This window comes from Vibrio sp. 3-2(1) (assembly GCF_963887575.1).
In the GTDB taxonomy this organism is placed as follows: domain Bacteria; phylum Pseudomonadota; class Gammaproteobacteria; order Enterobacterales; family Vibrionaceae; genus Vibrio; species Vibrio anguillarum.
The window spans coordinates 1-115,343 of record NZ_CAWPGB010000065.1; the positions used below are offsets into that span (position 1 = coordinate 1).

Sequence of the window (115,343 nt, forward strand, 5' to 3'; positions counted from 1 at the left end):
GGTGCATGACCAGTCTTCGTTACATTGTCAGACTCGCTACTTTATTCAGAGTCCTAGGTTCATCTGGTGATACAGATGGTTCACACATTAAGCGGTGAACAGCGCTTCATACGACCTCACGTCGCACGCCCCTTTTTAACTTAGAGTTTCTAATAATCCCATTTTTAACCATCAGCATTTGACCAAATTTCCCTAATGATTCAGTATCGTACTGATTGGATTAAGTCCTTTGATTTAGCAGAGATTCATAATATCGAGAGCTAAATACATGTACCGTCATTGTGTCCCCCAATTCGTTTAAATCTAATAACTATACATATATGAATAAAATAATTACCTCATTTGTACGTTGGCTCATCAAGGGGCTTGATAAAACAGTGTATTGGTTGGAACAAAAAAACGCCAACGATATGCAATCGAAGTTCGTAGATCTAGCTCCGACAGATGACGCGGATAAAGCAGGCACCTACTCAGAAGCGTTACGATTTGCAACGAATAATTCTAAAATCTCAAATATAGCCCTGACGGGCCCCTATGGCTCCGGAAAGAGCAGCATTATTCAATCTTTTCTGAAAACGTATCGACGGCCAGTTCTTCATATTTCTCTCGCGACTTTCATTACCGAAGCTGAAACGAAGGTAGAAACGGTGGATCGTCAGGAGATCGAGAGGAGTATTTTACAGCAGATGCTTTACGGTGCGGATGCAAACAAACTCCCGTTATCTCGCTTTAAGAGAATTCAGTCGCCTGGTGTTGGGTCGATCTTTAAGTCACTGTACATTTTGTTGGGGATGTTCGCGCTTTGGTATGTATTTCAGCAGCGGGAAGGAGTCATCAGCGGTACTTATTTCAAACCTATTGCGTTCGAAAACTCAGTCAATTTAGGTTTCTTTGTGTTTGCAGCAGCATTCCTCTGGCGGATACTGCATCACTTCTATGTCGCGAGCTTTGGTTTGTCACTCAAGGGTATTTCGCTAAAAAATGTCGAAATTAAGCCCGCATGTGATGATGAATCCTCAATACTGAATCGTCATTTAGATGAGATAATCTACTTTTTCCAGGAAACTAGTTACGATCTTGTAATCATTGAGGATCTAGACCGATTCGACAATACTGATATTTTCGTTACGTTGCGTGAAATTAACGGTCTTGTTAACGCAAATTCAGGCGTAAAACGTCATATTCGATTCCTATATGCACTACGCGATGACATATTTGCAAACACAGAGCGAACCAAGTTTTTCGAATTTATCATTCCAGTTATTCCGATCATCAACTCATCGAACTCAATTGACATGGTCTTGAAGATTGGAGCGAGACTTGCGCTTAACGAAGGCCTTGATCGTCAGTTTCTTAGAGAGGTATCACGTTATTTAAACGATCTACGGTTGATTCAAAACATTTTTAATGAATACAGCATTTATGTGGATAATTTGAAAACAGATGGTGAATATTTGCTCGACGCCAATAAACTCCTTGCCGTTTTGATCTACAAAAATGTTTATCCACGGGATTTCGAAAAATTACACCGAGGCGAAGGGACTCTCGCCGCAATATTGAATTTCCAAGATGAGTTAATAAGTCACGGAGAAAAAGAATTTAGAGCTGAAATTACTTCACTCGAAAAGCAACTTGATATCGCTGAACGTCAAGTTCCTGCTGACTTAAAAGAGTTGCGTCAAATATATGCGATGGCTCTAATTGAGATGCTGCCATCACACGCCATTAGTGTGGGTATCGATCAAAATAATCAAGTGGCTACTGCCCAGTTGACATGCTTTGAAATGTTTGAAGAGCTGATCGAGGCTCGATATATCTATTATCGAAACATTCATGGTCATAATAGTCGCTTGGATGTTTCTGCACTCCAAGATAATGTAGACCAGCACAAAACTTATCTTCAACGCAAAGAGGAGATAGAACATAAGGCAGAGGAAAATAAAACCAAAACTCTACGAGCAATACGAGATCTTAGACCAAAGGTTGCAGGGCTTAGAACTGCGAAATTCCATGAACAATTACGATTGAATGTCGACCATCTACAGGAGTTATTCGAGGAGTTTGGTCAGAATGGAGAGCTTGCTCGGTTTCTGCTGTTAGAAGGTTATCTGGACGATACCTATTACCAGTACACCTCACTTTTTCATTCTGGTCGATTGTCTCCCAATGACAATAAATTTCTCATTAAAATACGTGCATTTATTACACCAGAGCCAGATTTTCCTATTGATAATCCTAACGAAGTTATTGCGGCGATGAGAGATGAAGACTTTGGACAAAGTTACGTTTTAAACATCTCGCTTGTTGACACTCTGTTGAGTGAACAACACCGTTACCAAAGTCAATTAGAGAGGCTTTTAGGGTACATTATGGAAGAGTTTTCCAACTGTGAAGACTTCTTTATGGCTTATTACAGCAGCGGGAGTTATGTCCCAAAATTTCTCCAACAGTTAACTAATGTCTGGAGTGATTTTGTACTGACTGTACTTTCTAGTCCAAATAGCCTTATACACGTTGTTCAGCTGATTGTGGGATTAACTGAACGTTCACTTAAATCCATTTCAAGAGATTTTGAAGAATTCCCCGTTTTTGCATCAGAGAATCTCTCCGATATTCTGATTAGTTCGCCTGAGCTCGATCCAGAGCGGCTCGTTTGCCTCAATTTTGAAGTTAAAGACTTCGAAGCAATCAAAGAGCACTTTGACATTGTGAACTCAATGTTTGAAGAGGGGCTTTTTGACCTTACGTTAGCGAACATAGAGTTCGCTTATCAAGCGATATTGGGAGAGGAAGATGTCACCCCATTGCATACAAGGAACTTCACGGCAATACGTGCGACGAACAGTACTGTCTTGATAGATCGAATTGAGAGTAATTTTGGCGATTACTTACGCAATATTCTTTTGGCTATACAAACCAATACTGAAGAAGAAACATCCGCTATTTTGGACGTAGTTCGCCGTGAAGAGATTGACCTCAATACGATCCAAGAGTTTCTTGAGCAACAGACGCAACAATTACCGACGTTAGAAGATGTGCCCGATAGATTACATTCTATGCTCTTCAGTTTAACTATGATTGTGCCAAACTGGAAAAATTGCCTTTTCTTTATGGCAAGTGAAGGTTTTGAAGCACAAAGCTTAGTTGAGTATCTCGATCGAGACGTTGTTAGATCGGCTATCCTGAAACAAGCGGTCCCCAGTGATAGTGATTCGAAGTCTATACGTTCTTTTCTTCTTAACGCGAACTCTCTTTCTGATATTAGCTACAAAGAGTATGTGCGAGCTTTACCCAAGTCATTTACACATTTTCCAGAAGGGGTTGAACCAACAAAGCTTATAATATTAATTCAGGAAGCGAAAATCGAATTTCGTACTGATAGTCTAAATGCGCTCAACGAAAGAGAGTTGCAAGTATTGTTTGTGGCAAATAATATCGATACATTTCTGGCTGGGCCAGAAGACTTTTCATTAGAAGATGATTTCTTGGAAGAGCTGCTTGAGTCGGATATTTCTCAGAAAAACAAGATAAAAGTCGTCGAACTGATGGATTTATATTCGTTAGTTGATCTTCCAGAGCGTTCTGCACTTGTTGGTTCAATCATCGTCAATTCAGATGCAAATCTACCAAACATTGATGGAGATATAACTAGTGCTCTGATAAAGAACTCCTCTCCGATAGCAACGCAAATTTCACTCTTCAATAAATATCACTCTCATTTAAGTAACGATGAAGTACGTGATGTATTGGCGAGTCTACCGAAGCCATATTCCGAAATAACCCGTGGTTACCATACGCCAAGACTAAAAGAGACACCTGAGAATCAAGGATTGGTCTCCTGGCTCGATTCTAGGGAAATAATTTCCTCTTGGAGAATTAGCGATATATTTAAAGAAATAAAGGTGAACCTCTATAGATCTTGAGAAGATAATGCTTGATTGTTTTTGGGAGTATAACCTTACTAGCTAGCACTCTTAACTTTGTATTTTTGGTATTGCACACATTACTAATAATAAATACGAAAATTTGGCCTGCCATTTGTAGGGTGGCCGTATGATTGCAATACTAGGGGTAATCCGAATAGTAGAAGTGATCCGAAAAACGTAACACGCTTTTGTCCAAAAATGAGCTAGAAATTAATCTCTATTTATTGTCATTTCATTAATCTCAGTAGTAGTAACGAACCTCAAAAATGATCAAACTATATTGTTCTCCGACAATCACGTTCGACTCAGTTAAATAACGAGACAAAAAAGGTCGCTCCTTATGGGCGACCTTTGCAATATAGGGTTTTGAAGTGAGAATGAGTCATCACTTCATCACTTGAAATAGCAATTACTCTTCTTCAGGGTCCGCTTTCGTTTCGGCGCTAAATTCCAACACTTGGTTGTCGATTAAGCGTACTTTACCCAGAAATGCAGATACTAAGATCACCGCTTGTGTGGTCTCATTCGAGATCAGTTGCAGCGTTTTGGCATCGCGAATAAACAGCTCATCAGGTTGTAGCCCAGCAGCACGCAATTGGTCACTGGCATCTTCAATGATCGACGCGTAATCGTCGCGGCCACCACGCAGTGCACTGCTTATCCAACGCATGGTACGAGCAAGGACAGGCGCACGTTGGCGTTCATCTAACGTCAGCAGCCCGTTACGTGAACTCATCGCTAAGCCATCCATTTCACGGACGGTAGGGACGCCGACAATCTCGATATCCATACAAAGATCGCTGACCATTTGGCGGATAACCGCTAACTGTTGAAAATCTTTTTCACCAAAACAGGCAACATTCGGCTGCACTATGTTGAACAGCTTAGCGACTATGGTTGCAACGCCACGGAAATGCCCTGGTCTTGATGCGCCTTCGAGCATATGAGAAAGCCCCGGTACTTCAACAAAGGTCTGTTTTTCTAATCCTTGCGGATACATTATTTCTGGGGTTGGGGTAAAGACCAAATCAACCGCTTCCGCGTTGAGTTTACTTAAGTCTTCATCCAGTGTTCTCGGGTAGTTATTTAAGTCATCCGCGCGGTCAAATTGCATCGGGTTAACAAAAATACTGACCACGACCACATTGCCCTCTTCACGTGCTTTACGCACTAGGGTTAAGTGGCCTTCATGTAAATTGCCCATGGTCGGCACAAAAGCGACTCGGCGGCCTTCACGCTTATACTGTTTGATCTGCTCGCGAAGAGCTGAAATGTCAGCAAAAGTTTGCATGAATATCTCCTTTAGGCGATGGTATGAGCGTCATCAGGGAAAGCGGCACTTTCTACATCTGCGATGTATTTTGCAACGGCTTTACGCATATCCCCTGTTTCAGCAAGAAAGTTTTTCGAGAATTTTGGCATGTAATTCGCCGAAATTCCGAACATATCGTGCATTACTAGAATTTGTCCATCGGTCACGTTACCTGCGCCAATGCCAATCACTGGCACATCAAGTACTTCGGTAATTCGCGCTGCTAGGCTGGCCGGTACACACTCTAATAACACAATTTGTGCGCCCGCTTCTTGGAGCGCCAACGCGTCTTTGACCATTCGGTCTGCTTTTTCTTGGTCGCGGCCTTGTACTTTATAGCCACCAAAAATATTGACCGATTGCGGTGTTAAACCAAGGTGTGCACAAACCGGAACCGCGCGTTCAGTCAGCATTTTCACCGTTTCTACCAGCCAATCACCACCTTCGATTTTGACCATATTTGCACCCGCTTGCATCAATTTAGCGGCGCTTTCACAGGCTTGTTGTGGTGTGGCGTAGCTCATAAAAGGCATATCAGCCATCAATAAACAGTTAGGGCTACCGGCACGCACGCTGCGTGTGTGGTAGGCAATCTCTTCGACGGTGACGGGTAGGGTATCTGTGTGACCTTGTAGCACCATGCCCAGAGAATCGCCCACTAATAATACAGGCATCTCTTGGCTTTCAAAAAGCTGAGCAAAGCTTGCGTCATACGCGGTGACGGTTGCAAATTTACGACCTTGTTGTTTCCATTGGATCAGATCGTTTATGGTGATTTTTTTCATTAAATGTCCTTACGAGGCGCTGGCGAGTGCCAAATACCGAGCCCGTTACGTTCGACGAGCGGTAACAGTTGATTGAGCTCAGTCCCATCAGGGAGCTGTAAACTTGGTGCGATTTCGGCGAGCGGGTAGAGCACGAATTCACGTACTTTCATTCCGTAGTGAGGAATGGTCAATCGCTCGGAATCGATCACCTCATTGCCGTAAAGAAGAATATCCAGATCGAGCGTTCTTGGCCCCCAACGTTCTTCTTTGCGAACTCGCCCTTGCTCTAACTCGATATTTTGGGTGCAATCGAGCAGCTCAAGTGGCGTTAAATCGGTTTCTATCGCAACCACCGCATTGATGTAATCGGGCTGGTTTTGTGGCCCCATCGGTGTACTACTGTACAAGGATGAGGCGCTTAAAAATCGAGAGTGTGGCAAACATTTCAAGGCTTCAATGGCCTGCTCAGCTTGCGCGATTGGGTCGCCTAAATTACTGCCAACAGCAATATAAACGAGAATCATGATTCTGGGCGGCTCTTTTTATTACGTGGGCTTCTGCGGCGGCGTACATTGGGTTTGTTACTTGCGCCACTTTCCAAATCATTTGCCATCGCTTGGCGCATATCTCGTCCTGCGCTTTCAAAGGTTGTCCACCAGTCAGCCAGCTTTTTCGTCTCTCCGCCTTCGATCTCGCCACGCATTTGTAGAAAATCAAAACCCGCTCGGAATTTGTTGAGCTCCATAAGGCGGAAGGCTCGTTTCCCATTGCGACGTGGTAAGCGCAACTGCAATTGCCAAATTTCGCGAATTGTCGCGGTATGACGACGAGGTATCGCAAGGGTTTTCACCACTTGGTCAAGGATGAGGTTACTCGCTTCCATGACGGCGTCGTAATAGGCGAAATTACGCTGCTGCATTAACGCATCAGCCAGTTTCACTGTCGGGTACCAGAACATGGCAGCAAACATGAAGGCTGGGTTGATGCGTTTACCTTCTTCAATACGCAGGTCGGTTGAATCTAAGACCAGATCCAACATCTGTTCTGTGTGCGAGTCGTAGTCTGGAGTGAACTCTTGAGCTATCACAGGGAACAACTGCTGGAACAGGTTGTACTCACGCATTAAGTGGTAGGTTTCTAAACCGTGGCCGGTTTGCAGCATCTTTAGCGATTCTTCGTACAAACGTGCCGCAGGAATATCTTGCAGTAAAGGAGCAAGATGTTCGATTGGGTCGGCTGTTTCTTCTTCGATATCGAAATCGAGCTTGGCCGCAAAACGAATCGCACGCAACATGCGCACTGGGTCTTCACGGTAGCGCGTTTCAGGATCGCCAATTAAGCGGATGAGCTTATCTTCTAAGTCGTCCATGCCGCCAGCATAATCATGAATGCTGTAATCACCGATGTTGTAATACATGGCGTTAATCGTGAAGTCCCGGCGTTCTGCATCTTCATCAATGGTGCCGTAGACGTTATCACGCAGCAGCATACCCGCTTCAGATTGTGCTGAGACGTTTTGGCTCGGCTCTTGATGGTGTCCACGGAAAGTCGCCACTTCCACTACGTCGCGGCCAAACATGATGTGCGCTAAGCGAAAGCGACGGCCGATCAAGCGGCAATTGCGAAACTGTTGGCGTATTTGCTCTGGTGTTGCATTAGTGGCGATATCAAAATCTTTTGGTGTCTCACCTAATAGTAGGTCGCGTACTCCACCACCGACTAAATAGGCGTCAAAACCTGCGCCATGAAGTCGATATAGCACCTTGAGCGCATTATCGCTGATTTGCTTGCGCGAAATATTGTGTTCATCACGAGTGATAATATTTAGAGCTAAGTCTTGGTAAACGCGATTTTCGCGTGGTGTATAGTCGTTTTTATTCATGTGCATCTGGCAATAATTGGTTTTTGCCAACCTTGCTTTTGTTATTTAAAGTGCCCGTTCGGGACGATTTTGCGGCTAATCATAGCGTAAGGATAGCCTTTTGAGAATCACGGTGTGATCTCGGTCTCCCGAGGGAGTTGTTCAACGTGCCAATTCTGACTGCCCCAAAAGATAATTTCATCGATGGAAGCGTCGCTAATCTCTTGTTTTATCTCAAACCCTAAAAAGCGCATTGCCTTAAGCAAAGTAGGTTTAGGATTTTGAATATCAATGGCAGTGGCATGATTCTGTTTGGATAATTTATTGCCATTACCATCCATCGCGAGCGGCAAGTGAAGGTAGCTTACCGGAGTTTTATGTAAGCAATGATACAAGCTGATTTGTCGTCCTGTTGGTTCAATTAAATCGGCTCCCCGCACCACTTCCGTCACTCCTTGATCGATATCATCGAGCACTACGGCAAGATTATAAGCAAATAAACCGTCACGTCGCTTAATGATGAAGTCTTCCTGTGCTAATGCTTTAGGAATGTGAATTTCGCCATGTTTTTGGTCGAAAAATGACTCTACCGGTGTATCAACACGCAACCTAACCGCGCAATCTTCGGTTAATGTTGGTTTTTTATAGCGGCATGTACCGGGATAAAAGCCACCTATCTGTTTAATTTGTTTACGCGTGCAATCACAATAATAGGCTTGCCCTGATTCAAGCCAAGCCTCAATTTGATCTTGGTATAAAGTGTGGCGTTGGCTTTGATAAACCACCTCGTCATCCCAATGCAAACCATAGGCTTCGATGGCTTGAAGTATCAGGGTGGAGGCTCCTGGCATTTCCCTTGGCGGATCTAAATCTTCGATGCGAACCAACCACTTACCTTGCTGTGATTTTGCTTGAAAGTAGCTGCCAAGTGCAGCGATCAAAGAACCAAAATGAAGTGGGCCTGAAGGTGATGGGGCAAATCGGCCAATATAGTGCATTGCGATTCATCCAAGTTACAAGTTATTTGGGTATCGAGTGAAAACAAAAAGGGAGCTTTAGCTCCCTTTTTTAACACAAACAAAAGGTAAGATTAACCTTGCATCTGTTTTTCTTTAAGTTCGGCTAGCGTTTTGCAGTCAATGCAAAGGTCCGCCGTTGGTCGAGCTTCTAAGCGACGAACGCCGATTTCCACGCCACAAGATTCACAAAAACCAAAATCATCTTCTTCAATTTTGCTTAATGTTTTTTCAATTTTCTTGATCAAGCGACGTTCACGGTCACGGTTACGCAATTCCAAGCTGAATTCTTCTTCTTGAGAAGCGCGATCAACGGGATCGGGAAAGTTTGCGGCTTCATCTTGCATATGGTGAACGGTACGCTCAACTTCTTCACGAAGTTGGTTGCGCCAAGCACTTAAAATTTTTGTAAAGTGAGCTATTTGCTCAGGTGACATATACTCTTCACCTGGCTTTTCCTGATACGGCTCAACACCTGCAATGGCTAGGATGCCTATCGCTTTTTTCTTTAATTCCGGCATGCAGCATCTCCTACTAACACCTAGTCAACTGCGCGAGCAGCTAATTTTAGGCGGGTATCTATAGCAAAAAGATCTATAGGAGGCAAACACTCAATCGTAAACTTATTGTCAATGTGAAGGCGCCATCAATTTTTTGTCACTAATGGGCGAATTCTACAGTGTTAACGAGCTTGATTTCATTCCTTGAAAGTACAGCCTTGTAGCACAGTACTTCCACCCCTTCTTTTTGCGCTTGTTTCAATAATAGTGAATAGTTTGCGTCTATATGGAGTGCAGGCGAGACTTTTTCAATCCCTGAATGTAAAACAGCAAACAAAAGTACTGCTCTGCTTCCACTTTTTGCCATTTCCGTTAATTCACGCAAATGCTTTTGTCCACGCGTTGTAACGGCATCGGGGAAATAACCTTGTCCTGAATTGCAGGCGACATCGTCGTGTGGAGAGTAACGCTCATCCAATAAGGTGACGCTTTTCACTTCTATATAGCACGTCGGTTTAGAGGGTGATTTGAGCAAGATATCAATTCGGCTATTTTCTTGGCCGTAGCGCACTTCAGTTTGTAATTGCTCATACCCTTGCAGCTCTTTGATGATGCCGTTTTGAATCGCTTCTACTGCCAGCGTATTCGCCCGAGCCGTGTTGACGCAAATGCAGTGGCCTTGCTGGGTTTCAGCCAGCTCCCAACTGTGTGGGTATTTACGTTTAGGGTTGTCTGAGGTGGAGAACCAGACACGATTACCCGCCTCGGCGCAGCCCGTCATCGCGCCAGTATTGGCGCAGTGAATAGTCTCTTGTTGACCATCGGCAAACTCAATGTCGGCCAAAAAACGCTTGTAGCGTTTGAGTAAGGTCGCGGATCGAAGTGGAGGATTGAACTGCATTTATCTACTGTTTTTATGTACAATGTTGCCGCCATTTAACCATAAGGATTGCACATTGTCACAATTGCCCATTCAAGCTGTGATGCCCGATCTGCTGGCGGGAGTACAAGCTCACCCACAGATGATTGTCAAAGCCGCTCCCGGTGCGGGTAAGTCGACCCATTTCCCGTTACAGCTATTAAAAGAGCAATTATTCACGGGTAAGATCATCATGCTTGAACCGCGTCGTTTGGCGGCGCGCAGTATTGCTTTCTATTTAGCGCAGCAATTAGGTGAGAGTGTTGGGCAAACCGTCGGCTATCGTATGCGTGGTGAGAGTAAAGTCAGCGCAGCGACGCAGCTTGAAATTGTGACAGAAGGGATCATGACACGTATGATCCAAACCGATCCTGAGCTAAGCGGAATCGATCTCTTGATCTTCGATGAGTATCACGAGCGGAGTATTCACGCGGATACGGCTCTCGCACTCAGTTTGGAAGTGCAATCAGCGCTGCGAGAAGATCTTAAAATCGTCGTAATGTCAGCAACCTTAGATCAACTGGCACTGCAGTCATTATTACCCCAAGCGCTTTATGTGCAATCTGAAGGTCGAGCTTATCCAGTTGAAGTGCGCTATGCACCGCTGCGAGCCAATGATTATCTTGTGCCGACGATGAGCAAACAGATTGAAGGCTTGATGCGAGCTGAAAGTGGCTCTCTGCTGGCATTTTTACCTGGCGTTTCAGCCATTAAACAGCTTGAACAGCAGCTCGCACACTTAGCCGATGAGTTTGATATTTGTCCTTTATACGGGCAGTTGAGTCTACAAGCGCAGCAAAAAGCGATTGCGCCTGCAGTAGCAGGCAAACGGAAAATTGTGCTAGCGACTAATATTGCCGAAACATCGCTGACCATTGAGGGGATACGCTTAGTGGTGGATGCAGGGCTAGAGCGGATAGCGAAGTTTGATCTTAAAACGGGCATCACTCGTTTAGAGCAAGTGAAAATTGCCCAGTCATCGGCGCAGCAACGCACGGGGCGCGCCGGACGCCTAGAACCCGGCATCTGTTTGCGCCTTTACAGCGAAGCACAATATAAGCAGCAACCCCAAGTGCCGAGCGCGGAAATATTGCACAGTGACTTAGCGCCTTTGGCGATGGAGCTTGCGCAGTGGGGTGTGGTGTCGGTTAACGATTTGCCTTGGCTGGATACTCCACCAGCAGCAGCGATGAAGCAAGCTTGGAGTCTATTGCATACGCTTGGTTTGATGGACAGCAAACAGCAGCTCAGTGCATTGGGTAAAAAAGCGCAGTCACTCGGTGTGGAACCAAGGCTGGTGAGTATGCTGCTCAAAGCCCATGAAACGAGTGATTCAATGCTAAATACGGCGCTCGCTGTGACCGCGTTATTGGAAGAGCCTGAGCGGAATGTGCTGGATTTACAACATAGCTTAATGCGTTGGCAGCAAGTGACTCACCCTAAGACACAAAACCTACATCAGCGTGCCACGATGCTTGCGCGCGCACTCGGTGGCCAATTTCAGCTAAAAAAAGTGGATGAATCATTGCTGGCGTTGGTGCTGAGTTTGGCTGTTCCCGATCGCATTGCCCAGCGTCGCAGCGAGTCGCAACGGGGGCAGTTTTTACTGGCGAATGGTCACGGCGCGCAAATGCGTGACGATGAACGCCTCGCGGGCGCGCACTATTTAGTGGTGGTGGATTTAATGCGCAGCGGCTCACAAGCGAGTCAAATCTTTGTTGCGACAGAGTTGGACATTGATGCACTACAAGCCTATTTTCCAGAGCTATTTAGTACACAAGAACGAGTCGATTGGGATGAGAAAGCAGGGAAACTGTGCGCGGAAAGGCTAACCCTGTGCGGTAAATTGGTCATTGAGCGTGAAGCACTGCAAGAGCCTGCTCATGAAAAAATGACGCAAGCCTTGCTCAATTATGTCCGTCGCAAGGGGCTATCGGTATTACAGTGGAGCGAAGCGGCGAGCGCTTTATTAACGCGCATACGTTGCGCTGCGCAATGGCTACCGGAAGCGGCGTGGCCTGCTGTCGAGGAACAAGCGCTGCTTAATGATCTTGAAATTTGGTTAGCCCCCTATTTAGTCGGAGTAAAATCGGTCAAAGCGTTAGCGAAAGTACCGCTTCTTGATGCACTCAATGCCTATTTAGGTTGGCCATTAAACCAAGAGATTGATCGCTGGCTTCCAACTCACCACCCGCTACCCACAGGTAATCGAGCCGCCATTCGTTATCAACTGGGCGCGGAGCCGATGCTGTCGGTCCGTATGCAGGAGATGTTTGGCGAGCAAGATTCCCCCACCATCGCTCAAGGGCGCAAAAAAGTGGTAATGGAACTGCTCTCACCTGCGCAGCGGCCTTTGCAAGTAACTCAAGATCTCGCCGGTTTCTGGCAGGGCGCTTATAAAGAAGTACAAAAAGAGATGAAAGGGCGTTACCCAAAACACGTTTGGCCTGATGATCCTGCCAACCACATAGCGACGACGAAAACTAAGCGGCAATTAGCACAATGACAACCCAGAAAAAGCCTACGGGCACTCAAAAAAATAGCGTAAAAAAACCTTCACGTCGCCCGGCCAAGAAGCCTTCACCGCCACGCAAAGCATGGTGGAAAATTGTGTGGGGTATTGGCTGGAAACTGAGCCTTGCACTGGCCGCGGTGCTGTTGTTTGTTGGTATTTACTTAAATAGCGTGGTCAAACAACGCTTCGAAGGTCAGCTTTTTGATTTACCGACCGTCGTGTATGCGCGCATTTTGAATTTAGCTCCCGGTGATGACATCCCGCTGCAAGAGCTGCGCAATGAGCTTGATGTACTCAACTATCGCAAAGTGAACCAGCCACGCTATGCTGGCGAGTACTCTTCATCATCAAGCAAAATTGAGATCATCCGCCGCCCTTTTGAGTTTGCCGATGGCCCTGAGCCTGACCGCCATGTGATGCTCCATTTTAATGACAGCGGTTTAGTTCGTATTCAATCTCTTGAGCAAAAAGGGGATTTAGGTTACTTGCGTATTGAGCCCAAAATGCTCGGCATGCTTGAAAAAGGCAACGATGAGCAGCGGCTATTTTTACGTCGTGATCAGTTTCCTGAAGTGATGGTGGATGCGTTGCTTGCGACCGAGGATCGCTATTTTTATCAACATGATGGCATCTCTCCATTTGCGATTGCCCGTGCTTTAGTGGCCAACATTAAGGCTGGGCGCACCGTGCAAGGCGGCAGCACGTTAACTCAACAGCTGGCAAAAAATATTTTCTTATCCAGCGATCGAACCTTATGGCGTAAAGTGCGTGAAGCTTATATGGCGCTCATTATTGACTATCGCTACAGTAAAGATCGCATTTTAGAAGCCTATCTAAATGAGGTCTATTTAGGGCAAAGTGGCGGTGAGGCGATTCACGGTTTCGGCCTCGCCTCACGGCTTTATTTCGGTCAACCATTGCAAGAATTGCGCATTGATCAATTAGCGTTGTTAGTGGGTATGGTTAAAGGGCCTTCTTATTATAACCCTGCGCGTTACCCTGAACGTGCTAAAGAGCGTCGCGACTTGGTTTTAAAGCTGATGATGCAGCAAGATATTTTGACGGCTAAACAGTTTGAACAAGCGGCCAGTCGACCGTTAGATGTGCAAAAGCATCCTCACATTGCCAGCCGGCAGCCAGCGTATTTTCAGCAGTTAAAAATTGAACTGAAAGAGAAAGTGGGCGACGCCTTCAAAGCGGATACTGGCTTGCGCGTTTTTACCTCGCTCGATCCTGTTTCGCAAGTCAAATTGGAGCTGGCGATTGATCGACAAATTCCAGTGCTTTCCAAAACGGCGGGGAAAAACTTAGAAGCCGCAGCGATCGCTGTTGATCGAACCAGTGGTGAGATCCGTGCCATGGTTGGCGGTAAACAGACCGGTTATGACGGCTTTAACCGCGCTTTAAATGCAAGCCGTCCTATCGGCTCGTTAGTCAAACCAGCGGTCTATCTCACCGCACTCGCACAGCCAGATAAATACAACTTAGCCAGCACGCTTATCGATAAACCCATCACACTCAAAGGGAACAAAGGCGAAGTGTGGTCACCGCGCAACTTTGATCGTCAGTTCCGTGGTGAAGTGCCGTTGTATCTCGCGTTAGCTAAATCACTGAATGTGCCCACGGTACAATTGGGCATGCAGCTTGGGATTGAACAAGTTTCTGACACTTTGGTGCGGCTCGGTGTCAACAAAGAGGAGATCCGTCCTGTACCGTCGATGTTTCTTGGCGCGTTCTCTCTGACGCCTTATCAAGTGGCGCAGATGTACCAAACCTTAACCAACTCGGGTAAAAAAGCGCCCTTATCGGCGCTGCGCTCGGTACTGGATTTAGAGGGCAATGTGCTCTATCAATCAATTCCCAAAGTATCCCAAGCCGTTGAGCAGCAAGCGGCGTGGCTTACAACTTATGCGATGAAGCGAGGAGTACTTGAAGGGACCGGGCGCTATCTCAATAATCAGTTCGCTTGGGCGGCATTGGCGGGGAAAACTGGTACCACTAACGATAGCCGCGACAGTTGGTTTGTCGGGGTGGATGGTCGTGAAGTCACCACGGTTTGGCTTGGCCGCGATGATAATCAGCCGATCAAACTTACGGGTTCGAGTGGTGCATTACGGGTGTACGCGGAATATTTACAACATCGGATTCCGGAAAAATTACTTCTTCCTTGGCCGCAAGGCATTACCACGATTGGCTTTAAAACCAGTGCCGAGGGTGAATTAGTCCAAGATTGTCACAACGAATTTAAACTGCCCATGTGGGATAAAAACGGCGCATTGAAACAGAGCTGTGATAAACAACCGGGACAATGGTTAAAAAATCTCTTTCAGTGGTAGCTGGGGGAGTTTATATTAAATTGATTTCAAAGGGATTTAAGGAAGAGTCGTGAAACAGTTTTTAAGTAACTTATTGTTCTTGGTATTCATGTTTCCTGCGACTTTCGCGGTGGCTGATGAGCCACAAGCTGAAAAACCTATGCTGGACAGTGCTGCGCGACCCAAAGTTGCCGTCGTTCTTGCGGGAGGAGGGGCAAAAGGTGCAGCGCACATTGGCGTTCTCAAAGCGCTGGAAGAGATGCGCATCCCCGTTGATTTCATTACTGGTACCAGCATGGGCGCTTATGTGGGCGGCCTTTATGCCAGTGGTATGAGCGCCGATGAAATTGAAAGTTTAATTTACAGCGTGGATTGGAATGAAGGTTATCGTGACCGGGTCAACCGCAGCCAACGTCGTGTTCGGGATAAAGAGTACGAAGACCGCTATCAACTGACCACCGACCTTGGACTGCGTTGGGGTGAGATCCGCGCACCACGTGGTGTGGTGCAAGGGCAAAATATGTTGCGTATTTTGCGAGAAACGTCGGGCAATCTCTCTGAATTTCAGTCCTTTGATCAACTGCCTATTCCTTATCGCGCGGTAGCAACTGATATCATTGCTCTTGAGGAAGTGGTGCTGGATCGTGGCTATTTAGTGGATGCGATGATGGCGAGTATGTCAGTACCTGGAGCACTGCCACCTTACGAAGTTGATGGTCGTTGGTTAGTCGATGGCGGTGTGACCAATAACATGCCTGTTGATGTTGCACGTGCCTTAGGGGCTGATATTGTTATCGCGATCGATATCAGTACCGATTACAAAAACCAAGAAGCTTTCACCACCTTTTTGACGGTAGCCGATCAGCTTTCCAACTATCTCGTACAAAGAAGCACTCAAAAACAAGCACGTTTATTGAATGAGCAAGATGTATTTTTACGCCCTGATGTCGGCAGTATGGAAACCACTGAATTTGATAAAATGCCTACCGCTTATGAAAAAGGGTATGAGATTGCAATGGCGAACCAATCGGTATTGACTTCGTTGTCATTATCGAGTGCTAGTTATCAACGCTATGTGGAAGCAAAACAAGCTCGCCGCAGGGCTTTAATTTATGGCGATGATGTGCAGGTTGATGAAATCGTACTCAACAACCGCAGTCATTACAGCGATCAATTGTTAAAAAACCGTTTACATTTAAAGACAGGACAACCGCTATCAACCGAGCAGATTGAAGCGACGGTCGAAAATCTCTATGCATTGGATCGCTTTGAGTTAGTGACCTATGAATACCGAGAATTTGAAGGAAAGAACCAACTGGTCATCGATGTAAAAGAGAAATCTTGGGGGCCAAATTACCTCAATTTTCGCTTTTTCTTAGAAGATGATTTTCATACGGATAGTCAGTATGCGCTGGGTATCTCTTCCAATTTCACTAACTTAAATTCGTTTGGTTCTGAATTACGTTTCAATTTAGAAATGGGCACCGATAAGATCATCGAAGCGGAGCTTTTTTCTCCTCTGTTCTCAGGGCAAAAAGCGTTTACCTCAGCTTTGATTTCGTTTAGCAATGATAAACGTAATAAGCCAATGCAAGGGTTTGATGACACCAGTCTAGAAGCCAGTAAAGACTATTTGCCGATCAGCTATTTAGAATGGATTGGAGAATTGTCGCTTGGTTATCAAGATAAATTATGGCGAGAGTTTAAGTTAGGGATCCGCTATACCGATGGGGAGGCTGAAGTGTCAAATTGGCCATCCATGGGAAATATGGATTACACCCGTGCTGGTGTGTTTGCTAACTACCGCATTGATACCTTAGATGACTTCAGCTTGCCTACCCGCGGTGTTTATCTTGATCTTGAGTATCTTGCATCGCACGATAAAGTTTCTGGTGTCTCTTCCGATCTTGAATCAAACGATACGGTGTATGAATTTTCCGGTGAATTAATCGCTGCTTATAGCCTTGGCAGGCATACTTTGGTCGGTAATCTTGATTACGGTGTGGTGCAAAGTAAAAATTCCAGTGAACCGATAAACCCTAAATCGATTGGTGGTTTCTTAAATTTATCAGGTATTCCTCGTAACAGCTTGATTGGACAGAATAAAGCGTTCACCAGTTTGGTGTATCGTTATCGCTGGTTTGATAATGACTTTGGCCTGTTCAGTTCCCCATTTTATGTCGGTGCATCAATAGAATACGGCGGTGTATGGTCTGATCCTGATCTAAGCTTTGATACCGCCCCATTATACGGTGCGGGATCGGTGTTTGCCGGTGTTGATTCGCCGATTGGACCGATTATGTTTGCTTATGGTCGAACCGAAGATAATTTTGATTCGATATACTTGAGTATTGGCACTACCTTTTAGCGAGAATTGAGCTGAAAAGTGGGCGGTAAGTGACTCAAAAATCATAGAACTTTAGTCTTAAGTTGCTATGTTGGTCAAAATGATAAGATTTTAATTTAAAGTTAAATTTGCTATTCTTCGTCCCACAGTTTGGCCTCTCTGCCGCTGATTACATAAAAATATCTGGCAATGGAGAGCCAAGTTTCCAAGGATGTTTGCCCATCATGTCAATAATAATGGGGTAAACCGCAATGAGAGGAAAAAGTCGTGCTTGAAGCCTACCGTAAACACGTCGCAGAGCGTGCTGCCGAAGGAGTTGTTCCTAGACCCCTAAATGCTGAACAAGTCGCAGGACTTGTTGAACTGTTGAAAAATCCCCCTCAAGGTGAAGAAGCGTTCATGCTTGATCTCCTTGAAAATCGAATTCCCCCCGGTGTGGATGAGGCCGCTTATGTTAAAGCGGGCTTTTTAACCGCCATCACTAAAGGTGAGGTCTCTTCACCGTTAGTGAGCCGCGCAAAAGCTGCGCAACTACTCGGAACTATGCAAGGTGGTTATAACATCGAGCCGCTAGTTTCATTGCTTGATGATGCAGAGCTGGCACCGATTGCGGCTGATGCACTATCGCGTACTCTACTGATGTTTGATGCGTTCTATGACGTTGAAGAGAAAGCAAAAGCGGGTAATGCACATGCACAAAAAGTGCTGCAATCATGGGCAGACGCGGAATGGTTCCTTTCAAAACCGGCGCTTCAAGAGAAGATCACGCTAACCGCATTTAAAGTTACTGGCGAAACCAACACTGATGATTTGTCACCAGCGCCAGATGCATGGTCACGCCCAGATATTCCAGTGCATGCACTGGCTATGTTGAAAAATGAACGTGAAGGCATTCAACCCGACAAAGCAGGCAGCATTGGCCCTATCACTCAAATCGAAGCGCTAAAAGAGAAAGGCCATCAGCTAGTCTATGTGGGTGATGTGGTCGGTACAGGCTCGTCTCGTAAATCCGCGACTAACTCTGTTTTGTGGTTTATGGGTGACGATATCCCATTTGTGCCTAATAAACGCGCGGGTGGCTACGTGCTCGGCGGTAAAATTGCACCTATCTTCTTCAACACCATGGAAGATGCCGGCGCGTTGCCGATTGAAGTTGACGTTACCAAACTCAACATGGGTGATGTGATTGATGTTTACCCATTTGAAGGCAAAGTGTGTAACCACGACACTGGCGAAGTGCTTGCCACGTTCAAGCTTAAAACCGACGTATTGATTGATGAAGTGCGCGCTGGCGGCCGTATTCCACTGATCGTTGGTCGTGGTTTAACGGATAAAGCACGCGAAGCACTAGGCTTAGAAGCGTCAACAGTATTTCGTCGCCCAGTTGCAGTGGCTGATACAGGCAAAGGTTATACACTGGCTCAGAAAATGGTCGGTAAAGCATGCGGCGTGACGGGTGTTCGTCCGGGGACTTACTGCGAACCTAAAATGACCACGGTTGGATCGCAAGATACCACTGGCCCGATGACACGTGATGAATTGAAAGATTTGGCGTGTCTTGGTTTTTCTGCTGACTTAGTCATGCAATCTTTCTGTCATACCTCGGCTTATCCAAAGCCTGTCGATGTGAATACCCACCATACCTTGCCTGATTTCATCATGAACCGTGGCGGTGTTTCACTGCGTCCGGGTGATGGAGTTATTCACTCATGGCTAAACCGCATGTTGTTACCTGATACCGTCGGTACTGGTGGTGACTCGCATACACGATTCCCGCTTGGCATTTCATTCCCAGCCGGTTCTGGCTTGGTTGCTTTTGCGGCCGCAACGGGTGTGATGCCACTGGATATGCCAGAATCTGTCTTGGTGCGTTTCAAAGGTGAAATGCAGCCGGGCATCACGCTGCGCGATCTAGTGCACGCGATTCCTTATTACGGGATTAAGCAAGGCCTGCTTACAGTGGCGAAAGCGGGGAAAATTAACGAATTCTCTGGCCGTGTGCTAGAAATCGAAGGGGTTGAGCACTTAACGGTTGAGCAAGCGTTTGAACTTTCTGATGCCTCGGCAGAACGCAGTGCGGCGGGTTGTACGGTTAAATTGTCACAAGCCTCAATTGAAGAGTACCTCAACTCTAACATCACTATGTTGAAGTGGATGATCGCCGAAGGTTATGGTGACCGCCGGACTATCGAGCGTCGTATTACGGCGATGGAAGCGTGGCTAGCCAATCCTGAGTTGATGCAAGCGGATAGTGATGCAGAATACGCACATGTGATTGAGATTGATCTTGCTGAGATTAAAGAGCCGATTTTATGTGCGCCAAATGACCCAGACGATGCGCGCTTACTTTCTGATGTACAAGGTACGCCTATTGATGAAGTCTTCATCGGTTCTTGTATGACCAACATTGGTCACTTCCGTGCGGCAGGTAAATTGCTTGAGAAGTTCAATGGTCAGTTAGATACGCGTTTGTGGGTTGCGCCACCGACTAAAATGGACAAAGATCAGCTTATCGAAGAGGGCTATTACGGCATCTTTGGTCGCGCTGGGGTACGTATTGAAACTCCAGGATGTTCGTTATGCATGGGTAACCAAGCGCGTGTTGCCGATAAAGCGACCGTCATGTCGACTTCGACCCGTAACTTCCCGAACCGTTTAGGGACCGGCGCGAATGTTTACCTTGCTTCGGCAGAGCTGTCGGCCGTGGGCGCCATTTTAGGCCGCATTCCGACACTGGAAGAGTATCTAGAGTACGCGAAGCAGATCAACGCAACTGCAGCTGACACCTATCGCTACCTCAACTTCCATCGTATGGCGCAATACACTAAAAAAGCAGACAGTGTGATTGTCCAGCAAGCGGTGTAAGAGCTATCCAAGCTAGCCTCCTAATAAAAAAGCCACCGATTCGGTGGCTTTTTACCATTCTAGCTTCTCACTCAATGCTGAAATAACATTAGATTAAGTTCGATTGGTGGCTGCAATGCTCCGCCAACAATGACTTGACCAATAATTTATAACGTTGTTCTGTCAATGGAGTTAAAATAAGCTTGAGAGTCATACGGTATTCAGCGAAATAGTTATTGCTTGTAAGACAAGCTAAAAACACACGCGACATTACGCGCGGTCATTTCTACGTTTTGCGCCGCTTCGGCAAGGGCTGTAGGCAAGTCGACCGAGCGTGGAACGACACTGAATACCGCATCAATGCCATGTGGGTGAACAACGGCGCAGTCTGCTGACAAGCAGCCTGCAATTCCGATCACTGGCACGGAAAAAAGTTTGGCAGTGCGCGCAACACCGATTGGCGTTTTACCGTGAATGGTTTGGCTATCAATACGTCCTTCCCCAGTGATGACTAAATCGGCATCCTTTACTACATCGCTAAGGTTCACGGCATCCATCACAATTTCAATGCCCGGACGAAGGCTCGCTCCTAGTAGACCAACCAGCGCCGCACCTAAACCGCCTGCCGCGCCAGCACCCGGCATCTCTTTAACATCACGACCTAATTGCGTTTTGATGATGTTTGCATAATGCGCAAGGTTGGCATCAAGTTGCGCGACCATCTCGGGTGTTGCTCCTTTTTGTGGGCCAAAGACGTGCGAAGCGCCTTGTACGCCGCACAGTGGATTATCGACATCGCAGGCGACCTCCAGTTTGATGCGGGCTAAACGTGGGTCCAGTAGTGTGAGATCAATCGAGGCCAGTTTTGACAATTCACCGCCACCAAAGCCTAATGGATTTCCATCTGAATCAAGCAGTTGAATGCCGAGGGCTTGCGCCATGCCGAGGCCACCATCGTTGGTTGCACTGCCACCAATGCCGATGATGATGTGTTCAACACCTTGATCGAGCACGGTTTTAATCAGCTCACCAGTACCGTAACTGGTGGTGTTCATTGGGTTGCGTTGCTCTGGCGGCACCAGGTGTAAGCCCGATGCGGCCGCCATCTCAATGATCGCTGTTTTACCATCACCCATTAAGCCATAAAAAGCCTCGACTTGTTCACCTAGCGGCGCCGTTACGGTTGTGGTAACAATCGATCCATTAGTAGCATCAACCAGTGATTGGACCGTCCCTTCGCCGCCATCGGCCATCGGTAACTTAATGTAGTGCGCATCGGGCAACACTTGTTTGAATCCATTCTCTATCGCGGTGGCGACTTCCATTGCCGTTAGGCTCTCTTTATAAGAATCTGGAGCAATAACAATTTTCATTTTTAACACCTTAACTGCGTTAAACAAACAGACCAAATACGCCAAAAATCATCACAGAAATGAAGGCAATTACTAAACCTACTGCCGATTCATAAGGAATTAAGGTGAGACGCTCACGAATGTCCATATGTACCGCTCCGCCCGTGGCATGGAAGAAACTACCGTGTGGCATATGATCAAGTACGGTCGCACCTGAATGGATCATGGCAGCCCCTGCCAGTGCGGGTACGCCTAGTTCGAGTATAGTGGAGCTAAAGACGCTGGAGGCAACGGCTGTACCTGCGGTGGTTGAAGCGGTTGCCAGTGACATCATTGCACCTGAGATCGGTGCAAGCAGGTAAGAAGGCAAGCCAGAAGCGGTCAGTACTTCGATTAAACCGCCTTTAAGACCTGAATTGGCGATGATGCCGGCTAAAGTACCAGTACCAAGTAGCATAACCGCAACCGGAGCCATGCGAGTTAGACCTGAAACCGCAAAGTGGTTAGTGTCTGCAAATCGTCCCATCACGACCGCACCGACTAATCCACCTAATGGGAGTGCAATTAAAGGATCCACATTGATGCCAGCGATAGGGCGTAGTGCGAGTAACACAATCGCCACTAATGGTGCGATGATCGCTGAGCTAAAGCGGGGTAGCCTAGAATGATCCACCGCAACGACTTCACTGGCGGAGACTTTACTTCCTTTACTGACTAAACGTTTGGCAATCAAGTAAGCCACAATAAGCCCGCAGATCCCAGGAATAATACCCGCCGCCATTACAGAAGTAAGTGGCACGTTAAACGCGTCGGCTGCGGCAATCGCATTCGGGTTAGGTGACATTACGTTACCCGCTTTACCGCCGCCAATCATCGCTAGCAGAATGGCCGCCTTGGAGAGATCGGCACGGCGAGCGATCGCCAGAGCGATAGGAGATACGGTGATTACTGCCACGTCGACAAACACGCCGACCGCAGTCAAAATTAAGGTTGCTAAGGCCAAGGCAAATAAAGCGCGAGTTTCTCCAACCTTTTTCACTATGGTTTCTGCAATGGAAGTGGCAGCGCCTGATTCAATCAATACACCAGCTAAAATACCTGCTGCAAGAATGCGTAGCACCGCGGTTACAATGCCTTGTGCGCCACCAATCATCAGAGCAACGGTGTCGGTCAGCGATACACCGCCGATCACGCCACCGACCAACGCGCCGATGATCATGCCATAGGCGGGTGGTACTTTTTTTAGAATGAGCGTGATAGCCACGACTAATGCGGCCAGAGCTCCGAGAGTTGAAACTTCAATCATCTTCTATATCCATATTTTTTATCACTGATTGGCTGCAATATAGGGAGCAAAAATAAAAGAGTCTTCAGTCTATTGCACAGATTACTGGCTTTGATGTGACTGATTAATTGTGCAAATGCACAATTTTATGTTTTTATTTGAAGCAAGATAAAGCCAAATAAAGGTGAGTAATGTCATTTAACTGATTGAATTTTAAAGCGGTTACTTGCTCAATTTTTTCAAGCCTATAGCGCAAGGTATTACGGTGAATATGCAGTGCTTGGCAAGTTTGATGGACATCGCAGTTTTGCTCAAAATAATGGCGGAGGGTTTTAATTAATATTCCCTTAGTGTCATACCGTTCCAGCAGGGTATAGGGTTGGCGTAACTGCTCGCGGCTCCATGGCTCATGCTGTACGCTATTGAGCAGTACAGGTAACTTATCATCTTGATAAAAGAATACGTCTCCCTGTTTATGGTGGGAGGCTTGCATCGTCAACTTGGCGGTTTGATAAGATTGAGCCAGCCCAGAGAGCGTTGGAAAATAATCACCTAGTGCAATTTTGATGGTGAATTTGCCCTCTTTTTTCACTCGCTTCAACAGTTGATTGACTCGTTTAGTTTCGGCCTCTTGTGACCAACCTTTTTCGGTGAGTGAGATGGGTTTTAAAACCACTACTTCGTTGTGAGAAACTGAAATGATCCCCACCAAATTGTCCCGTTCAGGGTATTCCAGCAGATGCACCAACTGCTGTAAGTGTTCTAGCGATAAGGCGGTATCGTTATCTGGGATCAATTTGACCACGGCAGCGATACGCGGCTGGGAAAGGTCGAGCCCTAATCGCTCGGCGATTGAATTGAGCTGTGTTTCGTTGAGAGTGGCACCTTGAATTAGTTGTAATAGCAGCTCTTCACGGTGGCGCTTATTCCACTGTACTTGTGCCATCAGTGCGGCTTGTTCAACGATAAGCTCCGCCGTCATTTTGACCAGCTCGCCATAACGGTGAACCTCCGTTGGGTTACCGGAAATTCCAACCACGCCGATCACTCGTTGTTGATAAATGATGGGGAAATTGATGCCGGGTTTAACGCCTTTTAGGTAACTGGCGGTGGCATGATCAATTTCAACCACTCGATTTTCATTGATGGCCAAAATCGCCCCTTCGTGTTTCTGGTGCAAACGAGTGGGATCACCTGAGCCAATAATGCGTCCCTTTTCATCCATTACGTTGACTGAATAAGTGATGATCTTCATCGCTCTTTCTACAATCTGGCGTGCGGTGGTTTCTGTGATCTGCATAATCTCAAGTGGTTTCGTTAGCCATAATCACCGATAATAACAAAGTTATCAGTATCCCCAAACACCAATATCGAGAACCCGATGGACTACGAATTTAAAAAAAATACCCTAGATGGGAGCTATTACTGCTCTTTTTCGATGGGGCACGAAATTATTGGCCGTTGGCTACAAGAGGAGATCAGCAACGATCTTCCCAAAATAGATCAAGTTATTGCGCTAATGGCAGCATCGAAACGTGCATTTAATCAAGAGCAGACGCTTGAGGGGCAGGAGATCAGCGTGATGATTCTTGCCGATGAGGTCACGGTTCAGGCCAATGTTTTGACGCATGGTGAAGCGCTTGATAGTGACAGTGAGTTTGATTTTTACGATTGTGAAAGCACCGCAAGCTGCGGCATCGATGATTTTGCTTTGATGATCAAGCAGTGGTGCGAATTTGTACGTTATTCACCTGCGGACTTCACTTAGCGCTGCACAAAACTGGTGAAGATTAAACACTTCGCTTTATTTGTGGGAAAGGGTTGCACCTCATTTGTGCAACCCTTTTCTTTTTGGCATAAGAAATGGTTGCAAATCTTTTAAAATCATTAAGTTAAAAAGTTGGCACGCAGCTTGGATTGTATTGATCGTAAACGGACTACTGCTTGTGAGAGGATGCAATGAAACTGATCAACGCGATAATTAAACCATTTAAGTTAGACGATGTGCGTGAAGCTTTGGCCGATGTCGGCATCGAAGGGATGACGGTTTCCGAAGTGAAAGGCTTTGGTCGCCAAAAAGGGCACACCGAGCTCTATCGAGGCGCGGAATATCAAGTCGATTTTCTGCCTAAAGTGAAATTAGAAATAGCGACACAAGCTGAAAATGTCGATCGCGTGATAGAGGCGATCATCAAAGCGGCGCACACCGGAAAAATTGGTGACGGAAAAATTTTTGTGTATGACCTCAGCCAAGCTGTGCGTATTCGTACTGGCGAAATGGACAGTGAAGCACTGTAAAGATTCAAAGGATTGGAGATAACCATTATGGAATTAGCAGCAACGGTAACAGAGCTACGTTACGCACTCGATACGTTTTTTTTCTTGATTTCGGGTGCGTTGGTGATGTGGATGGCAGCTGGCTTTGCCATGCTAGAGGCAGGTTTAGTTCGTTCTAAAAACACCACTGAAATTTTAACCAAAAACTTTTGTTTGTACGCGATTGCCTGTACCACGTATTTAGTGGTTGGTTACAACATTATGTATATTGATAACGCAGAAGCAGGCTGGCTGCCTTCATTCGGCTCCTTGATAGGTAGCCAAGCTGAAGGCGCGGATCACTCCCTTGAATCAGACTTTTTCTTCCAAGTGGTGTTTGTGGCAACCGCGATGTCGGTGGTTTCTGGCGCTGTCGCTGAGCGAATGAAATTGTGGTCGTTCCTTATTTTTTCCGTCATTTTGACCGCATTCATTTACCCAATGGAAGGCTATTGGACTTGGGGTGGTGGCTTTCTTTCAGCTGCCGGTTTCAGTGATTTTGCCGGCTCTGGTATTGTTCACTTAGCGGGTGCATCGGCGGCGCTAGCTGGGGTCATCTTGTTGGGAGCACGTAAAGGTAAATACGGTAAAAATGGTGAAATTTACCCTATTCCGGGCTCCAACATGCCACTTGCGACTTTAGGTACATTTATCCTGTGGTTTGGCTGGTTTGGTTTTAACGGTGGTTCACAACTAATGCTGTCTGATTTTGAAAACGCAACAGCGGTTGGTCAGATTTTCCTCAACACCAATGCCGCTGCAGCAGCGGGTTCTATCGCGGCTCTATTAGTGTGTAAAACCACTTGGGGTAAAGCGGATTTAACCATGGTACTCAACGGTGCGTTGGCCGGGTTAGTGGCTATTACCGCTGATCCTCTCTCTCCATCACCACTGTATGCGGTAGCGATTGGTGCTGTAGCGGGTGTGTTGGTTGTGTTTAGCATTATAGCCCTTGATAAAGTGAAAATTGACGATCCTGTGGGCGCAATTTCAGTACATGGCGTATGTGGTTTGTTCGGTTTAATGGTTGTGCCAATCAGCAATACTGATGCGACTTTTGGCGCTCAACTACTTGGAGCCGCAGTGATTTTCGCTTGGGTATTTGGTGCAAGCCTTGTGGTTTGGGGCATCCTGAAGGCAACGATAGGCATTCGAGTTTCGGAAGAAGAAGAATTAGAAGGGATGGATATGCACGACTGTGGGGTGGGGGCCTACCCAGAATTCGTGACAATAAAGTAATATTTCCTTACAGATAACCTACCTAAAAACCTGCCGATTAAGGCAGGTTTTTTTATTGATTGAATTGTTTTTCAATCTATCATCAATATAATAACGAAACTGATAAACATTATCATTACCAATTTTAAAGGGAACTAGAAATGAAGAAACTGCTTACTCTGTCTGCGATGGCATGTAGTGTGATGGCTCCGAGCGCGATGGCGGCAGAGGAGGTCAACGTTTACTCATACCGCCAACCATTTTTGATTGAGCCGATGTTTAAAGAGTTCACTCAACAAACGGGCATTAAAGTGAATGTGAAGTTTGCGAAAGAAGGGATTGCTGAGAAATTGGTACAAGAGGGTGAGTACAGCCCTGCTGACGTGATTTTAACCTCAGAATTTAGCCGTCTTTTTGAGTTATCTGAAAAGGGTTTAGTCCAAGCGGTGGATAACAAAACCATTGAAACTAACATTCCCGCCCAATATCGCGATAGCGCAGATGAGTGGTTTGCACTAACAATACGTACCCGTAGCGTCTACTCATCACGCGATCGCGTAGGCAAGCTGGGTGATGACTTCAACTACGCTGACCTCGCGAAGCCTGAATTTAAAGGCAAAATCTGTACTCGTAGTGGTAAGCACCCTTACAACGTGGCGCTGGTTGCATCCATGATTGCAGAGCAAGGCGAAGCGAGCACTAAAGTTTGGCTTGAAGGTGTCAAAGCAAATTTAGCACGTAAGCCTCAAGGTAATGATCGTGACCAAGTTAAAGCGATTAAAGAAGGTTTGTGTGATGTCTCATTGGGTAATAGCTATTATTTAGGGAAAATGTTAGCTGATGAGAAGCAAAAATCATGGGCTGAAGCCGTCTACATCAACTTCCCAGGTCAGAATGCGCAAGGCACGCATGTTAACGTGAGTGGTATGGCGATGGCGAAGTACGCGCCTAACAAAGAAAACGCAGTTAAGCTGATGGAGTTTTTGACCAGCGATAAAGCACAGCACATGTACGCTGACGTCAACTTTGAATACCCAGTAAAAGCAGGTGTTGAGCGTTCTGCACTAGTCGCTTCATGGGGTGATTTTAAAGCGGATCCACTGCCGCTCGAAAAAATTGCCGACAATCATGCCGCGGCAATTAAGCTGCTTGATGAAGTGAAATTTGACCTTTAATCGGTTCTAGGGGTATAACAGTGCCCCTATTCTATTGAAGGGGCATGAGATGTATTTGCAAACGCATTTATGTGTCAGTAAGCCTTATTGTAATTAGGCAATGAAAGAAAAAAATACATTATGGAAAACCAGTAGTGCCAGCGTCACTGTGCTACTGGTTTTGCCGATCTTAGCCATCTTTATTACCGCTGCGGGACAAAGTGATGAGGTTTTTTCTCATCTCATGTCAACAGTGATGCCCACCTATACCTTTAATACCGTCGTATTAACGTTCAGTGTGATGGGGCTTTCTTTGCTATTTGGCATTCCCAGTGCTTGGTTAATGGCGATGTGTAGGCTGCCTACCGAACGCATTTTACAATGGGCTTTGGTGTTACCACTTGCGATGCCCGGCTATATTATCGGTTACATCTTTACCGGTTGGTTTGACTACGCAGGCCCAGTGCAAGTGTTACTTAGAGATATTACGGGTTGGGGCGCAGGTGATTACTGGTTTCCCGACATTCGCAGTTTGGGCGGGGCAAGCATTGTGCTTGCGCTGGTGCTTTATCCATATGTTTACCTACTGTGCCGTGCAGCATTCATGGAACAAAACGTCTCCTTATTGCAATCCGCTCGTCTATTAAAATGCTCTCCGTGGCAGAGTTTTCGTCTGATTTCACTACCGCTTGCACGGCCCGCGATGGCGGTTGGCCTCTCCTTAGTGGCGATGGAAACGGTGGGAGATTTTGGTACGGTGAGTTACTTTGCCGTTAATACCCTAACGACTGCGGTGTATGACACTTGGCTCGGTTATTCGAATTTGAATGCGGCAGCGAAAATATCTGCCATCATGTTGGTGATTGTATTATTACTGCTGAGCGCAGAGCGCTATAGTCGTCGTAAACAGAAATTATTTCAAAGCCAATTTAACAGCCATGAAGATTTTCGCTATCAGTTGCAAGGGTGGAAAAAATGGGCCGCTTTGTGTTGGTGTTGGGGGCTAGTTGCGCTCGCGTTTCTTCTGCCTTTATTGCAGTTGGCCTCATTCGCTTATCATTATTTTTCGAAAAGTTGGACTTCGGAGTTCCAAGACTTTGCGATCAATAGCTTAACGGTTTCGTTGACGACAGCGCTGGTGGCGGTGTTGATTGCTTTGGTCGTGAATTTTTGCCATCGGTTGAACTCCAATGGGGTGACTTTAGCCTTTATGCGCTTGTCTTCTATGGGTTATGCGGTTCCCGGAACCGTGCTAGCGATTGGTGTGATGGTTCCGGTGCTGTTTATGGATCATTGGGTCAATGATGTTGCTAAAGCGATGCAATGGGGGCGACCGGGTCTTATCTTTTCTGGTTCGATGTTTGCTATTATTTTTGCTTTAGTGGTGCGTTTTTCGGCCGTGGCGATTGGTAGCATAGAAAGTAGCCTCAATAAAGTCTCACCTTCTTTGGATATGGCGGCTCGAACTATGGGTTATCGATCGAACGCTATGCTGTGGCGAGTTCATCTGCCATTGATCCGCCGTGGTACGCTTATCGCTGGGTTGTTGGTGTTTATTGAGTCAATGAAAGAGCTGAATGCCGCTTTGTTATTGCGTCCGTTCAATTTCGAAACCTTGGCGACCTATGTTTATAACTACGCATCGGATGAACAATTAGAAGTGGCTGCTTTGCCTGCGATACTCTTGGTCGCGGTTGGTTTAATTCCGCTTATCGTCGTTAACCGTTCACTGGAGCAAAATCACTGATGAGTTGTGCGCTGTCTATCCATGATTTGACTTGCAAATATGAAAACCAAACGGTTTTACAATCACTGTCGCTGGAAGTCAAACAGGGAGAAATCGTCTGTTTATTAGGAGCAAGTGGTTGTGGGAAAACGACCTTATTGAAAGCTATTGCGGGTTTGCTGCCGCTTAGCTCTGGGGTGATGAGCCTTAATTGTGTAACGATTGATGATGGTCAACATTGGTTGCCACCGGAAGCGCGAAACATAGGGATGATTTTCCAAGATTATGCGCTGTTTCCTCACTTAACTGTTGCGGAAAATATCGCGTTTGGATTGCGTCAACTCTCTCAAACCGAGCGCAAAGCGAAAGTCGGAGAGATGTTGGCATTAGTGCACTTAGCGGGGCTGGGGGATCGTTATCCTCATCAACTATCGGGTGGACAGCAGCAGCGAGTGGCGATTGCTCGCTCCTTGGCGTATAAACCGGATCTGCTACTGCTTGATGAGCCGTTTTCCAACATCGATACCCAAGTTCGCCATGAGTTGATCGGTGAAATTCGCAACATTTTTAAAAAGCAGGGTGTGACGGCTATTTTTGTGACCCATAGCCGCGAAGAAGCTTTTGCTTTTGCTGATAAAATGGCGGTAATGAACCACGGTGTGATTGAGCAATATGGCACCGCATCAGAGCTGTACTACCAACCGTCGAGTAAATTTGTGGCCGATTTCTTAGGTGGTGGAAGTTATTTAAGCGCCAAACGAATTTCAGAATGGCAATTTGAGACCGATTTAGGTGTGGTTGACGCCAAAGCTCAGCAACCCATTGAGCTTGAAGCCAAATGCGAATTACTACTGCGGCCACAACACATTCAAATTAGTGCGCAGCAAGAGAGCAAAGTCCGCGTGTTAGAGCAGCAATTTATGGGCGATCACTGCCGTTATGTGATTGATGCGTATGGCAGTAAGTTGCTGGCGAGTTCTTCACAGCCGTTGAGCGTTGGGCAAAATGTTGCAGTCAGCATTGATACGCAAGGTGTGTTGGCTTTTTAAAAAAAGCCCGGCATGACGCCGGGCAAGTGTTCTTCATCGATATACCTACAACCTCTTCATACTGTGCGGGTATAGCGACTCAAATTTGAGTCGAAGTGGGTAAAAGCTATAACGATAGAAAATCTTTCACCTGTTGAAGAACACGTTCTGCAGTGTCTTTATCCGCCATTTCAGCAAAAATGCGTAGCAATGGTTCAGTGCCAGAGAAACGAGCAATAACCCAGCCGCCGTTTTTAAAGTAGACTTTGGCTCCGTCTTCGTAACTGACTTTCTCAATCTCATACTCAAATTGAGGCAACTGTTTCTCAACGTAGATTTTGTTATACAACGACTCTTTTTGTGCGGCCTTAAATTTGCAGTCACCTTCTGCGGTGTAGGCGTAACCGTATTTCGCGTAAATTTCCCCCAGTAATTCGGAGAGTTTTTTACCTGTCACGCTGATCATTTCAACCAACAAACTCGATGCAAAAACCCCATCTTTACCTTTGATGTGTCCACGAATGGTTAAACCGCCGGAGCTCTCACCACCAATCAGTGAATCATCCGCTTCCATTTGTGAGCTGATGTGTTTAAAGCCAACGGGGACTTCAAAACTTTTCTCATCGTGGTCAGCGGCAATTTTATCCAGCAGGTGGGTGGTGGCGATATTACGCACCACGGATCCTTTCCAACCCTTATATTCAAGCAGGTAGTAGTAAAGCAGGATCAGTACTTCATTAGGATGGATGAAGTTGCCTTTCTCATCAATAATACCAAGTCGGTCTGCATCGCCGTCGGTACCTATCCCAATATCGTAACCTTCTGCGGCCACTAAATGTTTGAGACGATAAAGAGTCGCTGCATTAGGGGAAGGCATTAAACCGCCAAAATCGGGGTTTTTGCCATCATTGATCACATCCACATCGCAGCGGCCATTGATCAGAACCGTCTGCAATGCATTTTTTGCGACGCCAAACATAGGGTCAATCAACACACGTAGGTTGGCTTTTTTGATCGCTTCAATGTCGATAAAGTTGATGATTGAATCGACAAACTCATTCATTGGATTGATGATGACAATCGATTTATCTTGCAGCGCTTGTTCAAATTCGACGTGTTTTACATCGGCAAGCGTCAGTGAAGCGATTTGTTGTTCAATCTTTTGCGTGATCACTTCATCAGCGTCTCGTCCACCTTCAATGAACACTTTGATGCCGTTGTAGTCCGCAGGGTTGTGGGATGCCGTAATACACGCCGAATAGGCGCAATTCATCTCTTTGGCCTTGAACATCACAATAGGGGTAGGAACAAACTTATCGATAAAACTTACCACCACGCCATTCGCTGCTAAGACTTGCGCAAACCAACGTGCGGCTTTGTCAGAAAGAAAGCGGCGGTCGTAGCCGATAACGAACCCGTTGTTAGCCACATTTTCGTGGTTAATGATGTTGGCAAGTGATTGAGCCACTAGACAGACGTTGTCTTTGGTAAACTCTTCACCAATAAAGGCGCGCCAGCCACCTGTACCAAATTTGATCATAATAAAATCCTTGTGGGACGAATGTTGAGCCTCAGCTCCTTCGCGCTGAGGCTCAAATCGTGTTAACCGAGAATAACCACTACATCGTTGACAGTGCCTTGTGCCATGACAGGAATCACGCCTTCTACTGCTTCGCCATTCACTGTGATTGTTTTCACCCCTTTACTGACGGAGTTCGGGTTTTGCACTGTGATGTTGTAAGTCGCGCCGCGCCATCGGCGAGTGACTTCAAAACCAGGCCAATTGGTAGGAATGCATGGGTCTACGACGAGGCCATCAAAACCTACACGAACACCCAAAATGAAGTTGGTGACGGCAAAGTAGGCCCAACCAGACGTACCTGTTAACCATGGATGGTTTGCACGGCCGTGATCTTGGTGATCTCGTCCCATAATGAACTGCACGTATGAGTAAGGTTCGGCAACGCGCTTTTCAATGATGTCGTTTTGGTTATAAGGGTTTAATGCGTCGTAGAACTTCATGGCTCGATCACCACGGCCAAGCTTCGTTTCTGCAACCCATGCCCAAGGGTTTGGATGTGAGAAAATAGCGCCATTTTCTTTAACACCTTGATAAACACGAGTAACGAAACCGATGTCATCATTAGGGGTTGAGAAGGAAGGTGCGTTCAGATGTAGACCGTATTCGGAGAATAGATTCTCATCAACGGCATCCATCGCTTTTTCACCACGCTCTTGCGACACTGCGCCCGATAAGACGGCGAGTGTGTTTGATTCAAGGTGAACTCGACCTTCAGTTTGCTGAGCAGTTCCTATCTTGTCGCCATTTTTCGTTAGGCCACGGATATACCAGCCACCTTCTTCATCCCAAAGGTGAGTTTCACAAGCTTCACGTACGTTCGCCGCCATTTCGGTGTATTTCGCAACGTCCTCTGCATTGTCACGGTATTTTGCAAGGTCAATAAACTCTTGCAGTGCCCAAAAGTGGAGGAAAGAAACCATAGATGATTCGCCACCACCTAAGTTCAAGCAATCGTTCCAGTCAGCGCGTAAGCCTTTGCAGATACCTGTTTGCCCCACGTATTCTGCCGAGAAGTTAAGCGCCGCCTTCATGTGTTCGTAAACCGTTGCATTGCCACCATCGGCGTAAGGGATCACTTCATCAAAGAAGGATGTTTCACCTGTTTCCATCACGTATTTACAGATGGTTGGAACGAGCCAGAGATGATCGTCAGAACACGTATCTTCAATGCCGTGGATCTTATCTTCATCACTTGGTGTTGGTACAACGGTTGGCGATTTTGATGGTTTGACATCCGCTTTTTCTGGATCAAACCAGTCAGGATCAAATAGGTGTAGGCCATAGCCCGCTTTGACTTGACCACGAAGCAGATCAACCAAGCGTTTACGGGTCATCTTCGGGTTTGCGTGCGGTACTGAAATGGCATCTTGCGCCGTATCACGGTAACCAAGGCCAGTACGACCGCCCACTTCAATGAAAGAGGCAAAGCGAGACCACACCACACACGTTTCCGCTTGATAAAGCGTCCAAGTGTTGATCATGGTATCAAGGCCTTCATTCGGTGATTTTACTTGGAATTTCGCACAACGTTCATCCCAATGCGCTTTGATCCCAGCAAAAGCGGCATCGACATTAGCCAAGTCTTGGTACTTAGCACGCAAACGCGCGCCATTGCCTTTACCAATTCCCAAAATATAAGCAAAGCGAACTTCCTCACCCGGTTGGATCACAAATTGTTTGTGCAGCGAACCGCAATGGTTGTAGCAGGTTTGCGCGCTGTTCGAGCAGTGACCACGTTCTACTGCAATGGGATTGGCTTCGTCACGATACAAGCCGAGGAAGGTATCGCGTTGTCCATCATAAGAGTCTGGATCAAACGTCGAGGCTAAGTAGTAAAAGCCTTCGAAATCATTGGTGTTGTAGTAAAGATCGTACTCAATCACACCCGCGTGATAAGCGGTACCTGCAGAGTAAAGCGACATCTGATGGTTTTGGTTATCGGATTGAATGTGACTAAAAGAGAATTCAACAAACGAAAAAGCGCTGATAGTGCGAGTCTCAGTGGAATCGTTTTTAATGACGACATCCCAAATTTCAGCATCTTCGCCTTTCGGTACAAAGAGAGTTTTAGTGGCACTAATGCCGCTGTATTCACATTTGAATTTGGAGTAAGAGAGGCCGTGGCGGACTTCATACTTCGCTTCTTCTAAGCTTTTTGCTACAGGTTGCCAAGAAATAGACCAATAGTCGCCAGTTGCATCGTCACGTAAGTAAACATAGTGCCCTGGGCGATCAAAAGAAGCGTTCGGGCGAAATTTGGTAACACGGTTATATTCTGGTGAATTGTAAAAAGAGTAACCGCCCGCGTTATGAGAGATCACGGTGCAGAATTTTTCTGTCCCTAAGTAGTTGGTCCAAGGCGCTGGAACGTCAGGGCGTGTGATGACATATTCACGATTGTCGTTATCGAAATAGCCGTATTTCATTGTCATTTCCTTTTAAACAAACTGCGTCTTTTGCAGCCAAAAATTATGCTAGTGAAAACCAAGGAGAGGTAATGCCGACTCCAAGTGTTGTGTTTATTTCCATGGTGCTCGGTAACGGATGCCTTGCTTGTCCAACATAGGCAGATGTCCTTTGAGCCGTGACAGATAATCTTGCCAATCACGATGCACTTTATGAGTCCATCCTGCTTCGGCGAGTGCAGTTAAGCGTGGGTAAATCATGTATTCCATACGCTGTGGGTTATTGATTAATTCACACCATAAAGCGCACTGAATACCGAGAATTCGCTTACGGAGTGGATCGTTTTCGGGCACTTCGGCTAAGGGTTCATAGCGATAGGCTTTTTCTAATGGGGTGACACCAGCCCAGTCAACGCCCGGTTCTTCTGGTGCATAATCTTGAGCAATATCCAGATACGTGTACTGACCGGGTTGTAAAATCACATCAAACCCCTGTTTCGCGCAGTTCAATGCCGCCGCTTCAGAAAGCCAAGAGTAGATAACAGTATCTTTACTGACCTTATTACCATGATGCGCTTCTTCCCAGCCGACCATGCGTTTGCCAAGCGTACGCAGTTTTTGTTCGGCATAACGTAGTAAGTGTCCTTGTAATTCTTTGGCCTCGGTATAGCCATTATCAGCCATCAGTTGTTGACATTTAGGGCTGTTAATCCAGACCCCATCGGGCACTTCGTCGGCACCAATATGGATAAAGGGGGATGGAAATAGCTCAGAGACTTCTTGCAAGACGATATCTAAGAACTCATACGTTCCTTCAAGGGCGGGGGAGAGGACGTTATCGTTATAATATTGAATGCTGCGATAGTGTGATTGATCCTCTTTATCGGCCAGCAGATGAGGCAGAGATTTGATCGCGGCGCGGCAATGTCCGGGAACATCAATTTCAGGGATCACTGTGATACCACGCTCTTGAGCGTATGCGATAACCTCTTTGATCTCTTGTTGTGTATAGAAACCACCGTGGCGCTGCGTTAACAAGCTGTATTGAGGTTCGAGCACTTCATCAACCCCTCGCCATGCACCGATGTCGGTGAGTTGTGGCAGTGCTTTAATTTCGATACGCCATCCTTCGTCATCGGTCAAATGCCAATGGAACGTATTGAATTTGTAATGCGCTAATTGGTTAATAAGCCGCTTAACTGTCTCGATTCCATGAAAATGGCGCGCACAATCGAGCATCATGCCTCGGTACTTAAAGCGTGGCGCATCACTGATTTTGACGCAGGGGACTAACCACGATTGATCTTGAACTTGAATCAACTGCAACAGGGTCGCGCTAGCATACATAAAGCCTTGATGGCCACTCGCCTCTAAGCGAATGCCGGTACGATCGACGTTGAGTTGATACGCGCCCTCGTCAAAGGTCGGGTTAGTGCGGTAGATAATATCAGCGCTGCCAATGGGTTTGGGCTGAAAATCAAATATACGGTTGAGTTCCTGTTGTAACCAAGTCGCAGCTTGCTCAGCGCACGTGGATTGCAAGGTAATCTGGCTCGAAGTCGTTAAGGTGCAATGCCCTGTGCCGGATTCAATCTTGTTTGGTAATGGAATGAGACTGAGGCTCGCGGCTTCTGTTGCGGGTATTTCACTGCGCTCACGATAAGGCGAGGCGAGAGCAATCGGAGTTACGATCACATCATGACGTTCGAGCGGTTGCTCACCATTGCATTGAACAAAAGCGTGCTTTACGCCATCAGTGTAAAAATGGAAAGGGGCGGTTTTGATGCTAAATTCACAGTAAAAATGCGAGTTTGCAGCAAGCACAGTCATATCTGGCGTTAATGAGCAGAAACTGCCTATTTGCACTACGTTGCCATGGGTGATGCTGTCTGGCTGAATGAAGCGATCAATCACAAAATGTAACGACCAGTCTTTTAGGTCTTGATCGCTTAAATTATGGAACGTTAAACCAAAACGGCAAAATTGCTTCTGTTCTGAGAGTACCGCAAAGTCAATTCGATAGCTCATAGTGATTCCTTAATACAAATTATGCTCGGCTTTGCCGGCAAACATAATCGCGCCTTCGATAGCGTCGAATTGAGGTTGAACAATCCACTGCTGTACCGGTGGAGAAAGCCAATACAAGATACGCTCTGCAATGCTACCCATGAGGCAGATCCGCTTGGCTCCTTTGTTATGAAGAGCGACAAGAAACATTTCGATGTCTGCCGCGGTTTGTTTGAGAAGCTCGATCGCCAGCACATCACCTTGTTGCGCTAGAGAAAAAATAACGGGAGAGAACTGGCCATAGTCGCGTGGGAGTGCGTTTTTTGACCATTCGACAATCTGATCAACATCGTGGTTAAAATGTTGCATCACATGAGCGCTTAATGATGAAGGCTCGCCGATACCATCTGCAATGAGCAACACGCGCTGGATTAGGCGTAACCCCATGATGGCACCACTGCCTTGATCGGATATGGGAAATTCTCGGCCACCCACCACATGCTGCTGCCCAGCGTGTAAAAATAGGCCACAAGAGCCCGTTCCCGCGATCATAATTGCGCCATCTTCACCATTATGAGCACCAATACAGGCACCGTAAGCATCTGTGTTGAGCGTTAGTGAAGCAAAAGGATGTGTCTGAGACATAAACGCATGCCATGCGGATTTTTGTTCTGCACCAGCCAGAGCAAGACCCACGTGCATCTGAGCAAAATTCTCTTTCGTCAGCCCGCTTTGGTGCGCCGTTTGAGTAATTGCATCAATGATCGTCTGCATGGCAAGTTCCACACCCAATAAAATATTGGCGCTACCGCTTTTCGCTTCACCTAACAGCGCGCCTTGCTCGTTGCGGATGCGTGCGCGACATGATGTGCCGCCTCCATCAATACCGACATAATAAAAAGTCATGATTGCCTCTCTAAGTCTGGTGTTGAGAAGTGGCAAAACTGGGTTGTGATAGCCAGCAGATACCAAGCACCATGAGGAATCCATTGCTCAGCCCAACGCCAGTTTTGCATCATGTCATCCTTCTGTTTCGCTGGGTTAAAAGCGATATCTTCTTCATCTTCAAAACCGCCTGTAATGCCATTACACACTCCTCCTTTGGCGTTAAAAAAGCCTAAATGGGGTAGGTAGTCTGGATTGTTGCGACCGTGCCCATCGAGCATGCACATATCGTATGGATTTAATCCGACAATCCAGTTCAATGCATTTTGTGCAAAGGTGGTTAAAGGGGCATGCAGATCTGCGTTGACGAAGGCTTGGGCGCGATAAGCCATACACGCGAGCGATCCTAAACGCGCATTTTCGCCTTGCCACCAGTAGCCGGATTCATTGTCGTGAGCGACAAAAAATGCGCAGCGTTTGTCGCCATTCACAGGTTTTACATATTGGCGTGGGTAGCCAAATGGGTTACTGACTTGATGAGTGATAGTGAGCTCAAAGCGGCAAGCATTCTCAATCACTTGAACGACCGATTGTTTGCGGTGTTCTTCTGTTTCAATCTCGAGATATTCGCACAGTGCAATCACTGGTAGTCCAGCTTCGGCGGCGTGATAATAAGGACGAGTGGCATCACTATTGGCTGCCCAATAATGAGCGATGTTAGCGTCGTTGTGTTGATAAGCGCATAACCTTTGTGCCCAAAGACGACACTCAACCAGATAATTTGCTTGATGAGTTGAGCGGTAGAGTTCAACCGATGCAAGCAGAGCGCAATAGGCATCAATGATGTTCTCTTGACCATCGTCGAGATAGCGCGTGTTATTTTCTTTTAAATGCCAGTAACCATGCTCCGCCGCTGTTAAATAGTGTTCTGAGGTGAAATCACCGTGAACATCTAAACGTGCTGCCACCGCAAGAGCGGCAATCGCAATGCCTCCCCCTTGACGAAATCCGGCTTGATAATCGTCAGACTTGTGGCCAGATTGAGTGGCATAGGCGCAGATCTCTCGCTGCTTAATGTCCTTGCTCCATTTGTCAAAGACCGTTGTATAAAAGAACCCCTCGGAGTTTTGCATGCGGATCAGAAAATCAGCACCAAATAACGCCTCTTCCTTAAGGCGAGTGCGAGAAAATGCAGCAAAACTCGAGTGGTGTTCTAGTTGTGCCAATCCCTTTAGCATATTCCAAACCACCATTGGGGTTTGTTGAGGGTTTAAATAGTTGGCGTAAGAAAGGTGACTAAGATACTTACTGACGTCACCGGAAGCGTCGTACCAGCCACCGTGTACATCGGCAGTGGTTGATGTACCAAGCAGTGGTACGAGCTTATCTTGCTGGTCGAAAATGCCACCACAACGTTGTGATTTGAAGTAGTGCAATACATCAGAAAACGTTTTTTTCATCAGTATCCCTTCACCAATTTCAAAAATAGGGGAGTGGGTATTTTCAAAACGCAGGTAATACTGCCCTGAAGTGGTGTATTGAGAAAAGTCGATCGTATAAAAGCTACCTAAATGCCAATGTGCGACTTTAGCTTGTGGTGCAACAACGAAAGTCGACACCGTTTGATGGCTGTTTGCACAAACAAGCAGGGCGATATCGGAAGAAACACGGAGCGTGTTACTCATTAGTATCGCCTGTTTGGGCCCTTGTGGCTCATAACCAATATGGTTAATCAGTAGCAGCATTAAACATCTCCAAGCCAGATCTTTGATTTCTCGCCAGCACTCAACCCGTCGGGGGCGTGTGCTGACTTTGTTTTATATTTTTACCTAAGATATTGAAGCCGATGAGGTTATGTCAGCGGCTTCAATTGCTTAAGGTGTGCGTTAGTGATTATTCAAATAAGTAACAACGAACAAAGTGGTTATCAGACAACTGAGTCACCGCTGGAAGTTGTTCACGACATTTGTCACTCGCCTGCATGCATCGACCAGCAAAAGGACAGCCTGTTGATACCGGGGTCCAAAGTGGAATTTCGCCTTTGTTCCCTTTGAGCTTCTCGTGTATCGATTTACTAGGATCGGGTACTGCGGAAACCAATAGTTGAGTATATGGGTGCTGAGGATCGTGAATGATCTCTTCGGTATCGCCCCATTCCACCATATGTCCGACGTACATGACGGCTAAGTCTTCGGCGATGTAGCGTGCGGTGGCGATGTCGTGCGTGATATAAAGCAGCGACATCTGCTTTTCAAACTTCATCTCTTCCATCAGGTTGAGAACACCCGCACGAATCGACACATCCAACATGGAGGTTGGTTCATCAGCCAGTACCACTTCGGCACCAACCGCGATATTACGCGCTAAGTTGACACGTTGGCGCTGTCCACCAGACAACTGGTGCGGATATTTCGCGGCTGTTTCTTTTGGTGGAATAAGGCCGACTTGTTCCAGTAAATCGTGAACGCGTTCTTCTAACTCTCTCTTATTACCTGACGTCACTTTTTTATGGATAAGCAGTGGACGAGCAATATGATGAAAAATGGTATGAGTTGGGTTGAGTGAGCCAAACGGATCTTGCCATACCATCTGTACGCCTTCGCGATAGCGCATCAGGTCACTGCGTGAAGTGATGTCTAAAATATCGCGTCCTTTGTATTCAATTACACCGGATGTTGGGGCGTACATTTTGGCAATCATTTTAGCGGTTGTTGATTTGCCAGAGCCTGATTCACCCACGACAGCCAAGCCGCGGCTTTTGAACATTTTAAACGATACGTCGTTGATCGCTCGCATCATAGGTTGTTTTAGGGTGTTACTGTTGATTGGAAAATCTTTAACTAGATTTTTCCCCTCAACCAGTAATTCACCGAAATTTTTGCTCATAATTGTCTCCAGAAATTTTTGTAATACAGCTTGTACTCTACAGTTTCACTTGAGCAATTGGGTCACCGTAAAGGTGGCAACTGGAGAAGCGTCCAAGCTCTATTTGGCGCAAACTCGTTGGAATTTTGGTGCAAGCTTCATGTACGCGATCGCAACGAGCTTGGAAACGACAACCTTGAGGTATATCCAATAAGTTCAACGGGTTACCTGGTATTCCAGTTAACTTCGTTTTAGGGCCTGTCAGTGGAGGGAAAGAACTACCCAGCCCTTTGGTGTAAGGGTGGAAAGGGCTTTCCAGAATCTGTTTAGAAGGAGCCACTTCAATTAATTCACCGGAATACATGATGCCAATTCGATCAGAGAACTCGACCATCAACGACAAATCATGGGTGATGAACAAGATAGAGAAGCCAAACTCTTCTTTCAGCGCATAGATTTTTTGCAATATTTCACGTTGGACAACCACATCAAGTGCCGTAGTCGGCTCATCCATAATGATCATTTTAGGATTGAGCGCGAGAGCAATTGCAATCACCAAGCGCTGACGCATACCCCCAGAGAATTGGTGTGGGTAATCGTTTAAGCGACTTGGGTGAATATCGACAATTTCTAACAAACCTTCAGCACGGCGTTTAGCTTGTTCACGAGTCATGTTGGTATGGCGCATGATCACGTCACAAAATTGCTCTTCCATCGTCAATACTGGGTTCAAAGCGTTCATCGCACTTTGAAACACCATCGACATTTGGCTCCAGCGAAAGGATTGCATGCGTTCATCGCTGTATTTAATGATATTTTCACCATTAAAAATCACTTCTCCACCAGTAATAAACGCGGGCGGCTTATGCAGACGCATCAGTGAAAACGCGATAGTCGATTTACCACAGCCAGATTCACCAGCAAGGCCAAATACTTCGCCAGGTGCAATATCAAAACTGACGTTGCTGCATGCTCGAACATCACCTGCGTCGGTGATGTAGTCAACGCATAGGTTACGGATTGAAATAAGTGGGTTTGTCATGATTATTTATCTCCGCTCCAAAGTGCATTTTGTGGTGGCAGGTCAGGCTGACGCTCTTTCTTATCTTGCTCTGCGAGTTTTTTCCAACGCTTCATTCCTTTGTGTGAACGCAGTTGTGGGTTGGCAATTTCATCGACCGCAAAGTTCAGTAAAGCCAGACCAGTAACGAGCAGAGTCAAAGCAATACAAGGCGCAAGCAGTTCCCACCAAGCGCCAATCAGCATAGAAGAGGACGTTTGAACGTTGTACAACATGATGCCCCAACTGATGGTGTTTGGATCGCCAAGACCAAGGAAGGAGATGGTCGCTTCCATCATGATGGCGTACATCACTGAACCGATGAAGCTAGCGCCAACGATGGAGATGAGGTTAGGTAGAATCTCAACGAAAATGATGCGCCATGATGATTCACCCAAGACTTCCGCCGCTCTGACAAATTCTTTTTCACGCAGTGCGAGGGTTTGTGAGCGTACGACCCTAGCGCCCCAAGCCCAGGAGGTGCAGCCAATGATGAGTGCAATGGTTAATGGGCCGGCCTCTCCAATAAATGCCGCGACCACGAATAAAAGAGGATATTGCGGTATCACCAGCATGATATTCATAGCGGCGGTTAGAATGTCATCGACCTTACCGCCAAAGTAACCGGCAGAAACACCAATCACAGTCGCAAGAAAACAGACGGTCATTCCTGCGCCAAAACCCACGGCGAGTGAGACTCGTGCGCCATACACCACTTGTGACCAAACATCGCGTCCCATACGAGAGGTGCCTAGCACATGGTCTTCACCTTTTGAGAGTAGTAAGGTACGGCGGTCAGTTGCCAAGTTTTCAGCAATCCAGCCATTCGGATCTGCTTTAGCGGCTTTGACGACGAACGATGGGTACTCGTGTGGATTTCCGGTACGTTTATCTGGCGCATGTTTGGTGATCAGTGGCGCAGCAAGGGCGATGAATAAAAATAGGCCCAAAATAATGACACCGACCATGGCAACGGTATTGCCGCGAATGAGTTTAATGAGATCTTTCATGATTATTTACCTCCCTTGCGTAGGCGAGGGTCTAGTACGACATAAAGCATGTCCGCCAACAGGTTAAAGAACAGCATAAAGAGCGTCATAATCAGTAGCTGCCCTTGCAGAACTTGGTAATCACGAGCGTTGATCGCATTAAATAAAACGGTACCAAGGCCAGGATAGTTAAAGATAATTTCAATGATGAGCTGACCACCGATAGCCATACCCAAAGACATCGATAGAGCGGTGACACTTGGCAATAAAGCATTACGAGCGGCGTACTGGAAAACCACACGGTTTTCGCTGAGCCCTTTCCCTTTCGCCATCGTGATGTAGTCTTCAGCGAGCAGGTTAATCATGTTGTTACGCATGTTGACGAGAAACCCACCGATTTGTACTAGAGACGCACAGACAAGAGGCAAGAAAGCGTGGTAGGCCACATCTTTAATGAATGTCCAACTTGTCCAATCTGGCATCGTACCAGCAGTGTAGGCATAGCCCGTAGGGAACCATTGCAAGCCGATAGCAAAAGTAAACATAGCGATCATCGCAATAACCACTTGCGGAACGGCTTGTATAACCAACATTCCTGGGGTAATAAACGTATCGTAACGACTGCCTCGTTTCCATGCGGCAAAAATGCCCAGTAGAGAACCGATTGAGAACGAGATCACAACCGCAGTACCCGCTAGAAATAACGACCAACCAAATGCACTACCCAGTAATTCATTGACACTTAACGGATAGAACTTAATCGACGTGCCTAATTCCCAACTTAGAATGCTTTTTAAATAGGTCAAATACTGTACGGGTAACGGACCATCAACGAAACCGAGAAGCTGTTTCATTGCTTCGATTCGTTCTGGCGTTACTTGCGTTGTTGCGTTTGCGAACATCATGGTCACTGGGTCTCCAGGCATGGCTCGCGGAATGATGAAGTTCAATGTTGCTGCAACCAGCAACGCGATAAAATAAAATGACAAACGTCTTAAAAAATAACCCATAACTCACACCTTACTCACCCAGTTTTATCCTGTACCTGGTTTCAGGTCGCTCCTAGCGAAATTTAGAGCGAAAAATCCCCTAACGACGAGCGTTATACATTTGCTAGGTATTTAGGGGATTTTATTTAGCGGCGCACGAAGTACGCCGCAAGGAATGAACTTCTACTTACTTAACTGGTTTTAGGTCCAGTACGTGTAATAGACGCTCAGGGATACCAGCCCAAATGTTTGGACGACCCTTAGGATTTTCTTCGTTCCACCAGCCGCTAAAGCGTGCTGTGTTGTATTGGTACATGTAAGCACCTGACATTACAGGGATGGTCACTTGGTTTTCAGCAATGATTTTCTGAATTCCGTGAGCGATTTCTAGCTGCTCATTTTTATCCGCTGTTTTGTAGAAGCTGTCTAGCAAAGTATCTAGCTTATCGTTTTTGTAGAAGTGCATAGCAAAACGAGGCATACCTTCACCTTTCTGTAGTGCAGAGTTGTATGCACTGTTCCAGTATAGATGTGGGTCCGCACCGTGGAAGTAGTTGGTGTAAGCGACGTCATAAGTACCTTCAAGCATTGCTTGGTTATAAACCGCAAACTCTGGAGTACGAGCACGTGCTTTGATGCCTACTTCGGCAAGCTGTTCAACAGCAAGTTGTACTGTGTTGTTGAAGTCAGTCCAGCCATTTGGTGATTGAACAAGTAGCTCAAAAGATTTACCTGATGGAGTATCAACAAAACCGTCTTTGTTCACGTCTTTGAAGCCCGCTTTAGCAAGCAGTTTTTTCGCGCCTTCAACGTTGTACGTGTTGTAGCCTTTGTACTTATTGTGGATGTTTTCATCAGACCAAGCTTGGAATGCATAACCTAAGCCTGAAGCGAAGTCATTAACGGTACCGCCGCCATAGAAAGCGATATCGATAATAGTTTGACGGTCAAGAGCCATAGAGAATGCGCGACGGAAATCAACGTTGCTTAGCGCTTCATTTTTTACTGCATCTGGGTTTTTGAAGTTAACCATAAATGCTTGTGTGCCTGATGGCGGATACCAGTAGTGGTGGCTAGGGCTTGCAGCGGCATAAGTACGGTCAATATCCGGAACGAATGAAGAGGTCCAATCGAGTTCAGAGTTAACAATCTTACCTAGCAATTGGTCATTGTTTGCAATTTGAGGTACACGCAAACAGTCAACCTCAAGGTTTGCAGCATCCCAGTAATTCGGGTTACGGCATTGGATGTATAGCTGTGGAGTGAAGGTGTCGATTTCAGTAAACGGACCAGTACCTACAGGGTTCTCGTTGGTGAAAGTCGCTGGATCTTTCACATCTTTCCATACATGCTCAGCAACGATAGGAACTAACGAGATTTCATAAGGTACGTTTGAGTTAGCTTCACTTAAACGGAAACGGATTTGGTAGTCGTTCAGTTTTTCTACGCTCGTTACCCACTTGTTGATACCGCGTTGGTCGAGTTCAGGTTTATTTTTCAATAAGCCATAAGAGAACACGACATCATCCGCTGTAAATGCTTGACCATCTGACCATTTAACACCTTTACGGATATCAAAAGTAACACTCATTAGGTCATCAGACATTTTAAAGCCTTCAGCCAAACGCATAACGGGTGTATTACCATGCATTTCGTTGAATATTACCAGTGGTTCATAGATGAAATCAGTGGTCGTACGTAGGTTTGTTGCTAGATACGGGTTAAAGTTACGTACCATTGTAGGGTAGAAATCAGGTACGATCGTTAGCTCACTGCGTGCGGCTGCTGGAGCTGAAAGGCTCGCTGCGGCGGCGATTACTGCAGCGGCTAGCGCTGTTTTTTTAATATTGGCAAGCATAGCTGTTCCTTACTATTTGCTTTCATTTCACTAATGGATATGAATGTCATCAATTGATAAACACTCTCCAAGGCCTACCTCATTGCGTGTTAACAAACCGGAGGAGTTGGTCAACATGAGTGGCCTGTAGACCTTTGGCAGGAGTAAGAAGACACCTTGGAGAGAAAATTATCAATTTGAATTCCCGTTAAAAACGTCAATTTGTAGAAAGTGATCGTTATAAACGTCAATTTACCATCTTTGGTTTGATTTTTACTCTCATTTAGGTCAGTGATCTGCCTCTCATACTCAATTCGATTAACTTATAGTTGTAAGCGCTCGCTATCTTTTTATCCCTTTATTTTTAATGTTTTTTTGTTTTTTTTGTATCATGAGATCTTGCTCACTTATAGTTTTATCGTTAATTTTTTTACTTAAATTAATTCTGCCGAATTGTTGTGATTCGGTTCGCAATCTGGATCTTTATTCATCTTCAATTGAAAATCTGCTGGTGAAATTGCCTAGAAATCAGTTTTTACTTCCAATTTTCATCATCATTTTGCCTCTTTTTTTCTATTGAGAAGTAAGGTTTGTAATATGCAGTGAATAAGGCGTACCAGAGTAATGGATGCTTGAGGTTAACATTGATTAAATTTAACTAGTCATAACTCTGGATGCATCAATGGGGTGGTTGTTCCGTTGATGGTCATGGAAATATAGTGATAAAAAAGCCTGCAGAGTGCAGGCTTAATGGTGTTGATGTACTTAGAGTGATGAGGTCAGTAGCTTTTGCAATTTATCGCGCTGCGCTTCGATGTGAGAGCGTTCAGGGCCGTGCTCCTGACAATGATCAAGAATGTAATCTAACGAATTAAGAACGGTACGCCAGCGAGGTGTTTTAGGCAGTGTCTCGATACGTAAGTACTTGTCTAGTGTCCGAGTCTGTAATGTGCTTCTATCGAGATACACTCGCCATAGCCCACTCTGCTCTGCAAAGGTAAACTTGCTTTGGTTACTGACCCGTTCCCAGTAATCTAAAGCACTGGTCATTGCTTCAACCAGTACTTCGCGCATTAAATCTTGCTTAGATTGACTCTCTCCCGATACTTTGTCGGCGATACGAGTGAACTCGCCACCGAGTTCTTTGAGCTGCTGCAGTTTTTCTTTATCGCCTTCAAATGCGTAACTGGATAGTGCTTCAATAGCGGTTTCAAGGTTATTGATGCGCGCTGCATTGATGTTTCCACCCACGTTAAAGATGTACATAGCCTGCAGCCCAGAGCCATCCGGTAGTCGTAACACATCAGCAGACATATGTTGACGTGTATCTTCGACATAGATATCGATATTACCGCAGTAATGCTCTTGCTCGACGACTAAGTATTTAGGAGCGATGAGTTCTTCCGCATTTGAGCGCTTTAGTTGTTCTTGGCTGCGCTTAAATAACCGAGCAGCCGCTTCGTTCGCAAAGCGGATTTTATGATCGTCTCGAATGCAAATAATGGCCTCAGGAGCAGATTCAAGCTGCTCTAGTAGACGGCCTTGGGTTTCCAATAAACTGGCCTCTACCATTGCTCTATGCTTCAGCTCTTGTTGCAGTTGGTTGTTCTCAATACGTCTTTGTTCAGCTTTGCTGGCCGTTAAATGCGCCGTAATACGTGCAGCGAGCTCTTGCTTATTAAAAGGTTTCGATAAGTAATCGTTCGCTCCCGCTGCAAAACCACGAACTCTATCGTCAGTTTGATTTAATGCCGTCAACATAATGATAGGTAGCTCGGCATGATCGTATGTTTCTCTTAACTTTTCACAGACTTGGTAGCCGCTTAATCCTGGCATCATAATGTCGAGCAGTAGAAGTTCCGGTTTTTCTTTTTCGACCGCGCTAATGACTTCATTGCCATCTTTAGCGGTGCGGACTTGATAGCCTTCTAAACGTAGGAAGCTGTCTAGGACACGCAGATTGACGGGTTCATCATCTGCTATCAGTAGCACTGGGCCTTCTTTATTTTCAGGTAGTGAATGCATTTCAGGCAGTTCAATGTCTGAAATGGTCGGAGATTGGAAATGGCCAGCTTCCATATAGCTTGTCGATTCAATTTCCGCTTTTGATGCTAATGGTAAGGTAAAGCTGAATGTCGTACCGACCATCGGTTGGCTACTGACATAAAGCGTTCCTTGCATTAATTCGATCAATTGACGGCTGATCGAAAGACCCAAGCCTGCGCCTTGTCGATAACGACTAGCATCTTGTCCTGCTTGAATCAGTGGTTCGAAGATGTGTTCAAGTTGTTCAGCAGGAATGCCTTGCCCCGTATCGACAACTTGGACACGAATCTTGTCATCAACCACATTGGCTGAAATGACAATTTTCCCTTCAGTCGTATATTTAATGGCGTTTCCTACAAGGTTATAAAGCACTTGCTCTAATCGTTGTGGATCGGCAGAGACCCAAATGCATTCATCAGGGATTTGGTTTATTACGCGAATGGGCTTTTTGTTGAGTAGATGGTTAGACAGCTCTAACACTAAGCGTGTTGCGCCGGATAGATCAACAGCGCACTGTTTGATATCCAAGCTGCCATAGCGCATTTTATGGTAATCGAGTAAGTCATCGACCAAGTTTGTCAGCCGTTGTCCACTGCTGATGATTATGCCCAATTGATAACGATGATCGGCGGTGATAGTTCCACTTGACCCAGAGATCAGTGCTTCTGCAATACCGACCATACCGTGCAGCGGTGTTCTTAATTCATGTGACGTTGTGGCTAGGAATTCATCTTTTAGTTTGTTAGCGAGATGCAACTCATCGTTCTGTTTGCGGATTAATTGAATGTTGCTTTCGAGCTCTTTATTTTGCGCTTTAATCAGCTGCATTTTTTCTCGGATTGAACGCTGCATACGCTCAAAACTCACTGCGAGTCGACCAATCTCATCTTTACGATCGGTATTGATAACATTTTCATCTAAATCCCCAGCTGAGACTTTTTCTGCCGCCCAAGTGAGCTTCAGTAGGGGAGAGGTAATAAAATTAGAGAGATAATGTGAAGCGATGACGACTAAAATAATCGCGGTTAGCATGGCGAAAATAAATAACTTCTCAAGCTGATGAACTCGCGCATAAGCCTCTTTTTCTGGTATCTCTACGACCAAGGCCCAATTGATGTTTTTGTTTGCAACAGGTGCATAGGCGGCAATGGTTTTCTCATTCAATGTATTAGTGTAAGTACCAACGGCACTCAATCCAGAAAGCGCAAGATTGATCACTTTTTGACTAGTCTCGATTTCTTGCTGCGTGTAAGAGAGTATTCGAGAATGATGATCTTGCCCGACGAGTAAAGTTCTTATTTGCGATGTCGCATTGGTGTCAGCAACGAGCTTTGTGATGCCATTGTTTGGTAGGCGGAACATGGCGTAGCTGTGCAGGTAGCCCTGTTGAATAATGGGCGCGCCAAGCCAAGCAACTGATTGCCCTTCTTGTTGTGAAAAATCAGAAATAATGACTGGTGTATATTCTTCATTGATTTTTCGTTGTTCGCCAACTTGCTGCTCTAACTGACGGAATGTTTTACCCAGATTGCTATCTTTGTATTTTCCGGTCAGTAAATTCGTCCCATAGTTGTCGTGCTTATAAACGGAATAAACGACATCACCATCGAGATCCACCAGTAAAATATCGTCAAAATCAGAACGTTTAAGCAGTTCTAAATACGCCCAATGATAGCGTTTGTGCAGTAAGCGATACCGTTCACTGCCTACATAGCTGCTCGATTGTGGCAATATTGACGTTTTTATCTGATCACCAGAACCAGGAATATAACGCTGCTGGGCATGCTCACGAGCTTGATCAATATCCAGACCAAGTCTTTGGAACGCATTGACTAAGCCGTAAAAGCGCCCTCCACTAGCATAAGCTAACTCTGAACGGACAAACCCCATCACTTCTGATTCTTTGGCCGTGAGGTAATCGAGAACTTGCTGTTGCTTAGTGTCTCTGACTGACAATAAGTGAGACGTGCTTTGTTCTTGAAGATCTTTAGTGTGTGATTGCAGAAAAAAAATGGCAGTCACAGTTAAAGGCGTGATGCTCAAAACGAGAAAAGCCAGCATAAGAGTATTTTGCAGGCGCTTAAATTTTTGCTTACGAGAGAACCTAAACATAGAAAAAGGCATTACTTTCCGTGAGGCTTTAACGGCATGAGGTAGTCGTTAAAGTGAATGAAAAAAACAAAGAAAACCTAAAGTGACGAAATTAACGAGTTTTTTTACTTTGACAAGTAAGTCCTGTGGAAAGCGTGGTCACTAACGCAAAATTCGTAAAAATCATCCAGTTTAGTGACCAATTGAGAGTGGATTACACTTATTGTTGCGACTTTTGTAATGTTTTTTTTGCGTGGTAAATGATGAATTTGTTAGTTTTATTTAACACCTCGCAATGACCATAAGCCTGTTCAATCAGCGGGGTATATTTAAGAAAACTGTTGGCCACAATAAAAAGTTCGCCTTTCGCGGTTTGATGGCTTGGTGCGTTCGCCAGTAAGGCTTCTGTCGCACTATAGCTGGTCTCTAATCCGGAGTGGAAAGGGGGGTTTGAGACGATAAATTGATAATCTTTAGCGGTATCTGAGTAGACATCAGAGGCAAATACATTCCCTGATATGTTATTCGCTATCAAGGTTGCTTTGGTTGATTCAATCGCAAGCGCGCTGATATCGCACAGTTCAATCTCGATATCTGGGTTTAATGTGGCCATTACAGTACCCAACACACCAGCACCACAACCAAAGTCGAGAACTTTTCCTCTCAGTTTAGGTAGTGTATCGAGTAACAGTTGGCTGCCGAGGTCAAACTCGCCATGACTAAATACGCCAGGTAAACTTTTTACAATCAGTGCGTGTTGCTGATACTGCACCTGATAAGTTTTGAACCAGTCTGCAATCTGGAAGCTTGGTGGCTGCTGGGTGCATTGCCCCCAATAGAACGAACAGCGTCGAGCTGAATCATACTTTTTAACCACCCCATAAGCTGCAAACATTTTTTCAATGCTTTTTATGCCCGAGCGGTTTTCACCCACGACCACAATCTCAGTCTCTTTGCCCAGTTTGGCCAACAGCATTGCAAGCAGATATTCAGCTTCCTGCTTCGCTTTGGGCCAGTAAAGCAGAATCATGTCAGCATCGGTTTTTTGCTCAAATTGAGCGCCAAAATGACATGTAATTTGCGGATAGGATTCGAGTTGGCGGTAGTAACCATAATGAGTGGTGAACACCGAAACAGAGCGACAATGATTAGCTAACTCTACAGGAAATAAATCCTCCGCTTCTCCAGCCACTAAAAGATGTTTTCCTTCGAAATAAGCAAGCTGACGCTGGGCAATTTGACTTGGTGCGGTGTAACTGGACATAGTGGGCTCTGCGCTAAAAAAGAGGGGCAGATTCTCGCACAGTCTGCCCCTTGCTTCTAGCTTGATCGTCAGTAAGTCAAAAGTTAGCTATTATCTTGTTGATTGAGAAAACCTTTAAACTCTTCCTCATAAATATTAAACAGCACCATAGTGATGGCAAAAATGAGTGGGCCGTAAATTAACCCAATCAGGCCAAACAGCTGAATACCACCGAGCAGAGAGAAGAAGATCATTAAGGTGTTCATGCCCGCGCTCCCTTGCATTAAAAAGGGCCGCAATAAATTATCAATTGAGCCAACAACTATAACGCTCCAGAGGGCCAAGAATATGCCCCATGTGCTATCTCCGGTTAGAAAGAGATAAACAGTGGCTGGAATCCATATCAGAGCAGTGCCGACAACCGGAATAAACGAAGCAAACCCCATCATAGTGCCCCAAAATAACCCAGGAAAACCGGCGAGCCACATACCAAACCCGCCCGCAAAGCCTTGCGCTATTGCGGTTAAAAATGACCCCATGACAGCCGATTTGGAGACTTGCTCAATTTCGCAGAGCAACCTGTCTTCTTGACTACGCGACAATGGCAAGATGTGCCTAAGAGCGCTGATGAGCTTATCGTGATCACGGAGTAGGAAAAACAACACAAACAGCATTAAGAAGAAGTCCATCAAAAAACTGGTCGCATCACCCAGCACTTTTGCGCTAATACTGACCAAGTTGGTACCAAATGAACTGGCAAATTGCCCCACTTTTTGTGCGATTTGTTGTGGCTGAATTTCATCAAAGGGCAAATATTGATTCGCAATGGCGAGTCCTTTGACAATCCAAGGATGAGCAAAGGCGGTTTGAATGCCACCATGGGTGACCCATTGGTACATGTTCTGAGAAAATACCGACCCTTGCTGCACAATAGCAGCAAAGACAAACAGCAGTGGAATCACAATAATAAACGTCAAAATAATACACGAGAGAAACGAGGCGGTATTTTTGTATTTGGGGATTTTTCGTTCGAGCCACTCATGAATGGGAAACATCAATAACGAGATGATGAAAGCCATGACAATCGAGTTGATATAAGGTGCAATCAACAGATAACAAGCAATAGCCGCAGCGACAAGTGCCGCAATGAGCACCCAGTGGCTAGAGGTGATTTTCACTTTTTCTGACACGTTGTTAATCCAACCTTGTAAAGTAATAGGGTTATAATGACTGCAAATCAGCGTGTTATCAATGAGGAACTGATGAGATGGGATGTTGTGATAATGAAAAAGGGTGTCAAAACCAGCATAAAAAAAAGTTGAAGCTACCGTGGTTTGCCATCAGCATGATGGCGTTGGTCGTTTTAGTGATTTATTACTGGCAATGATAGCTTGCTTATTGAGTCTGAAATGAATAAAGGGCTGATTTACAGCCCTTTATAATTATGATGAGTCAGCCTAATGGTGCTTATTCCGCTTGAGCTGCCATCATCGCAAAGCTGCGATCGGCCGCTTCTAATGTCGCTTCAATTTCTTTGGAACCGTGTGCCAAAGAGGTAAAACTTGCTTCAAAAGCTGAAGGCGCTAAATAAACACCATGCTCGAGCATCAAATGGAAGAAGCGCTTGAAACGTTCAACATCACATTTTGCGACTTCTTCATAACAGGTGACGCGTTCTTGATCGGTAAAAAAGAAGCCGAACATGCCACCAACTTGGTTGACCAGCAAAGGAATACCGTGTTTGTCTGCGAGTTCTTTGAATCCATCAGCCAATTGCTTTGTTTTGGCCGCGAGACGTTTTTCATTGCCTTCTTCTTTTAGAAGCGTCAAGCAGGCATAACCCGCAGCCATAGCCACAGGGTTACCTGATAGCGTACCAGCTTGGTACACTGGACCCGTTGGAGCGATGTATTGCATCACATCACGGCGTCCACCAAAAGCGCCAACAGGCATACCACCGCCAATCACTTTCCCTAGCGTTGTTAAGTCTGGTTTGATGTTGTAGTAAGCCTGTGCACCACCTAGTGCAACACGAAACCCTGTCATTACTTCATCAAAGATCAGCAGAGCGCCTTCTTGGTCACAAATCTCACGTAAGCCTTCATGGAACCCTTCTACTGGTGGAATGCAGTTCATATTGCCCGCGACTGGTTCGACGATAATGCAGGCTATTTGGTCTTTATTGGCCGCGAACAATTCACGTACAGATTCTAAATCATTAAAAGTGGCGGTCAGTGTATGTTTAGCAAAATCAGCAGGCACACCAGGAGAGCTTGGTTGGCCTAATGTTAAGGCGCCAGAGCCTGCTTTTACTAGCAAACTGTCCGCATGACCGTGATAGCAGCCTTCAAATTTTAAAATTTTATCGCGCCCAGTGAATCCACGAGCTAAACGAATGGCGCTCATCGTCGCTTCGGTACCTGAACTGACCATACGCAACTGTTCCATCGATGGAACCAGCTCAGAAACTAATTCTGCCATATCGATTTCCATCTCGGTCGGCGCACCAAAACTGAGACCGCGCTGCGCTGCGCCTATCACGGCTTCACGAATGACCGCGTGATTGTGGCCTAGTATCATTGGCCCCCAAGAGCCGACATAATCAATATAAGCTTTGCCATCAGCATCAAAAATCAACGGGCCGTCTGCGCGGTCGATAAAAATCGGCGAGCCACCAACTCCGTTAAAAGCACGTACAGGAGAGTTAACTCCACCGGGGATTGCACGTTGTGCCTTTTGATAAAGCTCTGCTGATTTGGTCATGGATTTATCCTCTTCTGCTTGTTCGGACCAGTTGGTGTCGCATTGTATACCCAAACTCACCAAAGACACTTTTTTTCACTCATTTTCTGAGCTCATTCACAGCCAAATAAGCGCCGTATAGTGTACAACTCACGCGACAGTGAGTGTTTTTTCAGTGCATAATGCCTCGATAGTTGGAGTTTTAGCTTAAGTGACGGTGAATACTTGAACGAATAGGTCAGGTATTAGATAATCATTGCATTATTAAAAAAGAATCACCTTTACAGGCATAAGTTAAGCATAATAAGTCTGACAGGTATTAACACGAGTGAGAGAGGCCATCGTGAGTGAAGTAAATGTACCATTGTCATTTTCTGATACTGCAGCACAACGCGTAAAAATGTTGATTGCTGAAGAAGAGAATCCAGCGCTAAAACTGCGCGTTTATATTACTGGTGGTGGTTGTAGCGGTTTTCAATATGGGTTTACCTTTGATGAAAATGTAAACGATGGCGATACCACAATAGTTAATAGTGGCGTGACATTAGTGGTTGACCCGATGAGCTTACAATATTTGATAGGTGGCATTGTCGATTACACAGAAGGCCTAGAAGGCTCTCGTTTTTTTGTCAACAATCCTAATGCAACAACAACATGCGGTTGTGGTGCATCATTTAGTGTTTAACTAAAAAAGGTTCGATGCACAATTAATCTACTGTAGCTAATTAAGCTTAATAGCCCTATGTATTTGGATGTTATGTAGGGCTTTGCCTTAACCTTAAGAAGGCAAGAACATAATAAAGGATTATTTATGCCTGATACCAAAATCAGCCGTTCATCTATTGGCCGCTTTTTTTCGCAACGACCTTGGCTACTCTCGACGATTTTTATTTTACTTCTCTGTTTTTGGTTAGGTTTTGGGGCATTGAAAGCGGAAGAGCCCCGGCAAACTGCCAATGACACCATTCCTTTTGCGAAAGTTATTTATCAATCTTTTGAGGCTGAATTGACCGATAAGCATATCGATCTTTACGGTCGGACCGCACCTAATCGTCAAGCTAAAATTGGTGCTGAAATCGCAGGGAAAATTACTCAGATATCGATAGCAAAAGGACAGCCTGTCAATAAAGGACAACAGATCGTCTTAATCGATCAAGCTGATCTAGCGGCTCAATTAGAGAGTGCGCAAGCCTTGTTCAAACTCAAACAAAAAGAATTCAGTGCCGCTGAGTCGTTAAAAAATCGAGGTTTGCAAGGCGAAGTGGCCTTTGCTTCGGCGCAAGCCGCTTTAGCGGAAGCCAGCGCTGTGCAAAGTCGTGCCCAATTGGCTTTACGTAATACGTCAGTTGTGGCTCCCTTCGATGGCATTGTTCAAGACATATTGATAGAAAAAGGCGATTTTGTCGGAGTGGGTGACCCGATGGTCACCTTTATTGATCTCAGTAAATTAGTGATAGAAGCTGATGTCAGCGAACGACACATCCAAAAAATCAAACAAAACCAAACCGCTCGTGTACGTTTTATCGATGGTTCTACTGTCGATGGCAAGGTTCGTTATATTTCTCGCGTCTCATCACCTACCACCAACACGTTTGCTATCGAAGTGGAATTAGACAATCCCAATCAAACGATCCCCGCGGGTGTGAGCGCTGAAGTGGAGATGAGTTTAGAAACACAACTGGCGGTGAAAATCACGCCTGCCATGCTTGCGCTTGATGATCAAGGAAATTTAGGTGTTAAAACACTGCAGCAAGATCGTGTTCGCTTCATCCCCATTCAATTGGTAAAAGCGGAGCAAGATGGTGTGTGGCTAACTGGGCTAGGGGATACGGTGGATATTATCACCGTTGGGCAAGGTTTTGTTCGAGATGGTGATCAAGTGATTGCGGTCAAGAAACCTAACCACTCAGCGCAGTAGGGGGCGCCATGTTTTCTATTATTGATGCGGCGCTCTCTCGCTCGCGCACTATGTTATCGCTGCTGATTTTTATCTTGATCGCTGGCGTGGCGACCTATTTTTCGATCCCTAAAGAATCGAGCCCTGACATTACTATTCCTATTATTTATGTCTCCGTAAGTCATCAAGGCATATCACCGAGTGATGCTGAGCGCCTTATCGTGCGGCCCCTAGAGCAAGAGATGCGCTCTATTGAAGGCGTAAAAGAGATGACGTCGAATGCTTCCGAAGGGCATGCTTCTGTAGTTTTGGAGTTTAACGTTGGCGTTAACCTTGATAAAGCGATGGCGGATGTGAGAGATGCGGTCAATTTGGCCGAGCCGAAGCTACCCGCAGACAGCGATGAGCCGACCGTGAACGAAGTAACATTGGCATCAGAGCAACCGGTATTATCAGTGGTGCTTTATGGCACTTTACCAGAGCGAGCTATCGTACAAATTGCAAGGCAGTTGAGAGACAAATTAGAAAGCTACCGACAAGTATTAGAAGTTGATATCGCTGGCGATCGCGAAGATATTGTTGAGATCATTGTCGATCCCCTATTGATGGAAAGTTACGGACTCGATCAAGGCGATATCTATAACTTAATCGCACTGAATAATAAAGTCGTTGCGGCGGGTTTCGTCGATACGGGCTACGGACGTTTTTCCGTAAAGGTTCCTTCAGTTTTTGAATCCTTGAAAGATGTGTTAGAGCTTCCGGTGAAGGTTGATGGTAAGCAAGTAATCACCTTTGGCGATATCGCGACCGTCAGACGAGCATTTCGAGACCCCGAAAGCTTCGCTCGTTTAGATGGCAAATCGGCGGTGGTGTTGGACGTTAAAAAGCGTGCTGGTGAAAATATCATCGAAACCGTTGAGCTGGTAAAAACGGTAATGGGAGAGGCGCAAAAACGGGAAGATTGGCCAAGTAATTTGTTGGTGAAATACACGTGGGATGAGTCGAAAGACGTTGAAATCATGCTCAACGATCTACAAAACAATATTCTGTCGGCTATTATTTTAGTCGTGATCGTGATTATCGCTATTTTGGGAATGAGGACGGCGCTGCTGGTTGGTATCTCAATACCAGGCTCATTTTTGACCGGATTATTAGTCTTGTCGGTGTTTGGACTAACCGTCAATATTGTCGTGTTATTTGCATTAATTATGGCGGTTGGCATGCTGGTTGATGGAGCCATAGTGGTAACTGAGTTTGCTGATCGGCGTATGCAAGAAGGTGTGCCGCGTAAAGAAGCGTATCGAGATGCCGCAAAACGGATGGCATGGCCGATTACCGCATCAACCGCTACTACTTTAGCCGCTTTTGCCCCTCTGCTTTTTTGGCCGGATATCACGGGCGAGTTTATGAAATACTTGCCCCTCACACTTATCGCTACACTGGCCGCTTCACTGATTATGGCACTGCTTTTTGTACCTGTGCTGGGAGGCTTAATTGGCCGACCGCAACATGCTTCGGCTGCCAGTCAAGCACGGATGATTGCTTTACATGAAGGTGATTTTGCCCAAGCGACGGGCATCACCAAGCTCTATTATCACACGTTGGCCATTGCGATTCGTCACCCACTTAAAATACTGTTCAGTGCGATAGTACTCGCGATTGTGATTGGTTTTGCTTATGCCAAAGCAGGGCTCGGTGCCGAATTCTTCCCAGAGGTGGATCCGCCTTATTTCAGCGTTAAAGTTCGTTCTTATGGCGATCTTTCCATCCAAGAAAAAGACACCTTAATGCGAGAGATTGAGCAGGTGATGCTTGGTCATGAGGAATTTGAGAGCGTCTATACTCGAACGGGGGGAGAGGATGAAATTGGCCAGATTCAAATTACTCCTGTCGATTGGCAATATCGCCGCACCGTCAAAGCGATTATTGAAGAGCTTAAAAGCACTACAGATCAGTTTTCAGGGGTGGAAATCGAGTATAAATTTCCAGATGCAGGGCCACCGGTTGAGCATGATCTGGTGATTGAAATGTCGGCGCGTACTCCTGAAAATCTTAATGAGGCCGCTAAAATGGTCAGAAAGTGGGCTGATAACAATCCCGCGTTGACTAATATCAGTGACACCTCAAATAAAGAAGGGATTGACTGGCGAATTGATATTCGACGTGATGATGCTTCTCGATTTTCAGCCGATGCGACATTGGTAGGTAACACAGTGCAATTTGTGACTAATGGACTAAAAATTGGTGACTACTTGCCTGATGATGCAAACGAAGAGGTCGATATTTTGGTACGTTATCCAGAGGATAAGCGGGATATTGGTCGATTTGATCAGTTACGGGTCAACACACCCGCAGGTCTGGTGCCGATAACCAATTTTGCGCAGATAAAACCGGATCACAAACAAGATACGATCAAACGGATTGATGGTCGACGGGTTATCGATATTATGGCGGATCTAAAGGAAGGGTATAATCTGGCCCTTGAATTGCCGAAAGTTACTCAAGCATTGTCGGAACTGAATTTACCTAATGGGGTGGAGTTTAAATTACGAGGGCAAAATGAAGAGCAGGAACATTCCTCAGAATTTCTAAAAAATGCCTTTTTGATTGCGCTGGTGGTGATGGGGTTAATTCTGGTTACGCAATTTAATAGTTTTTACCAAGCATTCCTCATTTTAAGTGCAGTACTGTTTTCAACGGTCGGAGTATTTGCGGGCCTGCTGATTTTCCAAAAACCTTTCGGCATTATTATGTCAGGTATTGGGGTCATCGCCTTGGCCGGCATCGTGGTGAATAACAATATCGTATTGATAGATACTTATAACCAACTGATACGCAGAGGCTTGTCAAAACAAGAGGCCATTTTACGCACTGGTGTTCAGCGTTTAAGGCCCGTTTTATTGACCACAGTGACGACTATTTTAGGGTTATTGCCAATGGTACTGGAGATGAACATCGATTTGATTAACCAGAAAATTGAGTTTGGCGCTCCCAGCACGCAATGGTGGTCACAACTCGCCACGGCCGTTGCGGGAGGGCTTGCTTTTGCCACTGTCTTAACGTTAGTGCTGACGCCTTGCTTGTTGATGTTGGGGCGTAAGGAACCACCACCTACTCTCGAAGAGTAATCTGCTCAATCATTACACAATGAGGCCCACATTATTGGTGGGCCTTTTCTTATTATTTATTGGCATAGAGTAATTGGCTATAGCGTTCTAGCTTCCCAAGCCTAATTTGAGCATTGGCGATAAAGGTGGTTTTTGCTTGGCCCGTTAAGGATTTAGATTGCGGTAAAGAGACCGTTCTTGGGTTTTTGTGTACACCGTTGACCAAAAATTCATAGTGGAGATGAGGGCCGGTGACTCTTCCTGTCCCTCCTAAAGTACCAATCGTTTGTCCTTGCTTGACTCGTTGACCCGTTTTGACCATACGTCGTTGTAAGTGTAGGTATTTGGTAATGTAGGTGTTGCTGTGACGAATAAACACATAATTACCATTAAATTGGTTGTAACTTGATTTCTCAACCACACCATCGCCGGCGGCCCAAATTGGGGTACCAACTGGCGCGGCATAATCGGTTCCTCTGTGTGCGGTGACTTTTCCTGTGACGGGGTGGCGACGCACAGGATTGAAATTCGATGTCACGCGACGAAAATCGATCGGCGAGCGTAAAAAGGCCTTTTTCATGGCCCGGCCATTTTCGTCATAGTAATTGCCTGTTGCATCGTCCAATATTGCTGTGAACGTCGTACCTTGGTTGGTAAAGGCGGCGGCAATGATATTTCCGCGGCCAATTACCTCACCTTCCACCACCTTTTCTTGGAATAGCAGCTTAAATTGGTCACCTTCACGAATATCTAACGCAAAATCCACATCCCAACCAAATATACCCGCTAACTCCATGATTTGGTTTGCCGTTAAACCTGCGCTTATCCCCGCATTCCAAAAATTTGAAGTAATGATCGCTTCGGCATAGTTGTACTGGAACATCAGCTCTTTTTTATCAAACTCAGAAGTAAAGCCATCGCCCGATTTAGTGATACGAAAGGTTTCAAAGGCGCTAATAATGCGATTGAGTTGAACAAGTTCATTATTTTCATCAAAGCCAAATTGCAGCTCATCTCCTGGCTTAAGCCGTGAAAGCTGGCTGTCAATATCACGATTTGTTGCCGTGAGTTGATAGAGTAAGCGAGCCGAAAGCCCAATTCGCTGAAATAATACGGCGGCACTTTCACCCGATTTAACTTGATAAGTTTCCCAACGCAGCATGGTGGAAGGCGAGATAGATATTCCCGGAGAGAGTGCTTCGGCGTTAATGGTTAATGGATAATGGCGACCAATTTCTAGACGATTCGGATCCTGAGCGAGATCTTCAGGGTTTGGCAGAAATAGCAGCGCGAAAACCATGAGTGCGCTTAAAAAGGCGATGAGGATTCGATGCACCCAAGGGAGACGAGCGAAAATTGAAAGCATATTTAGGTTCGTTTAGTAAATTATAAAGAAATTAGCCGGTTCGTTAGTCTAACTGGTTTCAAAAAGCATCGCTATTCAAGTAAGATGTTCAACTATTAAATTTTGCCAAATCTGTAGGAGTGAACAAGAATGGCGAGTATTGAAGCGGCTTTAGCTGAAATTAAACGCGGTGTTGAAGAGCTAATCCCAGAAGATGAATTGATCGCGAAACTGAAAGAAAACCGTCCACTGCGCATTAAATTAGGTGCTGATCCAACGGCTCCAGATATCCATCTTGGACATACGGTGATCCTCAATAAATTACGTGCATTTCAAGATTTGGGCCATGAAGTCACCTTTTTGATTGGTGATTTCACGGGTATGGTTGGTGACCCAAGCGGTAAAAATACCACGCGTCCACCGCTCACTCGTGACGATGTTTTGCGTAATGCTGAAACCTATAAGACACAAGTGTTTAAGATCCTCGATCCGGCTAAAACGAAAATTCAGTTTAACTCTGAATGGTTGTCTCTATTGGGCGCGGAAGGCATGATCCGTCTTGCATCGAACCAAACAGTGGCACGCATGCTAGAGCGCGATGATTTCAAAAAGCGCTACGCTAATGGTCAGCCTATTGCCATTCATGAATTCATGTATCCACTCCTACAGGGTTATGATTCAGTCGCAATGGAGACAGATGTTGAGCTTGGCGGTACTGACCAAAAATTCAACCTATTGATGGGCCGTGAACTGCAAAAAGCACATGGTCAAAAACCACAAGTTGTCTTGATGATGCCACTGCTTGTTGGTTTGGATGGCGAGAAAAAAATGTCCAAATCAGCGCACAACTACATTGGTGTCAGTGAATCGCCAAGTGAAATGTTTGGCAAAATCATGTCGATCTCTGACACATTAATGTGGAGCTACTACGAGCTGCTTTCTTTCCGTCCATTGGAAGAAGTCGCACAGTTCAAAGCTGATGTTGAAAATGGCACGAACCCACGCGATCTTAAAATCTTGCTGGCGAAAGAGATCATTGCACGTTTTCACTCTAAAGAAGAGGCGGATGCGGCTGAGCAAGAGTTTATCAACCGCTTCCAAAAAGGTGCGATGCCAGAAGAGATGCCAGAATTTGAATTTGCAGCGGGTATTGCTATCACTAACCTGCTCAAAGAGGCGGGTTTAGTGGCTTCAACGTCTGATGCGATGCGAATGATCAAGCAAGGCGGAGCCAAACAAGATGGCGAAAAAATCGACGACAGCAAAAATGTACCAGCCGCGGGGACTTATGTTTACCAAGTCGGCAAGCGTAAGTTCGCACGAGTTACTGTAAAGTAAAAATCACAGTAAAGTGAACAGTCTATTCATCAAAGCGCCTAAGGGCGCTTTTTTGCTGGGCCTGATCTTGGCATATTAAAATCTTCAATCTGAATGGTGTGGTTGGGTATGTGTGAAATTGGAACGCATTGGATGCAAAGATCAGAGTGTATTTCGCCAAAGGCTTTGGTACAATTTGCGCACTGCTAATTGAGCAGTACTTTCGGAGATTTTTATGAACAATACCGACCATCCCCCTAGTATGAAGGGAGAAAAATAACCGCTTTCGGTATTGGCGATCTTCGCTCCTACCTTCAGTGGTAGGGCTTATCTTTTCTGATTTACTCCTCTCGATTTTTCTCCTGCTCTCTAGTTTGAGATGAAAACCTATCTATGAATTACATTGATGAACAATGACGTCATTGCTCATTAATATATTGCATTTGGGTATCATTTCGATGGTCGTTACCTTTGCCAATCGGGAGATTCGCCATGACGGTAATGAGCAACATTTATATTGAAAATTCACCTAACTTTTCTTTGGAAGAGATTGGTGCGGCTCGTAATGCATTTTTGCAGTACGAACAGCAAAAACAGGTACATTTATTGGCAGTGATGCCTATCGAAGAGGCAGTGGCGATTTTACGTCACTGTACTATTGGTTATGTTCAGCAACTACTCAGTGAATTAGATAAAGGGGGCTATGACATTCGCGCTCGCCATTACGCTAACCAATTGGGGTTTATTTACTCAGAAGTTGAAACGGCACAAAGCTATTTAACCACTAGCGTGATTGAACATGTAAAGCAGCGTATTGGCTGGATTATTGTATTGGCACTACTTGGTATCGTATCCGGGCTGATTATTACCCAGTACGAAGATACATTGAGCCAGCTTGTGCTCTTGGCTGTGTATATGCCTGTTATTGCCGCTGCAGGTGGGAATACTGGCTCGCAAGCTGCGACGTTAGTCGTGCGCGCGTTGGCGGTTGGTGAATTACGCAAACGTCAATGGTTGCGTGTATTATGGAAGGAGTGCCGTGTTGCGGTTTGTCTTGCGTTGGCTATCTCTGCGGTGATGGTGGCTCGCATTATGTTGTTTAGTGATGCCAACTCAACCGGAGGCTTTCCACTAGAAAGCATTGCGTTTGCAATTGCGGTTGCGCTCTTTATCCAAGTCACTATTTCTACGACGATTGGCGGCTTATTACCCATTGCTGCGCGCGTTTTTAAATTAGATCCTGCGGTATTAGTTAGCCCTGTACTGGCTTCTATCGTCGATATTTCGGGTATGTGGATCTACTTTAACGTGGTGAATTATTCATTAGGACTAAGCTGACTGAACTTAACGACATCTTCAAAGAAGAGCGTCTCAAATTGAGCAATCAAGGCGGTAACACTAGTGTTATCGCCTTGATCTTGCGGATAATAATCAGTGATGAATTGAACAAATAACGTACTCGGTTTTCCTTGTTTATCTAAACCGAAGCCCGCCATGTTATGCGTTCCATAAAGCGAACCACTTTTGGCAATCAGCTGCCCTTGTATAGCTTGGCCACGCATACTACGTCGGTACTGTAAGGTACCGGATTCACCTGCTTTAGGCATGATATCAATAAGCTTAAGGCTTTGATTATTAATCCAAATGTAATTCAGCACATCCACCATATTTTGTACTGAAAGGCGGTTGTTACGTGATAAACCCGAACCATCAGCCAACTGAGCTTGTGCCAAGTTGATGCCTGTTCGAGAAAAAAGGATCTGCTTGATCGCCTCGGTGCCATTACTAAAACTGCCGGGTTGAATAAAAAAATGCTGGCCAAGTGTTTTGGTTAAACTGTCAGCAATCAAATTGTCAGACTCTTTAAGCATCATTTCTAACAACGGGTACAGTGGCATAGATTGATGTGTTGCTATCAATGAATCCTTTTCTATGCTCAGTTCATCTTGCTTTACACCCAGCTTAACCTCGCCTAGCAATTCAATGCCCACTTGTTTGAGTTGCTTATAAATCATACGTGTGGCGTATAAGTTTGGGTCTTGCACGGCAAACTTTAGTGGCAGAGGTTGTGTTCGCTCTGCCAAACAGCCGTCGAGCTGGTAATGGTTCTGCTCTGAAGTGCGCAGTTCTAAATCACAGCGAGCGCTCTCTTGTTCAGTCTTAGTGACACTTCTTGCGTAGCTGGTCACGTGAATGGGATACTGCTCAGGCACATAAACCCGAGTTTTCCCGTTCGGCTGCGTATAAATAGAGGCTTGTACACAATTACCATCCAGAGTAATTGCACTTGATGGGGCGCTATAGCATACCCCCAGAATATCCCAAGGTGATCCAACCGCGCGATCGTAACCTGAAAAGGCTGAATTATCTAACCAAAGGTTGCCTTTTATTTGTGAGATACCCTGTTTTTTTAGCTCGCTGAGTAGCTGCTTCATATCTTGGCTGGTTAACGTAGGGTCGCCAGAGAAGTGAATAACAATGTCATCGCCATGTTGAGTTAGCTGAGTCGTGAAGCGAAATTGTTCGCCAAGCTCTAGCGTGGCAGCAAGCGCGGTGAGCATTTTTAAAGTGCTGGCAGGAGGGAAAAGCGCTTGTATGTTATCAGTATCTTGAAAAACCTGTTCAGTGGCTAAAGAGTGAACGAATAAACCCACCCGAGTACCTTGTGGCAGTGTTTGCAAAGGCGTATACGCCAAAGTCGATAAAGGAAAGAAGAACGAGAGGATGAATAAAAAAGCACAGCGGTTTAATAAGAGCATAACACGGCATTTCAGGGCGGAATGTGCATACAGTATAGCGAGATAAAAAAACGCCTGCTAGCAAGCAGGCGTTTTAAATCTATGACATTAAGCCAAGAATTAGAAGTCGTAACGTAGACCTAGTGCTAGTTCGTCTTCAGATTTAGCTTTACCTACTTTGTCTGAATCAAGTAGGTTGAAGTTGTAAGAGATGTACGAACGGAAGTTAGGTTTGAAGAAGTAAGTTGCATCAACTGCAAAGTTATCTTTTGAAGTTACATCACTTGTTTCAGCGTTGTTGTAAGTTGTTGTGAATACTGCTTGACCCATTGTGTAGGCTGCAGCTAGTTCATAACCAGTGTAATCAACGTTAGTGTCTTTTTCGCCGTCAGTGAATACACCTGCGAAGTAGAAATCAGAGATAGCGTAAGATGCAGCAAGCATGTACTCGTTTTGAGTATCTTGATCAGCATAACCTGCACCTAGCTTAACGCCAGTGTCGCCGATTGCATAGATAGCCGATAGAGAGTAGCCGTCTTGACCGTTATCCACATATTTATCGTTGGTAGTATCAACTGAAGCATCAGCAAAACGATAGCTTGCTTTAACGCCTAGGTTTTCGAATTGGCCTTTATAAGCCACCATGTTGTCTACGCGGTCCGCTACAGCAATTTTGTCTGCTGCAGAGTTACCGTGGTAAGCCATGATATCCGTAAAGTCAGTGATAACACCTAGCGCGCCGTCGTTTTTACCGTAAGTCACTTCACCGAAGTTACCGCCGATACCTGCATAAGTGTAACGGTTGTCTAGGTTGTTGTTAGTTTTGTTTGTACCTTGGTCGTTAGTAGTGAATTCACCTTCGTAGAAACCAACACCGTATAGGCTGTCGTTGATTGCTACTTTACCTAGGAAGTTTAGACGTACGCGTGATGCATCGTCCGCTTTGCCATCTTTAAGAGAAAGACGTGCTTCTGCGCGGCCGCCCATTTCTAGAGATGTACCGTCTTGGTTGTATAGCTCACCAGCATTTACACCAGTTACTACTGCAGCAGCTGATACTGCTAAAGCAATCAGAGTTTTGTTCATCTTATTAGTCCTAATTTACTGTCCATAAATATTTTTATTTGCGACGTCTATATCGTCCTTCGAGTGCTTTTGAACATTGAGTTGCATAGGTTGGGTTTTGTAAACCTTCACTAACGTACAACCAAACGTTACTAGCATTTCGTGTTCTACTTTTTACTCTTAAGTTCCAAAATTAGTTAGTAAAATGATATAAAACAGGTTTATGAACACCGTTTTATTTCGTGTAAATAAATATCAAGTCTTTGTTTTTTATTTAGTTTATTGGTGTTTATCAACTGGTCTGAATAGTTTGTTTTTTATTTTTTTTTAGTGAGGTGGGTCGGTTTTTTGTGCGAAAACATTCGTGAAAATGAGCTTTGTGTCTGTTTTTTATCACTTTCCCCCAAACTCATTCACAGAAACCTGACAGGGGTCACGTGTGATTTAAGATGATTTAGTCACGAAGTTTGATTACACTAATTAGCAACTATGTTAATCCATGTACTACCTAACCTTTGTTGTGTTGGGTAGTTTTGTTTTGCCCAAATACGAATTTTGGCATTAGAGGTATAAAATGGAAAAAGTTCCAATGACAGTTCGTGGTGAACAATTGCTGCGCGAAGAGTTAGATAGGCTGCTAAAATTACGTCCACAAATTACCCAAGCTATTGCAACCGCACGTGAACTTGGCGACCTAAAAGAAAATGCGGAATATCACGCTGCTCGAGAAGAGCAAGGTATTTGTGAGGCTCAAATTCGTGATATTGAATATAAGCTATCTGTTGCTCAGGTGATCGATATCACTAAAATGGAAAATACAGGCAAAGTGATTTTTGGTTCAACAGTGACATTGATTGACAGTGATACTGATGAAGTGAAACGCTACCAGATTGTGGGTGAAGATGAAGCTGAGATTAAATCTGGGCGCATTTCTGTTAGCTCACCGATTGCCCGCGGTTTGATCGGTAAAATGGAAGGTGATGAGGTGATTATCGCCACTCCTGGTGGTGATAAAGATTTCGAAATCGATAAAGTTGAATACCTCTAATTCATTTCAACAACAATCAAAAAGGTCGCAGTGTGCGACCTTTTTTTGTCTGTATCCATCAGAGTCAGAGCGTCGATAACGCGACTGATTACTTACGAGGGATCTCGATTTTACGTTGCTCGGTTTGACGAAATAGTACGAGAATCTTGCCAATGGTTTGTACTTTTTCTGCGCCAGTCTCGCGCACGATAGCATCGATAATCAACTGCTTAGTTTCGCGATCTTCGGATGCTACTTTCACTTTGATCAGTTCGTGGTGGTTGAGGGCAATCTCGATTTCCGCTAGAACAGCCTCAGTGAGTCCATTCGCGCCCATCAGTACAACAGGTTTCAAACTGTGTGCTAGGCCTTTAAGGTGCTGCTTTTGTTTGGTGCTTAGGTTCATTATGCGGCCAATTTTATTTAATATAAGGGTTGAAAAAAGCTATTTTAACGCCATCTATCCCTGAAGACTATATTTTCTACCATACTTTCTTGGATGGAAACATTTCAGTTAGGAATCGAATGAGTAAACAGAAGCATTCGGCCAGCTCTAGTCGCTGGTTGAAAGAACATTTTGATGATAAATACGTGAATGAAGCCAAAAAGAGAGGTTATCGTTCGCGTGCTATTTTCAAAATAGAAGAGATTCAAAATAAAGATAAACTGCTTAGGCCAGGAATGACTGTTGTGGATTTAGGGGCGGCTCCCGGTGGGTGGTCTCAATATTCAGCGGGTATCGTCGGTGATAAAGGCCGAGTGATCGCGTGTGATATTTTGCCGATGGATCCTATTGTTGGCGTTGCTTTCTTACAAGGCGATTTTCGTGAAGAGGCCGTGCTGGACGCACTATTAGATCGTATACAGCCTGATATGGTTGATGTGGTGATGTCAGACATGGCACCTAACATCGCCGGAAATAATTCGGTTGATCAGCCAAGGGCAATGTATTTGGTTGAACTAGCTCTAGATATGTGTCGACAAGTTCTTACTCCAAATGGTAGTTTTGTGGTCAAGGTTTTTCAGGGAGAAGGCTTTGATGATTATGTCAAAGAAGTTCGAAACCTGTTTAAAGTCGTGAAAATAAGAAAACCAGACTCTTCGCGAGCTCGCTCAAGAGAAGTCTTTGTTGTAGCCACTGGTTACAAAGGTTAACGTTTTTGCTGTACAAGGCATAAGTTAACATATGGCTACAGGTTACAAACTGTAGTACCCTACCTTTAATTACAATTAGTTATCGCGAGGCTTACACCTTGAGTGATATGGCAAAAAATTTAATTCTGTGGCTAGTTATAGCTGTCGTTTTAATGTCGGTATTCCAGAGCTTTGGCCCTGGTGATAGTAACGGCAAAGCAGTGGATTACACCACGTTCGTACAGGAAGTTGGCCAAGGCCAGATTCAAGAAGCTCAATTTAACAATAGTGAAATTTCCTTTACTCGTAGAGGCGGTGGTACTCGCTATGTAACTTACATGCCCGTGTACGATCAAAAACTGCTTGATGATTTGATTAATCAAAACGTTAAAGTACAAGGTACACCACCAGAAGAGCAAAGTTTGCTCGGGACCATTTTTATCTCTTGGTTCCCCATGATCCTACTGATCGGTGTTTGGATATTCTTCATGCGTCAAATGCAAGGTGGCGGTGGCAAAGGTGCCATGTCATTTGGTAAGAGCAAAGCTCGTATGATGAGTGAAGAGCAGATCAAAACCACGTTCGGTGATGTGGCTGGTTGTGACGAAGCGAAAGAAGATGTGAAAGAGCTTGTGGATTACTTGCGTGATCCGAGTCGCTTCCAAAAACTGGGTGGGAAAATTCCAACGGGTGTTTTGATGGTTGGTCCTCCTGGTACAGGTAAAACATTACTGGCAAAAGCAATTGCTGGTGAGGCGAAAGTACCGTTCTTCACTATATCTGGTTCTGATTTCGTTGAAATGTTTGTCGGCGTCGGTGCATCTCGTGTACGTGACATGTTCGAGCAAGCGAAAAAGGCTTCACCTTGTATCATCTTTATTGATGAGATTGATGCGGTAGGTCGTCAACGTGGTGCTGGTGTCGGCGGCGGTCACGATGAGCGTGAGCAGACTTTAAACCAAATGTTGGTTGAAATGGATGGTTTTGAAGGCAATGAAGGCGTTATCGTCATTGCGGCAACTAACCGTCCAGACGTTTTAGACCCAGCATTGCTGCGTCCGGGGCGTTTTGACCGTCAAGTGGTGGTCGGTTTACCTGATGTTCGCGGCCGTGAACAGATCTTGAAAGTTCATATGCGCAAAGTACCTTTAGCTGGTGATGTTGAACCTTCATTGATTGCTCGCGGAACACCGGGTTTCTCTGGTGCCGATTTGGCGAACTTAGTGAACGAGGCGGCGTTATTCTCTGCTCGCGGTAACAAACGCAATGTTTCGATGGTTGAGTTTGAGTTAGCAAAAGACAAAATCATGATGGGTGCTGAACGTCGTTCGATGGTGATGTCTGAAGAAACTAAAGCATCAACAGCTTATCATGAAGCAGGACACGCCATTGTTGGTCGTTTGGTACCTGAACATGATCCTGTTTATAAAGTATCGATTATTCCACGTGGTCGAGCTTTAGGTGTGACGATGTACTTGCCTGAACAAGACAGAGTTAGCATGTCGAAGCTGCATCTTGAGTCTATGATTTCAAGCTTGTATGGCGGTCGTTTAGCGGAAGAGTTAATTTACGGCCCAGAAAACGTTTCAACTGGTGCATCAAACGATATCGAACGTGCGACAGCCATTGCTCGTAAAATGGTTACTCAATGGGGCTTTTCGGAAAAACTTGGCCCATTGTTGTATGCAGAAGATGAAGGTGAAGTCTTCTTAGGGCGCAGCGTGACTCAAACTAAGCATGTGTCTGAAGATACTGCTAAGTTGATTGATGACGAAGTTCGTAAAATTATTGACCGCAACTATGATCGTGCGCGTAAAATCCTTGAAGAAAATATGGATATTATGCATGCAATGAAAGATGCGTTGATGAAATACGAAACGATTGATGCAGGCCAAATTGATGACTTAATGGAGCGTAAAACCGAGATTCGCGAACCTGCAGGTTGGGCTGATCAAGCCAAAGCTCAAGCAGAAAAAGCGGAAGCGGAAAAAGCTCAAGAGCCAAAAGTAGAGCCAGCAGCAGAAGACGAAGTAGCCACTGAGTCCTCAGAAAAGAAAGATGCTGAGTAATCGTTAATATTCAAATTAAACCCCGAGCTTTCTCGGGGTTTTTGTGTTTTAGAGCAAAATGAAGATTCAAACCCCAACAAAGACACTTATCCTCGATCGTCCTCATGTCATGGGTATCTTGAACATGACTCCGGATTCATTTTCCGATGGTGGAAAATTTAACGCGCTAGATTTGGCACTAGAGCATGCCGATAAAATGATTGCCGCAGGTGTCAGCATTATTGATATTGGAGGGGAGTCAACTCGGCCGGGTGCTCCAGAAGTGACTCTCGATGACGAATTATCTCGTGTTATTCCTATTATTAAAGCTATTCGTGCAAAATATGACGTCTGGATTTCAATTGACACCAGTAAAGCTGAAGTGATGCGTCAGGCGGTTGAGGCTGGTGCTGACTTGATTAATGATGTTCGTGCACTGCAAGAGCCGGGGGCATTAGAGGTTGCGGCTAAAGCACAAGTGCCTGTCTGTATCATGCATATGCAAGGCCAGCCACGAACGATGCAAACCAGTCCACATTACCAAGATGTGTTAGCGGATGTTAAGCGCTTTCTAGAAGATCGAGTCGCAGCGTGCGAGCGCGCGGGGATCGCGCGTGCAAATATTATCCTCGACCCCGGTTTTGGATTTGGCAAAACCATTGAGCATAATTATTATCTGCTTGCACATCTAGACGCATTTCATCAACTAGGTTTGCCGATATTGGCTGGGATGTCCCGTAAGTCAATGATTTTTAAACTACTCAATAAAAAACCAGCTGAATGTATGGTGGCGAGCGTTACCTGCGCGGCTGTAGCGGCAATGAAAGGTGCACAGATTATTCGTGTCCATGATGTGAACGAAACCATTGAAGCAATGAAAATAGTACAAACCATTATTCAAAATAGTTAACAATAATAATTAAGGAAAAATCATGTCTGACAAAAGACGTTACTTTGGTACAGATGGTGTCCGCGGTAAAGTTGGACAGTATCCTATCACTCCCGATTTCGTATTAAAACTTGGCTGGGCGGCTGGACGTGTATTGGCAAAACAAGGCACGAAAAAAGTCATTATTGGTAAAGATACGCGTATTTCAGGTTATATGCTTGAGTCGGCTCTAGAAGCGGGCTTAGCCGCTGCAGGATTAAAGGCGATTTTTACCGGACCTATGCCGACGCCAGCTGTTGCTTACCTGACCCAAACCTTTCGTGCAGAAGCGGGGATCGTTATCTCAGCGTCGCATAACCCTTATTACGATAACGGCATCAAATTCTTCTCATCCGAAGGGACTAAATTACCTGATGAAATTGAATTGGAGATCGAAGCTGAATTGGATAAACCGATTGAGTGTGTCGAGTCTGCCGAACTTGGTAAGGCTTCACGTATGGTCGACGCTGCAGGGCGGTATATCGAGTTTTGTAAAAGTACCTTTCCATCGCAATGGAATTTATCAAAGCTGAAAATCGTCGTTGACTGTGCTCATGGTGCCACCTATCACATCGCGCCTAATGTCTTTAAGGAACTTGGCGCTGAAGTGATAGCAATGGGGGTTGAGCCAGATGGTCTGAATATTAATGACGAAGTTGGAGCAACGGATGTCCGCGCGTTGCAACAGCGCGTTGTGGCAGAAAAAGCAGATTTAGGACTGGCATTTGATGGTGATGGCGATCGCTTAATTATGGTTGATGAGCTTGGCAATAAAGTGGATGGAGATCAAATTGCCTATATCATCGCCCGTGATGCCCTGAGACGTGGAGAATTAAAAGGTGGTGTTGTTGGAACGCTAATGACAAACCTTGGTATGGAAAACGGCTTAAAGCAGTTAGGTATCCCTTTTGTGCGAGCGGCGGTTGGTGACCGTTATGTGATGGAAAAATTGCTGGCAAAAGGTTGGAAAATTGGCGCAGAAAATTCAGGGCACATCATACTGCTAGACAAAGTGACTACGGGTGATGCGATTGTTGCGGCGTTGCAAGTTCTTGCTTCCGTTGTGGGCAGTGAAATGTCGCTCAATGAACTGGCTAAAGGCATGACGCTTTACCCGCAGGTTTTAGAAAACGTACGTTTTAGTGGTGATTCCAACCCATTAGAAGCCGAAGCGGTAAAAGCAGCTGTAGCTGCCGTAGAAGCGGAACTTGGTAGCCAAGGTCGAGTCCTGTTGCGTAAATCAGGTACTGAACCTTTATTGCGCGTGATGGTGGAAGGGGAAGATGCTGAGCTAGTAAAAAATTCAGCATTAAAGATAGCTCAAGCGGTTAAAGATAATTGCTAACCAGGCAAATAATATGAGTTAACCTAGGATTTCATGACCGTAATTCGGCTTGAAATCTTATGGTTAGCTATACACATAGGGTGTTGTTGCCCTTTTTTTAACCGCTTGAAGCATAAACTCTGTTTTTTTATAAAATACTCCTTGTCAGCATGGGATGCATTCGTTAGTATTGCGTCCGCCTTCGTTGAGGAGGTCGCTAGCCTTGTTCAAGTCAGTTGATAAGAACGGCGCTGGCTCAACTATTTGGAACATAGGTGGAAGTAATGTTTACAGTTCTACTTGTGATTTACCTGTTGGCAGCGCTTGGTATCATTGGCCTAGTGTTAATTCAACAAGGTAAAGGCGCAGATATGGGAGCCTCTTTCGGTGCTGGCGCGTCAAACACTGTGTTTGGTGCTAGTGGCTCAGGAAATTTCCTAACCCGAATGACTGCAATTTTTGCAACCGTATTCTTCATTCTTAGTTTGGCATTGGGCAATTTGTCTACGCATAAAACTGAATCACAATGGATTGACCCAACTAAAGGTCAAGTGATTGAGCAAACTACGGATACAGCGAGTGACGTTCCAGTAAAATCTGGTGACGAAATCCCGCAATAACTTATCTTAGATAAGTACAAATAATTGCCGAGATGGTGAAATTGGTAGACACACTAGCATGAGGTGCTAGCGCCTTAGGTGTGAGGGTTCGAGTCCCTCTCTCGGCACCATTATTTACAAACTTGTAAATCACTTGATAGAGCGTATAATGCTCGCAAGTCGGACGCGGGGTGGAGCAGCTTGGTAGCTCGTCGGGCTCATAACCCGAAGGTCGTCGGTTCAAATCCGGCCCCCGCAACCAATTCTTTTTGGGTTTTGGATGCAAGTTTGTGCAGTGTCAACCTCACTGCAATTGAGAATTTAGATTCTCAATCATCAGGGTCCAGCAACAAAAAACCCCGACTAATCGGGGTTTTTTGTTATCTGAGTTTCTCAAGTATGAGATTTTCAGATAGTTGCTTGGAATTTAAATTGGGCTCTGTGCCCTTTTTTTGTTTCTGGAGTGGTTTAAATGACTGGTTTAGAAAGACAACTTACTGAAATGCTTGACGCTCCAGTAGCGGCATCAGGTTATGAGTTAGTTGGATTAGAATTTATTCGTGCCGGAGAGCACTCAACATTACGCATCTATATTGATCATGAAAACGGTATTAACGTTGATGATTGCGCAGAAGTGAGCCATCAAGTGAGTGCTGTGCTCGATGTTGAAGATCCAATTTCTATGGCTTACAACCTAGAAGTTTCTTCACCAGGTTTAGAGAGACCACTTTTTAAAGCAGCGCATTATGAACAGTTTATTGGTCACGAAGTCAGCATCGTTTTGAAAATGGGTGTCGGCAACCGTCGAAAATGGAAAGGAATTATCCATTCTATTGATGGCGAAACCGTTGCAATTAGCGTTGATGGGAAAGAAGAACTATTTGCGCTAAGCAATATTTCTAAAGCTAACCTGATCCCTAAATTTTAGTTCTCCTAGAGAAAAGAGCTTAAGAGGCTAGATTAAATGAGTAAAGAAATTTTAGCGGTAGTTGAGGCGGTTTCGAACGAGAAGGCCGTACCTCGTGAGCGTATTTTTGAGGCGCTTGAAACTGCGCTTGCCACATCAACAAAGAAGAAACATGAAATTGAAGTCGATGTACGTGTTGCTATCGACCGTAAAACGGGTGAGTTTGAAACTTTTCGCCGTTGGTTAATCGTTGAAAATGTTGAACATCCAACAAAAGAAATTTCATACGATGCAGCTAAATACGACGACGAAACAGCTGAACTTGGTCAATATATTGAAGATCAAATTGAATCAGTGACCTTTGACCGTATTACAACACAAACAGCAAAACAAGTGATCGTACAAAAAGTGCGTGAAGCTGAACGTGCGCAAATCGTCGAACAGTTTATTGATAACGAAGGTGAGTTGGTTACTGGCGTTGTTAAGAAAGTAAACCGTGATTCGGTTATTCTGGATTTAGGTAATAACGCTGAAGCGGTTATTTTACGTGATGACCAGCTACCGCGTGAAAACTTTCGTCCAGGTGACCGAGTTCGTGGTCTGCTATATGCTGTACGCCCTGAAGCGCGCGGATTCCAACTCTTCATTACTCGTTCAAAACCAGAAATGCTCGCTGAGCTATTCCGTGTAGAAGTGCCAGAAATCGGTGAAGAGCTGATTGAATTGAAAGCCGCGGCTCGTGATCCGGGTTCGCGTGCGAAAATTGCAGTCAAAACCAATGACAAACGCATTGACCCTGTGGGCGCGTGTGTCGGTATGCGTGGAGCACGTGTTCAAGCCGTATCGAGTGAGCTCGGCGGTGAGCGCATTGATATCGTTCTTTGGGATGATAACCCAGCTCAATTTGTTATCAATGCAATGGCACCAGCAGATGTTGCATCGATCATCATGGATGAAGATACGCACTCAATTGATATTGCTGTTGAAGCGGATAACCTAGCGCAAGCAATCGGTCGTAATGGTCAAAACGTACGTCTCGCTTCTCAACTGACTGGTTGGGAATTGAATGTTATGACGGTTGCTGATCTACAGAAAAAACATCAAGAAGAATCGATGGCTTCTATTGAAAACTTCATGAAGTACCTCGATATCGAGCAAGACTTCGCTGAGTTATTGGTTGAAGAAGGCTTCTCAACGCTTGAAGAAGTGGCTTATGTGCCAGTTGCTGAGCTACTTGAAGTTGACGGCCTAGATGAAGATATCATCGAAGCATTGCGTACTCGCGCGAAGAATGCGTTGACCACGATTGCGCTAGCACAAGAAGAGTCTTTTGAAGGGCTAGAGCCAGCAGAAGATCTGCTCGCACTAGAAGGTTTAGAGCGTGAAATGGCCTTTAAACTCGCAGCGAAAGGCATAGTCACATTAGAAGATCTTGCTGACCAAGGTATTGATGACCTCGAAAATATTGAAGGTCTAACAGAAGAGCGTGCAGGTCAATTGATCATGGCAGCGCGCAATATTTGTTGGTTTAGCGAAGAAGAATAATTCTCAGCAAGGGGAGAGAGCGGCATGACACAACTTACAGTTAAAGCACTGAGTGAAGAAATTGGTACGCCAGTTGACCGCTTGTTAGAACAACTTGCTGATGCAGGCATGAACAAAACGAGTTCTGATAACGTTTCTGATGATGAAAAGCATAAGCTACTGTCACATCTTAGAAAAGAGCACGGTGATACCACTGGTGACTCAGAGCCGACTCGTTTGACGTTGCAGCGAAAAACACGCAGCACATTGAGCGTCAATGCCGGCGGCGGCAAAAGTAAGAATGTTCAAGTTGAAGTGCGTAAAAAACGTACCTACGTTAAGCGCAGTGCAGTAGACGATGAAGCAACACGTGAAGCGGAAGAAGCCGCACAACGTGAAGCACAAGAATTAGCAGCGCGTGAAGCACAAGCAAAAGCAGAGCGCGAAGCCGAAGAAAAAGCAAAGCGTGAAGCCGAAGAAAAAGCGAAGCGTGAGGCACAAGAGAAAGCGAAGGTTGAAGCACAAACGAATGCAACAGCTAACGCGGATGAGAAAGCAAAACGTTCTGCAGTGAAACCAGAACTTTCTGCTGAAAATAAAATGAAGCAAGAAGCAGCGCGAAAAGAAGCCGAAGAGCTTAAACGTCGTCAAGAAGCCGAAGCATTACGTAAAGCTGAAGAGGAAAGTCAGCGCCAGCTAGAAATAGCACGTGAATTGGCTGAGAAGAATAAAGAGCGTTGGTCTGCTGAAGAAGAGAAAAAGGGTAGTATGGAAGAAAATACAGATTACCATGTTACGACTTCAACGTATGCACGTGAAGCCGAAGATGAAGCAGATCGCCGTGAAGAAGGTGCTAGCCGTAAATCTACGAAAGCTAATAAGAGCAAAATCTCATCTCAGGATGATAAGCAAGAGCGCGGTACGCGCCGAGGCAAAGCTCGTAAAGGTCGTATGGCTAAACCTGCATCGATGCAACATGGTTTTGATAAAACAGCGGTTGTCGCTAAGCAAGATGTTGTGATCGGTGAAACGATTGTTCTTTCTGAACTGGCAAACAAAATGTCAGTGAAAGCAACTGAAGTTATCAAAGTGATGATGAAGATGGGCGCTATGGCAACCATCAACCAAGTGATCGACCAAGAAACCGCGCAATTAGTCGCTGAAGAAATGGGTCATAAAGTTCTCATCCGCAAAGAGAATGAACTGGAAGAAGCGATCCTTTCTGACCGTGATAACAAGTTTGAAGCAGTGCCTCGTGCGCCAGTTGTGACTATCATGGGCCACGTTGACCACGGTAAGACATCAACACTTGATTACATCCGTCGCACACACGTTGCATCAGGCGAGGCCGGTGGTATTACTCAGCACATTGGTGCTTACCACGTTGAAACACCAAACGGTATGATCACCTTCCTTGATACTCCTGGACACGCTGCGTTTACTTCAATGCGTGCTCGTGGTGCTCAAGCGACAGATATCGTTGTATTGGTTGTTGCAGCAGATGATGGCGTGATGCCACAAACGGTTGAAGCGATTCAACATGCGAAAGCGGCGAATGTGCCACTTATCGTTGCAGTGAACAAAATCGATAAAGATGGTGCGAACCCAGATGGCGTGAAAAATGAGCTTGCTCAACACAACATCATTCCTGAAGAGTGGGGCGGTGAGAACATGTTTGTTCACATCTCTGCGAAACAGGGAACTAATATTGATGGCCTACTAGAAGCTATCCTACTTCAAGCTGAAGTTCTTGAGCTTCATGCTGTTAAAGATGGTATGGCGTCTGGTGTGGTGGTTGAATCTCGTCTTGATAAAGGCCGTGGCCCTGTAGCAACCGTTCTTGTTCAATCAGGAACACTACGCAAAGGCGACATCGTACTGTGTGGTCAAGAATATGGCCGTGTTCGTGCGATGCGCGACGAAACTGGTAACGAAGTTACGGAAGCGGGCCCATCAATTCCTGTTGAAATTCTAGGTTTGTCTGGTGTTCCAGCTGCTGGTGATGAAGCAACAGTAGTTCGTGATGAGCGTAAAGCACGTGAAGTGGCAAATTATCGTCAAGGTAAATTCCGTGATGTGAAGCTTGCACGTCAGCAGAAATCTAAGCTCGAAAACATGTTCTCTAACATGACAGCGGGTGAAGTGGCTGAACTGAACGTGGTACTAAAAGCAGACGTTCAAGGTTCAGTTGAAGCCATTGCTGATTCACTGCGTAACCTTTCAACTGATGAAGTGAAAGTGAACATCGTGGGTTCTGGTGTGGGTGGTATCACAGAAACTGACGCAGTACTTGCAGCAGCTTCTAACGCTATCGTACTTGGCTTTAACGTTCGTGCTGATGCATCAGCTCGTCGTACTATCGAATCTGAAAACTTAGACCTACGTTACTACTCAATCATTTATCAATTGATTGACGAAGTAAAAGCGGCCATGAGCGGCATGCTAGCACCAGAGTTTAAGCAAGAGATCATTGGTCTTGCTCAGGTTCGTGAAGTATTTAAATCACCTAAACTAGGCGCAGTTGCTGGTTGTATGGTGACTGAAGGCGTTATCAAACGTAATAGCCCTATCCGTGTTCTACGTGATAACGTGGTTATCTACGAAGGTGAGCTTGAGTCGCTACGTCGCTTTAAAGATGACGTGCAAGAAGTGAAGAATGGCTACGAATGTGGTATCGGCGTTAAGAACTACAATGATGTTCGTGTTGGTGACCAAATCGAAGTCTTCGAAACAGTGGAAATTAAACGTACACTGGATTAATTGACTGACGTTGCTGTATTGAAATAGACAGTAATCGGTTGTTGAATACACCATGGGGGGCTGGGTTGAACCATCCCCCCATTCTTTCTATATGTGAGAAAAGATATGTCAAAAGAATTTAGCCGCACGCAGCGCGTATCCCAACAGCTGCAAAAAGAACTCGCCATGATCATACAACGTGAAGTCCGTGACTCACGCTTAGGTATGGTGACGATTTCAGAAGTCGAAGTGTCACGTGACCTTGCTTATGCAAAAGTGTTTGTGACGTTTCTATGCGTTGGTGAGCAGACCCCAGAAAGCTGCTTAGCTGCGTTAAAAGAGCATGAAGTTCATATCCGCATGATGCTTGGTAAACGTATTCGCTTACGTTTGACACCAGAAATTCGCTTCACTTATGACAATACTTTGGTTGAAGGTATGCGCATGTCCAACTTGGTGACTGAAGTGGTCAGCAATGATAAGCGCAGACAGAAAGATGCAGGGCGTGAAGATGAAGCGTCTGCAGAAGAAGGGAATGAATAGATGGCTCGTCGTCGTAAAGGTCGCCCAATTAACGGGGTAATTTTACTGGATAAGCCAACGGGTATCTCCTCGAATGATGCCTTACAAAAAGTAAAACGTATTTATTTTGCAGAAAAAGCCGGACACACTGGCGCGCTCGATCCCTTGGCAACAGGAATGTTGCCTATTTGCCTTGGTGAAGCGACAAAATTCTCTCAGTTTTTACTTGATTCAGATAAGCGTTATCGAGTCATTGCAAAATTGGGTGAGCGAACCAATACCTCTGATTCAGACGGAGAGGTAGTGGAAACACGCCCTGTCAATGTGCAATTAAATACCCTGCGAGAGTGTATCGAGCGTTTTCGTGGTGAAACCGACCAAATTCCGTCAATGTTTTCTGCACTGAAATATCAAGGCCGTCCTCTATATGAATACGCTCGTGAAGGCATTGATATTCCGCGCGAATCTCGAAAAATCACTGTCTATGATATTGAATTGATCCGTTTCGAAGGTGATGAAGTTGAAATGGATGTGCACTGTTCGAAAGGCACGTATATCCGTACTATCGTGGATGACTTAGGTGAAATGCTTGGTTGTGGCGCACATGTGACCATGCTGCGTCGTACTGCGGTCGCGAAGTACCCATATGAGAAGATGGTGACTTTAGAGCAACTTGATGCATTGCTGCAACAGGCGCTGCGTGATGATGTCGCACCGAAAAATGTGTTGGACTCGTTATTGATGCCAATGGACAGTGCGGTGCAAGATTTGCCGGAAGTTAACCTTATTCCTGAGTTGGCAGACATGGTACAACATGGACAACCAGTGCAAGTGTTGGGTGTGCCACTTGATGGCACAGTGCGCATGACCATGGGTGAAGAGAAACTCTTTATCGGTGTGGGTGAAATTGACCAAGATGGTCGTGTTGCACCTAAGCGATTGGTCGTTTTTAGAGACGAAGAGTCGCTTTAAATAGCTATTGCTTAACGTTGGGGATTTCCCTATAATCCCGGCTTCGCGTAGCGGCTGAATCAGAGATTGGCTGCTACACCTTTAAACTTACTCTTATTAGGAGAGCATTATGTCTCTGAATGCAGAAACTAAAGCGGCAATCGTTGCTGAATACGCACGTGGCGAAGGCGACACTGGTTCACCAGAAGTACAAGTAGCACTACTAACTGCTTCTATCAACCACCTACAAGGTCACTTCAAAACTCACAAAGGCGATCACCACAGCCGTCGTGGTCTACTACGTATGGTTTCAAGCCGTCGTAAGCTTCTAGACTACCTAAAAGGTAAAGATTTAGGTCGTTACCAAGACCTAATCAAACGTCTTGAGCTACGTCGCTAAGATCAGTTTGTTCAGAAAAGGGGCTTTTAGCCCCTTTTTTGTTATCTAAATTTGGCACAATCTCTCCTAAGTCGCTATACTACCCGCCGTTAAAGTGTGTTGTATGTACTTTAACGCTTCATACTCATAGCATTACAGTCACCGAAGTCGGCCAGCAGGTCGCGGCTATTAAAAGTAGCGTTCAGATACCAGTGGGAGCGGCAAGCCCAACGCTTTGTTTCCCCGTGATATAGAGCCTATTTTTACTAGTCGCGATTCGTAATGTCTTGAGTGTTATTTCATTCAATCTAGAGGCAACTCTAGAGCAAGGATAAACAATGTTTGATAAACCAGTAGTGAAATCATTCCAATACGGTAATCATACCGTCACTCTAGAAACCGGCGTTATCGCACGCCAAGCTACATCGGCTGTTATGGTCACTATGAACGATACCGCGGTATTCGTTTCTGTTGTTGGTAAAAAAGAAGCAGTAGAAGGTCAAGACTTCTTCCCTCTTACTGTTAACTACCAAGAGCGTACTTACGCAGCGGGTAAAATTCCAGGTGGCTTCTTCAAGCGTGAAGGTCGTCCATCAGAAGGCGAAACTTTGACTGCGCGTCTGATTGACCGCCCAATTCGTCCTCTTTTCCCTAATGCATTTAAAAATGAAGTTCAAGTCATCGCGACAGTGATGTCTGTAAATCCAGACGTTCAACCTGATATCGTGACTATGATTGGTACTTCAGCAGCACTTGCTATCTCTGGTATTCCATTCAATGGTCCTATTGGCGCGGCGCGCGTGGGTCACATTGATGGTCAATTAGTGCTTAACCCAAGCATGACCGAGCTTGCTGTATCTCGTCTTGATCTTGTGGTTGCAGGTACAGACAACGCGGTACTGATGGTTGAGTCAGAAGCGGATAACCTAACTGAAGAAGAAATGCTAGCAGCGGTTGTTTACGGCCACGACCAACAACAAGCTGTGATTAAAGCGATCAATGAATTTGCTGCTGAAGTTGCCACTCCAGCTTGGGATTGGGTTGCTCCTCAAGAGAACACAGTACTTAACAGCAAGATCGCTGAACTAGCAGAAGCTAAGCTTGTTGAAGCTTACAAAATCACTGAAAAAATGGCTCGTTACGACCGTATTCATGAAATTGCTGCTGAAGTAAACAAAGTAATTCTTGCTGAAGATCCTGAAGCAAATGCGAAAGAAATCCACACTATCTTCCACGATCTAGAGAAGACGGTTGTACGTCGTAGCATTATTGCTGGCAACCCACGTATTGACGGTCGTGAAAAAGACATGGTTCGTGCGCTAGACGTACGCACTGGTATTCTTCCTCGTACTCACGGTTCTGCACTATTTACTCGTGGTGAAACTCAGGCAATCGTAACCGCTACTCTTGGTACTCAGCGTGATGCTCAAATCATCGATGAGCTAACAGGTGAGCGTAAAGATAACTTCCTACTACACTACAACTTCCCTCCATACTGTGTGGGCGAAACTGGTTTTGTAGGCTCTCCTAAGCGTCGTGAAATCGGCCACGGTAAACTGGCTAAGCGTGGTATCGCTGCCGTTATGCCTTCAGTGGAAGAGTTCCCATACACAGTTCGTGTAGTATCAGAAATCACAGAATCTAACGGTTCATCTTCAATGGCTTCGGTATGTGGTACTTCTCTTGCTCTGATGGATGCAGGTGTACCAATCAAGTCTTCAGTTGCAGGTATTGCAATGGGTCTTGTTAAAGAAGGCGATGATTTCGTTGTTCTTTCTGACATTCTTGGTGATGAAGATCACCTAGGTGATATGGACTTTAAAGTAGCGGGTACTAACCAAGGTATCACTGCACTGCAAATGGACATTAAGATCGAAGGTATCACCAAAGAGATCATGCAAATTGCGCTAAACCAAGCACAAGGTGCACGTAAGCATATCCTTTCTGTGATGGATCAAGCGATCTCTGGTGCTCGTGCTGAGATTTCTGAATTTGCACCACGCATTTACACCATGAAGATCAGCTCTGAGAAAATCAAAGACGTGATCGGTAAAGGTGGTGCTGTGATCCGTGCTCTAACTGAAGAGACGGGCACAACCATCGAAATCGAAGATGACGGTACAATCAAGATTGCGGCAACCGATAGCGCTCAAGCTAAAGAAGCGATTCGTCGCATTGAAGAGATCACGGCTGAAGTTGAAGTCGGCGCTATCTATACTGGTAAGGTCGCTCGTCTGGCTGATTTTGGCGCGTTCGTTAACATTCTTCCTGGTAAAGATGGTCTGGTACACATTTCTCAAATCGCGGATCAACGCATCGAGAAAGTGTCTGATTACTTGAAAGAAGGCCAAGAAGTTCAAGTTAAAGTACTTGAAATCGACCGCCAAGGCCGTGTTCGTCTAAGCATGAAAGAAGCGGTAGAGAAACCAGCTGAAGAAGTTGTTGCAGCACCAACGGCTGAATAAGGCCACTTTAAGCTTGAGAAGCACGGCGCTTTAGTCGCCTTTTCAACATAAAGCATGATATAAAGGGAGCGTTATTCGCTCCCTTTTTCATGCCTAGATTAATGCGATACACCCACTTATCTTGAGCTTTGGGGTACACAGGAGTTTTATTTGTGAAATGGTTTCCAACGGCCGCATTGAGTGCTTTGATACTGATAATGTCGGGCTGCGCGTCAACTCAAAATGACAATCAAAGTCAATGGGTATACCCTCCGATGGCAGTGCCATTGCAGTCTTCATTACAGCAACAAGTTCAGATAGCGCGTTTGACGCAACTGCTACAACGCACTGATCTACCTGATGATGTGCGGGCTAAAATGTTTTATGAGCGTGGTAACAACTACGACAGTGTTGGGCTACGTACTTTAGCACGTTTAGATTTTGAGCAGTCACTCGCGCTTAACCCGGCGCAGCCTGATATCTTTAATTTATTAGGCGTGTATTACACGCAAGTCGCAGAGTTTGATGCCGCTTATGAGGCATTTGATTCGACATTAGAACTTGAACCTGACAATTTTTACGCTGAGCGTAACAGAGCCATCGCACTTTATTACGGCGACCGTACAGAACTTGCGCTGGAAGAGATTCGCGCACATTATCAACATGACCCTAGCGATCCCTTTCGTGCATTGTGGCTATATATTATTCAAAGTGAAAGCGAGCCTTTGCAGGCACGTGTGGATCTCTTCAATCGCTATAAAGTTCGAGATGATCAATGGGGATGGCTCTTGGTTGCGTTAACGCTTAAAGAGATATCGGAAGAGCAAGCTTTTAAGATGATCTTAGAAGAAGGCAGCGGTAATGCGATACAAGCACAGCGTTTAACTGAAGTCTATTTTTATCTCGCTAAGCGTTACCAACAAGAGGGAAATTACGCGCACGCGATCGCCTTGTACAAGCTTGCGTTGTCATTTAACGTCTACGAATATGTTGAGCATCGATACGCTTATCTTGAATTGGGGAAAATTTTCCAGCAAGTAAGAGCCGACTATTTAGCTAAGGCGAAAGCTGAGCAGCCAGAGTCTCAGCAATAAGTACCTTATTATATCCTTTTCCTTAAAGCCGCTGACTTTTTCAGCGGCTTTTTTGTTGCTTAACGATCTAAAGATCCATAAAATAGTTAGCCTTGATAACCATTTTAATTTGAAAAGCAGTGAAACTAGAAGCTAACTTAGAAAAATTAGAGCGTTTTAGTGCCAAAATCTGGCGTCGGTATAGCAAAGCTGATCCCATTTCACAATTGAGCTTTAATGAATATGATTACCTTAAAGTGATTCAAAGCTCTTCTTTGCCACTGCGCTTAACTGATTTAGCCAATGAGATGGAAGTGAGTAAACCATCGGTATCAAATATGGTTAAAAGGCTTAAAAATAAAGGGTTGGTTCAGACGGCACAATGCCAAGATGATGCGCGTTCTTACCGAGTTTCTCTCACCGATACTGCGCGTGAGCATTTAGCGGATGAAGCGAAAGTGTACGCTGTTGTCGCAGAGCAAGTGACTAAGCATCTCTCGGAAGAAGAAGCACTGTGTTTTAATATGTTGTTATCCAAAGTATTACTTTAATTTACTTATATAGTTAGCTTTGCTAACTATGGTGTCTGTTATGAAAAATTCAATTTACCGCCAATTTTGGCGCTATACCATTCCGACCGTGGCAGCTATGTTAGTCAATGGCTTGTATCAAGTGGTGGATGGTATTTTTATTGGTCATTATGTTGGTGCTGAGGGATTGGCGGGCATTAACGTTGCGTGGCCTATTATTGGCTTTATTTTAGGGCTTGGCATGTTGGTGGGCGTTGGAACCGGTGCTCTGGCTTCGATAAAGCAAGGTGAAGGGAACATAGCTGCAGCTAAGCAAGTGCTTGCTACCGGCCTATTGTTGCTTTTGATGCTAGCTCCCGTGGTGGCGACAATTCTATGGTTTCTTGCGGACGATTTCATTGCGTGGCAAGGCGTTGAAGGACGAGTCTACCAACTTGGCTTGCAATATTTGCAAGTATTAGTGATCGCTTGTGTCTTTACGCTTGGCTCTATTGCGATGCCTTTCTTGTTACGAAACGACGACAGCCCTAATTTAGCCACATTGCTGATGGTGAGTGGTGCGATAATCAATATTCTCTTCGATTATCTGTTTATTGCCGTTTTACATTGGGAACTTACTGGTGCCGCCATCGCAACGGCACTCGCACAATTAAGTGTGACGGTATTAGGCATAGGCTATTTCTTTTCGAAACGTGCCAAGCTGCGGCTATCACTTTCGGTGATGCGAGTGCAATGGTCTTTATTACCGCAAATTGTTGTTATTGGTACTTCAAGCTTTTTTATGTATGCCTATGGTTCGATGATGGTGGCGGTGCACAACAGCCTATTTGCTCACTATGGCAGCGCGGTACTTGTTGGGGCATACGCGATATTAGGCTATATCGTCACGGTTTATTACTTAACGGCAGAGGGCATCGCGAATGGTATGCAGCCGTTAGTTAGCTTCAATTATGGTGCCAAAAACTATCTTCATATTAGAAAACTGCTCAAAATTGCAATGAGCATTGCCGTGCTTGGCGGGCTGGGTTTTGTGGTGCTGCTTAACTTGTTTTCCACTCAGGTTGTGGCGGTCTTCAATTCAACTGACCCGCAATTGATGGCAAGCGCTGTACTGGGCTTAAAACTGCATATGTTCGCGCTGTTTTTGGATGGATTTTTAGTTGTCGCCGCCGCCTTTTATCAAGCGACTAATCGCGGCAGTAAGGCGATGTTTGTCACCATTGGTAATATGGCGATCCAACTACCGTTCTTGTATTTGTTACCTAAGTTATATGGCGTGACTGGTGTGTGGATTGCCTTCCCCATTTCCAATATTGCGTTAAGTTTGGTGGTGGGTTTGATGTTGTGGCGAGATTTGCGTGCACTACCTTGTGATAACGCGAAGCAAACCGTGTTCGCTTAACAAGAGCCTCCCCCTTGTCTCTAGGGGGAGGCTACGCTCAGCTTTGTTGAATCGCTAGGCCCGGTAATTGGTGCCAATAGCCGTTACACTGGTGATTGGTTAAAGGGGAGGGATGCTCTCCTTTTTCATTGGCCTTGAACTGCGACAGATGTTCGAATGTCTCAAAACCAAGTGGGCTTAAACGAACGACATCGACCAATCCCGCCATACTTGGTAAATCATTAGCAAGGTTATAGCAATAGCCCGACTGGGTTTGGATACCGTTGAGGTTAAATACCGCTTGGCCTTCTTGGCTGTGAACCTGAATTCCGGTTGGATACTTGATACAGCAAGTCTCACATTCATCCTTCGCACGGTTTTCGGCCCGTGCGGTAAAGCAGCGTGCGGAGTAAGCCAGTGGCAGGTATCCGTGGCTAAAAACTTCTACTTCAAACTGGTTTTTGATACCAAGCTCATCACATTGTTGCAATACATTGATTAGCCAATCACGGGAGAGTTCAACAGGCATGCACCAACGGATCATCCCTTGCTTTAGGAACAGTTGCAGTGTGCGCGCGTTGTAAGCATTCACGGCGGGCCCAACCACAAAAGGAAGGCGTTTTTCACTGGCGAGTTGAATCGCCGAAACGTCATTGGCTTCAATCGCAAAATCGCCATTCTCAATATACTTTTTCATCACATTGATTTCGCTCGGCGCTTCCAGTAGCGCCATGGTTGAGATCACAACCTGTTTACCCGCTTGTGAAAGCGCTTTGGCGATCTCAAACCAGTGTTGTGGTTTTATCTCACGTCGCTTGGAGCAGACTGATTCACCCAAATAGATCACATCAGCAGGGCTATTGATTGCCTGTTGATAAAAACTTTCTACCTCTTGTTTGGGCCAGAAATAGAGTAAAGGACCCAGCGCATATTTCATTCTCTTCTCCATTCTCTTATTGCCATTGGCGATGGTACGCGCCGAGTGTCGTTTGCGTGCCTTCAGAAACGTTGGCTAAGGCGGTATTCCAAGCCGTTTCTACTTGGTAGGCTTGTGGATTTGCTTGGTAGCGATCAATCGCCGCTCGCCAGGTTTTAGTCACTTGCTCCACATATGCAGGGCTACGTTGGCGACCTTCAATTTTGACGGAAGCAACGTTGGCTGCAAACAGTTCTGGTAATAGTGATAACGTATTTAAACTGGTTGGCTCTTCCAGTGCGTGGTAGCGTTTAGGTTGCCCATCGATCTGCGCTTCAAAACGACCTTTGCACAAGGTTGGGTAGCCTGCATTTTCTCCGGCTGCGTATTTATCAATCAAAATTTCGTTTAAGCGAGATTCCAAACCTGAGTCCGTTTCTTGCCAGCGGACATACTTCGCGGGCGAACAGGCTCCGACAGTATTGGGTGATTCTCCCGTCATATAGGAAGAGAGATAACAGCGCCCTTCAGACATAATACATAAGCTGCCAAAGGCAAATACTTCAAGCTCGACGTCACTCATCATATTACGTGAGAGCTGTTTGACTTGATGGATTGATAGCACTCGCGGTAACACCACCCGTTTTATATTGAAATTTTGTTTATAAAACTCGATAGCGGCGACGTTGGTGGCGGAGGCTTGCACAGAAAGATGCAGTTCCAGATCTGGATATCGGTTAGCGGCATAATCCAATACCGCGATATCGGCGATGATCAACGCATCTACGCCTAAACTGGCGGCATTATCGACGGCGTGAGTCCAACGCTCGAAGCCATTAGGGTGGGCGAAGGTATTTAACGCGACATGAATTTTTTTATGGTGATCATGAACATATTGCACAGCTTTATCTAACTTCTTACCTGCGAAATTAAGGCCAGCAAAGTGGCGAGCATTGGTATCATCTTTGAAGCCGATATAAACCGCATCTGCACCACAATCGATCGCTGTTTTTAGAGCAGGCAGGTTACCTGCAGGACATAAAAGTTCCATTGATCCGTACGATATCTAAGGGAAAGTAGTGGTATTTTATGAAGCATTATGAATAGCAAATTTGATGTAAGGCAGGTTTGGGGCGAATAAACGAGATTTACTTATTTGGGAGTAGAACGATGACGACGATTTTGAACGAATAACTCTTCTACTTCCTGCCTCGGTTGTGGCCGATAAAAATGGAAGCCTTGAATTGAGTTACAGTTGAGATTAGAGAGTAGCGTGGCTTGTTGTTGGGTTTCCACACCTTCGGCAACGACCGTTAAGTTGAGTGATTTTCCTAAATTGATGATGTTTTCAATGACGGTGATTTGTTTAGGAAGTGTATCGATATCCGTTATAAAAGCGCGGTCAATTTTAAGTTCATCAATCGGGAAGCGAGCGAGGTAAGAGAGCGAGGAATACCCCGTACCAAAGTCGTCAATGGACAGAGAAAAGCCCAGTTTTTTGATCGCGTTCAACATTTGCAAGGTGTGTTCGCTGTCGCTCATGACGGCACTTTCGGTCAGTTCAAATGTGATGCAGTTTGGATCAAGCTCCGTGGTGCGAAGCAGTTTTTCCATATAATCAATCAACTTCGGGTTACAAAACTGTTCGGGCGATAAATTGATCGCCACGCGACCTGGTAAAATACCTTGCAGCTTCCAGCGTTTTACGGTCGAGAAGACATCACGCATCACCACTCGGCCTAAATGTTCAATCAGCCCAGCTTTTTCCGCGACAGGGATAAAAGCGCCCGGGTTGATATACCCTTCCACAGGGTGTTTCCAGCGCACCAAAGCTTCCGCACCATTGATGCTGAAGTCGCGAGCATTTACTTTCGGTTGATACCACACTTCAAGGCCATTTTGTTGCAGCGCTTTTTGCAGTTCAATTTCAAGCCATAAGCGCATGCGCGCTTCTTTGTTCATTTGATCGTTGAACTTAATCAGACGGTTTCTACCACGATCTTTGGCTTCATACATCGCCGTATCGGCGTTTTGCAACAATACGCGTGCATCGCTACCGTCACCAGGGTAGGCGACACTACCTATGGAGCAGGCTAAGCGTTTACTGAAATGGTGCAGATCAAACGGTTGGTTAATCAAAGAAATGATGCGTTCAGCCAACATTTCAGCGGCGCGACTATTTTCAGGATCAGGCAGTATTAGTCCAAATTCATCGCCGCCAAGGTGGCCCACAATCGCTTGTTGCGGTAGTAAACGTTTCAGCCGTGCTGAGACCTCTTTAATGACTTTATCGCCAATATGATGGCCTAAAGAGTCATTGATGTTTTTGAAGTTATCAATGTCTAAATAGAGCATCACAAGGGGTGTTTCATTTTGAATGAACTGCTCTAAACGTTTAGTGAAACCAAAACGGTTATACAAGTTAGTCAGCGAGTCAATGTGGATATCGGCATGCATAGTCGAAGACAACTGCTTAGGTGCATCTTCTGCATCTTGAATCAAAATCAGTTGTGAGCTGTTGCCCAGCACGACGGTGGCTCCAGCGTGCAGTTGAACTTTACGTTCAAAGCCACACTTTGGCCCAGTGAGGCAGACCAATGGTGCCCCTGCGAGTAATAAACTAAGTGGAGAGCTGAATACGGTTTTACTTTTTTCATCGACAAACAAGCGCGATAACTCTTCACCAAGAAGCTCTGAGGTATTTTCAAAACCGAGTAAACGAGCCGATGCGGGGTTAGCAGAGATAATGCAGTCGTCATCGACCAGCAACAATCCATCGGGAAGTAAGCTAGTCAAGGTTGAAAACTTATTTTCCGACTCTTCTAATGAGCGAATGAGGATCTGTTTTTCGGAGGTGTCGATGGCGTGAAACACAATATTTTCGACTTTTTTATCACCCATGATAGGTGATAAAGAGAAATGCAAACTCGTTTCTAAATCGATCTCGTGAAGAGTCAGTTCGGTCTCAAGCGTTTCTCCTTGAAATGCCCGTTCATAATAAGGTTTGAGATGGCGGTAGAAATGCTCCCCCAGAATTTGTGAGTCATTCATTCCAACCAATTCGGTTGTGCTCAGCCCTGCAATATCACAATAACGTTCATTGACCATCACATAGTTATGTTGGTCGTTCAAGATGGCAAAAAAGAACGGACTGTTCGACGTGATTTTTGCAAACCAATGTTGTAAATGTTGCGAAGGCATCAAGCTACTACCACTCTCCAGAGCACTTATATTCATGAGGATGTTACAACGTAAGTAACACATTAACTATAACTTTGATTACTAAGCTAGAAAAGGTTCTCAAACAATGTACGTTTTTTGATGCATCACAGGAATTTGCACCCCCACATCCATTATGATTAGGTACTATTGCATTACAAAGTAACGGATAACGCTCGTGATTCACAAGATTCGTACTCAACTAGTTCAAAACGCCGCTTCAATTTTGCGATCCCCAGTCCACTTCTTACCGCAAGTTGTACAAAAAAAAGCCTTGCTAGAAGGGTTGAAAACTATATTTCATGAGGCTTTGCAAGAAGGTGACTTTGAATTTCTTGATGGGAAATGGTTAAAGGTTTCAATTCGCGATTTGAATTTGAATTGGTATATCAGCTATCAAGCGGAACAACTTGTTGTGTCTGATAAGACGGAAGTGGAAGATGTCAGCTTTAGCGGTAACCTAAATGATATGGTGTTGATTGCTGGTCGAAAAGAAGATCCTGATACGCTGTTCTTTCAACGTCGACTCTCCATTGAAGGGGATACCGAACTGGGGTTAGAGGTGAAGAACCTGATGGACAGTGTTGACCTAGAGCTTTTACCAAAACCGTTCCAGATGTTAATAAATCAGCTAGCAGATTTTGTGCATAAGGGCGTACAATCGCCAGTGACACAAAATGAGGTAATGAATGCTTATTCGAACTGAAGCGCCAGCGGATATCTTAGCGATTGACCGCTTATTAAAATCAGCCTTTGAGACAGATGCTGAAGCTAATTTGGTCATGACATTAAGGGAAAACAGCCATTTGACGCTCTCTTTAGTGGCCTGTGATGATGACGGCGAAGTTGTTGGTCATGTGATGTTTAGCCCGATCTTACTCAATGGTGAAGACTTAAATTGGCAAGGGCTTGCACCGTTGGCCGTGAAAAAAGAGTGGCGAAATCAAGGTGTCGCCGCCTCGTTAGTAAAAGAGGGGTTAATCTGTTTGGCTGAGTTCGATTATCCAGCTTGTGTGGTTTTGGGTGACCCGGATTATTATCAACGCTTTGGCTTTAAAGAGGCGGCGAAATCTGATTTTCGTTGTCGTTGGGATGTTCCAGTTGGCGCGTTTCAGATCGTTGCATTAGTCGACGGCGAATTGAGCGGGCGAGCGGGTTTAATTGAGTATTGCCCAGAGTTCAACGAACTTTAATCACCGTATTTCTATTCAAAACAGGGAGCCCAGTGCTCCCTGTTTACTTTTATGCTCTTCTCATTTGAAGCTACCGTTGTGTTGGCTACATTCGCTCACCCCAATCACCTCGTTTATCTAGGCTCATGGGGATGAATTCACTTGTCGCCTATCTGCAACTTCAAGTTGTTTGGGCATAGCTCTTGAGTCATTGGATGATTAACGGTTTCTGTCTTGGCGCTGATTTGTTAGGATTGAGATGTTCAATGAGGTCATAAACAGATGTCACATCACGAAAATCAATATTTACAAGAAATGGGCATCCAGCGTTGGGAGCTTATCCATCCACAGCGGCTGGCTGGCTATCAACCTGATCCGGTGACGCTGCCGAGCACGTGCCGTTTATTACTCGTTTCCCCCCAATACCCGCAACAAGGTGCTCTATTGCTGTTTTCAAGAGTATTGAAAAGTATGGGGCTCGAAATCAGTCAGGCGTGTCATCTTGAGCCTCACTCTCTTAGCCAACTAACAGGCTCCAGAATTGAATGGTTGTGGTTTTCAGGCTGTGAAAAGAAAGAAAGCCCGTTGGCCCAGAAAGTGTTAACGTCACCGTCGCTAGTTGAGATAGATGGCAATACCGAGCTGCGCCGGGCGTTGTGGCAGCAAATTTGTTCTTATGAGTCCTAAAACCATGAATATTGATGTTGTGCCTTTATCACTTCCTTATCTTGATGCTATTTGGTCCATTGAGCAGCAAGCTCACAGTTACCCTTGGGCTGAATCACTCGTACGCGACTTGGCGAGTCGTGGTGCATGCCACCATGCTATGTTGGTTGATGGCAAAGTTGTCGGTTATTTCTATGCACAGAATATTGTTGGAGAGGTGACCTTGTTGAATATCGCTGTCGATCCGCAGCAGCAAGGTAAGGGTTACGGAAAACTGTTGATGGAGTTTTTCTTAACTTACTGTGAAAAAGCGCAAGCTGAAAGTGCGTGGCTTGAAGTTCGCGAAAGCAACATCCGCGCTTATAGCTTGTACGAATCGCTGGGTTTTAATGAGCTCGATCGTCGAGTTAACTACTATCCCACTCCGAAAGGATCAGAAGATGCGATCATCATGAGCTACTATTTTTTGTAGCTTATTTTCCATCAGCAGATCGTTTGCAAACTCAGGTTTTTTCATGGTCAGGCGTCTCGGAACTATTTCTGGTGCGCCTTATCTTTTTGATGTTCATTGAGTTGATAGCATGGGCTTGCAAAACGCTTGACGACTTCCTTAGCGGTTAACGGCTTATCAAATAAGTAACCTTGGAACTGATCACAACCCAATTGTTTGAGAGTTTCGAGTTCTTGGCACTCTTCCACACCTTCGGCTATTACCTCCAAATTTAAACGTTTCGCAATCATAATAATCGTATCCACAATTGCTTGGTCACTCTCATCTAGATGCAATTGAGTGACAAAAGAACGATCGATTTTGAGCACATCCACAGATAAAAGTTTGAGGTAACGCAGTGATGAATAACCAGTGCCAAAATCATCAATCGAGATGCTCAGCTTACTTTTTTTAAGTTGCACCATTTTTTGAATCGCACTTTCTACATTTTCCAGCAATAGCCCTTCAGTAATCTCCAATTCAAGATGTTCACCAGTAATACCTGCTTGTTGCATTGCATGGTTAATGTGTTCAACAAAAGAATCTTGAGAAAACTGCAACGGACTGATGTTGATGGCTAAACGGCGAAAATGGGGCGGTAATACTCCTTGGCGCTTCCAAGCGGCGTATTGATAGCACGCTTGCTCTAATATCCAGTTTCCAATCGGAATAATTTGCCCCGTTTCTTCTGCGATGGTCATAAACACACCCGGTGGCAATACACCTTTGGTTGGGTGGTTCCAGCGGATCAAGGCTTCCACACCGACAATATTGTGCCGCTCATCGACTTGAGGTTGGTAATAGAGTTCTAACTGTTGGGTATTGAGGGCTTCATGGAGGCCTTTTTCAATTTCCAGAAACGATTCGACTTGAGCCTGCATTTCTGGCTCATAAAACATGTATTTATTGCGTCCATTCGCTTTTGCGCGGTAAAGCGCTGTATCGGCTTGTCTAAGGACATCGATATTGGTTTTGCCCACTGACGGAAAAATCGAGATACCAATACTCACAGTGCAATAAAGCTGGTGGTCATCAATCGAGTAAGGGTTGGAAATCAGAGCCAGAAGCTGCTGAGCTACCTTCTCTGCTTGTTGGCGAGAGAGATGAGGAATCAACACCGCAAACTCATCGCCACCGATGCGTGCGGCGGTGTAATCGTGTTTAAGCCAGCCATCCATACGCATGGCGATAGCTTTGATTAAATGATCCCCCGTTGTGTGTCCAAGTGAATCATTGATCGTTTTGAAACGGTCGAGATCAAGGTAAAACAACACACCAGAAGTGTGGGTGCGAATACTGTTATCAATGGCATCAGTGAGCAGTTGTAGCAGCAAGCTGCGATTAGCAAGGCCAGTTAACGTGTCGTAGTAGGCTAATTGGTTAAGTTTAGCATCCGCGAGCTCTCGCTCTTTCCATAAAGTATAGAAAGTACCAGCTAACTCACTGAGCTCATTTTTTTGCTGTTGTAATGGCGGCTGTGTTGGACGTTGATTGTTTTGCAATGAGCGAACCCACGAAATTAACGTGGTGATGGGTTTTGACAGCTTGTAGTAAAAAAAAACTAAAAGGATCGAAGTCAGCAACACATTTCGAAAGAGATCAAACAGCAATACTCGTGTGGTTTTTGCAATAAATTCTTTGGCAATGGAAGAGCCGTTGACGGAAAAACTTAAGCTACCTACCACCACACTCGAATTGGGTTGATGCAAGTCAGTTTTAAAGATGGGTATTTCAGGTGTCAGATAATTCGATAAGAGCCGAATAAAAGCAGTCTGCGCTGGAATCTCTCTGCTTTTTTTTGCCAGTGTATCGCCAAAATCATCAATAATTTCAACGTGATAAATGGCATTATCAACCATTAGGCTAGAGACGACTTGATTGGCTAATAAGTTATTGAGGTGATAAGCAGCCTGGCTGGCATTTGAATAATTTTGCAGCAGTTTAAAACGGTAGTGATCTTCAATGCGAGCTTGCTCATGGTGCAGGTCGAGCAAAGTATGATACAAACTAAAGCCTATCCCAAGGATCACCGAGACTAGGAACACTGTTTTGGCTTGTTTAAATGCCAGAGAATTTCTTTGTTTGGTTATCAGCATAATACTCGCTTATTCTCTTCGCCCTTTTTAGTTATAGCTCATATTTATTGATAATTTAATTACAAATAGAAAGGTCGTCATTCTCTTGTTGATTTGTATAGCGACGAAAGTTGCTCCCAGATCAAATATAGGGGAGAATACCGCGCAAATTTGAATCGAACTGCTGATCAGCGTAAGCGCTTCGGCTCTCCCTTATATCAGCATATTGAGAAGACCTGTTTCATGTCAAATACTCCTTTTTTGAGTGAAGTTTCTAAACGTAGAACCTTCGCTATTATTTCGCACCCGGATGCGGGTAAAACCACCATTACTGAAAAAGTTCTGCTATTCGGGAATGCCATTCAAAAAGCGGGAACGGTAAAAGGGCGCGGCTCTAACCAGCATGCTAAATCAGATTGGATGGAAATGGAAAAAGAGCGTGGTATTTCGGTCACGACCTCTGTGATGCAATTCCCTTACAATCATTGTTTGGTTAACTTGCTCGATACTCCAGGGCACGAAGACTTCTCGGAAGATACTTACCGCACATTGACGGCGGTTGACTCGTGCTTAATGGTGATTGATGCAGCAAAAGGTGTTGAAGATCGTACTCGTAAGCTGATGGAAGTGACTCGCTTACGTGATACACCGATTGTAACCTTCATGAACAAATTGGACCGTGAAATCCGCGACCCAATGGAATTGCTTGATGAAGTGGAGAATGAGCTGAAGATTGCCTGCGCCCCGATTTCATGGCCTGTGGGTTGTGGTAAAGAGTTTAAAGGCGTGTACCACATTCACCGTGATGAGACGATTCTGTACGCGACCGGCCAAGGTCACACTATTCAAGAAGAGCGCATTGTTAAGGGCCTCAACAACCCTGATCTGGATAAGGCCGTGGGTGATGACCTTGCCGCTCAGCTGCGTGATGAGCTTGAATTGGTATTGGGTGCTTCTCATGAATTTGATCAAGAGCTGTTTTTAAAAGGTGAGTTGACCCCTGTTTTCTTCGGAACGGCATTAGGTAACTTTGGTGTGGACCATATGCTGCATGGTTTAACTGAGTGGGCTCCGGCGCCGATGCCACGTCAAGCTAATGAGCGTATTGTTGAAGCCACGGAAGAGAAATTCTCAGGCTTTGTGTTTAAAATCCAAGCGAACATGGATCCTAAACACCGCGATCGTATTGCGTTTATGCGTATTGTGTCGGGTACTTATACCCAAGGCATGAAAATGAACCACGTGCGTATTGGCAAGCAAGTGAGTATTTCTGATGCGGTTACCTTTATGGCGGGCGATCGCTCTCGTGCTGAAAATGCTTATGCTGGCGATATTATCGGTTTGCATAACCATGGAACAATTCAGATTGGTGATACCTTTACTCAAGGTGAATCGTTGAAATTCTCAGGTATTCCTAACTTTGCTCCTGAGTTGTTCCGTCGTATTCGCTTGCGCGATCCACTGAAGCAGAAGCAACTGCTTAAAGGGTTAGTGCAGTTGTCGGAAGAGGGAGCGGTTCAAGTCTTCCGCCCACTACAAAATAACGATTTGATTGTGGGTGCAGTGGGTGTGCTGCAGTTTGATGTGGTGGTGTCTCGTTTAAAATCTGAATACAACGTCGAGGCTATTTACGAAGGTGTTAACGTTGCAACAGCACGCTGGATTGAGTGCGCAGATGATAAAAAATTCGAAGAGTTTAAGCGCAAAAACCAAAGTAACATCGCACTGGATGGTGGGGATAACCTGACTTACATCGCGCCGACTATGGTCAATTTAAATCTGGCCAAAGAGCGTTTTCCTGAAGTGGAGTTCCGTGCGACACGCGAACATTAAACCTTGGTGATTTTGAAGAGAGTGACACTCTCTTCAAACGTTAAAGATAAAAAATGCCGATATTTCAGTATCGGCATTTTTTTATAGGTGGTATTGGAACACTATTTTTTCTTTTTGTTCGCTTTCTTCTTCGAAACCACTTTGACTTTTTTGTCATCGGTTTTCTTTTTCTTTTTGAATACCGGCTTTTTGTGCTGCGGGCGCATATCTTTAATGAAGCGCTCTTTGATCTCCTCGTCGACATAACGCGCGACGCGGTCCATCATCACTTGATCATGGGCTTCAACCAAAGAGATCGCATTGCCTTTTTTACCAGCACGAGCCGTACGACCTATGCGGTGTAAGTACACATCCGCTGAGCGTGGCATATCAAAGTTGATCACGTGACTTACGTCAGGTAAGTCAATACCGCGTGCGGCCACGTCGGTTGCCAGTAGTACGTTGACTGCGCCTTCACGGAATCGCGTAATGGCGTTATTGCGACGATCTTGTGGCATTTCGCCTTGAATCCAAGCACAAGGAATTTGCGCTTTTTCTAGCTCTGTACGCAAATCAGCTAAGCGCTCACGAGTTTTGATAAACACGATAGAACGTTCGGCTTGCTCGGTGAGGATTTTCTTCAATAGCTCAACTTTGTGCACCATGGTATCGGCGCGGTGATACCATTGAGTGATTTTTTTGCGTTCACGACGAGAAGGATCGGCATTGATTGTTGCTGGTTCTTTTAAGAGATCGGCAGTAAAACCTTCCACACCATGGCCTTCCAGTGTTGCAGAGAAGAGCAAGGTCTGTTTACGCCAGCGACATTCAGCAGCGAGACGATCGACGATTGGGCCAAAGCCCATGTCCAGCATGCGGTCAGCTTCATCCAAAATAAGCCATTCAATCGCACGACAATCAAAACGCTCGCCTTCAATGTATTCCATCAAGCGACCAGGCGTTGCCACCACAATATCTTGCGTTTTGGCTAAGATGTCGGCGTGCTCTTGATATTGTACGCCGCCAGTGATGGTGACGATATTGAGGCGAGTATTCTTCGCCAGTTCACGAGCTTGATCCGCCACTTGCATCGCCAGTTCACGAGTTGGGGTCAGAATCAAGACGCGTGCAGGGCCGGCTCGCTTGCGCGGAAAATCTAAAAGATATTGTAGAGCGGGTAAAACAAATGCAGCGGTTTTACCGGTTCCCGTTGGCGCAGAGGCAAGAATATCTCGACCATCTAGGGCTTGTGGGATCGCTTCAGCTTGAACTTGGGTGGGACGTTCAAAGCCCATATCTTCAATGGCCGCAATGATGCAAGGGTCAAGATCGAGGTCAGCAAAGGTTTTGATCACAGTGAGTACTCCACAAGCCGTTAGGCTTATTTGGCTATAAAATTAAGGTCGAACATTATAGGGGGATTGGTGATTAGGATCACATGTTATTTCTACATCTTGAGATAAAAATCTTGAGTTAGGGCAATAAAGGCTTCGCTATAACCACTTGATGAGTGAATGACCAACGATGAATCAATCACAGAATCCGAGGCTAAACTTAGTTCAATCAATAGCCGATGAGCGGGTTTGTGTGCTACGGGTTGTACAGTGCAGCGCCGCTTAAGCTGCCAGCCGAGTGTGAGTGCTTGCTCGATAAATTGTTCCCCTTCATACACGGGCAAAATAAAACAAGCTTGCCCCTCATCGTTGAGAAGACTTTTTGCTCTGACTAATAAAGCGTGATGAGCAAGTTGATTGGTGTGCCTAGCAGTAGCTCGCTGGGGATCATGAGACAGTTCACCACTGTTGAAATAGGGTGGGTTACAAATAATTGCATCAAAGGACGGCGTAAAAGAGGTGTCTAAAATATCACCTTGTAAAACCTGTATGCGTTGCCCCCATGAAGAAGCATTACTGTTGTATTGGGCCGCTTCAAAGGCAAAGGCATCGATATCGACGGCCGTAATTTGTGCATCGCTAAAACGTTGTGCGCACATTAATGCCAATAACCCAGTACCGGTGCCAATATCGAGAATTGTTTTGGGATGGTGCGTGAAAGCCCACGCGCCTAATAGAACCCCATCGGTACTGACAGGCATTCCCGCTTGTCCACCGTCAATGGAAAATTGTTTAAATTTGAAACGCTTATTTTTGGGCGTGTGACTTTTCATCATTATTTCAAAATATAGCTCTAATTAAGTGATAACCACTATTGTTATCTATTTGTTCGGATTATTCTTCTATCTGTTATGAGAGTGTATGATAAAATGATCAACACATCATTCTTTCTATTTTTTAACATTTAGAGTTTTAAACTGGTTTTTCACCGATATTATGAATTAATGTAGCGTTTTTTGCTTTGCCCTTGTGAAGTCTTGAGTGTTTCGTCATTATTCGCCCTTAATTTTTAGATTTAGATGCGGTTTCAACCTCATCAATAATGCATACACAACATTTATCAAATAATAATTAAGGGTTATCTGTGAAGCAGACGTTAAAACTAACAGATATTATCGCGGTCGGCTTTATGCTTTTCGCGTTTTTCTTGGGTGCTGGTAACATCATCTTTCCGCCAATCGCTGGCCAACTTGCTGGAGAGCATTTACTGCCAGCCATGACAGGCTTCCTTATTACCGCTGTCGGTTTACCATTGATGACGATTATTGCGATTGCTGTCGCGGGTGGTTCTTGGGAGCATTTAACCAAAGATCTGCCTAAACAAGCTGCAACTATCATGGCAGTGATGATCTTTATCATCATTGGTCCTGCCTTTGCAGCACCGCGTACCGGCCTTGTGGCGTATGAAATGGCAGTGAAACCATTTTTCATTGATGCGCAACAATCGCATTTGACACTATTTTCGATTCTCTTTTTTGTCGTTGCGATGTTTTTTGCCTGGTCTCAAGGTCGGCTCATTGACATCATTGGTAAAGTGCTAACTCCTGCTCTATTTGTTGGATTAATTATTTTAGCCGTTGCGGTTTTTGTTGACCCGCAAGGTGAGATGGTGACTGCACAAGGCGAATACCTGACTCAGCCGTTGACGAAAGGTTTCCTTGAAGGCTACAACACCATGGATACGTTTGGCGCACTGATGTTTGGGATGTTAATTGTCGATGCACTGCGTAGCAAAGGCATTACAGAGCGCGCGGCAACCACAAAGTATTTAATCAGCGCGGCGTGTATTGCGGCGGTTGGTTTAGCTTTTGTCTATATTTCACTGTTTTATCTTGGCGCGACAAGCTCTGTGGTCGCTTTTGGTGCAGAAAATGGCGGTGCGGTGCTTAGCCAATATGTGCAAGCGCTGTTTGGCCCTTATGGGCAGATCGTGCTTTCTGTCATCGTGCTACTAGCCTGCCTAACCACGGCAATTGGTTTGATTTCAGCATGTTCAGATTACTTTTGCACATTGACTCCAATTGCGTATAAATCTTGGGTGATCATTATTGGTGTTGCTTGCGCTATCGTGGCAAACGTTGGTTTATCGCAATTGATCACGCTTTCTATCCCCGCACTGTATGCGCTTTATCCAGTTGCGATTGCCTTGATTATGTTGACCTTCTTGAGAGGGAAACTACCAAACCCAGCAGTGGCATACCGTGTGGTGCTGCTTGTCTCTTTCCTTTTTGCGTTGATCGACGCGGCAAAAGTCGCTGGCGTTGATGTGTCTGCGTTCAATATGCTGCCACTGTTTGAGGTCGGCATGGGGTGGTTGCTTCCGACACTTGCTGCGATGATTTGCATGTTCTTTATTGCAACTACCGTTCAACAAAGTGTGGTTAAAGAAGCGGCATAATCGCGTTTTTACCCGTAAGCATTAAAGAGGCTGGACATGATTGTTCAGCCTCTTTTTTTAGGCGTGCGCCAGCTTTTATTCCAAGAGATCAAACGAATTTTTCCTGTATCTTCGTCACATTTTTAAGTAGAATTCTTCGGTTAAATTCTACTCATAAATGTTGAGCAAACATGTTTGAAATCAATCCTATTAAAAACCGTCTTCAGGATGTGTCAGAGCGCACAAATATCCTGAGGGGGTATCTTTGACTACGACGCTAAGAAAGAGCGTTTAGAAGAAGTGAATGCAGAACTCGAGCAACCCAACGTCTGGAACGAACCTGAGCGTGCACAAGCGCTAGGTAAAGAACGTGCTTCGCTCGAAGCCATTGTCGATACCATTGATCAGTTAGATCAAGGTGTGGATGATGTGGAAGGGCTACTGGAACTGGCTATTGAAGCCGAAGACCAAGAAACCTTCGATGAAATTGGCCCTGAACTGGATGAGCTGGAAACTAAGCTTGAACAGCTTGAGTTTCGCCGTATGTTCTCTGGCGATCACGATTCTTCAGATTGCTATATTGATCTGCAGTCTGGTTCGGGCGGCACCGAGGCTCAAGACTGGACATCAATCCTGCTACGCATGTATTTACGTTGGGCAGAAGCGAAAGGCTTTAAGACTGAAGTGATTGAAGTGTCTGAAGGTGATGTTGCTGGCCTAAAAGGCGCAACCGTGCGCATTATCGGTGATTACGCTTATGGTTGGCTGCGCACCGAAACTGGCGTACACCGCTTGGTTCGTAAATCCCCATTTGATTCGAGTGGCCGCCGCCATACCTCTTTTGCCTCTGCGTTTATCTATCCTGAGATTGATGAAAATATTGCTATCGACATCAACCCAGCCGATCTTCGTATCGATGTTTATCGCGCTTCGGGAGCGGGTGGTCAGCACGTTAACACCACCGAATCGGCGGTGCGTATTACGCATATTCCAACCAATACCGTTGTTCAATGCCAAAACGATCGTTCGCAGCATAAAAACAAAGACCAAGCGATGAAACAATTGCGTGCAAAACTGTTTGAACTTGAGTTACAAAAGCAGAACGCAGAAAAGCAAGCCAATGAAGATGCGAAATCTGACATTGGCTGGGGAAGCCAAATCCGATCTTATGTATTGGATGACTCCCGAATCAAAGACTTACGCACTGGCGTTGAAAACCGCAATACCCAAGCGGTATTAGATGGTGATTTAGACAAATTTATTGAAGCAAGCCTGAAATCAGGCCTTTAATGCTTTTTTACCGACATATAAGGTACATGTAAAATGACTGATGCTGTTCAAAACGAAATGAATCAAGAGCAAATTGCGCAAGAAGAGAACAAACTCATCGCAGAGCGTCGCAGCAAGCTGGATCACATCCGTAAGAGCTGTAAAGCGAATGGCCACCCAAATGACTTTCGTCGTGACAGCCTTGCGGGCGATCTTCAACAGCAATTCGGTGAAAAGAGCAAAGAAGAGTTAGAAGCCTTAAACCATGTTGTGGCGATTGCGGGTCGTATCATGGCGAAACGTGGCCCTTTCCTTGTTATTCAAGAAACCTCTGGTCGTATTCAAGCTTATGCTTCAAAAGAGGTTCAAACTGAGCTGAAGGAAAAATACCAAGGTCTAGACATTGGTGACATCATCGGCGTGAAAGGTGCGTTGCACAAATCTGGCAAAGGCGATCTCTACGTTAATATGGAAGAGTACGAATTGCTGACAAAGGCACTTCGTCCATTACCAGAGAAGTTCCACGGTTTGACTGACCAAGAGATGCGCTACCGCCAACGTTATGTGGATTTGATTGTTAATGAAAGTTCACGTAATGCGTTCATTGTTCGCTCTAAAGTAATGACTGCAATTCGTAACTTCATGATCTCAAAACAGTTCATGGAAGTAGAAACGCCAATGATGCATGTGATCCCTGGCGGTGCTAGTGCGCGTCCATTCATCACTCACCACAATGCGCTCGACATGCCAATGTACTTGCGTATCGCACCTGAGCTTTACCTTAAGCGTTTAGTTGTGGGTGGCTTTGATCGCGTGTTTGAAATCAACCGTAACTTTCGTAACGAAGGTCTTTCTCCTCGCCATAACCCTGAATTTACTATGATGGAATTCTATATGGCGTACGCAGATTACAATGATCTGATGGACTTTACTGAGGAGTTATTAAGCACTGTGGCACAGGAAGTTTTAGGTTCGACTTCAATGCCTTATGGTGATGAAACGGTAGAATTTGGTGGTCAATATGCTCGCATGAGTATGTTTGAAGCCATCAAACACTACAACCCAGAGCACGCTCAAATCCAAGCGTTAACTGAACAGGATCTGCAAAACCGTGAGCTCATGGTATCTATCGCGAAATCGGTTCATGTAGACGTTGAACCTTTCTGGACTTGCGGCCAACTGCTTGAAGAGATCTTCGGTGAAACGGCCGAACCTAAGTTGATGCAACCGACCTTCATCACTGGATACCCTGCGGATATTTCACCATTGGCGCGTCGTAGCGATAACAACCCATTCTTCACTGACCGTTTTGAGTTCTTCATCGGTGGTCGTGAAGTCGCCAATGGCTTCTCTGAGCTTAATGATGCTCAAGATCAAGACGAGCGCTTCTTAGCGCAAGTGAATGCCAAAGATGCTGGCGACGATGAAGCCATGTTCTACGATGCTGATTATGTTGTTGCGTTAGAGCACGGTCTCCCACCAACGGCGGGTCAAGGCATTGGTATTGACCGTTTGGTGATGTTACTCACCAACACCCATACGATTCGTGACGTTATCCTATTCCCTGCGATGCGCCCACAGCAGTAATTGCTACTTTCGTTCCGATAAACCGCCTAAATAGGCGGTTTTTTTTTGCATTAGTTTGAAAAATTTTGTTCACTAGCGTGGACTAACAGACAACAATTTCGAAAGGATTATGAAATAGTTCCCTATATTAAATGGTAAAGTGCTTATTTGTTGTCTAGTCTTATGATTGAGACAGACTACAGCGCCAAGTCTCGTTAATGTAACAGCCGTTTAATGTGCCAAAAGTAGCACTGCATATAAATTTAAAGATAAGGAATAATAGATGGGCACTCAATTCCGAATGGATTCTGTCCCTGGTTCGCTTGTCGTCGTTGGTGGGACATACGAGCCTTGGTTATCTGTACTTGAACAGGTTGGTTGGCGTTGTACACAATGCGCAGATTTACGTAAAGCGGATGCCTTGTTTGCAGAAACAGGCCCATGCATTGGTATTGTTGATTTGAGCCATGATGAATTCAGCCTCAATGGCATTGCAAATTTGGTCAGCAACCATAAACAAGTACGTTGGTTAGCGTTCATTCGCGAATCACAGTTGAGCTCGGATACGATTTGCCAATTCATTGTTAACTTTTGTATCGACTTTTTTACGGCGCCGATTCCCGATGCGCAGCTACTGAGCACCATTGGACACCAACTTGGAATGCTTAAGTTAGAGAAAAAAGTATGGCCACATTATGGAGCAACAGGGGATATTGGTTTAATTGGTGAATCTACTCCCATGAAGCGCTTGCGTGATCAGATCAAACGCATCGGCCCTACGGATGTCAGTATCCTCATTTATGGGGAAAATGGAACGGGCAAAGAGACGGTCGCGAGAGCGGTACACAAAACATCGTCTCGTGCACAAAAACCTTTTATTTCAGTGAATTGTCGAGCTTTATCGGAGAGCCGCTTTGAATGTGAGCTGTTCGGTATTGGTTGTGAAGACTCATCTCAAACTTCATTATTGGAGCGGGCAGATGGTGGGACGATCCTACTTAAAGATATTCTCACGCTACCTAAAAGCCAACAAGCTAACCTCTTGCGCTTCCTGCAAGAAGGAACGATAGAAACTTCAATGGGTGTCAAAGAGGTGGATGTGCGTATTTTGGCCGCCAACTCTTCCGATATTGAAAAAGCGCTGATTGATGGCAATTTTAACGAAGAGCTGTACCACTATATCAACGTATTGCGTATTAATGTCCCGAGCTTAAAAGAGCGGGCGGGTGATATTGCTTTACTGGCACGACACTTCTTGCAGGAGTATTCAAAAGAGTTTAACGCGCAGGCGCGCAGTTTTACTGAAGAAGCGGCGCGCTCATTGGCTCGTTATCACTGGCCGGGTAACGTTCGTGAGCTGATGAATCAGATCAAACGTGTGGTGCTGATGTCCGATTCAGTCATGTTGGATGAATTGCAACTCGACTTACCAAAACGCAGTGATGGTAAGCGCAGCCTAAAAAGCATTCGTGAGCGTTCAGAGCGAGATGCGCTATTACTGGTTTTAGAATCGAACTCAGGGCAAGTCTCAATGGCCGCCAAAGAGCTAGGTGTATCTAGAGCTACTATGTATCGCTTGCTTAATAAACATAACTTAATCACTGAAAATACCTATTAACTTGATGATTCTTCAAGTAAAAATGGTCACATTTAATCCATGTGGCCATTTTTTATAATCATATCTTTTGCGAATAAGTTATTCTCTAGCTGAATATGTCACTTATTTGCTGTCATCGGCTTTCATTTTAGGTTAATGCATTGTTTTTTAATTGTTTGAAAATTAAGAGTTGAATAATCACCTCAGTTGCATAGAATTTAACCGTGAGCCGTGCTCACACACTCATTTCACTTTGGATTAACTATTTGCTTGGAGGCGCAACATGAATCATTTCGTTTTTGTTCATACTGTTCGCGTTTCTATCGATCTTACTGCGCCTAAATCGTCTCTTACTACAGACGCCTGTCGTATGTTTGATGATAAAAAAGGCACCGATTTTTAGTTAATCCGTAACCTTGAGATAGGCTGCGGAAAAATGGCAGCTTATCAAAGTGTTGATCCACCTTGTTCGCCCCCATTTTTCCAGCCGTCAACGTTTAGTTTACTACTGGAGAATACTCATGCGTCATTCAATTTATTTACAACTTGCTACTTTACTGGTCCGTGCTGATTTACGCCGTGAAGAGCGTCAATGGCAACGAAATGTTCGCCGTCATGCTTTTGAGCTGCCTTTTAATAGCCAACACTTGCTTAAAGATATTGGCTTAGAAAGTGATGGACGCACTATTGGTGTTTCAGTCCCTGACTCAATTAAAGCTGAACGTCATATTCGTCATCTTCGCCGTGTGTTAAGCATGCGAATAACAACGTAAAATGAGGGGCTAGTGGCTTCGCTAGCCCCGAAGATATCTACGGACAAGGGTTGGAGTAAGTCGTCCCAATCTCTTGAATTTTAAGAAGCAATTCATTACTGAGTACGACATCTAAACTATCGATATTTGTTTTCAACTGCTCTAGGTTTGTCGCGCCAATGATATTGGATGCGACAAACGGACGTTGATTGACAAACGCCAACGCCATCTGTGCTGGATCAAGGCCATACTGGTTAGCAAGCTCAACATAAGCGTGAGTGGCTTGTACACCTTGCGCCGTAAAATAGCGAGAAAAGCGTTCAAATAGGCTGCACCGAGCACCGTCAGGTCTTGCGCCATTTAAATATTTACCACTCAGGCAACCAAACGCCAGTGGCGAGTAAGCCAGCAGTTGAACACCTTCGAAGTGGCTAATCTCAGATAAGCCAATTTCAAAGCTACGATTCAGTAAATTATAAGGGTTTTGGATAGAGACAATTCTTGCTAGATCGTGTTTTTCTGCCAATTTTAGCAACGTCATTACGCCCCACGGGGTATCATTTGACACACCGATGTAACGCACTTTTCCAGCCTTGACGAGATCATTAAGCGCTTCGAGCGTTTCGATTAAAGTGACTTCTTCTTGCTGATCAGGATAAGGGTAGTTAAGTTGGCCGAACATGTTCGTTTGGCGTTGAGGCCAATGTAATTGATACAAATCGACATAGTCTGTTTTTAAGCGTCTTAAACTATCATCAATCGCTAAATGAATGTTGCGTCTATCTAGTGACATCTTTTCGCGGATGTGAGGCACGTTACGCGGGCCTGCCACTTTAGTCGCTAACACCACTTTTTCACGTTTACCTGATTTTTCTAACCAGTTGCCAATATAGCTTTCGGTCAGACCTTGGGTTTTACCGTTGGGGGGAACTGGGTACATTTCCGCAGTATCGATGAAATTCACACCTTGGTCTAAGGCGTAATCGAGCTGCTCAAAGGCTTGTTGTTGGCTATTTTGTTCACCAAAAGTCATGGTACCTAAGCAGATCTTGCTCACTTCCAGTGTGGAATGAGGCAGTTTGGTGTATTGCATATTTCTTCCTTGATGCTCTCGCTGGTGGAGTGTGTGACGTTTTTACTATAAGCGAAGATGGCAGTGAAACGGAAACGAATTGTGCAGTGAAAGATCAAACGGTTACGTTTTTTCATGAGCAATAACGAGCACTTTTAAATAAAGTGTTGCTCAAGAATGCTCGCGGTAAATTGAGTTCGAAGATAAAAGCCTCGTGGCAGGGTTTTGATAGGTTTACCATTAGCACCGTAGGCTTCGGTTAATGCTCGCCCGTTTGCCGCTTTTGGCCTGAGCTGTAATACTTCACCGTGCTTAGCGGTGATCTGCTCAACTTTGCCAAGAACGATGAACTCCATCAGTTCTTCCCAATCATTTTTTAGCTGCTGTTCTTGTGCAGGAGAAGGGCTCCATAGCAATGGCGATCCGACATGGCGCTGGGCTAGGGGGATCTCTCGCTCACCCTCTATTGGGATCCACAGTACTCGAGAGAGTTTATTTCGCACGTGGCTTTGCTCCCATGTTAAACCATGAACACCGGTGAGTGGGGCCACACACACAAACGTTGTTTCGAGCGGTTTTCCAGTGTAACTGATTGGAATACTTTTGAGCTCGATACCTAATTGCTCGAAATCTTGCTGAGGTTTGCTGCCTGCCGTTGCACCCAAATGCCACTCTAATAGCTGACCGACCCATCCTTTATCTTTTTTTAAGTCAGGGGGCACGGTCATCTTGGCTTCTTCGGCGAGTTGACTAAAGCTTAAGCCTGCAATGTCTTGGGCTCTAAGCATTAATTCATGTTCAGTTTTAGGTGCGGGTTTCATGATACTTTGAATGATAAAAACGTGATTGTAGCAAATTCTTATACACAATGTGCTGTCGTTTCTTTTGCTTAAAAGATCATCGCAACCCAAGTTATCCACAGGTTGATCGGAAAAATATTCCATTTTTTGTTTATCTGTATGCATTTACAGGGTTTTGCTTGAGAGAGTGGGCCTCTTAATCAGTAAATCTTATTTCTACTAGAGTGGGGGTGTGGATAACGAGCTAATTGGTGGATCTTTGAGCATGTTGTGAAAGGATCAATTTTTTGTTAATCGCAACGTAATGTGAATAATGGAAAATCCAATTAATTCATTGTTTTTAATGTATTTAATTTATTATTATCTTTTTTATATTGGCCCGTATTCTTTTGCTTTTTGGGGAAGTAAGTCGCTATCTAGAGATTCTTCACATAGTTACTCACAGAAAAGGTGAATAAATGTGGCTGGTGTCGCATTATTTTGTTGATAACTTTAAATTTGATGAAAAGTTATCCAATTAATGATTAGGAACACATAAATCTCGTGTTAATCACACTAGTAAGTTTGCTCCTATTGGGGATATGTGGAAAAATCAAAGCAATTAAGATTTTACTAGAGGTTGGCCAGTGATCGATGGCGATGGTTACCGACTCAATGTTGGTATTGTGATTTGTAACAACCATGGTCAGGTATTCTGGGCGAAACGATACGGACAACACTCTTGGCAGTTTCCACAAGGTGGAATTGACGACGATGAAACTCCTGAACAAGCGATGTTTAGAGAGCTTTACGAAGAGGTTGGGCTTACAAAGAAAGATGTGAAAATCATAGCAACAAGCCGTCATTGGTTAAGATATAAATTACCAAAACGGCTCGTTCGTTGGGATTCTCAACCTGTCTGTATTGGGCAAAAACAGAAATGGTTTCTTCTGCGCTTAGAGTGTGATGAATCAAGAATCAACATGCAGCGCGGCAGTACCCCTGAATTTGATGGTTGGCGTTGGGTCAGTTATTGGTATCCAGTGAGGCAAGTAGTCTCTTTCAAGCGAGATGTTTATCGTCGCGCCATGAAAGAGTTTGCATCATTCGCGATGCCATTTAAAGAACGTAATAACAAAGGTAAGCGCAAAAATAAAAGAGGATAGACATGCTCTCTCAGCTAAGGGAAATAGTTGAACAAGTATCCAAGGTAGAAGATGTACACCAAGCCTTGGATATTTTGGTTAAGCAAACGTGCAATGCGATGAGTACCGAGTGTTGCACTGTCTATCTTGCTAACGAAGAAAAACATCGTCTAGAACTGATGGCAACGCAAGGCTTAAAGTTCAAAGGCGACAAAATCCACATCGGTTTTGACGAAGGTTTAGTGGGCTTAGTGAAACGTTCAGCTGAGCCAATCAACATTGCTGAAGCGTCGAAACATCCTAATTTTAAATACTTCAAACAGCTTGGCGAAGAGGTGTATCAAAGCTTTCTTGGTACGCCGATTATTCATCGCAAGCGAGTATTGGGTGTCTTGGTCGTGCAGCAAAAAACACCTCGCTTATTTAGTGAGATGGAAGAGTCTTTTATTGTCACTCTGGCGGCGCAAGTGGCCGTGATTATTGCTCATGCTCAAACACAAGGGCAGTGGCTGCTTTCGAAAAAGCAGTTGTCCACCAGTGGCATTGCTGCGTCATCTGGCATCGCGATTGGTGAGTTTTGGTGGGATGACACCCAGCCTCAACTGTCTGATGTTTACCCCGCCTCAACGCTCGATATTGAACGAGAACAAGAGTGGCTAGTGCTGGCGGTAGAAAGCGCCTTGAACGATTTTCGTCGTTTAAGAAAAAAACTCGATAGTGATATTAATAAAGATGCGTTAGCCATCTTCGATCTCTTTACTCATCTACTCAATGATCCGATGCTACGCAACGATCTGAAAAGCCAGATCCAAAAAGGTGATCGTGCAGATTGGGCATTACGGCAAGTTGTGGAGAGTTATTCCAACCGTTTTGCGAAGATGTCAGATGTTTACTTACGTGAGCGTGCACAGGATATTCGTGAGCTAGGTCAGCGACTGCTATTTTTTTTGCACAACACTGAGCATGATCAGCAGCAACTTGATAAACCGATTATTTTGGTGGTACGCGAACTTACTGCTTCAATTCTCGCCGCTATTCCTAAAGATAAATTACTGGCGGTGGTCTCTTTAGAAGGGGCTGCTAATTCCCACGCAGCAATATTGTCACGGGCGCTGGGCATTCCCGCAGTGATGGGGATTTCACTTAATCTCAAGGAGATCAACGGTAAAAAGGGCATTGTCGATGGTTATAGCGGCAAGGTTTTTATCTCACCAAATAGACAAATTCTGGCGGAATATCGCGCTTTAGCTTATGAAGAAAGCGAACTTTCTCAAATGGTTAATGAAACCATTGCAGAAGCTCCTTTTACGCAAGATGGCACACGTATTGAAGTGATGCTCAATGCTGGATTAAGTGCGGATACCAACATCGCAATTAACCAAGGGGTTGATGGTGTCGGGCTGTATCGAACCGAAATTTCCTTTTTGCTGCAACATCGCTTTCCATCAGAAGAAGAACAAGTGCAGCAGTATCGCAGCGTTTTGAACGCTTATCCTGATAAACGGGTGGTGATGAGAACGTTAGACATTGGTGGCGATAAAGCACTGCCTTATCTACCCATTGAAGAAGACAATCCCTTTCTTGGCTGGCGAGGCATTCGTTTTACGCTCGATCATCCCGATATCTTTTTGATTCAACTGCGGGCGATGATGCGTGCCAGCGGCGATAACCAAAATCTCAGCATTTTATTGCCAATGATTTCAGGAACGAAAGAGTTGGACGACGCAATGCGGTTGATTGAGCAAGCGTATCGAGAAGTTTCTAGCGTTGATGATCGGATCATAATGCCCAAGATTGGCATTATGATTGAAGTACCATCGATGATTTATCTTCTACCATTGATTGCGAGCAAAGTGGACTTTGTTTCGGTTGGAACCAACGATTTAACCCAATATTTGTTGGCCGTTGATCGGAACAATGCACATGTTGCTGATGTCTATGACTCCATGCATCCAGCGGTGGTGATGGCGCTTAAACAGATTTTAGAAACTTGCCAGTCTCATCGTATACCTGTTTGTGTGTGTGGTGAGTTGGCCGGGGACCCTATCGGTTCACTGTTATTAATTGGTTTGGGTTATCGCATGCTAAGTATGAATACCTCCAACGTAGCCAAGGTCAAATATTTGGTGAGGCACTCTCAATTAGGACAGTTACGGCAACTTGCTGACAAAGCGTTGATGCAAGCTTACGGCAACGACATTTATAATATGATGCACTCATACTTTGAAGATAAAGGCTTTGCTGGCTTTATCCGCGCAGGCAAAAAATAGGAACTAATGTGAATTTTGAGTTGATGGTGTTGCTGGTGTTATTGGGCTCAGTCGTTGGTTTTATGGCTGGTTTGCTGGGCATTGGTGGTGGTTTAATTGTCGTTCCGGCGTTGCTTCTTTTGCTTCCCAAGGCGGGTATTTCCGCCGAACTTAGTATGCATTTAGCGTTAGCGACATCGCTAGCGACCATCATTGTTACTTCGGCTTCTTCGGCATTAAATCACCTTAAATTGGGTAATGTGGATATGTTTGTCGTCAAGTGGCTCATGCCCGGCGTTATCGTCGGTGGGTTTGTTGGCTCAATGATCGCAGACGTGATCCCGACTCAATATCTACCGAAAGTATTTGGCGTGATTGTTTTTTGCCTAGCGATTCAAATGTTTTTATCGATAAAAGCGCAAATGCAAAGATCGATGCCCGGTGCGTGGGTGACCATGCTATGTGGCAGTGGTATTGGTATTGTCTCTAGTTTAGCGGGAATTGGTGGCGGTTCGCTCTCCGTTCCTTTTTTGAATCGTCATGGCGTTGAAATGCGTAAAGCTGTCGGTTCTTCTTCTGTCTGTGGGTGTGTGATCGCAATCTCTGGCATGATTGGTTTTATTTTGCACGGTTATCAAGTGGAGAATTTACCACCTTACAGCATTGGCTATGTCTATTTACCTGCGTTAGTCGCTATTGCTTCGACCTCAATTCTCACTACTCGATTAGGAGCGCGTTACGCGACTCAGTTACCGACGGTGGTATTGAAAAAAATATTCTCCGTTTTTCTGATGGTTATAGCGGCAACTATGCTGTTTTAATCACTTATTATCTTCACCTCATTTTTAGTAAGAGAACACGTTTATGTCTCAGGGTTTTATACAGTTCCCAAATATTGATCCCGTGCTGATTGCGATTGGCCCTATATCCATTCGCTGGTACGGCTTAATGTATTTAGTTGGTTTTGTTTTTGCGATGTGGCTTGCCAATCGCAGAGCGGACAAACCAAATAGTGGCTGGACTCGTGAACAAGTCTCGGATTTGCTGTTTGCTGGATTTTTAGGGGTGGTCATTGGTGGTCGTGTCGGTTATGTGTTGTTTTACAATTTTGATCTGTTTCTCCAAGACCCGCTCTATCTCTTTAAAGTGTGGACAGGCGGGATGTCTTTCCATGGTGGTCTACTTGGCGTGATCAGCGCAATGTTTTGGTATGCACGGAAAAATAACCGAACGTTTTTTGGTGTCGCCGATTTTGTGGCTCCTTTGGTTCCATTTGGTTTAGGCATGGGACGACTAGGCAACTTCATGAACAGTGAATTGTGGGGGCGAGTAACCGATGTTCCATGGGCGATCATTTTTCCAAACGGCGGGCCTTTGCCTCGCCATCCATCACAGCTTTATGAGTTTTTCTTAGAAGGGATTGTGCTGTTTATTATATTGAACCTGTTTATCCGCAAAAATCGGCCAATTGGTTCAGTCTCAGGGCTATTTTTGATAGGCTACGGAACATTCCGTTTCCTTGTCGAATATGTTCGTGAACCTGATGCACAATTAGGATTGTTCGCTGGATTTATCTCCATGGGGCAAATCCTGTCGCTACCGATGATCATTGTCGGTGCACTGATGATGGTATGGGCGTACAAGGTTAACCATAAAGTGACTCAATAGTGTTAAGGATAGTTTGTGAAACAGTATCTTGAACTTTGTCAGCGAATTGTTGATGAGGGCGTTTGGATCGAAAATGAACGTACAGCCAAACGCTGCCTAACGGTGGTTAACGCTGATCTCACCTATGATGTAGGTCAGAATCAATTCCCGTTAGTGACAACGCGTAAAAGCTTCTGGAAAGCCGCAGTTGCTGAGCTACTTGGTTATATTCGTGGCTACGATAATGCAGCCGATTTTCGCGCTTTAGGAACCAAAACGTGGGATGCGAATGCGAATTTAAATGCAGCTTGGCTTAACAATCCATACCGCAAAGGTGAAGATGATATGGGCCGCGTGTACGGCGTTCAAGGACGTGCGTGGGCCAAGGCGGATGGTGGGCAGATTGATCAACTGCGTAAGATTGTTGATGATCTTTCACGTGGCGTTGATGATAGAGGCGAAATCCTAAACTTTTACAACCCAGGTGAGTTTCATATGGGCTGCTTGCGCCCCTGCATGTACAGTCATCACTTTTCGTTGTTGGGCGATACTTTGTATCTCAATAGTACGCAACGCTCGTGTGATGTCCCGCTTGGCTTGAATTTTAATATGGTTCAGGTCTACGTGTTCCTCGCAATTATGGCGCAAATTACCGGCAAAAAAGCGGGCGTGGCCTACCATAAGATCGTCAATGCGCATATCTATGAAGACCAACTGGCGTTGATGAAAGATGTACAACTTAAGCGTGAACCGCTCCCTATGGCGAAGTTTCATATCAACCCGAAAATTAAAACGCTAGAAGATCTTGAAACTTGGGTTACCTTGGATGATTTCTGGATTGAAGGCTACCAATGCCATGATGCCATCCAGTACCCGTTTTCGGTTTAGTTGCTCTCTCGCATTATTAAAAAGTACTGTTTTCTAGTTGTAAAAAATCCCCGAAGCGTTGCTCGGGGATTTTTTTGATCTGTCGTGTGGTTTGTTCGTTACTTAAGCCGTTAGTGCCAATATGCCACCAGGTAGGATAATAAAGACCGATAGCAAATAGACAGCGACAACCGACTTATTCTTAGTCGCCATTTCGGCGATCATTTCTGCGCCTTTAATTGGCAGTTCACGTAAAAACGGAACACCATAGATCAACACAGTGGCTAATACATTAAAGGTTAAGTGGACTAAAGCAATTTGCAAGGCAAATACCGCAAACTCACCAGAAACGGCCGTTGCCGCGAGTAGGGCGGTAATGCAAGTGCCAATATTAGCCCCTAAAGTGAATGGGTAAACATCGCGTACTTTCAATACACCAGTGCCGACCAGCGGAACCATTAAACTGGTGGTGGTTGAAGAAGATTGAACCAATACAGTGACGATTGAACCTGAAAGGATACCGTGCAGCGGTCCGCGCCCAATGGCATCTTTGAGTATCTCTTTCGCACGACCCACCATCAAACTCTTCATGAGCTTACCCATGACAGTGATAGCCACAAAAATGGTCGCAATACCAAGAACAATCAACATCACGCCACCTACAACTTCACCAAAAGTGATTAGCTGGCCTTTTAGTGCCGTGATAATTGGGCTCGTGATAGGTTTGATAAAATCGAGCCCTTTCATGCTCATATCACCAGTAGAGAGTAAAGGTGACACAAGCCAATGAGAAATTTTCTCTAAAATACCAAACATCATCTCTAACGGTAGGAAAATCAGTACCGCCAAAAGATTAAAGAAGTCGTGAATTGTTGCACTTGCAAAAGCGCGTTTAAATTCGACTTGGCAACGAACGTGTCCAAGGCTAACAAGCGTGTTGGTTACTGTGGTGCCAATATTGGCACCCATAACCATTGGGATCGCCATTTCAACAGGTAATCCGCCAGCCACAAGACCGACAATGATAGAGGTTACGGTGCTTGAAGATTGAATCAATGCTGTGGCGACTAACCCTATCATCAACCCCGCTATTGGGTGTGAGGCAAACTCAAACAGTACCTTAGCTTGATCACCTGTCGCCCATTTAAATCCACTACCTACCATCGCCACTGCAAGTAGCAGTAGGTAGAGCATGAATGCCAAGTTCGCCCAACGCAGCCAGCGAGTGGTACTCGCAATGGGTGCAGCAGTAGTTGTCGCTTGGTTCATTTTCTTTTCTCCATTGACCTTTTGAGTGTTGTTCGGTCTGTTGTTGAATCTGAGCGAGATAGTAGAGAATAATTATTTCATTTATATGACAGTGAGTTTCTCATTGATAACTCTGATAAAAACAAGTTTCACGGTGACTTTTAATTCTTTATTTATTGAATTTTCATGATGTTATGCGACGTTAACAACGTGGAGGAGGAGAGCGAGGGACGCTAGTTTTAGATATTTTATGACGAAGTTGTCATTTTTGAACTCTAACTGCTCGGTATTAAGATTGGCTAACGTTCTTAAGTTCGGTTTTTCCGAGTTAATTGCTCATTTGGCTTGGGTTTGTTATAAACAACGACCAGATAAAATTGAGTGTCCTTATCATGTTTCACCTCAACTACAATCATCTTTACTACTTCTGGATGGTATGCAAGCAGGGATCGGTCACTAAAGCTGCAGAAGCACTCTTCTTGACTCCGCAAACCGTCACTGGGCAAATTAAGGCTTTTGAAGAGCGCATGGATGGTAAGCTTACTAAGCGTAATGGTCGTAGCATTGAACCGACAGAACTTGGGCAACTGGTTTTTAAATATGCTGACCGGATGTTCGGCTTAAGTTATGAGATGCTCGATATTGTCAATTATAGTCAGCGCTCTAATCTGCTGTTTGATGTAGGAGTGGCGGATGCCCTCTCTAAACGGCTTGTCAGTAAAATACTGATGACGACGGTCCCGGCCGATAGCAGTATCCACTTGCGTTGTTTTGAATCGACCCATGAAATGTTGTTAGAGCAACTTTCACAACACAAATTGGATATGATTCTCTCTGATTATCCCGTCGATTCCAGCCAAAGCCCGGGCCTGTTCAGCAAAAAACTGGGTGAGAGTCACATGAGTTTTTTTTGTTCAGGCAATGTTGAAAATGTCTCTTTTCCCGCCATTTTAGAGCAGAGAAAGTTGTTGATACCGGGAAGCCGAACCGCGATGGGGCGTAATCTATTGCAATGGTTTGACCGTCAAGGCCTGAAGCCGAATATTCTGGGGGAGTTTGATGATGCGGCATTGATGAAAGCTTTTGCGCGTTATCATCATGATGCAATTTTTTTAGCGCCCTCAATCTATGTGACTGAAGTTGGTGATGATCTTCCTTTGCAACTCATCGGTCAGATTGATGATTTAAAAGAAGAGTACTACGTCATTTTTGCTGAGAGGATGATCCAACACCCAGCAGTGAAAAATGTTTGCGATGCAGATTTTAATAATTTGTTTGTATGATGCTTTCACTACTAACGATAAATAGATTATTATCTCATTATCTAGCAATATTATTAATTATCGCTTGCCAAGTAATACTAATCTAAACTGGTTATACGCCTTCTGATGCCGTTATTGACGCTCTATTGAATGGTTGCCGTCATAAACGGTATAACAATTAAACTACATAGAAAAAGGTACTAACCTTACTTATAAACTCATAACCTGTTGGGTTAAGGAAGATGCAAACTTGTGATGCGTTTGATGTAAGAAGTTGTTCCAAGGGAGCTTATTCATGAACCTACAAGAAATGGAAAAAAATTCCGCTAAAGCAGTGGTGTTGTTAAAGGCTATGGCTAACGAAAGACGCCTACAAATATTGTGTTTATTACACAATCAAGAACTGTCGGTTGGTGAGCTATGTGGGAAATTAGAATTGAGTCAATCGGCACTTTCGCAGCATCTTGCTTGGTTAAGAAGAGATGGGTTAGTGGATACAAGAAAAGAAGCTCAGACGGTTTACTACACACTCAGCAGCCATGAGATCAAGGCGATGATTGAGTTGTTACACGGTTTATACTGCCGCTAGTGTTTTGAAAAATACACAATCCGAAATTATGTTTCAGTAACATAGTTCGGATTTTTTATATTAAAATTAGAGTAAATACTTTACTTGACACTGCGGATATAAAAAAACCGGCCTTAGCCGGTTTTTATTTTCGCGTGGAACCAAGTCTAAATTATAGAGCTTTGATTGCTGCAGCGAAACGAGACTTATGGCGAGCAGCTTTGTTCTTGTGAACAAGACCTTTAGTCGACATACGGTCAAGGATTGGTGTAACTGCAGCAAATGCAGCAGTTGCAGCTTCTTTATCGCCAGCTGCGATAGCTGCGATGGTTTTCTTCATGTAAGTGCGCATCATAGAACGACGGCTAGCATTATGCTGACGACGTTTCTCAGCTTGGATAGCGCGCTTCTTAGCAGATTTACTATTTGCCAAGGGTCTAACTCCCAAAAACTTAGTTCGGTGACAATTTAAGGGCGGGGAATATCCCTTATTTGCTCTCAATTGTCAAATGATTTGTGCAAAAACCGTTCTAGGCCAAACAAATTTTGGTATAGGAAGGTCATCGCGGTTAAGATGCGGGGATTCTAACAGTATTTTTTTTCCAATGCTAATACTTATCTGATCTCGCACTGACATTCCTTATGTGTTGCTGTGGATAATGACGTTTTGGCTTGTTTTTCGAGGTAATAGTGAGCAAACGCCTACTCAAATCTGGCTTGATTGTCAGTGCTATGACGTTGATTTCTCGTGTGTTGGGCCTAGTTCGTGACGTAGTTGTTGCGAATTTGATGGGGGCAGGTGCGAGTGCCGATGTTTTTTTCTTTGCTAATAAAATTCCTAACTTTTTACGTCGGCTATTTGCCGAAGGGGCGTTTTCTCAAGCGTTTGTTCCAGTACTGACCGAATACCATTCATCCGGAGATATCAATAAAACACGCGAGCTGATCGCTAAAGCATCTGGCACATTGGGGGTTATTGTCACTTTAGTGACTGTTGTGGGGATCTTATGCTCTGGTGCGGTCACGGCACTGTTTGGGGCTGGTTGGTTTTTAGATTGGCTTTATGATGGTCCTGATGCG

88 protein-coding genes and 2 tRNA genes (1 of these 90 running past the window's edge) are annotated in these 115,343 nt (G+C 45.1%); 52 read left to right on the top strand and 38 right to left on the bottom strand.

What is annotated here, in order from left to right; genetic code table 11:
• Window positions 1-320 precede the first annotated feature (320 nt).
• Window positions 321-3,923 carry a YobI family P-loop NTPase gene (locus AACQ79_RS17285; RefSeq protein ID WP_170899447.1) on the top strand — a complete coding sequence of 1,201 codons (3,603 nt, stop codon included), beginning with the start codon at window positions 321-323 and terminating at the stop codon, window positions 3,921-3,923.
• A 412-nt stretch (window positions 3,924-4,335) separates the two neighbouring features.
• Here AACQ79_RS17285 and panC read toward each other — a convergent pair whose 3' ends face one another.
• The 7 genes from panC to sfsA all read right to left on the bottom strand — a co-directional run bounded on the left by panC (window position 4,336) and on the right by sfsA (window position 10,283).
• Window positions 4,336-5,217, bottom strand: a complete 882-nt coding sequence (panC, locus tag AACQ79_RS17290) for a pantoate--beta-alanine ligase (RefSeq protein ID WP_010319549.1) — start codon at window positions 5,215-5,217, stop codon at window positions 4,336-4,338.
• An 11-nt stretch (window positions 5,218-5,228) separates the two neighbouring features.
• Window positions 5,229-6,023 carry a 3-methyl-2-oxobutanoate hydroxymethyltransferase gene (panB, locus tag AACQ79_RS17295; protein ID WP_010319550.1) on the bottom strand — a complete coding sequence of 265 codons (795 nt, stop codon included), beginning with the start codon at window positions 6,021-6,023 and terminating at the stop codon, window positions 5,229-5,231.
• Window positions 6,023-6,529 (bottom strand): 2-amino-4-hydroxy-6-hydroxymethyldihydropteridine diphosphokinase, encoded by a 507-nt coding sequence (gene folK / locus AACQ79_RS17300; protein ID WP_094125449.1) that lies wholly within the window; start codon window positions 6,527-6,529, stop codon window positions 6,023-6,025. The genes panB and folK overlap by 1 nt, the downstream gene beginning before the upstream one ends.
• Window positions 6,526-7,887 carry a polynucleotide adenylyltransferase PcnB gene (gene pcnB / locus AACQ79_RS17305; protein ID WP_026028232.1) on the bottom strand — a complete coding sequence of 454 codons (1,362 nt, stop codon included), beginning with the start codon at window positions 7,885-7,887 and terminating at the stop codon, window positions 6,526-6,528. The genes folK and pcnB overlap by 4 nt, the downstream gene beginning before the upstream one ends.
• 107 nt (window positions 7,888-7,994) lie before the next feature.
• The gene (gene gluQRS, locus AACQ79_RS17310; protein ID WP_017043010.1) at window positions 7,995-8,864 is read right to left on the bottom strand and encodes a tRNA glutamyl-Q(34) synthetase GluQRS; all 870 of its coding nucleotides are present in this window, start codon (window positions 8,862-8,864) and stop codon (window positions 7,995-7,997) included.
• A gap of 92 nt (window positions 8,865-8,956) precedes the next feature.
• The gene (gene dksA / locus AACQ79_RS17315) at window positions 8,957-9,403 is read right to left on the bottom strand and encodes an RNA polymerase-binding protein DksA (RefSeq protein ID WP_013857662.1); all 447 of its coding nucleotides are present in this window, start codon (window positions 9,401-9,403) and stop codon (window positions 8,957-8,959) included.
• A 139-nt stretch (window positions 9,404-9,542) separates the two neighbouring features.
• Complete coding sequence (sfsA, locus tag AACQ79_RS17320) at window positions 9,543-10,283, bottom strand: DNA/RNA nuclease SfsA (RefSeq protein ID WP_170899448.1); 741 nt, start codon at window positions 10,281-10,283, stop codon at window positions 9,543-9,545.
• A 55-nt stretch (window positions 10,284-10,338) separates the two neighbouring features.
• Between sfsA and hrpB the strand changes: the two genes are divergently transcribed.
• The 4 genes from hrpB (at window position 10,339) to acnB (ending at window position 20,343) form a co-directional block, all read left to right on the top strand.
• Window positions 10,339-12,807: an ATP-dependent helicase HrpB gene (gene hrpB, locus AACQ79_RS17325; RefSeq protein WP_170899449.1), complete on the top strand. Its 2,469-nt coding sequence runs from the start codon at window positions 10,339-10,341 to the stop codon at window positions 12,805-12,807.
• The gene (gene mrcB, locus AACQ79_RS17330) at window positions 12,804-15,152 is read left to right on the top strand and encodes a penicillin-binding protein 1B (protein ID WP_170899450.1); all 2,349 of its coding nucleotides are present in this window, start codon (window positions 12,804-12,806) and stop codon (window positions 15,150-15,152) included. Before hrpB ends, mrcB begins: the two co-directional genes overlap by 4 nt.
• Before the next feature lie 88 nt (window positions 15,153-15,240).
• Window positions 15,241-17,499 carry a patatin-like phospholipase family protein gene (locus tag AACQ79_RS17335; protein WP_170899482.1) on the top strand — a complete coding sequence of 753 codons (2,259 nt, stop codon included), beginning with the start codon at window positions 15,241-15,243 and terminating at the stop codon, window positions 17,497-17,499.
• Between the two features lie 246 nt (window positions 17,500-17,745).
• Window positions 17,746-20,343 (top strand): bifunctional aconitate hydratase 2/2-methylisocitrate dehydratase, encoded by a 2,598-nt coding sequence (acnB, locus tag AACQ79_RS17340; RefSeq protein ID WP_170899451.1) that lies wholly within the window; start codon window positions 17,746-17,748, stop codon window positions 20,341-20,343.
• A gap of 212 nt (window positions 20,344-20,555) precedes the next feature.
• Here acnB and AACQ79_RS17345 read toward each other — a convergent pair whose 3' ends face one another.
• From AACQ79_RS17345 to AACQ79_RS17355, 3 genes are all read right to left on the bottom strand, one after another.
• On the bottom strand, window positions 20,556-21,695 hold the full coding sequence (locus AACQ79_RS17345; protein ID WP_170899452.1) for a glycerate kinase: 1,140 nt from the start codon (window positions 21,693-21,695) through the stop codon (window positions 20,556-20,558).
• A gap of 19 nt (window positions 21,696-21,714) precedes the next feature.
• Complete coding sequence (locus AACQ79_RS17350; protein ID WP_170899453.1) at window positions 21,715-22,980, bottom strand: GntP family permease; 1,266 nt, start codon at window positions 22,978-22,980, stop codon at window positions 21,715-21,717.
• A gap of 133 nt (window positions 22,981-23,113) precedes the next feature.
• Window positions 23,114-24,259, bottom strand: a complete 1,146-nt coding sequence (locus AACQ79_RS17355) for a sugar diacid recognition domain-containing protein (RefSeq protein WP_017048371.1) — start codon at window positions 24,257-24,259, stop codon at window positions 23,114-23,116.
• Window positions 24,260-24,340: 81 nt separating this feature from the next.
• On the opposite strand from AACQ79_RS17355, the gene AACQ79_RS17360 reads away from it, so the two are divergent.
• The 6 genes from AACQ79_RS17360 (at window position 24,341) to AACQ79_RS17385 (ending at window position 30,422) form a co-directional block, all read left to right on the top strand.
• Window positions 24,341-24,727: a YacL family protein gene (locus AACQ79_RS17360; RefSeq protein ID WP_010317535.1), complete on the top strand. Its 387-nt coding sequence runs from the start codon at window positions 24,341-24,343 to the stop codon at window positions 24,725-24,727.
• Between the two features lie 191 nt (window positions 24,728-24,918).
• Window positions 24,919-25,257 (top strand): P-II family nitrogen regulator, encoded by a 339-nt coding sequence (locus AACQ79_RS17365; RefSeq protein WP_010317537.1) that lies wholly within the window; start codon window positions 24,919-24,921, stop codon window positions 25,255-25,257.
• 27 nt (window positions 25,258-25,284) lie between these two features.
• Window positions 25,285-26,514, top strand: a complete 1,230-nt coding sequence (locus AACQ79_RS17370; RefSeq protein ID WP_170899454.1) for an ammonium transporter — start codon at window positions 25,285-25,287, stop codon at window positions 26,512-26,514.
• Between the two features lie 140 nt (window positions 26,515-26,654).
• The gene (locus tag AACQ79_RS17375; RefSeq protein WP_013857651.1) at window positions 26,655-27,668 is read left to right on the top strand and encodes a Fe(3+) ABC transporter substrate-binding protein; all 1,014 of its coding nucleotides are present in this window, start codon (window positions 26,655-26,657) and stop codon (window positions 27,666-27,668) included.
• Window positions 27,669-27,768: 100 nt separating this feature from the next.
• Window positions 27,769-29,394 carry an ABC transporter permease gene (locus tag AACQ79_RS17380; protein ID WP_170899455.1) on the top strand — a complete coding sequence of 542 codons (1,626 nt, stop codon included), beginning with the start codon at window positions 27,769-27,771 and terminating at the stop codon, window positions 29,392-29,394.
• The gene (locus AACQ79_RS17385; RefSeq protein ID WP_094147073.1) at window positions 29,394-30,422 is read left to right on the top strand and encodes an ABC transporter ATP-binding protein; all 1,029 of its coding nucleotides are present in this window, start codon (window positions 29,394-29,396) and stop codon (window positions 30,420-30,422) included. Before AACQ79_RS17380 ends, AACQ79_RS17385 begins: the two co-directional genes overlap by 1 nt.
• Window positions 30,423-30,528: 106 nt before the next feature.
• Here the strand turns inward: AACQ79_RS17385 and AACQ79_RS17390 are convergent, their stop codons facing one another.
• The 14 genes from AACQ79_RS17390 to hemL form a co-directional block, all read right to left on the bottom strand.
• Window positions 30,529-31,941, bottom strand: coding sequence for a phosphoglucomutase/phosphomannomutase family protein (locus tag AACQ79_RS17390; protein ID WP_013857648.1), 1,413 nt, complete (start codon window positions 31,939-31,941; stop codon window positions 30,529-30,531).
• 62 nt (window positions 31,942-32,003) lie between these two features.
• Window positions 32,004-34,409 (bottom strand): GH36-type glycosyl hydrolase domain-containing protein, encoded by a 2,406-nt coding sequence (locus AACQ79_RS17395; protein WP_170899456.1) that lies wholly within the window; start codon window positions 34,407-34,409, stop codon window positions 32,004-32,006.
• 93 nt (window positions 34,410-34,502) lie between these two features.
• On the bottom strand, window positions 34,503-36,416 hold the full coding sequence (locus AACQ79_RS17400; protein WP_019283250.1) for a beta-N-acetylhexosaminidase: 1,914 nt from the start codon (window positions 36,414-36,416) through the stop codon (window positions 34,503-34,505).
• A gap of 9 nt (window positions 36,417-36,425) precedes the next feature.
• Window positions 36,426-37,301 carry a BadF/BadG/BcrA/BcrD ATPase family protein gene (locus AACQ79_RS17405; RefSeq protein WP_170899457.1) on the bottom strand — a complete coding sequence of 292 codons (876 nt, stop codon included), beginning with the start codon at window positions 37,299-37,301 and terminating at the stop codon, window positions 36,426-36,428.
• Entirely contained in the window at window positions 37,298-39,025 is a 1,728-nt protein-coding gene (locus tag AACQ79_RS17410) for a glycoside hydrolase family 9 protein (RefSeq protein ID WP_170899458.1), read from the bottom strand. Before AACQ79_RS17410 ends, AACQ79_RS17405 begins: the two co-directional genes overlap by 4 nt.
• Window positions 39,026-39,173: 148 nt before the next feature.
• A complete protein-coding gene (locus AACQ79_RS17415) occupies window positions 39,174-40,166 on the bottom strand; it encodes an ABC transporter ATP-binding protein (RefSeq protein WP_088720904.1) in 993 nt (330 codons plus the stop codon).
• Between the two features lie 37 nt (window positions 40,167-40,203).
• Window positions 40,204-41,187 (bottom strand): ABC transporter ATP-binding protein, encoded by a 984-nt coding sequence (locus AACQ79_RS17420; RefSeq protein ID WP_013857642.1) that lies wholly within the window; start codon window positions 41,185-41,187, stop codon window positions 40,204-40,206.
• A gap of 2 nt (window positions 41,188-41,189) precedes the next feature.
• Window positions 41,190-42,215, bottom strand: coding sequence for an ABC transporter permease (locus AACQ79_RS17425; protein WP_013857641.1), 1,026 nt, complete (start codon window positions 42,213-42,215; stop codon window positions 41,190-41,192).
• Window positions 42,216-42,217: 2 nt separating this feature from the next.
• On the bottom strand, window positions 42,218-43,204 hold the full coding sequence (locus AACQ79_RS17430; protein WP_013857640.1) for an ABC transporter permease: 987 nt from the start codon (window positions 43,202-43,204) through the stop codon (window positions 42,218-42,220).
• Between the two features lie 166 nt (window positions 43,205-43,370).
• A complete protein-coding gene (locus tag AACQ79_RS17435) occupies window positions 43,371-45,041 on the bottom strand; it encodes an ABC transporter substrate-binding protein (RefSeq protein WP_013857639.1) in 1,671 nt (556 codons plus the stop codon).
• 744 nt (window positions 45,042-45,785) lie between these two features.
• Window positions 45,786-49,178, bottom strand: coding sequence for a response regulator (locus tag AACQ79_RS17440; protein ID WP_026028236.1), 3,393 nt, complete (start codon window positions 49,176-49,178; stop codon window positions 45,786-45,788).
• 199 nt (window positions 49,179-49,377) lie between these two features.
• Window positions 49,378-50,421 (bottom strand): 16S rRNA (guanine(1207)-N(2))-methyltransferase RsmC, encoded by a 1,044-nt coding sequence (rsmC, locus tag AACQ79_RS17445; protein ID WP_017049773.1) that lies wholly within the window; start codon window positions 50,419-50,421, stop codon window positions 49,378-49,380.
• An 83-nt stretch (window positions 50,422-50,504) separates the two neighbouring features.
• Entirely contained in the window at window positions 50,505-51,590 is a 1,086-nt protein-coding gene (locus tag AACQ79_RS17450) for an AI-2E family transporter (RefSeq protein ID WP_017049774.1), read from the bottom strand.
• Between the two features lie 277 nt (window positions 51,591-51,867).
• Window positions 51,868-53,163, bottom strand: a complete 1,296-nt coding sequence (hemL, locus tag AACQ79_RS17455; protein WP_170899459.1) for a glutamate-1-semialdehyde 2,1-aminomutase — start codon at window positions 53,161-53,163, stop codon at window positions 51,868-51,870.
• A 322-nt stretch (window positions 53,164-53,485) separates the two neighbouring features.
• On the opposite strand from hemL, the gene erpA reads away from it, so the two are divergent.
• The 3 genes from erpA to AACQ79_RS17470 all read left to right on the top strand — a co-directional run bounded on the left by erpA (window position 53,486) and on the right by AACQ79_RS17470 (window position 58,167).
• Window positions 53,486-53,827: an iron-sulfur cluster insertion protein ErpA gene (gene erpA / locus AACQ79_RS17460; RefSeq protein ID WP_026027518.1), complete on the top strand. Its 342-nt coding sequence runs from the start codon at window positions 53,486-53,488 to the stop codon at window positions 53,825-53,827.
• Between the two features lie 126 nt (window positions 53,828-53,953).
• The gene (locus AACQ79_RS17465; protein ID WP_170899460.1) at window positions 53,954-55,060 is read left to right on the top strand and encodes an efflux RND transporter periplasmic adaptor subunit; all 1,107 of its coding nucleotides are present in this window, start codon (window positions 53,954-53,956) and stop codon (window positions 55,058-55,060) included.
• A gap of 8 nt (window positions 55,061-55,068) precedes the next feature.
• On the top strand, window positions 55,069-58,167 hold the full coding sequence (locus AACQ79_RS17470) for an efflux RND transporter permease subunit (protein ID WP_170899461.1): 3,099 nt from the start codon (window positions 55,069-55,071) through the stop codon (window positions 58,165-58,167).
• Window positions 58,168-58,219: 52 nt separating this feature from the next.
• Here the strand turns inward: AACQ79_RS17470 and AACQ79_RS17475 are convergent, their stop codons facing one another.
• Entirely contained in the window at window positions 58,220-59,512 is a 1,293-nt protein-coding gene (locus AACQ79_RS17475) for a peptidoglycan DD-metalloendopeptidase family protein (protein WP_017048386.1), read from the bottom strand.
• 129 nt (window positions 59,513-59,641) lie between these two features.
• Between AACQ79_RS17475 and tyrS the strand changes: the two genes are divergently transcribed.
• Together tyrS and AACQ79_RS17485 are read left to right on the top strand one after the other, a co-directional pair.
• The gene (tyrS, locus tag AACQ79_RS17480) at window positions 59,642-60,829 is read left to right on the top strand and encodes a tyrosine--tRNA ligase (RefSeq protein WP_013857629.1); all 1,188 of its coding nucleotides are present in this window, start codon (window positions 59,642-59,644) and stop codon (window positions 60,827-60,829) included.
• Between the two features lie 471 nt (window positions 60,830-61,300).
• Window positions 61,301-62,146 carry a magnesium transporter gene (locus tag AACQ79_RS17485; protein WP_170899462.1) on the top strand — a complete coding sequence of 282 codons (846 nt, stop codon included), beginning with the start codon at window positions 61,301-61,303 and terminating at the stop codon, window positions 62,144-62,146.
• On the opposite strand, the gene dacB is transcribed toward AACQ79_RS17485, so the two are convergent.
• Window positions 62,125-63,567 carry a serine-type D-Ala-D-Ala carboxypeptidase gene (dacB, locus tag AACQ79_RS17490; RefSeq protein ID WP_170899463.1) on the bottom strand — a complete coding sequence of 481 codons (1,443 nt, stop codon included), beginning with the start codon at window positions 63,565-63,567 and terminating at the stop codon, window positions 62,125-62,127. The genes AACQ79_RS17485 and dacB overlap by 22 nt on opposite strands.
• 99 nt (window positions 63,568-63,666) lie before the next feature.
• On the bottom strand, window positions 63,667-64,632 hold the full coding sequence (ompU, locus tag AACQ79_RS17495) for a porin OmpU (RefSeq protein WP_170899464.1): 966 nt from the start codon (window positions 64,630-64,632) through the stop codon (window positions 63,667-63,669).
• A gap of 553 nt (window positions 64,633-65,185) precedes the next feature.
• Between ompU and greA the strand changes: the two genes are divergently transcribed.
• Window positions 65,186-65,659, top strand: a complete 474-nt coding sequence (gene greA, locus AACQ79_RS17500) for a transcription elongation factor GreA (RefSeq protein ID WP_013857625.1) — start codon at window positions 65,186-65,188, stop codon at window positions 65,657-65,659.
• 88 nt (window positions 65,660-65,747) lie between these two features.
• Here greA and yhbY read toward each other — a convergent pair whose 3' ends face one another.
• Entirely contained in the window at window positions 65,748-66,044 is a 297-nt protein-coding gene (gene yhbY, locus AACQ79_RS17505) for a ribosome assembly RNA-binding protein YhbY (protein ID WP_010318529.1), read from the bottom strand.
• A gap of 119 nt (window positions 66,045-66,163) precedes the next feature.
• Here yhbY and rlmE point away from each other — a divergent pair, with 119 nt between their 5' ends.
• The 17 genes from rlmE to AACQ79_RS17590 all read left to right on the top strand — a co-directional run bounded on the left by rlmE (window position 66,164) and on the right by AACQ79_RS17590 (window position 84,142).
• Complete coding sequence (gene rlmE / locus AACQ79_RS17510; RefSeq protein ID WP_047690104.1) at window positions 66,164-66,793, top strand: 23S rRNA (uridine(2552)-2'-O)-methyltransferase RlmE; 630 nt, start codon at window positions 66,164-66,166, stop codon at window positions 66,791-66,793.
• Between the two features lie 98 nt (window positions 66,794-66,891).
• Window positions 66,892-68,841 (top strand): ATP-dependent zinc metalloprotease FtsH, encoded by a 1,950-nt coding sequence (gene ftsH / locus AACQ79_RS17515; RefSeq protein ID WP_017049783.1) that lies wholly within the window; start codon window positions 66,892-66,894, stop codon window positions 68,839-68,841.
• A gap of 58 nt (window positions 68,842-68,899) precedes the next feature.
• Window positions 68,900-69,730: a dihydropteroate synthase gene (gene folP, locus AACQ79_RS17520; RefSeq protein ID WP_064624457.1), complete on the top strand. Its 831-nt coding sequence runs from the start codon at window positions 68,900-68,902 to the stop codon at window positions 69,728-69,730.
• 22 nt (window positions 69,731-69,752) lie between these two features.
• The gene (gene glmM / locus AACQ79_RS17525) at window positions 69,753-71,093 is read left to right on the top strand and encodes a phosphoglucosamine mutase (protein WP_017045391.1); all 1,341 of its coding nucleotides are present in this window, start codon (window positions 69,753-69,755) and stop codon (window positions 71,091-71,093) included.
• A 263-nt stretch (window positions 71,094-71,356) separates the two neighbouring features.
• On the top strand, window positions 71,357-71,692 hold the full coding sequence (gene secG / locus AACQ79_RS17530; RefSeq protein WP_010318534.1) for a preprotein translocase subunit SecG: 336 nt from the start codon (window positions 71,357-71,359) through the stop codon (window positions 71,690-71,692).
• A 26-nt stretch (window positions 71,693-71,718) separates the two neighbouring features.
• A tRNA-Leu gene (locus tag AACQ79_RS17535) sits at window positions 71,719-71,802 on the top strand.
• 54 nt (window positions 71,803-71,856) lie between these two features.
• A tRNA-Met gene (locus AACQ79_RS17540) sits at window positions 71,857-71,933 on the top strand.
• Between the two features lie 210 nt (window positions 71,934-72,143).
• Window positions 72,144-72,599 carry a ribosome maturation factor RimP gene (gene rimP, locus AACQ79_RS17545; RefSeq protein ID WP_170899465.1) on the top strand — a complete coding sequence of 152 codons (456 nt, stop codon included), beginning with the start codon at window positions 72,144-72,146 and terminating at the stop codon, window positions 72,597-72,599.
• Window positions 72,600-72,635: 36 nt separating this feature from the next.
• Complete coding sequence (gene nusA / locus AACQ79_RS17550) at window positions 72,636-74,123, top strand: transcription termination factor NusA (protein WP_013857618.1); 1,488 nt, start codon at window positions 72,636-72,638, stop codon at window positions 74,121-74,123.
• Window positions 74,124-74,147: 24 nt separating this feature from the next.
• A complete protein-coding gene (gene infB, locus AACQ79_RS17555; protein ID WP_017043248.1) occupies window positions 74,148-76,862 on the top strand; it encodes a translation initiation factor IF-2 in 2,715 nt (904 codons plus the stop codon).
• Window positions 76,863-76,967: 105 nt separating this feature from the next.
• The gene (gene rbfA / locus AACQ79_RS17560; RefSeq protein ID WP_026028089.1) at window positions 76,968-77,384 is read left to right on the top strand and encodes a 30S ribosome-binding factor RbfA; all 417 of its coding nucleotides are present in this window, start codon (window positions 76,968-76,970) and stop codon (window positions 77,382-77,384) included.
• Window positions 77,385-78,335, top strand: a complete 951-nt coding sequence (gene truB, locus AACQ79_RS17565; protein ID WP_013857615.1) for a tRNA pseudouridine(55) synthase TruB — start codon at window positions 77,385-77,387, stop codon at window positions 78,333-78,335.
• 109 nt (window positions 78,336-78,444) lie between these two features.
• Complete coding sequence (rpsO, locus tag AACQ79_RS17570; RefSeq protein ID WP_010318921.1) at window positions 78,445-78,714, top strand: 30S ribosomal protein S15; 270 nt, start codon at window positions 78,445-78,447, stop codon at window positions 78,712-78,714.
• A 317-nt stretch (window positions 78,715-79,031) separates the two neighbouring features.
• Entirely contained in the window at window positions 79,032-81,158 is a 2,127-nt protein-coding gene (gene pnp / locus AACQ79_RS17575) for a polyribonucleotide nucleotidyltransferase (protein WP_010318920.1), read from the top strand.
• A 152-nt stretch (window positions 81,159-81,310) separates the two neighbouring features.
• Window positions 81,311-82,231 (top strand): lipoprotein NlpI, encoded by a 921-nt coding sequence (nlpI, locus tag AACQ79_RS17580; RefSeq protein ID WP_026029106.1) that lies wholly within the window; start codon window positions 81,311-81,313, stop codon window positions 82,229-82,231.
• A 119-nt stretch (window positions 82,232-82,350) separates the two neighbouring features.
• Entirely contained in the window at window positions 82,351-82,761 is a 411-nt protein-coding gene (locus AACQ79_RS17585; RefSeq protein WP_010318918.1) for a MarR family winged helix-turn-helix transcriptional regulator, read from the top strand.
• 40 nt (window positions 82,762-82,801) lie between these two features.
• Window positions 82,802-84,142, top strand: a complete 1,341-nt coding sequence (locus tag AACQ79_RS17590; RefSeq protein WP_170899466.1) for an MATE family efflux transporter — start codon at window positions 82,802-82,804, stop codon at window positions 84,140-84,142.
• Between the two features lie 37 nt (window positions 84,143-84,179).
• On the opposite strand, the gene AACQ79_RS17595 is transcribed toward AACQ79_RS17590, so the two are convergent.
• The 3 genes from AACQ79_RS17595 to AACQ79_RS17605 all read right to left on the bottom strand — a co-directional run bounded on the left by AACQ79_RS17595 (window position 84,180) and on the right by AACQ79_RS17605 (window position 88,238).
• Complete coding sequence (locus AACQ79_RS17595; RefSeq protein WP_088720917.1) at window positions 84,180-85,058, bottom strand: U32 family peptidase; 879 nt, start codon at window positions 85,056-85,058, stop codon at window positions 84,180-84,182.
• Window positions 85,059-85,074: 16 nt separating this feature from the next.
• Complete coding sequence (ubiU, locus tag AACQ79_RS17600; RefSeq protein WP_010318915.1) at window positions 85,075-86,088, bottom strand: ubiquinone anaerobic biosynthesis protein UbiU; 1,014 nt, start codon at window positions 86,086-86,088, stop codon at window positions 85,075-85,077.
• Between the two features lie 101 nt (window positions 86,089-86,189).
• Window positions 86,190-88,238: a bifunctional diguanylate cyclase/phosphodiesterase gene (locus tag AACQ79_RS17605; RefSeq protein ID WP_026027438.1), complete on the bottom strand. Its 2,049-nt coding sequence runs from the start codon at window positions 88,236-88,238 to the stop codon at window positions 86,190-86,192.
• Window positions 88,239-88,434: 196 nt separating this feature from the next.
• Between AACQ79_RS17605 and ubiT the strand changes: the two genes are divergently transcribed.
• From ubiT to rimI, 4 genes are all read left to right on the top strand, one after another.
• Complete coding sequence (gene ubiT / locus AACQ79_RS17610) at window positions 88,435-88,962, top strand: ubiquinone anaerobic biosynthesis accessory factor UbiT (protein ID WP_010318913.1); 528 nt, start codon at window positions 88,435-88,437, stop codon at window positions 88,960-88,962.
• Window positions 88,946-89,449: a GNAT family N-acetyltransferase gene (locus AACQ79_RS17615; RefSeq protein WP_047690121.1), complete on the top strand. Its 504-nt coding sequence runs from the start codon at window positions 88,946-88,948 to the stop codon at window positions 89,447-89,449. The genes ubiT and AACQ79_RS17615 overlap by 17 nt, the downstream gene beginning before the upstream one ends.
• Window positions 89,450-89,710: 261 nt before the next feature.
• The gene (locus AACQ79_RS17620; protein WP_047690124.1) at window positions 89,711-90,115 is read left to right on the top strand and encodes a DNA polymerase III subunit psi; all 405 of its coding nucleotides are present in this window, start codon (window positions 89,711-89,713) and stop codon (window positions 90,113-90,115) included.
• Between the two features lie 4 nt (window positions 90,116-90,119).
• On the top strand, window positions 90,120-90,566 hold the full coding sequence (gene rimI / locus AACQ79_RS17625; protein ID WP_013857606.1) for a ribosomal protein S18-alanine N-acetyltransferase: 447 nt from the start codon (window positions 90,120-90,122) through the stop codon (window positions 90,564-90,566).
• A 62-nt stretch (window positions 90,567-90,628) separates the two neighbouring features.
• Here the strand turns inward: rimI and AACQ79_RS17630 are convergent, their stop codons facing one another.
• Entirely contained in the window at window positions 90,629-92,680 is a 2,052-nt protein-coding gene (locus tag AACQ79_RS17630; RefSeq protein WP_013857605.1) for a putative bifunctional diguanylate cyclase/phosphodiesterase, read from the bottom strand.
• Between the two features lie 222 nt (window positions 92,681-92,902).
• On the opposite strand from AACQ79_RS17630, the gene prfC reads away from it, so the two are divergent.
• Window positions 92,903-94,492 (top strand): peptide chain release factor 3, encoded by a 1,590-nt coding sequence (gene prfC, locus AACQ79_RS17635; RefSeq protein WP_026028084.1) that lies wholly within the window; start codon window positions 92,903-92,905, stop codon window positions 94,490-94,492.
• Window positions 94,493-94,593: 101 nt separating this feature from the next.
• Here the strand turns inward: prfC and srmB are convergent, their stop codons facing one another.
• Together srmB and AACQ79_RS17645 are read right to left on the bottom strand one after the other, a co-directional pair.
• Window positions 94,594-95,826, bottom strand: a complete 1,233-nt coding sequence (gene srmB / locus AACQ79_RS17640) for an ATP-dependent RNA helicase SrmB (RefSeq protein WP_017046308.1) — start codon at window positions 95,824-95,826, stop codon at window positions 94,594-94,596.
• Between the two features lie 92 nt (window positions 95,827-95,918).
• Window positions 95,919-96,641, bottom strand: coding sequence for a tRNA1(Val) (adenine(37)-N6)-methyltransferase (locus AACQ79_RS17645; RefSeq protein ID WP_170899467.1), 723 nt, complete (start codon window positions 96,639-96,641; stop codon window positions 95,919-95,921).
• A gap of 308 nt (window positions 96,642-96,949) precedes the next feature.
• Here AACQ79_RS17645 and brnQ point away from each other — a divergent pair, with 308 nt between their 5' ends.
• The 5 genes from brnQ (at window position 96,950) to AACQ79_RS17670 (ending at window position 103,447) form a co-directional block, all read left to right on the top strand.
• Window positions 96,950-98,263 (top strand): branched-chain amino acid transport system II carrier protein, encoded by a 1,314-nt coding sequence (gene brnQ / locus AACQ79_RS17650; RefSeq protein WP_047690133.1) that lies wholly within the window; start codon window positions 96,950-96,952, stop codon window positions 98,261-98,263.
• A 170-nt stretch (window positions 98,264-98,433) separates the two neighbouring features.
• Window positions 98,434-99,532, top strand: a protein-coding gene (gene prfB / locus AACQ79_RS17655; protein WP_096000859.1) for a peptide chain release factor 2 whose coding sequence is annotated in 2 segments (ribosomal slippage) — window positions 98,434-98,508 and window positions 98,510-99,532 — 1,098 coding nt in all. Because the reading frame shifts where the segments join, the coding sequence is not laid out codon by codon here.
• Between the two features lie 33 nt (window positions 99,533-99,565).
• Entirely contained in the window at window positions 99,566-101,098 is a 1,533-nt protein-coding gene (gene lysS / locus AACQ79_RS17660; protein ID WP_013857598.1) for a lysine--tRNA ligase, read from the top strand.
• A 262-nt stretch (window positions 101,099-101,360) separates the two neighbouring features.
• A complete protein-coding gene (gene vpsR / locus AACQ79_RS17665) occupies window positions 101,361-102,695 on the top strand; it encodes a cyclic-di-GMP-binding transcriptional regulator VpsR (protein WP_017043264.1) in 1,335 nt (444 codons plus the stop codon).
• 500 nt (window positions 102,696-103,195) lie between these two features.
• Window positions 103,196-103,447 carry a hypothetical protein gene (locus AACQ79_RS17670; protein ID WP_094133224.1) on the top strand — a complete coding sequence of 84 codons (252 nt, stop codon included), beginning with the start codon at window positions 103,196-103,198 and terminating at the stop codon, window positions 103,445-103,447.
• A 37-nt stretch (window positions 103,448-103,484) separates the two neighbouring features.
• On the opposite strand, the gene AACQ79_RS17675 is transcribed toward AACQ79_RS17670, so the two are convergent.
• Together AACQ79_RS17675 and mutH are read right to left on the bottom strand one after the other, a co-directional pair.
• Window positions 103,485-104,519: an NADP(H)-dependent aldo-keto reductase gene (locus AACQ79_RS17675; RefSeq protein ID WP_013857595.1), complete on the bottom strand. Its 1,035-nt coding sequence runs from the start codon at window positions 104,517-104,519 to the stop codon at window positions 103,485-103,487.
• 134 nt (window positions 104,520-104,653) lie between these two features.
• Entirely contained in the window at window positions 104,654-105,319 is a 666-nt protein-coding gene (gene mutH / locus AACQ79_RS17680; RefSeq protein WP_026028083.1) for a DNA mismatch repair endonuclease MutH, read from the bottom strand.
• Between the two features lie 605 nt (window positions 105,320-105,924).
• On the opposite strand from mutH, the gene rppH reads away from it, so the two are divergent.
• The 5 genes from rppH to AACQ79_RS17705 are packed head-to-tail and all read left to right on the top strand — an operon-like array spanning window position 105,925 to window position 111,206.
• A complete protein-coding gene (rppH, locus tag AACQ79_RS17685) occupies window positions 105,925-106,443 on the top strand; it encodes an RNA pyrophosphohydrolase (RefSeq protein WP_010319133.1) in 519 nt (172 codons plus the stop codon).
• A 2-nt stretch (window positions 106,444-106,445) separates the two neighbouring features.
• On the top strand, window positions 106,446-108,692 hold the full coding sequence (gene ptsP / locus AACQ79_RS17690; protein ID WP_170899468.1) for a phosphoenolpyruvate--protein phosphotransferase: 2,247 nt from the start codon (window positions 106,446-106,448) through the stop codon (window positions 108,690-108,692).
• 8 nt (window positions 108,693-108,700) lie between these two features.
• Window positions 108,701-109,492 carry a sulfite exporter TauE/SafE family protein gene (locus AACQ79_RS17695; RefSeq protein ID WP_115339542.1) on the top strand — a complete coding sequence of 264 codons (792 nt, stop codon included), beginning with the start codon at window positions 108,701-108,703 and terminating at the stop codon, window positions 109,490-109,492.
• Window positions 109,493-109,535: 43 nt separating this feature from the next.
• On the top strand, window positions 109,536-110,339 hold the full coding sequence (gene lgt / locus AACQ79_RS17700) for a prolipoprotein diacylglyceryl transferase (protein WP_013857591.1): 804 nt from the start codon (window positions 109,536-109,538) through the stop codon (window positions 110,337-110,339).
• A 15-nt stretch (window positions 110,340-110,354) separates the two neighbouring features.
• On the top strand, window positions 110,355-111,206 hold the full coding sequence (locus AACQ79_RS17705) for a thymidylate synthase (RefSeq protein ID WP_017043268.1): 852 nt from the start codon (window positions 110,355-110,357) through the stop codon (window positions 111,204-111,206).
• A 102-nt stretch (window positions 111,207-111,308) separates the two neighbouring features.
• Here the strand turns inward: AACQ79_RS17705 and AACQ79_RS17710 are convergent, their stop codons facing one another.
• Window positions 111,309-112,454 (bottom strand): Na/Pi symporter, encoded by a 1,146-nt coding sequence (locus AACQ79_RS17710; RefSeq protein WP_064624491.1) that lies wholly within the window; start codon window positions 112,452-112,454, stop codon window positions 111,309-111,311.
• A 371-nt stretch (window positions 112,455-112,825) separates the two neighbouring features.
• Between AACQ79_RS17710 and nhaR the strand changes: the two genes are divergently transcribed.
• Together nhaR and AACQ79_RS17720 are read left to right on the top strand one after the other, a co-directional pair.
• A complete protein-coding gene (gene nhaR / locus AACQ79_RS17715; RefSeq protein WP_094123986.1) occupies window positions 112,826-113,716 on the top strand; it encodes a transcriptional activator NhaR in 891 nt (296 codons plus the stop codon).
• 274 nt (window positions 113,717-113,990) lie between these two features.
• On the top strand, window positions 113,991-114,284 hold the full coding sequence (locus AACQ79_RS17720; RefSeq protein ID WP_026028082.1) for an ArsR/SmtB family transcription factor: 294 nt from the start codon (window positions 113,991-113,993) through the stop codon (window positions 114,282-114,284).
• A gap of 151 nt (window positions 114,285-114,435) precedes the next feature.
• Here the strand turns inward: AACQ79_RS17720 and rpsT are convergent, their stop codons facing one another.
• A complete protein-coding gene (gene rpsT, locus AACQ79_RS17725; RefSeq protein ID WP_026027444.1) occupies window positions 114,436-114,696 on the bottom strand; it encodes a 30S ribosomal protein S20 in 261 nt (86 codons plus the stop codon).
• Window positions 114,697-114,953: 257 nt separating this feature from the next.
• Between rpsT and murJ the strand changes: the two genes are divergently transcribed.
• A protein-coding gene (gene murJ / locus AACQ79_RS17730; RefSeq protein ID WP_170899469.1) for a murein biosynthesis integral membrane protein MurJ crosses the window boundary here: on the top strand, window positions 114,954-115,343 show its 5' end (the start). Its footprint extends 1,173 nt past the window's final position; the window shows 390 of its 1,563 coding nt (coding positions 1-390); its start codon is at window positions 114,954-114,956; the stop codon falls past the right edge of the window.

What these genes read in the sequence shown, in the direction of transcription:
- AACQ79_RS17375 (WP_013857651.1), top strand. Translation starts at nt 26,655, where the DNA reads ATGAAGAAACTGCTTACTCTGTCTGCGATGGCATGTAGTGTGATGGCT.
- ompU (WP_170899464.1), bottom strand. Translation starts at nt 64,632, where the DNA reads ATGAACAAAACTCTGATTGCTTTAGCAGTATCAGCTGCTGCAGTAGTA.
- ubiU (WP_010318915.1), bottom strand. Translation starts at nt 86,088, where the DNA reads ATGGAACTTTTATGTCCTGCAGGTAACCTGCCTGCTCTAAAAACAGCG.
- AACQ79_RS17400 (WP_019283250.1), bottom strand. Translation starts at nt 36,416, where the DNA reads ATGAGCTATCGAATTGACTTTGCGGTACTCTCAGAACAGAAGCAATTT.
- AACQ79_RS17350 (WP_170899453.1), bottom strand. Translation starts at nt 22,980, where the DNA reads ATGATTGAAGTTTCAACTCTCGGAGCTCTGGCCGCATTAGTCGTGGCT.
- prfC (WP_026028084.1), top strand. Translation starts at nt 92,903, where the DNA reads ATGTCAAATACTCCTTTTTTGAGTGAAGTTTCTAAACGTAGAACCTTC.
- AACQ79_RS17710 (WP_064624491.1), bottom strand. Translation starts at nt 112,454, where the DNA reads ATGAACCAAGCGACAACTACTGCTGCACCCATTGCGAGTACCACTCGC.
- glmM (WP_017045391.1), top strand. Translation starts at nt 69,753, where the DNA reads ATGTCTGACAAAAGACGTTACTTTGGTACAGATGGTGTCCGCGGTAAA.
- rimI (WP_013857606.1), top strand. Translation starts at nt 90,120, where the DNA reads ATGAATATTGATGTTGTGCCTTTATCACTTCCTTATCTTGATGCTATT.
- AACQ79_RS17390 (WP_013857648.1), bottom strand. Translation starts at nt 31,941, where the DNA reads ATGATCAAATTTGGTACAGGTGGCTGGCGCGCCTTTATTGGTGAAGAG.
- greA (WP_013857625.1), top strand. Translation starts at nt 65,186, where the DNA reads ATGGAAAAAGTTCCAATGACAGTTCGTGGTGAACAATTGCTGCGCGAA.
- AACQ79_RS17670 (WP_094133224.1), top strand. Translation starts at nt 103,196, where the DNA reads ATGCGTCATTCAATTTATTTACAACTTGCTACTTTACTGGTCCGTGCT.
- rimP (WP_170899465.1), top strand. Translation starts at nt 72,144, where the DNA reads ATGACTGGTTTAGAAAGACAACTTACTGAAATGCTTGACGCTCCAGTA.
- nhaR (WP_094123986.1), top strand. Translation starts at nt 112,826, where the DNA reads ATGTTTCACCTCAACTACAATCATCTTTACTACTTCTGGATGGTATGC.
- AACQ79_RS17485 (WP_170899462.1), top strand. Translation starts at nt 61,301, where the DNA reads ATGACGGTAATGAGCAACATTTATATTGAAAATTCACCTAACTTTTCT.
- AACQ79_RS17365 (WP_010317537.1), top strand. Translation starts at nt 24,919, where the DNA reads ATGAAACTGATCAACGCGATAATTAAACCATTTAAGTTAGACGATGTG.
- AACQ79_RS17595 (WP_088720917.1), bottom strand. Translation starts at nt 85,058, where the DNA reads ATGAAATATGCGCTGGGTCCTTTACTCTATTTCTGGCCCAAACAAGAG.
- rsmC (WP_017049773.1), bottom strand. Translation starts at nt 50,421, where the DNA reads ATGTCCAGTTACACCGCACCAAGTCAAATTGCCCAGCGTCAGCTTGCT.
- AACQ79_RS17285 (WP_170899447.1), top strand. Translation starts at nt 321, where the DNA reads ATGAATAAAATAATTACCTCATTTGTACGTTGGCTCATCAAGGGGCTT.
- AACQ79_RS17615 (WP_047690121.1), top strand. Translation starts at nt 88,946, where the DNA reads ATGCTTATTCGAACTGAAGCGCCAGCGGATATCTTAGCGATTGACCGC.
- tyrS (WP_013857629.1), top strand. Translation starts at nt 59,642, where the DNA reads ATGGCGAGTATTGAAGCGGCTTTAGCTGAAATTAAACGCGGTGTTGAA.
- vpsR (WP_017043264.1), top strand. Translation starts at nt 101,361, where the DNA reads ATGGGCACTCAATTCCGAATGGATTCTGTCCCTGGTTCGCTTGTCGTC.
- dksA (WP_013857662.1), bottom strand. Translation starts at nt 9,403, where the DNA reads ATGCCGGAATTAAAGAAAAAAGCGATAGGCATCCTAGCCATTGCAGGT.
- panC (WP_010319549.1), bottom strand. Translation starts at nt 5,217, where the DNA reads ATGCAAACTTTTGCTGACATTTCAGCTCTTCGCGAGCAGATCAAACAG.
- AACQ79_RS17620 (WP_047690124.1), top strand. Translation starts at nt 89,711, where the DNA reads ATGTCACATCACGAAAATCAATATTTACAAGAAATGGGCATCCAGCGT.
- AACQ79_RS17420 (WP_013857642.1), bottom strand. Translation starts at nt 41,187, where the DNA reads ATGACAAACCCACTTATTTCAATCCGTAACCTATGCGTTGACTACATC.
- lysS (WP_013857598.1), top strand. Translation starts at nt 99,566, where the DNA reads ATGACTGATGCTGTTCAAAACGAAATGAATCAAGAGCAAATTGCGCAA.
- panB (WP_010319550.1), bottom strand. Translation starts at nt 6,023, where the DNA reads ATGAAAAAAATCACCATAAACGATCTGATCCAATGGAAACAACAAGGT.
- nusA (WP_013857618.1), top strand. Translation starts at nt 72,636, where the DNA reads ATGAGTAAAGAAATTTTAGCGGTAGTTGAGGCGGTTTCGAACGAGAAG.
- AACQ79_RS17440 (WP_026028236.1), bottom strand. Translation starts at nt 49,178, where the DNA reads ATGTTTAGGTTCTCTCGTAAGCAAAAATTTAAGCGCCTGCAAAATACT.
- mrcB (WP_170899450.1), top strand. Translation starts at nt 12,804, where the DNA reads ATGACAACCCAGAAAAAGCCTACGGGCACTCAAAAAAATAGCGTAAAA.
- AACQ79_RS17415 (WP_088720904.1), bottom strand. Translation starts at nt 40,166, where the DNA reads ATGAGCAAAAATTTCGGTGAATTACTGGTTGAGGGGAAAAATCTAGTT.
- secG (WP_010318534.1), top strand. Translation starts at nt 71,357, where the DNA reads ATGTTTACAGTTCTACTTGTGATTTACCTGTTGGCAGCGCTTGGTATC.
- pnp (WP_010318920.1), top strand. Translation starts at nt 79,032, where the DNA reads ATGTTTGATAAACCAGTAGTGAAATCATTCCAATACGGTAATCATACC.
- AACQ79_RS17590 (WP_170899466.1), top strand. Translation starts at nt 82,802, where the DNA reads ATGAAAAATTCAATTTACCGCCAATTTTGGCGCTATACCATTCCGACC.
- AACQ79_RS17380 (WP_170899455.1), top strand. Translation starts at nt 27,769, where the DNA reads ATGAAAGAAAAAAATACATTATGGAAAACCAGTAGTGCCAGCGTCACT.
- AACQ79_RS17675 (WP_013857595.1), bottom strand. Translation starts at nt 104,519, where the DNA reads ATGCAATACACCAAACTGCCTCATTCCACACTGGAAGTGAGCAAGATC.
- AACQ79_RS17720 (WP_026028082.1), top strand. Translation starts at nt 113,991, where the DNA reads ATGAACCTACAAGAAATGGAAAAAAATTCCGCTAAAGCAGTGGTGTTG.
- AACQ79_RS17645 (WP_170899467.1), bottom strand. Translation starts at nt 96,641, where the DNA reads ATGATGAAAAGTCACACGCCCAAAAATAAGCGTTTCAAATTTAAACAA.
- rpsO (WP_010318921.1), top strand. Translation starts at nt 78,445, where the DNA reads ATGTCTCTGAATGCAGAAACTAAAGCGGCAATCGTTGCTGAATACGCA.
- AACQ79_RS17405 (WP_170899457.1), bottom strand. Translation starts at nt 37,301, where the DNA reads ATGACTTTTTATTATGTCGGTATTGATGGAGGCGGCACATCATGTCGC.
- AACQ79_RS17335 (WP_170899482.1), top strand. Translation starts at nt 15,241, where the DNA reads ATGTTTCCTGCGACTTTCGCGGTGGCTGATGAGCCACAAGCTGAAAAA.
- AACQ79_RS17630 (WP_013857605.1), bottom strand. Translation starts at nt 92,680, where the DNA reads ATGCTGATAACCAAACAAAGAAATTCTCTGGCATTTAAACAAGCCAAA.
- infB (WP_017043248.1), top strand. Translation starts at nt 74,148, where the DNA reads ATGACACAACTTACAGTTAAAGCACTGAGTGAAGAAATTGGTACGCCA.
- pcnB (WP_026028232.1), bottom strand. Translation starts at nt 7,887, where the DNA reads ATGAATAAAAACGACTATACACCACGCGAAAATCGCGTTTACCAAGAC.
- rbfA (WP_026028089.1), top strand. Translation starts at nt 76,968, where the DNA reads ATGTCAAAAGAATTTAGCCGCACGCAGCGCGTATCCCAACAGCTGCAA.
- yhbY (WP_010318529.1), bottom strand. Translation starts at nt 66,044, where the DNA reads ATGAACCTAAGCACCAAACAAAAGCAGCACCTTAAAGGCCTAGCACAC.
- AACQ79_RS17430 (WP_013857640.1), bottom strand. Translation starts at nt 43,204, where the DNA reads ATGGGTTATTTTTTAAGACGTTTGTCATTTTATTTTATCGCGTTGCTG.
- AACQ79_RS17395 (WP_170899456.1), bottom strand. Translation starts at nt 34,409, where the DNA reads ATGAAATACGGCTATTTCGATAACGACAATCGTGAATATGTCATCACA.
- ptsP (WP_170899468.1), top strand. Translation starts at nt 106,446, where the DNA reads ATGCTCTCTCAGCTAAGGGAAATAGTTGAACAAGTATCCAAGGTAGAA.
- rlmE (WP_047690104.1), top strand. Translation starts at nt 66,164, where the DNA reads ATGAGTAAACAGAAGCATTCGGCCAGCTCTAGTCGCTGGTTGAAAGAA.
- folP (WP_064624457.1), top strand. Translation starts at nt 68,900, where the DNA reads ATGAAGATTCAAACCCCAACAAAGACACTTATCCTCGATCGTCCTCAT.
- AACQ79_RS17345 (WP_170899452.1), bottom strand. Translation starts at nt 21,695, where the DNA reads ATGAAAATTGTTATTGCTCCAGATTCTTATAAAGAGAGCCTAACGGCA.
- AACQ79_RS17475 (WP_017048386.1), bottom strand. Translation starts at nt 59,512, where the DNA reads ATGCTTTCAATTTTCGCTCGTCTCCCTTGGGTGCATCGAATCCTCATC.
- AACQ79_RS17435 (WP_013857639.1), bottom strand. Translation starts at nt 45,041, where the DNA reads ATGCTTGCCAATATTAAAAAAACAGCGCTAGCCGCTGCAGTAATCGCC.
- gluQRS (WP_017043010.1), bottom strand. Translation starts at nt 8,864, where the DNA reads ATGCACTATATTGGCCGATTTGCCCCATCACCTTCAGGCCCACTTCAT.
- lgt (WP_013857591.1), top strand. Translation starts at nt 109,536, where the DNA reads ATGTCTCAGGGTTTTATACAGTTCCCAAATATTGATCCCGTGCTGATT.
- truB (WP_013857615.1), top strand. Translation starts at nt 77,385, where the DNA reads ATGGCTCGTCGTCGTAAAGGTCGCCCAATTAACGGGGTAATTTTACTG.
- AACQ79_RS17410 (WP_170899458.1), bottom strand. Translation starts at nt 39,025, where the DNA reads ATGCTGCTACTGATTAACCATATTGGTTATGAGCCACAAGGGCCCAAA.
- sfsA (WP_170899448.1), bottom strand. Translation starts at nt 10,283, where the DNA reads ATGCAGTTCAATCCTCCACTTCGATCCGCGACCTTACTCAAACGCTAC.
- AACQ79_RS17360 (WP_010317535.1), top strand. Translation starts at nt 24,341, where the DNA reads ATGGACTACGAATTTAAAAAAAATACCCTAGATGGGAGCTATTACTGC.
- AACQ79_RS17470 (WP_170899461.1), top strand. Translation starts at nt 55,069, where the DNA reads ATGTTTTCTATTATTGATGCGGCGCTCTCTCGCTCGCGCACTATGTTA.
- hemL (WP_170899459.1), bottom strand. Translation starts at nt 53,163, where the DNA reads ATGACCAAATCAGCAGAGCTTTATCAAAAGGCACAACGTGCAATCCCC.
- AACQ79_RS17370 (WP_170899454.1), top strand. Translation starts at nt 25,285, where the DNA reads ATGGAATTAGCAGCAACGGTAACAGAGCTACGTTACGCACTCGATACG.
- AACQ79_RS17425 (WP_013857641.1), bottom strand. Translation starts at nt 42,215, where the DNA reads ATGAAAGATCTCATTAAACTCATTCGCGGCAATACCGTTGCCATGGTC.
- dacB (WP_170899463.1), bottom strand. Translation starts at nt 63,567, where the DNA reads ATGCTCTTATTAAACCGCTGTGCTTTTTTATTCATCCTCTCGTTCTTC.
- AACQ79_RS17465 (WP_170899460.1), top strand. Translation starts at nt 53,954, where the DNA reads ATGCCTGATACCAAAATCAGCCGTTCATCTATTGGCCGCTTTTTTTCG.
- AACQ79_RS17355 (WP_017048371.1), bottom strand. Translation starts at nt 24,259, where the DNA reads ATGCAGATCACAGAAACCACCGCACGCCAGATTGTAGAAAGAGCGATG.
- AACQ79_RS17605 (WP_026027438.1), bottom strand. Translation starts at nt 88,238, where the DNA reads ATGCCTTCGCAACATTTACAACATTGGTTTGCAAAAATCACGTCGAAC.
- AACQ79_RS17385 (WP_094147073.1), top strand. Translation starts at nt 29,394, where the DNA reads ATGAGTTGTGCGCTGTCTATCCATGATTTGACTTGCAAATATGAAAAC.
- mutH (WP_026028083.1), bottom strand. Translation starts at nt 105,319, where the DNA reads ATGAAACCCGCACCTAAAACTGAACATGAATTAATGCTTAGAGCCCAA.
- folK (WP_094125449.1), bottom strand. Translation starts at nt 6,529, where the DNA reads ATGATTCTCGTTTATATTGCTGTTGGCAGTAATTTAGGCGACCCAATC.